Raw genomic sequence first — 113485 nt, 5'->3', positions numbered from 1 at the left:
CTCGCGCCAGCGCATCTCCGCGCGGAGACTCTCGATGGCGCGCCTCGCCCCGGTGCCGTCGAGGTCCGTGAGCACGCCGGTGACGTGCGGAACGCCGGCGAGCGCGTCGAAGGCGGTTCCGCCCTTGAAGTCGGCGAGGAGGAAGGTGACCTCACGCGTGGAGTGGCTGCGGCACAGCGCGAGGATCCAGGTGATCAGCAGCTCGCTCTTGCCCGACCCGGTCACACCCGCGACGACGGCGTGCGGTCCGTCCGCGACGAGGTCGAGCACGGCCGGGTCCGGTCCCGCCAGACCCACGACCGCGGCGAGTGCGCCCGGCCGTCGGTCGACGGTCGCATCGGGCAGCGAACCGAGCCTGAGCGGGCCCGCGGATGCCGGAAGCAGCCCGAGTGCGCGCTCGGCCCGGGTCGACAGCATTCCCGCGATCGCCTCGGCCTGCTCGACGGCCACGGCCTCGACACGCACCACGACCGGATCGCTCCCGAACGCGACACGGGCGTCATCGAGCGAGCGCACCGTGAGCACGGCCCCGCAACGCGGCGGCAAGGGCTCGCCCGGGATGCACCGGGCGATCGCCATGTCGGCGTCCGCGGGGATCTGCTCTCCCGGTGAGACCAGTGCCAGGCGGATCTTCCCGCCCCGGCGACGATGGGGCATGCGCTCGGCCCACGCCAGGTCGCCGCGCAGCGCTCCCACGAGGGCGAGCTCGCCCGGCGGGGCCGCGAGGCAGAGCTGCACCGCGAGTGCACGCTGGACCGCGGCACCAAGCACTTCGGGGCCGACGACCGCGACACCGCGCGAGGCCGGAAGCACCACCGGCGCCTCCGGCAGCCGTGAGGCCCGTGCGCGCAGGGCGGCCGCCGCCGCGTCGCCCTCGCCGCCTGTCACCCGGACATCGCTGACCACGTCGCCCTGACCGATCAGGAGAGCGCCCGTCCGCCAGGGCGCATCCCTCCAGACCTCGTCGTCGCGGGCCAGGAACGCCGCCACGTCGGGGTGACGGGCCCGCGCGCGCCGTCGCTCCTCGCCGTGGCGATCCTCGATGGCCCGGGCGACCTGAGCACGCGCCCGGTCGGCGTCGCGCTCGTGCCGGCGCCTCCCGCGCCGGGCGCTGCGCGCGGCATCCGCGAGCGTCGCGACGGCGATCAGCGGCCCCAGCAGGGCCAGCCACAGCGACAGCACGGACCCCGTGACGAGCCACAGCCCGACCGCGCCCACGATCGGGACGAATGCCGCGACGATGGGGACGGGCGGGCGCGGCGGCGCCGTCCAGGCATCCGGAAGACTCAGCGGCTCGGACGAGATGACGTCGGGCGACTCGAACGGCGACGGGGTGGGCGGTGAAGCGGAGTGACGCACGCCCTCAGTTCAGCGCGCCTGAGCGTGACTCCCCCGGCGAACCGGGGAATCGGGGATGCGTCAGCTCTCGCCGTGGGCTGGGGAGGAGTCGTCGTGGTCGGCCGCGCCATCGGCGGCATCGGCCTGGTCGGAGGGCCACGAGACGTCGAGCACGATGACCGTCACGTTGTCGCGGCCCCCGTTCTCGAGCGCGGCGTCGAGCATCGCCGCCACGGCATCCGCCGGGTCGGGATTCTCGTCGAGGAAGTGACGGATGCCGTAGTCGGTCAGCTCTTTCGTGAGCCCGTCCGAGCAGATCACGAAGCGGTCGCCGTCGGCGACGTCGAGCCGCACGTAGTCGGGCGTGACGCCCTCGCTCGGTCCGACCGCGCGTGTGATCACGTTGCCGTACGGGTGGTTCTCGGCCTCTTCCGGGCTGAGCCGGCCCGAGGCGATGAGCTCCTGAACGACCGAGTGGTCGGTGGTGATCTGCACGATCGAGCCGTCACGGAGCAGGTACACCCGGGAGTCCCCGACGTTGAGCGTGACCCAATGAGGGGCGTCGCCGCTGGTGTCGAGGTACACGCCGGTCAGCGTCGTGCCGGTCCCGTCGTCGGTGGCCTCCGGGTGCGAGGCGATGTCCCGGACGGCACGCTCGATGGCCTTCTCGATCGCCTTGGGGTCGATCGAGCCGGCCTCGGCGACCGGCTTGAGCCGGTCGATCGTCGACGCGCTGGCGATCTCGCCGCCGACGTGCCCGCCCATGCCGTCGGCGACGACGAACAGCGGAAAGACCGCGAGGAGCGCGTCCTGGTTGACTTCGCGGCGGCGTCCGGTGTCGGTCACTGCGGCCCACGACAGCACGAGTGACCCGCCGGGCACACTCACCGTCTGGGAGTGGGTGGATACCTCGGGCACGCCCTGTCCTCCCACATCGGCTGTCGCGAGGCCGGACGGCCTGCTTCGTCCTCACATACTAGTGGGTTCCTCTGTCGCGGCCGGGGCGCCGATCGCGTGCGACGCGCCGGACGACGAGACGCCGACGGCGATCGGGTCCTCGAGCACCTCCTCGTCCATCGGGGCCTCGAACTGCGCGTTGTAGAGGCGCCAGTAGGCGCCCTTGGCCACGAGCAGCTCGTCGTGCGTGCCCTGCTCGACGATCGATCCGTCCTCCATCACCAGGATGAGATCGGCGTCGCGGATCGTCGACAGGCGGTGCGCGATCACGAAAGCTGTGCGATCGGCGCGCAGGCGCGACATCGCGCGCTGGATCAGCAGCTCCGTGCGGGTGTCGACGGAGCTGGTGGCCTCGTCGAGGATCAGGATGCGGGGATCGGCCAGGAACGCGCGCGCGATCGTGATCAGCTGGCGCTCCCCCACGCTGAGGTTCGTGGCCTCGTCGTCGAGCACGGTGTCGTAGCCGTCCGGGAGGGCATGGACGAAGCGGTCCACGTACGCGGCGGTGGCCGCGGCGACGATCTCCACCTCCGACGCATCCGGCCGCCCGTAGGCGATGTTCTCGCGGATCGTGCCGGAGAAGAGCCACGTGTCCTGCAGGACCATGCCGGTGCGGGCACGCAGGTCGTCGCGGGTCATGAGGAGCGTGTCGACTCCGTCGAGGGTGATGCGCCCGGCGTCGACGTCGTAGAACCGCATGATGAGGTTGACCAGGGTCGTCTTGCCGGCCCCGGTCGGACCCACGATCGCGACGGTGCTGCCGGGCTCGGCCGCCAGCGACAGATCCTCGATGAGGGGCTTGTCCGCCGCATACCGGAAGGAGACCCCCTCGAACGCCAGCCGGCTGGCTGCGGCATCCGCGGTCTCGGCGGGATCGGCATCCGGATCCTCCTCCGCCTGGTCCAGCAGTTCGAACACGCGCTCTGCGCTGGCCACCCCGGACTGGAGCAGATTCGCCATCGAGCCGAGCTGGCTGAGCGGCTGCGTGAACTGGCGCGAGTACTGGATGAACGCCTGCACGTCACCGATCGAGAGGAGGCCTGCGGCCACCTGCAGTCCGCCGACCACGGCGATCGCGACGTAGACCAGGTTTCCGACGAACATCATCGAGGGCATGATGATGCCCGAGATGAACTGGGCGCCGAAGCTCGCCCGGTACAGCTCCTCGTTCTCGGCCAGGAAGTCCGCCTCGACCTCCTTCTGGTGCCCGAACACCTTGACGATGGAGTGTCCCGAGAAGGTCTCCTCGACGCGGGCGTTCAGCGTCCCGGTGGACTTCCACTGCGCGGCGAACAATTTCTGCGAGCGCTTCGCGACGACCACGGTGATCGCGATCGTCAGCGGGATCGTCACCAGCGCGATCACGGCCAGCAGCGGCGAGATGACGAACATCATGACGAGCACGCCGACGACCGTCAGCAGCGAGATCACGACCTGCGAGAGCGTCTGTTGCATGGTCTGACCGATGTTGTCGACGTCGTTCGTCACCCGGCTGAGGAGCTCGCCGCGCTGCACCTTGTCGAAGTACGCCAGCGGCAGACGGTGGATCTTGCCCTCGACGTCCAGGCGCAGCCGGTGCATGGCGCGCTGGACGACGCCGTTGAGGATGCGGGCCTGCAGCCAGCCGAAGATGCTCGCGAAGACGTACACCGCGAGGACTCCGCCGAGGATCCAGGCCAGCTGGGTGAAGTCGATCCCCGCGCCCGGCGTGAAGTCCATCGCGGCGATCATGTTCGCCTGATCCTGGTTCCCGTCTGCGACGAGCTGATCGACCACCTGCTGCTTGGTCGCGCCCGCGGGCACCTGGAGCGAGATGAAGCCGGCGAAGACCACGTTCGTCGCGTTGCCGAGCAGCTTCGGGCCGATCACGGTGAGCGCCACCGACACCACGGAGAACATCAGCACGATCACGAGCGCCGCGCGGTCGGTGCGGAGCGTCCCGAGCAGTCGCTTCGCGCTCGGGCCGAAGGTCTTCGCCTTCTCTCCGCCGGTCGCCACGCCCATGGGCCCTCGCTGCATCGGCATCCGCTGGGGCGCACCCCGCTGCACGCTGGTCATGCCGCCGCCTCCGCCGCGAGCTGGGATTCCACGATCTCGGCGTAGGTCTCGCAGGTCTCGACGAGCTCGTCGTGGGTGCCCAGGCCCACCATGCGGCCATGGTCGAGGACGATGATCTGATCGGCGTGCCGGATCGTCGACACGCGCTGCGCCACGACGATCCGCGTGGCATCGGGGAGCCTGGTGTCCAGCGCGCGGCGGAGCGCGGCATCCGTTCCGAGATCCAGGGCCGAGAACGAGTCGTCGAAGATGTACACCTCGGGGCGTTTCACCAGGGCCCGGGCGATCGCGAGGCGCTGCCGCTGCCCGCCCGACAGGTTCGTGCCGCCCTGCGCGACGGGCGCCTCGAGCCCCTCGGCGAGTGCCGCGACGAAGTCCTTCGCCTGGGCGAGCTCGAGGGCGTCCCACAGCTCCTCGTCGGTCGCCTCGGCGTTGCCGTACCGCAGGTTCGAGGCGATCGAGCCCGAGAACAGGAACGCCCGCTGCTGCACCAGGCCGATCCGCTGCCAGAGCTCGTCGGGGTCGTACTCGCGGACGTCGATGCCGTCCACCTTCACGGCGCCCGCCGTCACGTCGAACAGGCGCGCGACCAGCCCCACCAGCGTCGTCTTGCCGGCGCCCGTCGAGCCGATGATCGCCGTCGTCGAGCCCGGCGGCACCGTGAAGCTGAGGTCGTGCAGCACGGCGTCTTCGGCCCCGGGATAGGCGAAGTCGACATCGGCGAACTCGACGCGTCCTGACGCAGCCGGGACGGATGCCGGAGCCGATGGCGCGGCGACCGACGGCGCCGTGTCGAGGACCTCGCCGATGCGGTTCGCGCACACGGCGGCCCGCGGGATCATCACGAACATGAACGTCGCCATCATGACGCCCATCAGTATCTGCATCAGGTACTGCAGGAAGGCGAACAGCGTGCCGATCTCGACGCCGTTGTCCTGCACCTGGAAGGCGCCGAACCAGATCACGGCGACGCTCGAGACGTTCATCACCAGCATGACCGCGGGGAACATCAGGGCCATCAGGTTGCCGGCCCGCAGCGCCGTCTCCTGCACCTGGTCGCTCGCGCCGGCGAAGCGGGCACGCTCCTCGTCCTCGCGGACGAAGGCACGCACCACCCGGATGCCGGTGAGCTGCTCGCGCATGATCTGGTTCACCCGGTCGATGCGCTTCTGCATCGTGGTGAAGGCCGGCACCATCCGCCACACGATCAGCCCGACGATGATCAGGAGCACCGGGATCGCCACCGCCATCAGCCACGCCAGTCCGGCGTCCTGGCGGACCGCCATGATCACTCCGCCGATCGCCAGCATCGGGGCCGAGATCATCAGGGTCGCCGACACCTGCACGAGCATCTGCACCTGCTGGACGTCGTTCGTGTTGCGGGTGATCAGCGACGGGGCGCCGAACTGACCGACCTCCCGCTGCGAGAAGGCGACCACACGATGGAAGATGTCGCGTCGGACGTCGCGACCCATCCCCATCGCCAGCCGTGACCCGAAGTACACCGCGACGATCGCGCAGGCCACCTGCACCAGGCTGACGGCGAGCATGACGCCGCCGGTTTCCCAGATGTAGGGGATGTCACCGGTGACGACGCCGTTGTCGATGATGTCGGCGTTGAGGGTCGGCAGCAGCAGCGACGCGATGGACTGGGCGAGTTGGAACACGACGACCGCGACGATGAGCGACCAGGCGGGGCGCAGATAGCGCACCAGGAGCTTTCCGAGCACGAGGGTCCCTTCGCTGCGCCGGCCGCGATCGCGGCGCGCGCACAGACTGCGACGCTACGCCCCGTCACCGGGGCGTGACAACAGTGCGCGTACGCCCTCGGCGAACCGTGACGTGGAGGGGTCAGACTTTGGCGCCGGGGTCCTCGGGCAGCGGGAACAGGGCGTCGATGGCGGCCAGGTCCTCGGTCGTCGGCACCCAGGCCGTCGCGGCAGCCGCGTTGCCGCGCACCTGCTCCGGGCTCGTAGCGCCCGCGATCACGCTCGCGAGCGCGGGGCGCGAGAGCAGCCAGCCGAAGGTGGCCTCCAGCATGGTGATGCCGCGCTCGTCGCAGAACGCCTGGAAGGCCTCGAGGGCATCCCACGGCGCCTCCTCCCACACGTGCTTCCGCTGGCGCATGATGCGGGAGTCCGCCGGCGCGTGGTCGCGCGAGAACTTGCCCGTCAGCAGCCCGTTGTGCAGCGGGAAGAACGGCAGGAATCCGAGACCGAACCGCTCTGCCGCCGGCAGCACCTCGCGCTCCGCGGCGCGGGCCAGCAGGCTGTAGTGGTTCTGTGCCGACACGAACGGCACCCCGGCGCGCTGCGCCGCGACGTAGTGCGCCTCGGCGATCTGCCAGCCCGACAGGTTCGAGTGCCCGATGTAGCGCACCTTGCCCTCGCGCACGAGGTCGCCGAGAACATCGAGGGTCTCCTCGATGGGCGTCTCGGGGTCCGGGGTGTGCAGCTGATAGAGGTCGATCCAGTCGGTCTGCAGACGGGTGAGGGATGCCTCGGCCGCACGTCGCACGTAGGTGCGGGACGCCTTCGCCCCCGACACCCCGTAGCCCATGTCGCGGCCGGAGTGGCCGAACTTCGTCGCCAGCACCACACGGTCACGGCGGCCGCGCAGGGCCTCCCCCATGAGAGTCTCCGAGAGCCCGGGATCCTTGCCGTACATGTCCGCGGTGTCGAGGAACGTCACACCCGCGTCGATGGCGGCGTCGAGCACCTCGCGGGTGCCCTCCAGCGTCTCGGTGCGGGTGCCGGGGCGGCCGAAGTTGTTGCAACCGAGGCCGACGGCGGAGACGAGCAGTCCGGAGGCGCCGACGCGGCGCGAGGAGGCGGTGGTCATCCGTCCACGTTAGCCCGCGAGGACCCGCCGGGGACGCGAGAACCCCTCGCCACGAGGGCGAGGGGTTCTCGGATGCGCTACGGCCGCGGGGCGTCGGGCGCCGCGGGCGGCTCGTCCGTGGCGGGCGGTTGCCACGCGGGCGGCTCGGTCGCGGGGGGCGGCGTGACAGGCGGCTGTGCCGCTGCCGGGGGCGGTGTCGCCGGGCCGGCGGGCGCGGCAGGAGCCTGGGGCGGCGTGTAGGCGGCCGGCGGCTGGTAGCCCGTCGGCGGCTGGTAGCCGGCCGGCGGAGCGTAGCCGGCCGGTGCCGCGGCTCCCGGTCCAGCCTGGCCGACGGGGGCACCGGGCTGTACGGGGACGCCGTCCCACACGACGGTGTCCTTGAGGAACGAGTCCGCCCAGGCAGCACGCGGAATGTTGGGGTTCCACGGCGTGTGCGAGAAGGCGAGGATGCCGAGCCAGATCAGTCCGCCGACACCGGGGATGAGCCACAGCAGCAGCAGCGGCCAGTCCTTGCCGAGCTTGAGCCCGACGCGCCAGCCTGCCAGGACCATGGCTGCCACGAGGACGAGCGAGAAGATGAAGCCGATCCCGGGGATCTGTCCGAGGACGGCTGATGCGACGACGGCCGCCAGCATCACCCACGGCGAGAGATCGCCCAGCTTGGCGAAGATCATCAGGTTGTAGACGGGCACCCACGCGCGCCACTTGCCCTGCACCCCGGCCTTCTCGAAGATCTTCATCAAGAAGAAGGAGCCCACCACGTAACCGGCGATGGCGAAGAGGAACAGCAGCGGGATGAGCACCAGGTAGAACGCGACGAGCGCTCCGGTTCCGTAGTCGTCGTACATGTAGCGACCTCCAAGAGTCGATGTGCGGCGCACCCGACGCGCCGCAGGGGCTCATGCCCCGCAGGTCACATGCTAGTGATGCCGCAGACCGCATGTCAGCAGACACGACCGTTTCGGGGGCTGACCATCCGGGCGTCCGGTGGGTAGCCTGAGCATCATGACCGACGCCACCCCTCCCGTCCCGCCCCTTCCGGACCGCCCCGCCGCCGAGGCCGCTCGGGCGATCGGCGCCCCCGGATCGTCGTCAGCGGCTCCCGTGTACGACCCTGCGACCGATCCCGACAACACCGGAGTCCCCACGTCGCTGCACGACGACGCCACCGCCGTCGGGCGCGGGTTCTTCTCGGCGCTGTTCGACCTGAGCTTCCGCACGTTCATCACGCGCCGCCTCGCGAGCATCTTCTACCTCGTCGGCCTCATCGCCATCGCGATCGGCTTCGTGGTGTATCTCGTGAACGGGATCGTCGGCGGCGTCTCGCTGCTGTGGCTCAACACCGGCGCAGGCATCGCGGCGATCATCGCCACCGTCATCATCGTCCCGCTGGTCGCCTTCATCTCGATCATCGCGCTGAGGTTCGTGATCGAGGCGGTCGTCGCGCTCATCGCCATCGCCGAGAACACCGAGCGCACCGCGCAGCACACGCGGCGCTGAGTCAGGCGAACAGCCTGATCTCGCCCGGCTCGCCGGACTCGACCCGCAGGCCCGAGGCATCCGCCCAGCGGACCAGTCCGGTGAGCGACGAGACGCGGGGACGCTCCTGCGCCAGCCGGCGCACGAGCGCTCCCTTGGCGTGCTTGTTGAAGTGATTCAGGGCGCGCACCGCGCCGCCGCCGTCGTCCGAGACCACGCGCACGTAGACCGACGCGACCGACCGGGGCACAGGACCCAGAGCGACGTACGCCTCGGACCGGAGGTCGAGGACGAATCGCGGCGTGCTGTCCTCGATGGCGGCGGTCACGGCATCCGCCCACACCCGCTTGAGACCGGGCAGCCCCGGAAGCGACGCGGCCGCGCCGAGCCGATAGGCCGGGATGGCATCGAGCGCGCCCACCGGGCCGAACGGGGCCGAGTGGATCGCCACGTGAGCCCCGAGCCACCGGCGCGACGCCGCCGGCAGCGAGGCGGCGTCGAGGGCGTCGAAAAGCACGCCGGTGTAGCGGTCGACGGCGGCCATCGTGGGCGAGTCCCGCAGCATCCCGTTCGCCTCGATCTCGCCTCGCTGACCGGCGCTGAGCTTGAGGACGCGCATCGCCGCGTCCTCATCGCCGGCGAGAGCGACCAGCGCGTCGACGACGGCCGCCCGCTGCGGCGCGAGGGACGGGAAGGCGAGGGATGCCGCGTCCAGCGCGCGCCCGCGACCGCCGGGACGCTTGGTCTCGGACGGCGGAAGAAGGATCAGCATGATGCTCCCGGAAAGACGTCTCGGCCGGCCCCCGTGCGGGGACCGGCCGAGATCTGAAGTGTTCGCGTCAGGAGATGAGCGCCGCGTTGCCCGCGACGACCGTCAGGTCGTCACCCTCCATCGAGAGGAAGCCGTCCTGGGCGTTGGCCACGATCTTCGTGCCCGAGGTCTGGGTGATGCGCACCTGTCCCTCGGCGAGGATCGCCAGCACCGGCTCGTGACCGGTCATGAAGCCGATCTCGCCCTCGACGGTCTTGGCGACGACGAGCGACGCCTCTCCCGACCAGACCTCCGCGTCGGCGGAGACGAGACTCACGTGGAGCGGCATGATCAGCCGTTCTCCTTCTGGATCTGCGCCCAGCGCTCTTCGACGTCGTTGATGCCGCCGACGTTGAAGAATGCCTGCTCGGCCACGTGGTCGAAGTCGCCCTTGACGATCGCGTCGAACGACTCGATGGTCTCCTTGATCGGGACCGTGGAGCCCTCGACGCCGGTGAACTTCTTCGCCATGTAGGTGTTCTGCGAGAGGAACTGCTGGATGCGACGTGCGCGCGACACGACGATCTTGTCTTCTTCGGAGAGCTCGTCGACACCGAGGATCGCGATGATCTCCTGCAGTTCCTTGTTCTTCTGCAGGATCTGCTTCACGGCGGTGGCCACGCGGTAGTGGTCGTCACCGATGTAGCGCGGGTCGAGGATGCGGCTGGTCGAGGTCAGCGGGTCGACGGCCGGGTACAGGCCCTTGGACGCGATCTCGCGCGAGAGCTCGGTCGTGGCGTCGAGGTGCGCGAACGTGGTCGCCGGCGCCGGGTCGGTGTAGTCGTCGGCGGGGACGTAGATCGCCTGCAGCGAGGTGATCGAGTGACCGCGCGTCGAGGTGATGCGCTCCTGGAGCACACCCATCTCGTCCGCGAGGTTGGGCTGGTAGCCCACCGCGGACGGCATGCGGCCGAGCAGCGTGGAGACCTCGGAGCCGGCCTGCGTGAAGCGGAAGATGTTGTCGATGAAGAGGAGCACGTCCTGCTTCTGGACATCGCGGAAGTACTCCGCCATCGTCAGCGCCGACAGGGCCACGCGCAGACGCGTTCCCGGCGGCTCGTCCATCTGGCCGAACACGAGCGCGGTCTTGTCGAAGACGCCCGCCTCTTCCATCTCGTGGATGAGGTCGTTGCCCTCACGGGTGCGCTCGCCGACACCGGCGAACACCGACACACCACCGTGGTCCTGCGCGACGCGCTGGATCATCTCCTGGATGAGGACGGTCTTGCCGACGCCGGCACCGCCGAAGAGGCCGATCTTTCCACCCAGCACATACGGGGTGAGAAGGTCGATGACCTTGATGCCCGTCTCGAACATCTGGGTCTTGGACTCCAGCTGGTCGAAGTTCGGGGCCTTGCGGTGGATGGGCCAGCGCTCGGTGATCTCGATGGTCTCGCCGGGGGCGCCGTTGAGCACCTCGCCGGTGACGTTGAAGACCTTGCCCTTGGTGACGTCGCCGACGGGAACGGTGATCTGCTCGCCGGTGTCGCGCACCTCCTGGCCGCGCACGACGCCGTCGGTGGGCTTCAGTGCGATGGCGCGAACGAGGTCGTCACCGAGGTGCTGGGCGACCTCGAGGGTGATCTCGTTGGACTCGCCATCGATCACGATGGTGGTCTTGAGCGCGTTGTAGATGTCGGGGATCGAGTCGTGCGGGAACTCGATGTCGACGACCGGACCGGTCACCCGCGCGACGCGGCCGACGACGGCCGTCGCGGTCTTCTCTGAGGTGAGGCTCATGGCTTCTTCTCTTTCGTATGGTCTATTTGCTCGACGAGAGAGCGTCGGCGCCGCCGACGATCTCAGCGATCTGCTGCGTGATCTCCGCCTGGCGCGCGTTGTTGCGCAGGCGGGTGTAGTTGGTGATGAGCTTGTCGGCGTTGTCGCTGGCCGACTTCATCGCCTTCTGCGTCGCGGCGTGCTTGGCCGCCGACGACTGAAGGAGGGCGTTGAACACGCGGCTCTGGATGTACACCGGCAGGAGTGCGTCGAGCACCGTCTCGGCGTCCGGCTCGAACTCGTAGAGCGGGTACACCTGAGCGGATGCCGATTCCTCGGCCTCGACGACCTCGAGAGGCAGCAGGCGCACGGTCTCGGGCGTCTGCGTCATCATGCTGACGAAGCGGTTGTAGACGAGGTTGATCTCGTCGACGCCGCCGTCTTCGCCCCCGCGGTCGTACGCCGCGAGCAGGCTCGCCGCGATCTCTTCCGCCGTGGTGAAGTGCGGGGTGTCGGTGTCACCCGTCCACTCGGCCGCGGCCGCCATGCGACGGAACTGGAAGTACCCGACGGCCTTGCGACCGATCAGGTAGAAGACCGGCTCTTTGCCCTGCTGCTTGAGCAGCTCGGCGAGCTCGAGGCCCTCACGGAGGATCTGCGAGTTGAACGCGCCCGCGAGGCCACGGTCGGAGGCGAAGATCACGACCGCCGAACGGCGGATGACCTCGCGCTCCTTCGTGAGCGGGTGCTCGACGTTCGAGTGCGTCGACACGGCGGAGACGGCTCGCGTCACGGCACGCGCGAAGGGCGACGACGCGCGCACACGCGCCATCGCCTTCTGGATGCGCGAAGCCGCGATGAGCTCCATCGCCTTCGTGATCTTCTTGGTCGTCTGAGCAGTGCTGATCTTCTGCTTGTAGACCCGGAGTTGTGCGCCCATGGTGGTAGTCCGGTTTCGCCTTAGCGGCGACCCTTGACGATCTTCTCCTGGTTGACGTCCTCGGCCTCGGCTGCTGCGACCTCTTCGTGGCCGGGCTTGCCGATGGCCTGGCCCTTGCCGGCCTGGAACTCGAGGATGAAGGCATCGGTCTTCGCCGTGAGCTCGGCCACCGTGTCGTCGTCGAGGACGTTGGTCTCACGCAGCGTGTCGAGCACGGTGGTGTTGCGACGGAGGTAGTCCAGCAGCTCGCGCTCGAACGACAGCACGTCCTCGACCTCGATCGAGTCCAGCTTGCCGTTGGTGCCGGCCCAGATCGAGACGACCTGCTCCTCCACCGGGTACGGCGAGTACTGCGGCTGCTTGAGCAGCTCGGTCAGGCGCGCGCCGCGGGCCAGCTGACGACGGGATGCCGCGTCCAGGTCGCTCGCGAACATCGCGAACGCCTCGAGCGAGCGGTACTGGGCCAGCTCGAGCTTGAGCGTGCCGGAGACCTTCTTGATCGACTTGACCTGTGCGTCACCGCCGACTCGCGAGACCGAGATGCCGACGTCGACCGCGGGACGCTGGTTGGCGTTGAACAGGTCGGACTGAAGGAAGATCTGGCCGTCGGTGATCGAGATCACGTTGGTCGGGATGTACGCCGAGACGTCGTTGGCCTTGGTCTCGATGATCGGGAGACCCGTCATCGAGCCGGCGCCGAGCTCGTCGGACAGCTTCGCGCAGCGCTCGAGCAGACGCGAGTGCAGGTAGAAGACGTCACCGGGGTACGCCTCGCGGCCCGGCGGGCGACGCAGGAGCAGCGAAACGGCACGGTAGGCCTCGGCCTGCTTGGTCAGGTCATCGAAGATGATGAGGACGTGCTTGCCCTGGTACATCCAGTGCTGGCCGATGGCCGAGCCGGTGTAGGGAGCGAGGTACTTGAAGCCGGCGGGGTCCGAGGCGGGAGCTGCGACGATCGTCGTGTACTCCATGGCACCGGCGTCCTCGAGCGCGCCCTTGACGGCCGCGATCGTGGAGCCCTTCTGACCGATGGCGACGTAGATGCAGCGGACCTGCTTGTTCGTGTCGCCCGAGTCCCAGTTGGCCTTCTGGTTGATGATCGTGTCGATCGCGATCGCCGTCTTGCCGGTCTGGCGGTCGCCGATGATCAGCTGACGCTGACCGCGGCCGACGGGGATCATGGCGTCGATCGCCTTGATGCCGGTCTGGAGCGGCTCGTGCACCGACTTGCGCTGCATGACGCCGGGCGCCTGAAGCTCGAGGGCACGGCGGCCTTCGATCGCCGTGATGGCGCCGAGTCCGTCGATCGGGTTGCCGAGCGGGTCGACCACGCGGCCGAGGTAGCCCTCGCCGACGGGGACCGAGAGGACCTCGCCGGTGCGGGTGACGGCCTGGCCGGCCTCGACGCCGGAGAACTCTCCCAGGACGACGACACCGATCTCGTGCTCGTCCAGGTTCTGAGCGAGGCCGAGCGTGCCGTCCTCGAACGTCACGAGCTCGTTCGCCATGACGCCGGGCAGGCCCTCGACGTGGGCGATGCCGTCGGCGGCGTCGATGACGGTGCCGACCTCGGTCGCCGCTGCCCCGGTGGGCTCGTAGGCGGCGACGAAATCCTTCAGCGCGTCACGGATGACGTCGGGGCTGATTGACAGTTCTGCCATGGTCTTCCCTTTGCTTTCAATACATATCGGTGGGGACGAGGCCCCGAAATCACCGCCTGCGGCGGGAAGTCTCTGTTAGCCGGCGAGTCGCTGACGGAGGTCCGCCAGGCGGGCCGAAACGCTGGCGTCGATCACGTCGTCGGCGATCTGCACGCGCAGGCCTCCGACCACGGCCGGATCGACGACGGTGTTCAGCGACACCCGGGTGCCGTAGCGCTGCGAGAGCGCGGCGGCGAGCCGGTAGATCTGCGCGGCGCTGAGCGGGGCGGCGGCGTAGACCGTCGCGACCTTACGGCCACGCTGGTCGGCGACGACCTTGGTCGCGCGCGACAGCAGCTGGCGCACCCGTCGTTCGCGGGGCTGCTGCACGAGCGACGCCGCGATGAGCGCCGATGCGCCGCTGACGCGACCGCCGAGCAGGGTGCGCACGAGGGCGCCCTTGGCCGCGGCATCCCCGAGTCGGCTGCCGAGCGCGAGCTCGAGCTCGGGGTTCTCGGCGACGACGCGCGAGAAGCGGAAGAGCTCCTCTTCGACGTCGGCGTCGGGGGCGGCGACGGCGGCTGCCCGCACGGCGAGCTCCTCGATCGCGTCGACCAGGTCGGCGGCCGAGGACCACCGCTGATCGACGACGGCCGTGAGGAGCGACGCCGTGACGGGCTGCACCGAAGGTCCGAAGACCGCGGTGACGACCTGGCGCCGCGCGGCTGCCGGCGCCGATGAGTCGGCGAGCGCGCCGCTCAGCTGCGACGAGTCGCCCACGGCGTGGGCTGCGGCGAAGAGCTCGCCGGCCACGTCGAGGTCGATGCCCGACGCGGCGTCGAGCGCCTTCGTCGTCGCCGCGAGGGCCTGAGTGGTCGCGCTGCCCATTACTTCGACGCCTTCTCTGCCTCGGATGCCTCGAGCTCGGCGAGGAAGCGGTCGACGACGGCCTGAGCCTTCTTGTCGTCGGACAGCGTCTCGCCGATCACGCCGCCGGCGAGGTCGAGGGCGAGGGTGCCCACCTCGCTGCGCAGCGACACGAGCGCGGTCTGGCGCTCGGCCTCGATCTGGGAGTGCGCGGTCGCGGTCAGGCGAGCGGCCTCCGCGGCAGCGGAGTCCTTCGCCTCGGCGACGATCTTCTTGCCGTCCTCACGGGCGGCGTCGCGGATCTCACCGGCTTCCTTGCGGGCATCGGCGAGCTGCGCCGTGTACTCCTCGAGGGCGGCCTCGGCCTTGCGCTGGGCCTCGTCGGCCTTCGCGATGTTGCCTTCGATAGCGGCTGAGCGCTCGTCGAGCAGCGTCTTCATCTTGGGAAGGGCGACCTTCCAGAAGATGAAGAGGATGACGATGAAGCACACCGACGACCACACGATGTCGTACGTGGCGGGCAGCAGAGGATTGTGGGTCTCCCCCTCCTCCGCGGCGTACGCGACAAGAGCGTTCAGCATCCTGTCTCCTTATGGCTGGTGTCGGTGATCAGACGAAGATGAAGTAGGTGGCGATGCCGATGAAGGCGAGCGCCTCGGTGAAGGCGATACCGATCCACATCAGGACCTGCAGGCGGCCGGCGAGCTCGGGCTGGCGAGCCACGCCCTCGATCGTCTTGCCGACGACGATGCCCACGCCGATGGCCGGACCGATCGCGGCGAGGCCGTAGCCCATCGTCGCGACGTTGCCCTCGAGGGCGGCGATGACCGTAGTTGCGTCCACGGGGTCTTTCCTTTCGGTTGTGGGCGGCCCTGCGTCGATTCGGTGCAGGGCCGTCCCGTTTCAGTGCTCTTCGGCGACCGCGAGCTGGATGTAGACCGCGGTGAGAAGGGCGAAGACGTAGGCCTGGAGGACAGCCACCAGGATCTCGAACAGTGTGAAGACGAAGCCGAACGCGAGGCTGCCGGCACCCAGGAGGGTCCACCAGCCGCCGAGGTCGACGACGAAGAACTGCGTGGCGGCGAAGAACAGAACCAGCAGCAGGTGGCCGACCATCATGTTCATGAGGAGTCGGAGCGTGAGCGTCACGGGACGGATGATGAACGTCGAGATGAGCTCGATCGGCGTGACGATGATGTAGATCGGCCACGGCACGCCCGAGGGGAAGAGCGCGTTCTTGAAGAAGTTCTTCGGGCTCTTCTTGATGCCGGCGTAGATGAACGTGAAGTAGCTGATGAGCGCCAGGACCAGCGGGACGGCGATGATGCTCGTGCCGGCGATGTTCAGGAACGGGATGATGCCCGTGATGTTCATGAACAGCACCATGAAGAAGATCGTCGTGAGCAGCGGCAGGAAGCGCTGGGCGTCCTTCTTGCCCAGGAGGTCTTCGCCGATGTTGACGCGGACGAAGTCCAGGCCCATCTCGACCAGGCTCTGGAACCGGCCGGGAACGATGCGCATGTTGCGCGTGCCGAGCCAGAAGATCAGCACGATCGCGATCGTCGCGAGGAACTGGATCAGGTGGATCCGGTGGATGGACAGCGCCTCGATGCCGAAGGGCACGAAGAGGATCTCCGGGAAGAACTCATCGATCGAGGGGCCGTGGAACTCCGGCGGCGCGTCGGCGGCAAGGGGGGCGATCAGGGTCGCAGCAAGATTGAACAGCGCTGGCTCCAGCTTCGGGGCACCGGTCGAGAACCGTTGCGACGATGGTCGGTGAGCGTCATCCGCAAGTGCTCAGACGGCGAGCGGGCGGGCGCGGACTCAGCCTATCAAACTCACAGGGCTGTGATTCACATCAGGTGCCGGGCGGAAGGTTCGACGGGGTAGTGCGCTCCCCCTCCTCGGGGTCGGTCGGCAGCGTGACGTCGCTCACGTGCGGAACGCGCATGCGCAGGAGCACCACGACGTCCACGACCAGCGAGGCGAGCACGCTGACCACGACGGCCAGGAAGAAGATCGTCTGCTGGACCCACGGCTGGTCGCGCAGCACCAGCAGGATCACGATGAATACGATGAACTTCACGATCCAGCCGCCCAGCACGATGCCGAAGAACACCGGCACGTAGAGCGGATCGCCGTACCAGCGGTTCGCGATGAGGATGCTCGCCACCGTGATGCCCAGGAACGATGCGGCCACGAGCACGCCCACGAGCGCGCTCAGCAGGCCGTCCACGCCGGCGACGAGGAAGCCGATCCCGCCGCCGACCACAAGCAGCACGCCGGTGACGATGCCGCCCCACACCAGGACGGTGCGCAGGATCGGCGTGCTCGAGATGGGGTTGGCGCTCATAGAACGTCCTCCAGGAGGGGGTCGGATTCGGGCGCACGGCGGCGCGAGGGCATGAGCGTCACCACGAGGCAGGCGACGACGCCGACCACTCCGTAGGCGACGCCGAACAGATAGTCGCCGGGCCACTCGAGGGTGGTGCCGATGTACATGAGCAGGAAGGCGAAGCTCACCAGGGCCGTCCAGGCGTAGAAGATGAGGACGGCGTCCCGGTCGGTGTGGCCCATGTCGAGCATCCGGTGATGGAGATGCTTGCGGTCGGGTGAGAACGGCGACTTGCCGCGGCTCATGCGGCGCACGACGGCCAGCCCGAAGTCCAGCAGCGGCAGCAGCACGATCACCACCGGAAGCAGGATCGGGATGAACGCGCCGAGCAGCTGGGAGCGGCCGAAGTCGTCGTTGTCGCCCATGATCGCGGGATCGATCTGACCCGTGATGGCGATCGCCGAGCAGGCCATGAGCAGACCGAGCATGAGGGCACCGGCATCCCCCATGAAGAGTCGTGCCGGGCTCCAGTTCAGCGGCAGGAATCCGACGCACGCGCCGATGAGCACCGCGGCGATGAAGGACGCGGTGTTGAAGTAGGTACTGGCGCCCGTATCGCGCACGAGCATGTAGGTGTAGGCGAAGAAGACGCCGTTCGCGATGAGGCAGACGCCAGCGACCAGGCCATCCAGCCCGTCGATGAAGTTCACGGCGTTCATCACGATGACGATCGAGAACACGGTCAGCGTGAAGCTCACCCAGCTCGACCCGACCGAGAGGCCGCCGATCGGCAGCGAGTAGATCTGCAGCTCGCCGAACCACGCGATGATGCCGGCGGCGAGGAACTGCGCGCCGAGCTTGATCATCCAGTCGACGTCCCAGATGTCGTCCGCCACGCCGACGAGCACGATCAGGAACGTCGCGCCCAGGATCGCCCAGACCTGCACGGGCTCGTTCCAGATGATCGCGAAGAACGGATGCTGCGACGAGACCAGGAACGCCGCCACCACTCCGAGGAACATGGCGATCCCGCCGAGGCGGGGCGTCGGCGTCTTGTGGACGTCGCGTTCGCGGATGCCGGGGTACAGCTTGTACTTGAGGCTGAGCCGCCACACGGTCCACGACAGGGCGAACGTGACGGCCGCCGTGAAGAGGATCGTGAAGATGTACTGCTTCACGGGCTGTCCGGCGCCTCGGCGTCGGGCTCCAGCAGCTCGCCGAGCACCTCGAACAGCTCGGCATGGCTCACCGCGCCCTTGCGGAGCACCCGCACCAGCGGGGTCTCACCGCCGACGAGGCTGGTCGCGTCGATGATGGTCGAGGCCACTCCGGTCTCCGACGGACCGTCGCTCAGGTACACCGAGACGCTGTCGCCGAGCATGCCGGCGGCGTCCTCGGCCGTGATGCCGGCGGCCATGCCGGTGAGGTTGGCGCTCGAGACGGCCAGCGGCCCCGTCTCCTCGAGCAGCTCCAGGGCGATGCGGTGCGCGGGCATGCGCACCGCGACCGTGCCCTGGGTCTCGCCCAGATCCCACGACAGCGACGGCTGCGCGGGAAGCACGATGGTCAGCCCGCCGGGCCAGTGCGCCTCGACGAGCCGTTCGATGGGCTCGGGCACCTCGGCGACGAGGGCGCGCATCGTGGTGAGGCCGGCCACGAGCACCGGCGGCGGCGACTGACGCGTGCGTCCCTTCGCATCGAGGAGCCGCTGCACGGCCTTCGCGCTGAAGGCATCCGCGGCCACGCCGTAGACGGTGTCGGTGGGGAGGACGACCAGCTCGCCGCGACCGATGGCCTGGCGTGCCTGACGCATGCCGGTGAGCAGCTGAGCCTCATCGCGGCAATCGAAGATCGGGGACATATCGAACAGGAGTCTACTTGCGGGCGCCTGCGAAGCCGGGCTACGGCCGGAGCGCCGTCGTGGCGCGATCGCGCATCGTGAGGTCGGGATGGGTGGATGCCGCGTGCCAGCCGTCGGCGGCCAGGATGCCGCGGATCGCCTCGCCCTGCCACTCGCCGTGCTCGATCACGATCGTGCCGCCGGGGTGGGCCAGCCGGAGGCCGACGCGGCTCAGGATCCGCACGACGTCCAGGCCGTCCTCTCCCCCGTAGAGCGCGGCCGGCGGGTCGAAGAACCGGACCTCCGGGTCACGCGGGATCGCGGCATCCGGAACATACGGCGGATTCGATGCGACGACCGACACGGTGCCGTCGAGTTCGGGGAAGGCGTGCTCGAGGTCGATGAAGGCGAGCTCGGCGTTGTCGGCGCCGCTGCGGGCGAAGTTCTCCTTGGTCCACACGAAGGCGTCGACGGAGTTCTCGGCGGCGAACACCCGCGCGTGGGGCACTTCCGTCGCCATCGCGAGGGCGATCGCGCCGCTGCCGGTGCCCAGATCCACGGCGATCGGAGAAGGGGATGCCGCGGCCCGCAGCGCGTCGATCGCCAGCTGAGCGACCATCTCGGTCTCGGGCCGGGGCACGAAGACCCCGGGGCCGACGCGCAGCTCGAGGTGGCGGAAGGGCGCGAGGCCCGTGATGTGCTGCAGCGGCTCGCGCGTGGCGCGGCGGGTGACGAGGACCTCGAGGCGGGCTGCGTCGTCGGGCGTGATGACGTCGCCGCGGACCGCGGCGGCCTGCACGGCCCCCCGGCCTGTGGCGAGCACGAACGCGGCGAGGAGCTCGGCGTCGACGTCCGAATCGGGGACGCCCGCGTCGGCGAGACGGGCGGCCGCCAGGCGCACGACGGTGGAGAGCGGAAGCGAATCGGGAGATGAGGCCATGAGTCCTCCCAGCCTAGGCCCGGCGCAGGGTACTCCCCCCGCCGCGATCCCTGTCATAGAAGGACTCACAGCCGAGGCACACCCCTAGGCTGGTGCCACTTGCAGACCTCCGCTGAAAGGCCCGAAATGACCGGCATCCACCCCGACATCACCTCCGCCTTCGGAAACACCCCGCTGGTGCGCCTGAACCGCATCGCGGAGGGCGTCGGCGGCAACATTCTGGCGAAGCTCGAGTTCTACAACCCGGCGTCCAGCGTGAAGGACCGCCTGGGCATCGCGATCATCGACGCCGCCGAGGCTTCGGGCCAGCTCCAGCCGGGCGGCACCATCGTCGAGGCCACGAGCGGCAACACCGGCATCGCGCTCGCGATGGTCGGCGCGGCGCGCGGCTACCGCGTCGTGCTCGCCATGCCCTCGTCGATGTCGATCGAGCGTCGCCTGCTGCTCAAGGCCTACGGTGCCGAGCTCGTCCTCACCGACCCCGCGGGCGGCATGAAGGGCGCCATCGCCAAGGCCGAGGAGCTCGTCGCCGAGATCCCGGGCGCCGTGCTCGCCAAGCAGTTCGAGAACGAGGCGAACCCCCGCATCCATCGCGAGACCACGGCCGAGGAGATCCTCCGCGACACCGACGGCCAGGTCGACTACTTCGTCGCCGGCATCGGCACCGGCGGCACCATCACGGGCGTCGGCCAGGTGCTCAAGGAGCGTGCCCCGAACGCGAAGGTCGTCGCCGTCGAGCCGGCCGACTCGCCGCTGCTGACCAAGGGCACGCCCGGACCCCACAAGATCCAGGGCATCGGGCCGAACTTCGTCCCCGCCATCCTCGATCAGGGCGTCATCGACGAGGTCATCGACGTCGAGTTCCCCGACGCCATCGCCACCGCGCGCGCCGTCGGGACGCAGGACGGCATCCTCGTCGGCATCTCTTCCGGCGCCGCGATCTGGGCAGCGCTGCAGGTCGCCGCGCGCCCTGAGGCCGCCGGCAAGAACATCGTCGTGATCATCCCCTCGTTCGGCGAGCGGTACCTCTCGACCGCCCTGTACGAGGATCTGCGCGAAGATTGATCTGACATGACGGCGCGGTGACACGTTCCTGGGGCTCCGCCCCTGTCGGACGGCGCCGCGCCGTCGTCGTCCGTACCGACCTGAGGGAGCTTCGTGCCCGGCATCCATGACGACATCACCACCGCCTTCGGTGAGACCCCCCTTGTGAGGCTCAACGCCCTCACGGAAGGGCTCGGCGCCGAGGTGCTGGTCAAGCTCGAGTTCTACAACCCGGGCTCCAGCGTCAAGGACCGGCTGGGCTATGCGTTGGTCGAGGCGGCCGAGAAGTCGGGCGAGCTGAAGCCCGGCGGCACCATCGTGGAGTCCACGAGCGGCAACACCGGGATCGCGCTCGCGCTCATCGGCGCGGCCCGCGGCTACAAGGTGATCCTCACGATGCCCGCCTCGATGTCCAAGGAGCGGCGGACCCTGCTGCGGGCCTACGGCGCCGAGCTCGTCCTCACCGACCCGTACAAGGGCATGACCGAGGCGGTCCAGACCGCCCAGCAGATCGTCGCGGACACCCCCGGCGCGGTGCTGGCGCGGCAGTTCGAGCACGAGGCGAACGCCGAGATCCACCGCCGGACGACCGCCGAGGAGATCTGGCGCGACACCGAGGGGCGGGTCGACTACTTCGTCGCCGGCTCGGGCACGGGCGGCACGATCACGGGCGTCGGGCAGGTGCTCAAGGAGCGCAACCCCGACGTGAAGATCGCGATCGTCGAGCCCAAGGACTCCCCCATGCTGTCCGAGGGCCGCGCCGGCGGACACCGCATCCAGGGCATCGGGCCGAACTTCGTGCCCGATGTGCTCGACCGCTCCGTCATCGACGAGATCTTCGACGTCGACTTCGACGACGCCATCGCCGTGGCGCGCGACCTCGCGACCCGCGAGGGCATCCTCGGCGGCATGTCGGCGGGCGCCGCAGTGTGGGCCGCGCTCGAGATCGCCGCCCGGCCGGAGGCGGCCGGCAAGCGCATCGTCGTCATCATCCCGGACTCGGGCGAGCGGTATCTGTCGACCGCGCTTTACGAGCACGTGCGCGAGCCCGAGAAGGCCGCCTCGTGAACGAGCGAATCGGATTCATCGCGCGCGTGCGCGAGGACGTCATCGCCGCCCGGCTGCGCGACCCGGCCGCGCGCAGCGGCGTCGAGATCGCCCTCTTGTACCCCGGCTTGCACGCCATCTGGGCGCACCGCGTCTGGCACGCGCTCTGGACGCGGCGCGTGCGGTTCGTCGCCCGCGCGGGTTCGCAGATCACGCGCTGGCTGACCGGGATCGAGATCCATCCCGGCGCGACGATCGGCCGGCGCTTCTTCATCGACCACGGCATGGGTGTGGTGATCGGCGAGACCGCCGAGGTCGGCGACGACGTCATGCTCTACCACGGCGTCACCCTCGGCGGCCGTCAGCGCGAGGGCGGCAAGCGGCACCCCACGATCGAAGACGGCGTCGCCGTCGGCGCGGGGGCGAAGATCCTCGGTCCGATCACGATCGGCGCCGGCTCGGTCGTCGGCGCGAACGCGGTCGTGACCAAGGATGCCCCGGCCGACAGCGTGCTCGTCGGCATCCCGGCCAAGGCGCGGACCCGTCGGGCCGGCGAGGACACCCGCGCACTGCTGACCACGCCCGAGTACCACATCTGACCTCGAGTCGCCGCGGCGCTGGGGCGCGGCATCCGCTCGTCCGTGGTGATTCGTCTGTGCGATTCGGTCCTTCGGCTATGCCTCCGAGAGCCGATTCACGCAGATGAACCGCGGCGCGCGGGCGCGGCGTGCTGGGCGATCCGCTGGCGTTCGTCCGTGCGATTCGGTCCTTCGGCTATGCCTCCGAGAGCCGATTTACGCAGATGAACCGCGACGCGCGACGGCGACGCGACGGACCAGCTCGCGCGGGTACCGGAACACATGAGAACCGGTGACGCGGATGGTCCGCCAGCCCGCTGCCGCGTAGGCGGTGTACTTGTCGATGTCCCGCTCGAGCTGGGCCCGCGTGAGATGCCGGTCGCTCTCGTACTCGATGGCCACGCGCTCATGCGGATAGGCGAGCTCGGAGCAGCCCAGGAACTCGCCGTGCAGCCCGAACACGTCGTGGTCGAGCACCGGCTCCGGCAGTCCCGCGTCGGTGAGGATGAGCCGGATCCAGGTCTCGGGGCGAGAAGAGGAGCCCGTGCGCGCCCGGTCGAGGGCGGGCCGCAGGATCGGAGCACCGTGCCACCGTCCGGAGGCCAGTCTCTCGGCGAGCTCGCCCGCCGAGGCGAGAGCCCGACCCGTCGCCGGGCGAAAGCCTCCCGGGTGCCTGGGCACTCGCAGAATGGCGTCGGCCACGGCGACGAGATCGTACAGTTCGAGGGTGCGGCCGAGGCTCGCCCACGTCGTCGCCGCATCGGCCACCGGCATGCCCTCGATCATCGTGGTCTCGACCATCCGCGGCAGGATCTGTATGCCGTCCACTCCTTTCCGCCGCGATGCGGTACGCGGATGCCGCACCCCGACGTGGATCCTCGCGTGAAGGCCGTTCGGGAGCGGAAGTCCGTAGAGGAACGCGGCCGTCGGACCGATGAAGAACGAGCCGTCCGGCATCGCCGTGCGGTACTCGTCGATCCGCCGGCGCAGGTGCGAGGCATCCCGCGCCCATGCTTCAGCGCTGAGATCTTCAGGCGTGTCGACGCTGCGCGTACCGTGGAATCGGCTCACCAGGTCGCGGCCGCGGAGTCTGCCCGCGCCGACGCCCAGCTCACGGGCGGCGCTGACCCTGAACGCAGGCCCGAGTTCCGAGGGAAGTCCTTGCCGCGGCATCCGCCCACTCTTGCGTCCACCCACCGCCGGCTGGAGCCGCTCTCCACAGCCGCACAGCCGCGGGTGGTGCGCCTATCTGTGCGAAACCGCGCGCCAGTCCGGCCCGGAACGTCGTTTTCGCACAGATGAATCCGCCTGACGGCGGAGGCTGGGGAGGAGTCAGGCGTCGCGGCGCTCGTCGACCTTCTTCTTGATGAACAGCGGCGGCAGCAGCCACGTCGCCAGGGCCGTGACGAGCCACACGATGACCGGCGCCAGGATCCAGGCGATCGGCTGCGAGATGCCGATGCCGGCATTCGGGATCAGCACGACCACGAGGATCGCGACGAACGTCGAGATGATGCCGATGCCGCCCAGCAGCGCCGGAGCGTGGCGATGCGTGAGCTTGAAGACCCACGGCGCCAGGACGCTCTGGATCACCGCGAAGATCACGACGGCGAGCACGAAGCCCCACCAGTCGCTCCAGTCGATGTGGAATCCCTCGAGGATGAGGTCCGCGGCGATCAGGCCGAGCGCCGCGGAGACCAGGAAGATGGCGGCGCGGATGAGGAACGTGAGCACGACCGAAGCCTAGCGGCGCGCTCCCCCGCGGCGCGCGGGCCACTCGTTTGTGCGACACCGACTCTCGAGGCGTGCGCAAACGTACGATTCGCACAGACGAATCTGGCGAGACCTTCGCGAGGCCCGGTCAGTCGTCGGAGGCCAGAGCCGCGAGCTGGGCCTCTTCGTCGGCCTTGATCGCGGACTCGACGATCGGCTCGAGCGCGCCGTCCATCACCTGGTCGAGGTTGTACGCCTTGTACCCGGTGCGGTGGTCGGCGATGCGGTTCTCGGGGAAGTTGTAGGTGCGGATGCGCTCGGACCGGTCCATGCCGCGGATCTGCGACTTGCGGGCATCGGAGGCCGCGGCATCCCGCTCCTCCTGCTGACGCGCCAGCAGCCGGGCGCGCAGCACGCGCATGCCCGCTTCGCGGTTCTGCAGCTGCGACTTCTCGTTCTGCATCGAGACCACGATGCCCGTCGGCACGTGGGTGATGCGGACAGCCGAGTCCGTCGTGTTGACCGACTGGCCGCCCGGACCGGACGAGCGGAAGACGTCGATCTTGAGGTCGGCCTGGTTGATCTCGACCTCGTCGGGCTCGTCGACCTCGGGGAAGACGAGCACTCCGGTCGTCGAGGTGTGGATGCGCCCCTGCGACTCGGTCGCCGGCACGCGCTGCACGCGGTGCACGCCGCCCTCGTACTTGAGGTGCGCCCACACCCCCTGGGCGGGGTCGGCGCTCGAGCCCTTGATCGCGACCTGGACGTCCTTGTACCCGCCGAGGTCGGACTCGTTGCGCTCGAGGAGCTCGGTCTTCCAGCCCTTCGACGCGGCGTACTGCAGGTACATGCGCAGGAGGTCGGCCGCGAACAGAGCGCTCTCGGCGCCGCCCTCGCCCTGCTTGATCTCCATGATCACGTCGCGCGCGTCGTCGGGGTCACGCGGGATCAGCAGACGCCGGAGGCGCTCCTGAGCAGCCGTGAGCTCCTCTTCCATCGCCGGCACCTCGGCCGCGATGGACTCGTCCTCGCGCGCCATCTCGCGCGCGGCTTCCAGATCATCGGATGCCGCGACGAAGTCCTCGTAGGCCTTCACGACGCGCGAGAGCTCGGCGTAGCGGCGGTTCACCCGCTTGGCGCGCACCGCATCGGCGTGCACCGCAGGGTCGGAGAGCTCCTCCTGAACCGCCTTGTGCTCTTCGAGCAGCGGCTTGACCGAATCCAACACTCGGAAGGCCTCCGGGGCTCAGCGGATGCTGTTGTCGTTCGCGTGGCTGTGGCCGCCACCGGTCGGCGCCGGGATCGACTTCTGCATCTGCACGAGGAACTCGACGTTGGACTGCGTCTCCTTGAGCTTGCCCAGCACGACCTCGAGGGCCTGCTGGGTGTCGAGGCCCGCGAGGGCGCGACGCAGCTTCCAGGTGATCTTGACCTCGTCGGCCGACAGCAGCATCTCTTCGCGACGGGTGCTCGACGCATTGACGTCGACCGCCGGGAAGATGCGCTTGTCGGCGAGCTGACGGCTGAGGCGCAGCTCGCTGTTGCCCGTGCCCTTGAACTCCTCGAAGATCACGTCGTCCATCTTGGAGCCGGTCTCGACGAGCGCGGTCGCGAGGATCGTGAGCGATCCGCCGTTCTCGATGTTGCGCGCGGCGCCGAAGAAGCGCTTGGGCGGGTACAGCGCCGAGGCGTCGACACCGCCGGTCAGCACGCGACCCGAGGTCGGGGCCGAGATGTTGTACGCACGGCCGAGACGCGTGATCGAGTCGAGCAGCACGACGACGTCGCGGCCGAGCTCCACCAGGCGCTTGGCGCGCTCGATGGCGAGCTCGGCGACGGTGGTGTGGTCTTCGGCGGGCCGGTCGAAGGTCGAGGCGATGACCTCGCCCTTCACCGTGCGCTGCATGTCGGTGACCTCTTCGGGCCGCTCGTCGACGAGCACGACCATGAGGTGGACCTCGGGGTTGTTCGTCGCGATCGCGTTGGCGATCTGCTGCAGCACGATGGTCTTGCCGGCCTTGGGCGGCGCGACGATGAGTCCGCGCTGGCCCTTGCCGATCGGGGCGACCAGGTCGATGATGCGCTGGGTCAGCTTCTCGGGCGCGGTCTCGAGGCGCAGGCGCTCCTGCGGGTAGAGCGGCGTGAGCTTGCCGAACTCGACGCGGGTCGCGGCATCCTCGACCGAAAGGCCGTTGATCGCGTCGACCTTGACGAGCGCGTTGTACTTCTGGCGGCTCGACTGCTCGCCCTCGCGGGGCTGCTTGATCGCGCCGACGACGGCGTCGCCCTTACGGAGGTTGTACTTCTTGACCTGGCCGAGCGAGACGTAGACGTCGCTGGTGCCCGGCAGGTAGCCGGACGTGCGCACGAACGCGTAGTTGTCGAGCACGTCGAGGATGCCGGCGATCGGGATGAGGACGTCGTCCTCGCCGATCTCGGTCTCGAACTCGTCACCGGTCTGCGCCGGAGCGCCACGGCGCTTGTTGCGCTGACGGCCACGGCCGTTGCCCTGCGACTGCTCGTCGTCGGCGTCGGCGGATGCCGCGGCGGGAGCTTCCTTGGCGGCGGGCGCGTTCTGGCCGCGACCGTTCTGGGAGCGGTCGTTCTGGGCGCGGTCGTTCGCGGGTGCGTCGCCCTGGCCGTTCTGGTTGCGGTTGCGGCTTCGGCTGCGGCTGCGGCTGCGGCTGCGCGACGAGCCCTCTTCTGCGCCGGCGTCGGCGTTCTGCTCGGACGAGTCGCCCTCGGCGGCGTCGGCGGGCTTCGCCTCGGCGGGCGCGTCGACGGATGCCGCGGCGGCAGGCGCCGCGTCAGCGGGTGCCTCGTCGGGCACGGCGGCAGCGGATGCCTCAGCGGCAGGCGCCTCGGCCGGAGCCTCGTCGGCGGCGGCCTCGGCCCGGGCCTGCTCGGCGGATGCCGGCTCTGCGGCGGCGTCGGCTGCCGGAGTCTCGGCGGCCGGCTCTGCGACGACGTCGGCCGTCTTGGCACGGCGCGGCGCACGCTTGCGCGGCGCCTTCACCGGGGCGGCGGGCGCCTCCTCCGCGGCCGGAGCCTCGACCGGCGCCTCAGCGGCGGCGGCCTCGTCGGCCGGCGCGTCGGCCGCGGCGGGGGCCTCGGCCTCCTCTGCGGCAGACGGCGCGACCTCGGTCGCGTCGGTGGTGTTGTCGACCGTTGCGGCAGTGTCGAGCGCTTCCGTGCGCTCGGCGTCGGCATCGGCGATGTGGATCTCGGAGATGGACTCCACGAGTTCTCCCTTGTCAAACGAATGGATATGCACGACCGCACGCGACGCGCTGCAGTGCAGACGTCTGCCCGACCCTTCGACGAAAGTCGCGACCTTCGATCGGTATGAGTACCGCGATGGCGCTCAGAGACCGTCAGCAGGAAGTGGGGGTCGTGCGGGGTTTCGCAGAATTGCGACGGAGGCCAGATTCACGATTTACGTGGAACCCTCCGCGTACTCCCTCACTGTACCACCCTTGAAGTCGACGGCCAGCATGAGCGGCTCCCACGGGGTGTCGGCCGCAGAGGCCGCCAGAGCGGCCGCCTCGAGCCGGCGGCCGGGACCGTCGGCGAGCACCAGGACACTGGGTCCGGCGCCCGAGACGACCGCCGCGAAGCCCTGCGCGCGCAGGGCCCGGACGAGCATGTCGGTCTCGGGCATGGCGCTCGCGCGGTAGTTCTGGTGGAGCTTGTCCTCGGTCGCGGCCTGCAGCAGCTCCGGGCTCTGGGTCAGTGCGGCGATCAGCAGCGCGGAGCGCGAGACGTTGAACACCGCGTCCTCACGCGGAACCTGCAGCGGCTGCAGGCTGCGCGCCACCTCGGTCGACATCGTGAACCCGGGAACCAGGACCAGGGGCGACACACCGCGGTGGACGAGCAGCTTCTTGTGCTGCGGGCCCTGCTCGTCGACCCACGCGATCGTCAGGCCGCCGAACAGCGCCGGCGCGACGTTGTCGGGGTGGCCCTCGAGCTCGGTCGCGAGACGGAGCAGTGCGTCGGGGCCGAGCTCGACCTCGCCGTCGAGGAGGCCCTTGGCGGCGAGCAGCCCGGAGACCACGGCGGCGCCGGACGAGCCGAGGCCCCGACCGTGCGGGATGACGTTGTGCGCGTGCAGCCGGAGTCCCGGCATCCGCCTGCCGACCGCCTCATAGGCGTAGGCGATCGCCCGCACCACGAGGTGCGAGGCGTCGCGCGGGACGTCCTCGGAGCCCTCTCCGGTGACCGCGATCTCGAGCTCGCCCTCGGGCAGCGCCGTGACATCGAGCTCGTCGTACACGCTCAGCGCCAGGCCGAGGGTGTCGAATCCGGGGCCGAGGTTGGCACTGGTCGCAGGAACCCGCACGACGACCCGACGCCCCGGTGCCGGGGCGACGGCTGCGTTCACGCGGGGGTCCCGACGGGCTTCAAGCCGAGAACGGATGCCACGTCCGAGGTGGCCGCGTCGACCACGGTGGGCTCGACCTGGCTGCCGTCGGCGTTGCGCAGGGCCCACTGCGGGTCCTTGAGGCCATGGCCGGTGACGGTGAGCACGACGCGGGCGCCCTTCGGCACGATGCCGGCCTCGACGCGGTCCAGCAGACCCGCGACGCTGATCGCGGACGCGGGCTCGACGAAGATGCCCACCTCGCCGGCGAGGAGCTTCTGCGCCGCGAGGATGCGCTCGTCGTCGATCGCGCCGAACCAGCCGTTCGTCGCCTCTCGCGCCTCGAGCGCCAGATCCCACGATGCCGGGTTGCCGATGCGGATGGCGCTGGCCACCGTCTCGGGGTTCTTCACGACCTCGCCGCGCACCAGAGGGGCGGAGCCCTCGGCCTGGAAGCCGAACATGCGGGGAACGCGCGTGGAGATGCCGCGGTCGGCCTCTTCGCGGTAGCCGCGCGTGTACGCCGTGTAGTTGCCGGCGTTGCCCACCGGGATGAAGTGGAAGTCCGGCGCGTCTCCGAGCTGCTCCACGACCTCGTACGCGGCGGTCTTCTGCCCGTCGATGCGGTCAGGGTTGACGGAGTTCACCAGGTGCACCGGGTAGTGGTCGGCGAGCTCGCGCGCGATCTCGAGGCAGTCGTCGAAGTTTCCGCGAATCTGGATGAGCTGGCCGTTGTGGGCGACCGCCTGGCTCAGCTTGCCCATGGCGATCTTGCCCTCGGGCACCAGCACTGCCGCGGTGATGCCGGCGTGCGCCGCGTACGCGGCGGCGGAGGCGGACGTGTTGCCCGTCGACGCGCAGATCACGGCCTTGGCGCCGTGCTCGATGGCCCGTGAGACGGCCACGGTCATGCCGCGGTCCTTGAAGGAGCCCGTGGGGTTCATGCCCTCGTACTTGATCCACACGTCGGTGCCGGTGCGGCGCGACAGTGAGGGGGCGGGCAGGAGCGGCGTGCCGCCCTCGCCGAGGGTGACGACGGTCGAGGCATCCGTGACGCCCAGACGATCGCCGTATTCACGCAGGACTCCGCGCCAGACGTGTGCCATGTCAGTCTCCTTCCACACGCAGGACCGAGACGACGCGCTCGACGACGCCGCTCGCGGCGAGACGGTCGACCGTCTCGCTGAGGTCCTGCTCCAAAGCCTTGTGAGTGCCGATCACCAGTCGCGCCACGCCGGGGCCGCCATTGGCCTCGTGGACGACGGTCTGCTCGACGGTCGCGATCGAGACGCGTCCCTCGCTGAGGGTGCCGGCGACGGTCGCCAGCACGCCCGGCTCGTCGTCGACCTCGAGGGTGATCTGGTAGCGCGTGGTGACGTGCCCGATCGGGACGATCGGGAGGTTCGCCAGCGTCGACTCGCCCACCCCGACGCCTCCGGCGATGTGCCGGCGAGCGGCCGAGACGACGTCGCCGAGGACGGCCGACGCCGTCTGCACGCCGCCGGCTCCAGCACCGTAGAACATGAGGTTGCCCGCGGCCTCGGCCTGGACGAACACGGCGTTGTTGGCGCCGTGCACGGTGGCCAGCGGGTGGGCACGGTCGATGAGGGCGGGATAGACACGGACGGAGATCGACTCGCCCTCGCCCTCTCCGCCGGTCAGGCGCTCGCACACCGCGAGCAGCTTGACGACGTAGCCGGCGTGACGGGCGGCGTCCATCATGGACTTGTCGATGGAGGTGATGCCCTCACGGTGCACCGAGTCCAGCGGCACGGTGGTGTGGAACGCCAGGCTCGCCAGGATCGCCGCCTTCTGCGCGGCGTCGTAGCCCTCGACGTCGGCCGTCGGGTCGGACTCGGCGTACCCGAGGCGCTGGGCGTCGGCGAGCACGTCGCCGAACTCCGCGCCCTCGGTGTCCATGCGGTCGAGGATGTAGTTCGTGGTGCCGTTGACGATGCCCATGATCCGCTGCACGCGGTCGCCGGCGAGGGAGTCGCGCAGCGGACGGATGATCGGGATCGCCCCGGCCGCGGCGGCCTCGTAGTACACCTCGGCGCCGACCTGGTCGGCCGCGTCGAAGATCTCGGGCCCGTGCGTGGCCAGCAGCGCCTTGTTGGCGGTGACGACGTCGGCGCCGGAGTTGATCGCCTGAAGCAGGTGGGTGCGCGCCGGCTCGATCCCGCCCATGAGTTCGATTACGATATCGGCGCCCATGATGAGCGACTCCGCGTCGGTGGTCAGCAGCTCGCGGGGCAGCTCGACATCGCGCGGCGCGTCGACGTCGCGCACGGCGATCCCGACCAGCTCAAGCCGGGCTCCGGCACGATCGGCGAGCTCGTCGGCATGCTGGCGCAGCAGCGAGGCCACCTGCGAGCCGACGGAGCCGGCTCCGAGGAGCGCGACGCGAAGACGTCGGTAATCGGTCATGCGATCCCTTCCCTGGGGGTCGTTGCGAGGCCCGCGTCGCGGGCGAGGAGGTCGTCGATCGACTCTCCGCGCACGATCACGCGTGCCTCTCCCCCGCGCAGCGCCACGACGGGCGGACGGGGGACGTAGTTGTAGTTGCTCGCGAGCGAGAAGCAGTACGCGCCGGTGGCCGGTACGGCGAGCAGGTCTCCGGGTGCGACGTCTCCGGGCAGGTACTCCGCGTCCACGACGACGTCGCCGGACTCGCAGTGCTTGCCGACCACGCGGACGAGCACCGGCTCGGCCCCGCTCGTGCGTGAGGCGAGGCGAGCCGAGAAGTCCGCCGCGTAGAGGGCGGGCCGGGGGTTGTCGCTCATGCCGCCGTCGACGCTCACGTACAGGCGCTGCGCGCCCTCGCCGACCTCGACGGGCTTGGTCGTGCCCACTTCGTACAGGGTGACCCCGGCACGGCCCACAATGGCGCGGCCCGGCTCGAACGCCAGGTTGGGCATCGGGATGCCGCGCACCTCGCACTGGACGGCGACGGCGTCGGCGATGCCGACGGCGAGCCGGTCGATCGGGGTTGGGTCGTCGACGGAGGTGTAGGCGATGCCGAACCCGCCGCCGAGGTTGAGCACGGGCAGATCGCCGCCGGCGAGCAGCGAGGCGTGGAGCTCGACGATGCGGGCCGCCGACTCTTCGAACCCGGCCGTGCCGAAGATCTGCGAGCCGATGTGGCAGTGCAGGCCCACCAGCTCGAGCCCCGACGCCTCGCGGATCCGCGCGACGGCGGCCGGGGCATCCGAGAGCGTGAAGCCGAATTTCTGGTCCTCGTGAGCGGTCGCGAGGAAGTCGTGCGTCTCGGCGTGCACGCCGCTGTTGACGCGGAGCAGCACCTGCTGGGTGATCCCGTGGCGTGCGGCGATCGCGGCGAGGCGCTCGATCTCGATGAGGCTGTCGATGACGATCGATCCGACACCCGCCGAGACGGCGGCCTCGAGCTCGGCGACGCTCTTGTTGTTGCCGTGGAAGCCCAGTCGCGCGGGGTCGGCGCCCGCCGCGAGCGCGACGGCCAGCTCGCCGCCGGTGCACACGTCCACGGCGAGACCCTCGTCGGTGACCCACCGGACGACCTCGGCGCTCAAGAACGCCTTGCCGGCGTAGTACACGCGAGCCTGCACGCCATGACGGGCCGCCGCCGAACGGAACGCCTCGAGCACCTCGCGGGCGCGGGCGCGCACCTCGTCCTCGTCGATGACCCACAGCGGGGTGCCGAACTGCTCCTGGAGCCGCGTGACGGGGATGCCGCCGACGACGAGCACGCCGGTCTCGTCGCGCGTCGCACTGCTCGGCCAGACGAGCGGAGCGAGGCCGTTGGCCTCGTGCGGCGCCACCAGCCATGCCGGTGCCAGGGTGCGGGACTGCGGAGGGGCGGACACGGGTGGGACCAATCGGTTCGAGCTTCGACGCTGAGCCGTCCGGACGACCGGATCGGCGCGTGTTCTGCGGCCGGAGGGATCACGGGCCGGACAGCCCTTGCAGTCTAGAGCAACGGCCATGCCCGCCCCGTGATGTGTGACGCCGGGCGACGCCTCAGTCGCAGGAGCCGTTCGCCTGCAGCTCGGGGTCGGTGACGATCGCCCCGTCGACGTCGGCATCGGCGATCAGGACCTCGCCTTCGACGCGGACGCCGGTGAGGGTGACGCCGGCTGGGATGTACTGGGCCAGGCACACCGTCCAGTCCCGCACCACCACGTCGGCGATCGGGCCGAACTGCTCACTGAGCTCCGTGGCGTCGATCTGCGCCCCGGCCAATTCGAACGACGACGGCGTGAGGACGATGTCGCCGTCCGCGACGGACGGCGTCAGCGCGACGCCGACCGGGAACGAGACGCCGAAGAGCGCCAGCTCGGCTTGAATCGTCACGTCGGGCTCGGCGAGACCGACGTTGTCGGCCGGGAAGCCGTCGATCGTGCCGAGAAGCGCCTGCAGCTGCGCGGCGTCGAGCGTGACCGTCGCGGTGGCGCCGCTCATATCGACGCCCTCCTGGAGCGGCACGCCGTACGCGGTCACCGTGACGTCTCCCTCGAACTGCCCGACGGGCACGTCATCGGACGAGACGGTGATCTCATCGAGGCTTCCGCCGATCAGCTGCGGGATCACCGCGCCGGTCACCGTGACATCGACCTCGTGGTCCGCCGGCAGCGACAGGCGCTCGCGGATCTCGGTGCGAACGGTCTGCGCCACCAGGTCGCGCGCGATCGCCTCCGCCGCGAACCACGCAACGACGGCGAGCACGACGACGATGCCGAGCGCGATGAGCCACGGCCACCCCCGGCCGCGTCGGCGCGGGGCGGGCTCGTCGGCGGGCGCGTCGTACAGGGGCACCGTGGGCTGCGTGTCTCCGGCGCTCATCGTCTACATCCGTTCCGGCGCGTTCACGCCCAGGAGGTCCAGTCCGTTGCGCAGCACCTGTCCGGTGGCGTCGTTGAGCCACAGGCGCGTGCGGTGCACGGACTCCACCGGCTCGTCGCCCAGCGGGATCACCCGGCAGTTGTCGTACCACCGGTGATACAGACCCGCGAGCTCCTCGAGGTAGCGCGCGACGCGGTGCGGCTCACGCACCTCGGCGGCGAACGCCACCGTGCGGGGGAACTCCTGCAGCGCACCGAGCAGCGCCGACTCGGTCTCGTGCTCGAGCAGCTCGGGGGCGAACTCCGAGCGGTCCACGCCCGACGCCGCCGCGTTCCGGCCGACGTTGTGGGTGCGCGCGTGGGCGTACTGCACGTAGAAGACCGGGTTGTCGTTGGTGCGCTTGCGCAGGATCTCGGGGTCCAGGGTCAGCGGCGAGTCCGCGGGATAGCGGGCGAGCGAGTAGCGCAGCGCATCGGTGCCGATCCACTCGCGCAGGTCGTCGAGCTCGATGATGTTGCCGGCCCGCTTGCTCAGCCGCGCGCCGTTGATCGACACGAGCTGGCCGATGAGCACCTCGACGTCCTTCTCGGGATCGTCGCCGGCCGCGCCCGCGAGCGCCTTGAGCCGGTGCACGTAGCCGTGGTGATCGGCGCCGAGCAGGTAGATCTTGTGAGCAAAGCCGCGGTCGCCCTTGTTGAGGTAGTACGCGGCGTCGGCGGCGAAGTACGTGTACTCGCCGTTGGAGCGACGGATCACCCTGTCTTTGTCGTCGCCGAAGTCGGTCGTGCGCACCCAGACGGCGTCGTCCTGGTCGAACACGTGCCCCTGCTCGCGCAGCCTGTCGACGGCCTCGTCGACGAGGCTCGGCCCGCCGTCGGCGGGCTTGGCGTGGAGAGTGCGCTCGGAGAACCACACGTCGAAATGCACGTTGAACTTCTGCAGCGATGCCTGCAGCTCACCGAGCTGCATGTCGTACGCGAGGTCACGCGCGATGCCGGCCTGCTCGTCTGCCGGAAGCTCGAGCAGATCGGGCCGTGCGATGAGCACGCGCTGGGCGAGCGAATCGATGTAGCCGCCCGCATAGCCGCCCTCCGGGGTCGGCTCGCCCTTGGCCGCAGCCAGCACCGAGAGGCCGAAGCGCTCCATCTGGGCACCGGCGTCGTTGATGTAGAACTCGCGCACGAGCGTCGCGCCGCTGGCCAGCAGCAGCCGCGCCATCGAGTCGCCCAGCGCCGCCCAGCGGGTGTGGCCGATGTGCATCGGGCCGGTGGGGTTGGCGCTCACGAACTCGAGGTTGATCGTGTTCCCGCGCTGGCTGTCGTTGGCGCCGAAGGCGGCGCCGGCATCGACGATCGTCTTCGCGAGCGCGCCGGCGGCTGCGGCATCCAGTCGGATGTTGATGAAGCCGGGACCGGCCACCTCGACGCTCGCGACGCCCTCGACCGCGGTCAGGCCGTCGGCGATCTCGGCCGCCAGCTCGCGCGGGTTCGCGCCCGAGACCTTGGCGAGCTTGAGCGCCGCATTGGATGCCCAGTCGCCGTGATCGCGGTTCTTGGGGCGCTCCAGCGGGAGGTCTGCGGCGGTGAGACCCTCGGCCGCGCCGGGTCGGCGCGCCTCGACGAGCGGGGCGACGACGGCGAGCAGGGCGGCGGAGAGGGCTTCGGGATTCATAGCCGCACCAGTCTAGTTCGCGGCACCCGGCGCCCCTTCTCAGGCCAGCTGCACCAGCGAGGTGAAGTCGTCGAGCGCCGGATCGGTCCCCACGCCCTCGATCCGGGCGGCAGGGTCGAGCGAGCGGGTCGCATCGGTATCGAGGTCGTCGGGCAGCACCCAGGCGTCGACGCGCATGCGCTCCAGTCCGACGTAGCCGCCGTGGTAGCTGAGGAACGCGCAGTCCGCGGCATCCCTCCCCGTCGCGATGCGCACGAGGGAGTTGCGGTTCGCCAGGCGCGTGCCGTCGATGACGTACCAGGCGCCGTCGAGGTACGCCTCGGCCACGGCGTGGAAGTCCATCGGCTGCAGACCCGGTGCGAAGCAGGCGGCGTACCGGGCCGGCATGTCCATGGCCCGCAGGAGCGCGATGACCACGTGGGCGTAGTCGCGGCAGACGCCCTGGCCGGTCATCAGAGTGGTCACGGCGCTGTCGGTGCCCTGGCTGAGGCCGGGCGTGTACGTCGTGCTCGTGGCGACGAAGTTGGAGACCGCGGCTATGAGGTCGTGACCGGACAGTCCGCGGAACTGACGCCGGGCCTGCTGGAAGACCTCGTCGGACTGGCAGTACCGGCTCGGGCGCAGGTAGGTGATGGCTTCGAGGTCGCTCGTGCGGCTCGACGTGGCGGCCCCGTCCACCGTCGCCTCGTAGCGGATCTCGAGGCGCCCCGCCTCGCCGAGGAGCCGGTGCAGGCGGCTGCCCGACTGGTCGACGATCTCGGTCGGCGTGTAGACGCGATCGCCCTGCGTGAAGGTGAGCTGCTCGCTGCTGAGGGGTGCTCCCTGGGCCGCCGTGATCTGGAAGATGAGGTCGACGGACGACCCCAGATCGAGGTCCAGTTCGGCGGTCACGACGCGTTGCACCGAGATATCCTCGCACGCCGGATCGAGTGCTTCTGCCGTGAGCGCCGGATCCGGCGATCGCTCAGGATCTGCGCGGGTTCTGCACACCTTTCGTTCCTCCGGGCGTCGCTTCAGGTTCACGTGACGTACCCTCTCTGCATGCACGCGCCCGGAGGCTCCCGCGGACGGCGTCCGTGGCTGCCGCTCCTCGGCGCCGCGCTCGCCGTCGCGATCGTCTGCGCGCTCGGCATGTGGCGTCCGTGGATCGTCCCCTCGGCGCCTGTCGCGGCCGAGTCGGTCGCGCTCCCCCAGGCTGTTCCGGCGGCGCTCGAACTGCCCGGGAACGCCCGCGTGCTCGTCTTCGGCGACTCGTGGGTCTACGGCTCCGCCGCCACCGTCCCGACGCTCGGCTTCGCCTACCGACTGAGCGAGCAGCTCGGCTGGCAGGGCATCGTCGACGGCGTGCGCGGCAGCGGCTATCTCAAGCCCGGCCTCGACGGCGGCTCGTACGGCGAGCGCGTCGCCGCACTCGACCCTTCGCTCGACCCCGATCTCATCATCCTCGAGGGCTCCATCAACGATCGGCGGCTGCCGGCGACGGGATATCGGGATGCCGTGACCGCCGTCTGGGATGCGCTGAAGGCCCGCTACCCCGACGCCACGATCGTGATCCTCGGCCCGGCGCCGCAGGTGCTCCCTGTCGAGAAGGCGACGGCGCGTATCGACGCCGATCTCGCGGAGCTCGCCGCCGCCCGCGGCTGGTGGTACATCTCACCCATCGCCGAGGGCTGGATCACCGAGGCCAACTATCTCGACGTGATCGACACCGGCCCGATCGGACGCGACCACCCGTCGGACGCGGGTCACGCCTACCTCGCGGAGCGCGTCGCCGAGGCGCTCGACGACATGCGCGCGGCCACCGAGGTCGTGGCGGACGCTCCCCTCGACGAGGAGATCACCGCCCCCTGACCCGGCGGGAACCACCCCGCCGGAGTGGTAATCTCGATCGGCACGCCTCCGTAGCTCAGGGGATAGAGCGTTGGTTTCCGGTACCAAAGGTCGCTGGTTCGATTCCAGTCGGGGGCACAACACGAAACGGCCGTCCCGAAGGGGCGGCCGTTTCGCGTTCTGCCGCGGCGTCCGCAGGAGAACCGAGCTTCCGCAGGAGGAATCCGGCGGGATTCTCCTGTAGAAGCGCAGTTCTCCTGTCGAAACGCCGCCGGGTACCGCTACGGCAGGACGATGTTGAAGCCGGGGTCTCCCGGGTCGAGCACGCTCAGGATCGTCTGCAGCACCGACGCGTCACCGTCGAGGCTGAGCCCGGCCGCCGTCGCTGCGGCGACGTCTCCCGACGCGATTCCGGCGATCGAGGCCTGCGGCGCCGTGATCGTCAGGTCGACGTCGCCCTTGCCGTTCTCGACCACGACGAGCACGCCGTTGCGGAGCGTCACCCGGAACGCCTGGTCGCTGTCGGGGAAGACCCAGCGCGTGGCCAGATCGAGGTGCCATGCCCTGGGCCCGTCGATCTGGATCGCGATCGCGTCGAGCAGCAGCTCCGGCGGCAGCGCGCCGAGGATGTCGGACGACGCGGTCTGGGTCGGCGAGCCGAAGTTGCCGGAGCGCAGCTCCTGCGCGCCGGCGAGGTACGCGGCGCGCCACGTGCCGTTCTCGACGCTGAAGCCGAGCTGCTCGAGCGTGTCGGCGAGCAGCGCCTTGGCCGCGGCGTGGTCGGGCTCGGCGAAGACCACATGGTCGAGCACCTGAGCGGTCCAGCGGAAGTCTCCCGCCTCGAACGAGGCGCGGGCCTTCTCGACGACCGCGTCGGCGCCGCCCATGAACTCGACGTAGCGCGTCGCGGCGGCCTCCGGCGGGTGCTGCCACAGGCGCGCCGGGTTGCCGTCGTACCAGCCCATGTACCGCTGGTAGATCGCCTTCACGTTGTGGCTGACCGACCCGTAGTAGCCGTGCGTGTGCCACGCCGCCTCGAGCGCCGGCGGCATCTCGAACTGCTCGGCGATTTCGATGCCGGTGAGTCCCTTGTTGATCAGACGCAGCGTCTGATCGTGCAGGTAGGCGTAGAGGTCGCGCTGGAGGCTGAGGAATTCGACGATGTCCTCGCGCCCCCACGTGGGCCAGTGGTGCGAGGCGAAGACGACCTCGGCCTCGTCGCCCCACGTCTCGATCGCCTCGCTGAGGTACTGCGCCCAGACGTGCGGGTCGCGCACGAGGGCTCCGCGGAGGGTCAGCAGATTGTGGAGCGTGTGCGTGGCGTTCTCGGCCATGCACAGCGCCTTGCGATCCGGGAAGTAGAAGTGCATCTCGGACGGCGCCTCGGTGCCGGGCGCCATCTGGAAGACGATGCGCACGCCGTCGATCGTGCGCTCTTCGCCGGTGGTGGAGATGAAGTCGGTCGGTGAGATGAGCGACACGGTGCCGGTCGAGGGACTCTGACCGAGGCCGGCGCCGACGCTGCCCCGCGGACCGCGCGGGAGCACCGCGCCGTACATGTAGCCGGCGCGACGAGCCATTGCGGTCCCCGCATACACGTTCTCGGCGATGGCATGCTCGACGAAGCCCTCCGGCGCGATGACCGGGATGCCGGCATCCACCTCGTCCTGGGTGACGATGCCCTTGACGCCGCCGAAGTGGTCCACGTGGCTGTGCGTGTAGATGACACCGACGACGGGGCGCTCCCCGCGGTGCTCGCGGTACAGCGCCAAGGCTGCGGCGGCGGTCTCGGTCGAGATGAGCGGGTCGATCACGATCACGCCGGTGTCACCCTCGACGAACGTGATGTTCGACAGATCCATGCCGCGCACCTGGTAGATGCCGTCGACGACCTCGAACAGGCCGTCCGCAGCCACCAGCTTCGACTGACGCCACAGGCTCGGGTGCACGGTGTCGGGGGCGTCACCGGTGAGGAACGAGAACGAGTCGTTGTCCCACACGACGCGGCCGTCCGCTGCGTGCACCACGTTGGGTTCCAGGCGGGCGATGAGCCCGCGGGCCGCATCGTCGAAGTCGCGCGTGTCGGAGAACGGCAGGGAGTCGTGCGAGCTGGTCATCCTCCGACCCTATCCACGGGCGGGTGCCGCTGCCCAGCCTCGTTCGCCGACAATCCGGTGAACGACGGGTCACCTGCCGACGAGCTCCACGAGAAGGGCGATCGACGCCTCGACGGTCTGCGCGAGCACGTCCTCGGGCGAGCCGGACAGCGCCAGCCGGCGATGCCCGACCTCGCTCGCGGTCGCCCAGCCGAGGAAGACGGTACCGGGCGGATGGCCGTCCTGCGGATCGGGTCCGCCGACGCCCGTCGTCGACACCGCGACATCGACGCCGAGCAGCCGCTTCACGCCGCGTGCCAGCTGCTCCGCGCAGGCGGCCGAGCAGGGATCGATTCCGGGCTCGACACCCAGAACCTCCTCCTTGACCTGCATCTGGTACGCCACGACACCCCCGGCGAACCAGTTCTCGGCATCCGTTCCCGCACCGATGGTGCTGGCGAGCTTGCCGCACGTCAGCGACTCGGCGACCGCGATCCGCACCTCGTGCGCACGGGCCGCGTCCGCCAGCTGCTCGGTCTGCTGCGTCATCCGCGCTCCTCTCGTCGCTCCGAGAGTAGACGCGAGCTGCGATCGGCGGGCGGGGCTTGCGTCCCGGCCGGTCAGCTCACTCGTGGCCGACGACCTTGAGGCCGACGACGCAGCCGACGAGGCCGAGGATGAGGAGCATCTTGACCCACGAGAACGACTCGTCGCCGGTGATCATGGCGTAGGCGACCGTCAGCGATGCGCCGATGCCCACCCAGACCGCGTAGGCCGTGCCGGTGGAGATGTCGCGCATCGCCCAGGCGAGGCCGCCCATGCTCAGCAGCAGCGAGACCCCGAAGACGACCGTGGGCCAGAGCTTGGTGAAGCCCTCGGACTTGCCGAGCGCTGTCGCCCAGACGGCTTCGAGGATGCCGGAAACGATGAGGATGACCCACGACATGACTGTGCTCCCGGCCAGTCTTGTCGCTCACCGGGTACTGATCCGTCGTCCGGGGATCCGGGTGGGATCCGGTGTCCAGCGTACCGCGCAGCCCTGTGCAGCGCCTGGGCAGCGGAGTGCCGGGGCGAGCCCGGGTCAGACCAGGAAGAAGCCGTCGAACATCCCGGGGTTGTGGGCGTGAACGAGCACCAGGAACACCACGGCGTCGAACAGCAGGTGCACCGAGACGACGTAGGCGAGCGAGCGCGTCCGCATGAAGATCCAGCCCATGAGCAGCGCGAACGGGATGGTGAGCAGGGGGCCCCACGACTGGTAGCCGAGCTCCCACAGGAACGAGACGAACACGATCATCTGCAGCAGGTTCGCCTGCCAGAACGGGAAATGCCGGCGCAGGAGCGCGAAGCACGTGCAGATGAAGAACAGCTCGTCCCAGATGCCGACCGCACCCACGCCCACGAACAGCCGAGCGATGAGGTCCGGCGTGTCCACGACGGGCCAGTTGAGGTACACGCCCGAGGTGATGAAGTAGAACGGCAGGATCAGCCAGCCCAGCACCAGCACCACCGCGAGCCAGGTCCATTGGAACCAGGTCCATCTGCCGCCGCCGCGCCACGGGAAGCGGATCGCGTGGTCCCGGTACACCCACCGTGAGATCGCGTACGGCACCGCCACTGCGCCGCCCAGTGCGATCGCGAACCGGAGGATCGCGAGGTTGTCGAGCTCGGCCTTCAGCGGGATCGCGCTGACGATCAGCAGCCCGATCGCGATGAGCGACAGGTCGCGCAGCAGGCTCGGCCGCCTCGGCTCCCCGGGCCCGCCAGGCTCGCCGAGAACGCGAGAACGCACCGTCTCGGCGCCGGATCCGGTGCGTTCGTGCGGTTTCGGCGTCTGGGTCGGCGCGGCCTGCGCCCCTCGCTCGAGAAGCAGCGCCGCCGCGAGGCCGGCGGCGAGGAGCACCCAGCCGACCCAGGGGACGCGCAGCACGAAGAAGGCGGGCGCGGCGAGGCACACGAGCAAAGCGGGCGCGAGACCCCACGACCAGGCCGGAAGCGTGCCGACGGGGGCGACTGCGGGAGAGGCGGGCATCAGCGATCCAGGGGGTGGGCGATTTCGTCCTGCGGCATCCGGGCCGCGAAGATCGCGACGATGCCGAAGACGAACGGAAGGAGGCCGGCGACGATGAAGATCGTCTGAAGGGGCACGACCTCGGCCAGCGGCCCGGCGAGCGCCATCGACAGCGGCATGAGGGCCAGCGACACGAAGAAGTCCAGACTCGAGATGCGCCCGAGCATGTGCCGCGGCACTCGTCGCTGCAGCAGTGTGCCCCAGATGACGTTGCCATAACTGAAGCCGAATCCGATGATGAACATCGACACCAGCATGAGCCAGTACTGGTCGGTGATGCCCACGATGATGAACGGCAGCGTGCTGATGCCCCACACCAGGTTCATGACGGTCAGGTAGCGCCGCGGCAGCTTCCTCGACGAGACGACGATCGAGCCCACGACGCCGCCGAGCCCGTACACGGCGAGGAGGAAGCCGAACCATCGCGGATCCTCGCCGATGCGCTCCCGCGTGAGGAACGGCAGCAGCACCTCCTCGGGACCGACGAACACGAGGACCCATCCGGTCGCGAACAGCAGCGTCGCGAAGAGCCAGGGGGTGCGGACGGTGAAGACGACCGCTTCCTTGAGATCGTGGAAGACGGATGCCGCCCGCTCGGGCTCGTCGTGAGGTGCGGGCGGCTCCGCCCGGAGGAAGAGCAGCCCCACGAACGCCAGGCCGTGAGCGATCGCGATGATGACCGCGGCGTGGCTCGGGATCAGCGCGGCGAGCAGGACGCCCGCGGTGGCGGGGCCGGCTGCCTGCTGCAGCGCCGGGCGGATCGCGCCTTCGAGGCCGTTGGCAGCCAGCAGCTGACCCGGCGGCAGGATGCGGGGAAGGATCGCGGTGTACGCGGGGAAGAAGAACCCGGCGCCCGCGCCGAGCACGAAGGACACGACCGCGAGGTGCGCGACGCTGACGGGGCCCGAGAGCCCGGCGATCACGACCGAGGTGATCGCGAGGAAGTTCACGAGCTCCACGACGCGCACGATGGCGCGCCGCGAGACGCGGTCGGCGACGATGCCGCCTGGGATGGCGCACAGCAGCAGCCCCGTCGCGTTCGCCCCCGCGACCAGCGACAGCTCCAGGGGCCCGCCGCCGGCGTCGATGACGGCGTAGACCATGACGACGGCCCACATGCCGGCGGCGAAGATCGACAGCACGACGGCGCCGAACAGCACGCGGAAGTCACGGTGGCCGAGGGGGCGGATCACCCGCCAGCGGTCGCGGGCAGCGGCATCCGCTTCGGGGTTGTCGTCGTCGACAGCACCCGCGAGATCTGCGGGCTCGCTCATGTGCGCGGCCGCCGTCGATAGGCCAGGTCGCGGATGTCGCGCCCGACCCGCGCACCCTTGCGCTCGAAGGCCGTGAGGACACGGCCGTCGAAGCGCGGCGCCCACTCCCCCTCGAACGCCGGCTCGAAGTCATCGGCGGCGTGCAGCACCGACCTCATCTGCAGGGCGTAGTCCTCCCAGTCCGTCGCCAGGCGCAGCATCCCGCCGTCCTTCAGGGCGAGCGCAGCGACCGCGGCGAACTCCGGCGTGACGAGCCGGCGCTTCGTGTGCTTCTTCTTGTGCCAGGGGTCGGGGAAGAAGACCCACAATTCCGAGACGGATGCCGCGGGCAGCAGGTGGTCGAGGACCTCGGGGGCGTTCGCCTCGACGAGCCGGAGGTTGTCCGCCCCGGCGCGCTCGGCATCGAGCATGGTGCGCGCGATGCCCGCCCGGAACACCTCGATCGCGAGGAAGTCGGCGTCGGGCCGCGACGAGGCCGCATGCACGATGGCGTGTCCCTGCCCCGAGCCGATCTCGACGATGAGCGGGGCGCTGCGGCCCCACACGCTCGCCGGGTCGATTGTCGAGCCGGGGAGGATGCTGAGCTCGGCCACGTCACGGGGGGTGTCGATCACGTACCGGGGCCCGAGATCTTCCCACGCGCGCTCCTGGCCGTCCGACATGCGGCCGCTGCGGCGCACGAACGAGACCGGCTGCTCGCGGAACGGAAACGGGATCTCTGCGGGGGGAAGCGAGTCGGGCACCCCTCCAGGCTAGCGAGCGGGCGGGACGCTCTCGGCGGTGACGAAGTCGATGAGCTCTTCGACGCGGCCGAGGAAGGCCGGCTCGAGGTCCCGATAGCTCTTCACCGACGCGAGGATGCGCTGCCAGGCGCGCGCGATGTCGGCCTGATCGCGGGCGGGCCAGCCGAGCGCCCGGCACACGCCGACCTTGAACTCGGTCCCGCGCGGGATCACCGGCCACTTCTCGATGCCCATCGCCGCCGGCGTGACGCACTGCCACACGTCGATCCACGGGTGTCCGACGATGCGCAGGTGCGCGCCGTGCGGTCCGCGCTCGATCGCCTGCGCGATGCGGGACTCCTTCGAGCCGGACACCAGGTGGTCCACGAGCACGCCGTACCGCCGCGAGGCCGAGGGGGGCTCGTCGGCGAGGACCGCCTCGAGCAGGTCGATGCCCTGCAGGTACTCCACGACGACGCCCTCGGCGCGCAGGTCGTCGCCCCACACCTTCTCGACGAGCTCGGCGTCGTGACGGCCCTCGACGAAGATGCGGCTGGCGCGGGCGACCCGGGCGCGCGCGTCGGCTGCGGCGAAGGAGCCGGATGCCGTGCGCCGTGGTCCGGTGCTCGCCGGCGCCGCGACCGGTGGCACGAGCACGACGTCGGCGCCGTCGACGAGGAAGCCGGGTCCGAGCGGGAAGAGGCGCCGGCGGGCGTGCCGGTCCTCGAGCTCGACCATGCCCGACGCGACGCCGACGACGGCTCCGCAGAAGCCGTCGTCCGCCACCTCGATGACCAGGTCGCGGGATGCCTCGACCCGGGGCAGCGGCTTCGCCGCGCGTGCCTTCCAGCCGTCGGCGAGCACATCGGTGCCGTAGCGATCGTCCATGTGTCCTCCGAGTCGGACACGCTACCCCGCGACGCCTCGGACCGTGCGCAGCGACCCGCTGACCGGCGCCATGCTGGGAGGTCCCCGGGCCGGACTACCGCGGCATGCCCGGGCCTGCATAGACTCGCGTAGGGCCAGGATTCCGCGTCCCGAAGGGGGAATCGATGCGTGCGCGATGGACTGCGGCGCTGACGGCGACCCTGACGGTCGCGTTCGCGACGATCGGCGGTGCCGCGTGGGCGACCGATCCTGTCGAGCTCGGTGCCGGCTACGTCGTCGACCAGGCGGGAGTGCTGAGCAGCGGCGAATCCGCCGACGCCGAGGCGCGCCTGGAGCAGCTCAAGTCCGAGACGGGCCTGGACCTCTACGTGGCCTATGTGGACGACTTCACGAACCCCGCGGACAACGCCGACTGGGCGAACACGACCGCAGAGATGAATGATCTCGGGGTCTCGCAGTACCTCCTCGCTGTCGCGGTCGACGGGCGTTCGTACTACCTGTCGGCGGACACCGAGGGTCCCATCACCGCCGAGCAGCTCGCCACGATCGAGCAGCAGCGCATCCAGCCTGCGCTGAGCGCGGACGACTGGCTCGGCGCCGTCGACGCCGCCGCGGACGGACTGACCGACGCCTCGAACGGCGGCTCGGGAGCCCCGGGCGACTCGGGCGGCGGGGGCGGCCTGCTGACCTGGGTCCTCGTCCTCGTCGCGGTCGGCGCCGCGATCGCCGTGATCGTCGTCGTCGTGCGGCGGCGCAAGAAGGGACCCGCCGGCCCGCCCGCCGTCGAGCAGGTGCCGCTGGAGGAGCTCGAGCGGCGCGCCGCCTCAGCGCTCGTCGAGACCGACGACGCCATCAAGACCAGCGCGCAGGAGCTCGGATTCGCCACGGCTCAGTTCGGCGAGGCCGCCACGGCCGAGTTCGAGGCGGCGCTCGCCACGGCCAAGCAGAACCTCGACGAGGCCTTCACTCTCCAGCAGCAGCTGGCCGACGCCACGCCCGACTCCGAACTCGACGTGCGGGCCTGGAACACGCGCATCATCGAGCTGTGCGAGCAGGCCAACACCCTCCTCGACGACAAGGCCGAGGCGTTCGACGAGCTGCGCAAGCTCGAACAGAACGCGCCGGAAGAGCTCGCGCGCGTCCAGGAGGAGCGGACGGCGGCCGCCACGGCGCTCGAGGGCTCGGCCGAGGTGCTTCGCACCCTCACCGCGTCCTACGCGCCCGAAGCTCTCGCGACCATCGACGACAACCCCGAGCAGGCGCGCCAGCGGCTGGCGTTCGCCGACGAGCAGCTCGCCGCCGCGCAGCGAGCGATCGGGGCCGGCAACGGCGGAGAGGCCGCGGTCGGCATCCGTGCGGCGGAGGAGGCCGTCGCACAGGCGACCCTCCTCGAGAACGCCATCGAGAAGCTCGCGGGCGACCTCGCACAGGGCGAGCAGGGTGCCGCCGCCCTGATCGCCGACCTCGAGCACGACATCGCCGTCGCAAGCGCTCTGCCCGATCCCGACGGCCGGATCGCCTCGGTGATCGCCGGCACCCGACAGCAGGTCGACGCGGCCCGGGCCAACCTCTCCAGCCAGGCCAAGCGCCCGCTGCAGGCGCTGCAGGGCCTCGAAGCGGCGAACCAGCAGATCGACACACTGGTCGAAGCGGTGCGGGATGCCGCGGAGCAGGAACAGCGGGACCGCCAGGCGGTCGCGCAGCTGATCCAGCAGGCCCAGAGTCAGGTCTCGACGGCCGAGGACTACATCACCTCTCGCCGCGGGGCGGTCGGAGCGCCCGCGCGGACGGCTCTGGCCGAAGCCGGCGCCGCGCTCGTCCGCGCTGAGCAGCTGCGCGCGGGCGACCCGCGAACCGCCGTGCAGCACGCCCGCGAGGCAGAGCGTCTCGCCGCCCGCGCGATCGAGCTCGCGCGCGCCGACGTCGGCGGCTTCGACGGCGGCGGCATGGGCGGCATGTTCGGCGGCGGCCAGCAGCAGTCCGGCGGAGACGGCGGAATGCTCGGCGCCGTGCTGGGCGGCATCCTCATCAACTCCATGCTCGGCGGCGGAGGCTCCAGCGGACGCTCGTCCGGCGGCGGCAGCCTCGGCGGCATGTTCGGCGGAGGCTCCTCCCGCGGCCGGAGTCCCGGAAGCTTCGGCGGGGGCGGCACGCGCGCCCGTCGGGGAGGTGGTCGCTTCTGATCCGCGCACGCGCGCTCCGCGCGACCACTCCTGCACGTCCCACCACCCGTTTTGTCCGATAGGAAGGAAATCCGATGGCGAAGCAGTCCATCTTCGGTCGCATCTCGACCCTCATGAAGGCGAACATCAACGCACTCCTCGACTCTGCCGAGGACCCGCAGAAGATGCTCGATCAGCTGGTGCGCGATTTCACCAACAGCATCGTGGATGCCGAGGCCGCCGTCGCCGAGACGATCGGCAACCTGCGTCTGCTCGAGCGCGACCACCAGGAAGACATCCAGGCGGCGACCGAGTGGGGCAACAAGGCGCTCGCGGCCAGCCGCAAGGCCGACGAGCTGCGCCGCGCGGGCAGCACCGCCGACGCCGACAAGTTCGACAACCTCGCCAAGATCGCGCTGCAGCGCCAGATCAGCGAGGAGAACGAGGCGAAGGCCGTCGAGCCGACCATCGCGTCGCAGACCGAGGTCGTCGCCAAGCTCAAGGACGGCCTCAACGGCATGAAGCAGAAGCTGGAGCAGCTGAAGTCGAAGCGCTCCGAGCTGCTGGCCCGCGCCAAGACCGCCGAAGCCCAGAACAAGGTGCACGACGCGGTCAAGTCGATCGACGTGCTCGACCCGACCAGCGAGCTCGGCCGGTTCGAAGACAAGGTCCGCCGCCAGGAGGCCCTCGCCGCCGGCAAGCAGGAGCTCGCGGCATCCTCGCTGGACGCCCAGTTCGAGAGCCTCGAGGACGTCGGCGAGCTCACCGAGGTCGAGGCCCGTCTCGCGGCCCTCAAGTCGGGGGCCGCGCCCGCGCAGGCCGCGATCGACGCGCCGAGCGCGCCGCACATGCCGTAGCGATCGGCTGCGGGCGGGGCGTCGGGCGCGAGCCCGGCGCCCCTCTGCTGTTCGCCCACGGCGTGCGCCACGCGGTGCGGCGCGGGTCGCCCTGCGAGAGGATGAGGGGATGACGCGCTATCTCGTGGTCCCGCAGTGGCAGGGCAGCCCCTCGTCGCGGGCGATGCAGCTCATCGACGGCGCTCAGGCGATCGCGGGCGACCTGCCCCGCGGGTCCACGACCGTGCTCGATGTCGTGATGGAAGCAGGCGAAGGCCTGGGCACCGGCATCCAGCGTCTGAGCGCCCTGCAGCACGTCCGCGATCAGATCGCCACGGCGCTGGACTCGCACGAGGACGCGGTCCTCACGATCGGCGGCGACTGCGGCGTCGCGCTCGCGCCGATCGCCCACGCCGCGCGGGGTCACTCCTCGCTCACCGTGGTGTGGCTGGACGCCCACCCCGACCTGAACACCCCGGACTCCTCGCCCTCGGGCGCCTTCGCCGGCATGGTGCTGCGCGCGGTCCTCGGGGAGGGCGAGGCCGGTCTCGCCCTCGCGACCGGCATGATCGCACCGGAGCGGGTCATCGTCGCCGGCGCACGGTCGTTCGACGACGCCGAGCTCGAGGCGATCAGGGCGCTCGGCATCACGACGCTGACGGTGACCGACATGGGCGACCCCGACGCGCTCTCTGCCGCGGTCCGCGCGATCGGCTCGGACGGCGTCTACATCCACGTCGACGTCGACGTGCTCGATCCCTCCGAGCTCGCCGGCAACGCCCATCCCGAGCCCTTCGGCCTCACGGTCGGCGAGCTGACCTCGGCCATCGCGCGCGTGCGGGCCGAGTCGCCGCTCGTCGGCTCGTCCATCGCCGGATACTCCCCGGCGTCGCCGGACCGTGCCACCGACGACCTCGGTGCGCTTCTCCGCGTCGTCGGGGCGCTGGCGTGACGCCCATAGCGACGCCGCCGGCGGACTGGCAGGTTCAGGCCGAGCGCGCCGTCGCGCGCGGACAGCACCTCGACCGCTGGATTCCGGCCCTCCTCCTCGACTCACCGATCAGCCGCCTCGGCTATGCGTACGGCATGGTCGTCGGCTGCATCTGGGGAGGACTGTGGAGCACCGGGCGCGTCGAGAAGCGCGGCGACCTCTGGGTGTTCCGCGGCATGCCCTCGTGGACGTTCGCGCGCGGCGGCGTCTGCGTCGCCGGGTGCTTCCTCACCGGCGACGGCCGCGTCACCGAGAACCTGCTGCGCCACGAGGCGGTCCACCGTCGCCAGTGGCAGCGGTACGGATTCCTCATGCCGCTGCTGTACCTGTTCGCCGGCCGCGACCCCCTGCGCAACCGGTTCGAGATCGAAGCCGGCCTCGAGGACGGCAACTACGTGCCGCGGAGCCGCCCGAGCAGGGCATGACCGGAGCGTGCTCCGGCCACGCCCGGGTGCCTCACTTGTTCGGATAGAGCGACGCGTTGCAGCCTTCCTCGCCGAACGGCGTGGACACGACGGCGGCGCCGCGGTCACTGAACATGTCGCGCAGCTCCTTGGGAACGTGACCCCAGTTCTGCACGACCCCCGGCTGAACCGGCTCGAGCAGGTCGAAGTCCTCCAGCCCAGAGAACGCACACAGCGACTTCGCCTTGTCCCCGGCGGGGGTCTCCTGACCGTTGCCGCCGATCTCCCCCGCGAACGCGCCTCCAGCCGATCCGAACACGAGCACGGCCCCCACCGCGACCCCCAGCAGTATTCTCCTTCGCATTTTCCTCCCCTTCCCATGGTCGACGAGCGTCATCGCTCGTCGGCGCTCATCGAACTCCTGCTGGGGGCGCGCGTCAAGAGGGGAGCGCGACGGACGTCGCGGAAGACCGGGCCTCAGCGGGTCGTGGTGAGCCCGTACTGCTCGGGAGCGTGGATCGCCTGCGCGCCGATGCCCATCCCGGTGAGGTGGTCCACGATGTCGGCGGTGCCGAGGTAGCCGCCCAGCAGGTGGATGCGCGTCTGGTCGTCTTCCGCGCACAGCATCTCGTCCGCCCAGGCGTTGACGGCGCGCGAGAGAGCGGCGCCGGGAGCGCAGCCGCGGCCGGTGCCGGGCGCGCCGGAGCGCTGTGAGCGGTCGAGCCAGGTCAGGACCATGCGGCTCGGAACGACGATGTCGGCCTGCCACTCGGCATCCGGAATCTCCACGAAGACGCGGCCCGTCGAGCAGATCGGCAGCGTCGCGAGCAGCGCCTCGAGCTCGGCGAACGAGGACTCGTCCGCCGTGATCAGGTGCTGGACGCGAGTGTGCCGTGAAGAACGGCAGGTCGCGGCGCTGTGCTCGATGGAATGGCTCATGACGACTCCACTATACCGCGAATGTAGGGTTGCCTAACCTCACTGCAACGCAGCGTCACGCATCCCGCAGCAGCACCCGTCGGAGCTCGTCGATCTCGTCGTCGCCGAGGCCGTGCGCGCGCAGATAGCCGGCGGTCGAGCCGTAGCGCTCCGTGAGGCGCTGGAGCAGCGCCCTCATGACGGGTGCGGGCGATCGGGTGGCGAGATCCTCGAGGTGAACCGCTTCGGGATGCTGCGACCGCAGGTAGCCGACGATCCGCCGGTTGTGCTCCGGCGGCAGCAGACCCTCGGTGCGGGCGTAGTCGGCGACCACGGCCTCGATCTCCACCCCGGCGCCGGCGAGCGCGAGCGCGACGGTGACTCCGGTGCGGTCCTTGCCGACGGTGCAGTGCACGAGCACCGGCTGATCGGCCAGGATCCCCCGCACGACGTCGATCACGCCGTCCGCGGAGTCCTCGGCGAGCCGCCGGTACATCTCGTCGAGGCTGATGTCATCGGCGAAGAGGGCCGCCACCGAGCCCAGGAACAGCGGGACCCGCTGGGTGACGACATCCAGCCCGTCCACGCGACTGGGCGCGTACGCCACCTCGTCGTCGGCGCGCAGGTCGATGATCCGGCGCAGGCCCAGCGCGCCGAGCGCCCGCACGCCCGCGTCGTCGAGGCTGGCGAGGTTCCCAGAGCGATAGAGGACGCCGTGACGAGAGATCTTCTGTCCCGCCGGCAGGCCGCCCGTGTCGCGGAGGTTCACCGCGCCCGGGACGATCAGCTCGGCGGGGTCGGTCACCAGGCCGCCCCGGAGGCCGCGTCGCTGTCCTCCCCCGCGAGGTCGTCACGCGGCGGCACGCTGTAGCGGCCCGCGATCGCCACCCGGTTGAAGGCGTTGATCGACACCAGGATCCAGCTGAGCGCGACGTACTCCTTCTCGCTCAGGACGGCTCCCACGCTGTCGTACACGTCGTCGGCCACACCCTCCTCGTGGATGTAGACGAACGCCTCGGCCAGCTCGAGGCCGGCGCGCTCGCGGTCGGAGAACACCCCGGATTCGCGCCACACCGGCAGCTGCGCCAGGACGTCGGCGCTGATCCCCGCGGCGACAGCGCGCTCGACGTGCACCCGCACGCAGTAGGCGCACCCGTTCAGCTGCGACGTGTGGATCTGGACGAGCTCCTTGAGCCGGGCGTCGATGCCGCCCTCAGCGGCGATACCGCCGACGCTCTTCGAGAAGGCGGCGAGCGCCTGGTAGGCCGGCGGAGCCGAGCGAGACAGGTGGACACGCCGTTCATGCGTCATGCCGAAAGCCTACCCACGCCGCCCCGCGCCGGGCCGGACGGCCGGGTGCGAGACAATGGCCGGGTGAGCGAACCCATCGACGAGTTCTCCTTCCTGCCCGAACAGGCCGCCGACGCCGGCATCGACCGCCCGCTTCCTCGCGGCGAGCGCCTGACCTTGACGCTTCCCGACGGCCGTGTGCTGAGCGCGCTGCGCTACGCGCCGCCGTCTGATCCGGATGCCGCTCCCGTCGTCACGTTCCTCCATGGCGCCGGCCTCAACGCCCACACCTGGGACACCACGATCCTCGCTCTCGGGCTGCCGGCGCTGGCGATCGACCTCCCCGGCCACGGCGATTCCTCGTGGCGCCCCGACCTCGCGTACGTCGGCCGGAGCCTCGCCCCCGACGTGGCCGCGGGCATCGAAGCGTGGACCGAACGACCGCAGGTGCTGGTGGGCCAGTCCCTCGGCGGACTGACCGCGGCGGCGGTCGCGGCATCCCGTCCCGATCTCGTCCGAGAGCTCGTCGTCATCGACATCACCCCCGGCATCGACCCCAGCGCGGGCCCGTCGCAGATCCGCGAGTTCTTCGCCGGCCCCACGGACTGGGCGTCCCGGGACGAGCTCGTCGACCGGGCCCTCGCGTTCGACCTCGGCGGCGGGACGCGGAGGAAGGCCGAGCGCGGCGTCTACTTCAACTCCCGCATCCGCCCAGACGGACGGGTGGAGTGGAAGCACCACTTCGCCCACCTCGCCGCGGCGGCCGCAGCCATGCCCGCTCCGCCCGCCGACGCCGCAGCCGGTGAGCCCGATGCCGTCGCGGCGGTCCTCGGCGAAGCGGGGTGGCACGACCTGGATGCCGCGCAGGCGCCCCTCACCCTCATCCGCGGCGAGCGCGGCTACGTCACCGCCGCTGACACGGAGCAGTTCACCGCGCGTCTTCCCGAGGCCTCTGTCGTCAGCGTGCCGGCCGGCCACAACGTGCAGGAGGAGGTCCCCGTCGAACTCGGGGAGCGTCTTCGCACTCTCGCGGGGAACGATTAACGCTTCTATTGCGTTCCGGGTTGCGGGTTCTCCGTCGGAGCCCGCTGTTACCTAGGCTTTGTCTACCCGCCCGGATCGCCGTCCCCCAGGACCGACCCGGTTCCGCACCGCCGCGGACTCCCTCCGAAAGGACCTCCATGCTTCGTCGCCCCGCCCTCGCCGCGACCGCTCTCCTCGCCGCCGGCGCCCTGCTCCTGAGCGCGTGCAGCCCCGGCGAGACCCCGACGCCGACCGTGACGGCAGAGCCCGACCCCGACGCGTCGGCGGTGATCCGGCTGGTGCTCGAGCCGCGCAACCTCGACATCCGCCAGACGGCGGGTGCGGCGCTGGACCAGATCCTGGTCGACAACATCTACGAGGGCCTCGTGGCGCGCACTCCCGAGCAGGAGATCGTCGGCTCGCTCGCGACCGACTGGAACGTGTCGGCCGACGGCCTGACCTACACCTTCGACCTGCAGGAGGGCGTGACCTTCCACGACGGCCAGCCGCTCACGCCGCAGGACGTGGTGTGGTCGCTGACGACCCGCAAGACCGACCCGGAGTGGAGCGAGTCCTCGCGACTGGCCAACGTGGCCTCGATCACCGCGGAGGGCCAGCAGATCACGCTGACGCTCACAGAGCCCGACTCCAGCCTGCTGTGGAACCTCACCGGTCGCGCCGGGCTCATCTTCAAGGAGGGCGACACCGTCGACTACAGCACGGCGGCCAACGGCACCGGGCCGTTCGTGCTCGAGGACTGGGCGCAGGGCGCCAGCATCACGTTCTCGCGCAACGAGGAGTACTGGGGCGAGACCGCCGGAGTGGCGGAGGTCGTCTTCGACTACATCCCCGACAACCAGGCGGCCCTCAACGCCGCCCTGGCCGGGGAAGTCGATGTCGTGACCGGCTTCGACGCGAACCTCCGCGAGCAGATCGAGGCCGACGGCGGCTTCGTGCTCGAACTCGGCCCGTCGACCGACAAGGGCACGCTCGCGTTCAACCAGGAGAGCGGGCCGCTGGCCGACAAGCGCGTGCGCCAGGCCATCCGCCAGGCGATCGATCACGACGCGATCATCGACGCCCTCGGCTCGGGCGAGACGATGTACGGCCCCATCCCGTCGCTGGACCCCGGCTACGAGGACCTCGCCGATGTCGCGCCCTACGATCCCGAGGCGGCGCGCGCACTGCTCGAGGAGGCCGGTGTCGATGACCTCGAGCTGACCCTCACCATCCCGAACTTCTACTCGACCACGATCCCGCAGGTGCTGGTGTCTGATCTCAACGAGGTCGGCATCACGCTCGAGGTCGAGTCGGTCGAGTTCTCCACGTGGCTCAACGACGTCTACATCAACCGCGACTTCGACCTCAGCTTCGTGCTGCACACCGAGGCGCGGGACTTCGAGAACTGGGCCAACCCGGACTACTACTTCACCTACGACAACGCCGAGGTGCAGGACCTCTACGCGCAGTCGCTGGCCGCGACCGACGAGGGCGAGTCCGAGCAGCTGCTGGCCGACGCCGCCCGGATCGTGTCGGAGGACGCCGCAGCCGACTGGCTGTACAACGGGGCCTCGGTCGTGGCGGTCGGCACTAACATCACCGGTATGCCGTCGATCAACGTCAACGAGCGCCTCAACCTGTCCGAGCTGGGCAAGAGCGACGGGTGATCCGGTACGCGCTGACGCGACTCGCCCTGCTCCTGCTGGGCCTGATCGTCGCCAGCGTGCTGATCTTCCTGACGCTGAGAGTGCTGCCGGGCGACGTCGCACAGCTGATCGCGGGGGTCAACGGCACGCCGGAGCAGGTCTCGGCGATCCGTGAGCGACTCGGCCTGAACCAGTCGCTTCCCGCGCAGTACCTCGACTGGATCGGCGGCATCTTCCGAGGCGACCTCGGCACGTCGCTGCTCACCGGCTCCACTGTGGTGAGCGAACTGGCGGAGAAGGCGCGGGTGACCGTGCCGCTCGGGGTGATGTCGCTGTTCATCGCGGTGCTGTTCGCCGTGCCGCTCGGCGTGCTCTCGGCCATGCGCCGGGGCCGGGGCGACGGCACGGCGCTGAGCGTCGGCGCGCAGACCGTCGCCGCCGTGCCCGTGGTCTGGGCCGGGATGATGCTCGTCGTCGTGTTCGCCGTCTGGCTCGGCTGGCTCCCCGCGCAGGGCTTCCCCCGCGCGGGATGGCAGGATCCGTGGGCTGCGCTGCGCGCGCTCATCCTCCCGGCCCTCACGATCGGGATCGTCGAAGGCGCCATGCTGATGCGCTTCGTCCGCTCGGCCACGCTCGAGGCGGTCGGACAGGACCACGTCCGCACCGGCGCCGCGAAAGGCCTGACCCGCAACGCGGCGCTGGTGCGCCACGGCCTTCCCGACGTGGGTCTCTCGGTCATCACGGTCCTGGGGCTGCAGGTGGCCGGCATCATCGTGGGCGCGGTCGTGATCGAGCAGCTGTTCACCCTCCCCGGCATCGGGCGGATGCTCGTCGCCGACGTCAGCACGCGCGATCTGCCCATGGTCCAGGGCGAGCTGCTGGTGCTGACCGGCTTCGTCCTCATCATCGGCTTCGTCGTCGACCTGGTGCACCGCCTGATCGACCCCCGGCAGCGGGAGGCGACATGACCCTCGGCAGCGCGCATCGCCCCAGACCCCACTGGGGCTCCGCCCCAGACCCCCGGCTTGCTGGCGCGCGCCAGGGGTGGTTCCGCCGGCTCTGGCGTCTCTCCACGAGCAGGTTCGGCATCATCGTGGTCGCCGTCGTGCTCGCCACCGCCCTCGTCTCGCTGGTGTGGACGCCGTTCGATCCGCAGCAGGTCGAGATATCGAACCGCTGGGCGACGCCGGGCTGGCCCCACCTGCTGGGGACGGACGGCACGGGCCGCGACATCCTGAGCCTGCTCATGGCCGGGTCCCGCACCACCGTGCTCGTCGCCGTGGGCGCCGGGCTCGTCGCGACCGTCGTCGGCATCGCGCTCGCCGCCCTCGGAGCCCTCACGGCACGCTGGCTGCGCGAATCCGTGGCGGTGTTCGTCGACATCCTGATCGCGTTCCCGGTGCTGATCATCGCCATGATGATCTCGGCGGTCTGGGGCGGGTCGCTCTGGGTCGTGATCTGGTCGGTGGGCATCGGTTTCGGCGTCAACATCGCCCGCGTCACCCGTCCCGAGCTGCGCCGCGTCCTGCGGAGCGACTTCGTGCTCGCCGGCCGGGCCTCGGGGCTCACCCCGGGTCAGAACCTCGTGCACCATCTCCTGCCCAACGTGGCCCCGGTCTTCATCGTGCAGCTCTCGTGGGGCATGGCGGTCGCCGTGCTCGCCGAGGCCGGGCTGTCCTATCTCGGCTTCGGCGCACCCGTGACCGAGCCGTCGTGGGGTCTGCTGCTGGCCGAGCTGCAGCAGTTCATCACGGTGCATCCGCTCTCGGTGGTGTGGCCTGGGCTCGCGATCACCCTGACGGTCCTGGGCCTGAACCTGCTCGGCGACGGGCTGCGCGAGGCGACCGATCCCACCCTCAGCCACGCGCGCGGCGCCGCGCGCGTCGCCCGCACCCACGTGCCGGAGGTGGTGGCATGAGCCTCGAGGTGCAGGACCTCACGATCGACGTCGGCGGGCGCCGCGTGGTCGACGGCGTCTCGTTCTCGGTGCCCGACGGAGCGCGGGTGGGGCTGATCGGCGAGTCCGGGTCCGGCAAGTCGCTGACCGCGCTCGCGGTGCTCGGCCTCCTGCCCGACGGAGCGAGCGCGGGCGGCAGCATCCGCTGGAACGGGCGCGAGCTGCTGGGCCTGCCCGATCGCGAGCTCGCGCAGCTCCGCGGCGACGAGATCGGCATGGTCTTCCAGGAGCCGCGCACCGCCCTGAACCCGATCCGGACGGTGGGCCGTCAGATCGCCGAGTCGATCCGCATCCACGAAAAGGCTTCGAAACGGGATGCCGCCACCCGCGCCGTCGCCGAGGCCTCCCGGGTCGCCCTCCCCGATCCCGAGCGCATCGTGGGGCGGTTCCCCCACCAGCTCTCCGGTGGTCAGCGCCAGCGCGTGGCGATCGCGATGGCCCTCGCCTGCCGACCGCGGCTGCTGATCGCCGACGAGCCGACGACGGCGCTCGACGTCACGATCCAGGCGGAAATCCTCGAGCTGCTCCTCTCGCTCGTCGAGGACGACGGGATGTCGCTCGTGTTCATCACGCACGACCTCGCCGTGCTGTCGCAGATCGCGACCCATGGGGTGGTGCTCGACGAGGGCCGCGTCGTCGAAGATGCTCCGGTGCAGCAGCTGCTGACATCACCGGCGTCGCCCATCACCCAGGCCCTGCTGCGCGATGCGACGGCGACGCTGTGGCGTCCCGGCGAAGGGGGCTCCCGATGACCGAGTTCCTAGTCCGCGGGCGCGGGCTGACGCGGCGCTACCCGGCGCCGCGGCGGCGAATGTTCGAGAGCCGCTCGTACACGACCGCGCTCGACGACGCCGACATCGACGTGCGGGCGGGATCGGCCGTCGGCATCATCGGCGAGTCCGGGTCGGGCAAGTCCACGCTCGTCCGGCTGCTGCTCGGGCTGGACACCCCCACCGCGGGCACCGTGGAGATCGACGGACGGCGGGTGGATGCCGCGGCCGGCGCCCGGTCGCTGCACTGGCTCCGCCGGCAGACCGGGATCGTGTTCCAGGATCCGTACTCGTCGCTGGACCCCCGCATGAGCGTCGGGCGCATCGTCGGCGAGCCGCTGTGGGCACTGGGGATCGACGGGGACCACCGCGCCCGCGTGCGGGAGGTCCTCGCGGACGTCGGCCTGGAAGCCGACATGGCCGAGCGGTTCCCGCACGAGTTCTCGGGCGGCCAGCGTCAGCGGATCGCGCTCGCGCGGGCGCTGGTGCACCGGCCGCGGCTGCTGGTCGGCGACGAGCCGCTCTCGGCGCTCGACGTCACGGTGCGCGCGCAGATCCTCGCGCTGCTCGGCGAGCTGCGCCGCCGCGACGGCCTCACGCTGCTGCTCGTGTCGCACGACATCGGCGTGGTGCAGAACCTGTGCGACGAGGTCTTCGTGATGAAGGACGGCCGCGTGGTCGAGGAGGGACCGACCGAGAAGGTGCTGCTGCAGCCGCAGGTCGCGTACACGCGTCGCCTGCTCGCATCGATCCCGGTGATCGATCCCGGACCGGCGCTGCCTTGACCTCGATGGGGCTCCGCCCCAAACCCCCGGCTTGCTGACGCGCGCCCCGAGGCGGCGTCGGCGGCTCCCGCTAGCCTCGGAGCATGGCCCCCGCGATCGTCCCCCCGTACCTGCTCGCACGCATCGCCGCCGTGCAGGAGCCCACGTGGGCGCACGCCGCCCAGGCCGCCCGGTCGACTCTCGCGGCCCCGCGGCCCTACCGGCCCGAACGCTCGCGCCTGCGCCTGTCGATCGAGGACGGCACGACGCTCGTCGCCGAGGCGACGCCCGCCCCCGACCGCGAGATCTCCGACGCCGAGCGGCGCGAGGTGCTTCCCGGGGTCCGCGTCCGCGGCGAGGACGACTCCGCCTCCGGCGACGCGGCCGTCGATGAGGCGTTCGACGGCCTCGGTGCGACCTTCGACTTCCTGTACGACGCATTCGGCCGCAACAGCCTCGACGGCGCCGGCGGCGGGCTGCGTGCGACGGTCCACTACGGACGGGACTACGACAACGCGTTCTGGAACGGCGAGCGCATGGTCTTCGGTGACGGCGACGGCGAGGTCTTCTCGGGCTTCACCGGCTCTGTCACCGTGATCGCGCACGAGCTCGCCCACGGCGTGATCGAAGACGAGGGCGGCCTGGTCTATCAGGGCCAGTCCGGGGCGCTCAACGAGTCCATCGCCGACGTGTTCGGGGCTCTGACCGAGCAGCACCTGCGGGGCCAGGACGCCGATGAGGCATCGTGGCTCATCGGCGAGGGCATCTTCACGGACGCGGTCGAGGGCCGCGCGCTGCGCTCGCTGGCCGCTCCGGGAACGGCGTACGACGATGATGTGCTCGGGCGCGACCCGCAGCCCGCGCACATGCGCGACTTCGTCGTCACCGCCGACGACAACGGCGGCGTGCACATCAATTCCGGCATCCCGAACCACGCCTTCTACCTCGTCGCGACGGCACTGGGCGGCCGCGCGTGGGAGCGTGCCGGGCTGATCTGGTACCGCGCGATCACGACGGAAACGCTGCCGTCGACCGCGGACTTCGCCACGTTCGCACAGGCCACCCTGGCGGCGGCCGCGGCGGAGTACGGTGAGGAGTCGGAGGAGGTCGCCGCCATCCGCGCCGCGTGGACAGGCGTCGGCGTGATCGAGGATGGATCAGACACCCAGGCCCGAGACCGACCCGAGGTCTCCGCGGGAGCCGGGCTCCACACGGAGCCCTGAGCGCGACAGCGCGCCCGTCGAGGTCGCCGTGACGCGCAGCGGCGGTTTCGCCGGGATGACCCGCCGGTGGAGCGCCGTCCCTCCGCCCGCTCAGGCGCCCGAGTGGATGGCGCTCATCGCGCAGTGCCCGTGGGATGCCGCGCCCGCCGCGCCCGGACGCGATGACGCGCCCCGCGAACCCTCGGCCGGTGCCGACCGCTTCACCTGGTGGATCCACGTCCGGCTCGGCGAGGCCTCCGAGCGCGAGGCGGAGCTCCCCGATCAGGATCTCGTCGGGGCGTGGCGCGAACTGGTCGACGCCGTGCGGGCGTGGAACCGGGCTGCGCGGCGCTGAGCCGGCTCAGCGGCCGAACAGCTTCTTCCGCTTCTTCACCGGCTTGAGCTCCTTCTGCAGGTAGATCGTTCCCAGCCAGCGGCCGAACTTGAAGCCGACGCGACCCATCCGCCCGACCTCGACGAAGCCGAGCTTCTCGTGCAGGGCGACCGAGCCCTCCGCGCCCTTGTCGCTGATGACGGCGACCATCTGGCGGATGCCCTTCTCCTCGCACGCCGCGATCAGCGCCACGAGCAGAGCCTTGCCGAGACCCTTGCCGGTGGCCGCATGCCCGAGGTAGATCGAGTTCTCGACCGAGTACCGGTACGCGGACTTGCTCGACATCGGCTGCACGAGCGCATAGCCGAGGATCTGGCCGGACGGCGACTCGGCGACGAGGAACGGCAGCTCGAGCTTGCGCAGCATCGCGAGCTTCTCGCGCCACTGCGCGAGGGACCACCGCTTCTCGTCGAAGGTCACGACCGAGTTGGTGACGTAGTGGTTGTAGATCTCGCGGATGTCGGGGAGGTCACCGTCGACGACCGGCCGGATCTCATAGCTGAAGGGACGCTCCGGCTCCGGTCGGCGGCGCAGGTGCATGGGAAGCTTCCGGCGATCCCGGTCGTACTCCTCCTCCAGCATTCCGACAGCCTACGCGTCGGCGCCGAGCGCCCAGTCGACCGGCGCGGCGCCCTGCTGGACGAGCAGGGCGTTCGCGCGGGAGAACGGTCGCGACCCGAAGAAGCCGCGGTGCGCCGAGAGGGGCGAAGGGTGCGCGGACTCGATGATCGGCGTCGATCCGAGCAGCGGGCGCAGGGCCGCGGCATCCCGTCCCCACAGGATGGCGACGAGCGGGCCGTCCTGCTCGACGAGCGTGCGGATCGCGTGCTCGGTGACCTTCTCCCATCCCCAGCCGCGATGGGATGCCGGCTGCCCCGGCGCGACGGTGAGCACGCGGTTCAGCAGCATGACGCCCTGGTCGCTCCAGGCCGAGAGATCGCCGTGCGGCGCGGGCGGGATGCCGAGATCGGCCTCGAGCTCGCGGTAGATGTTCACCAGGCTCCGCGGCAGCGGGCGCACGTCGCGATCGACGGCGAAGGACAGGCCGATCGGATGCCCCGGCGTCGGGTATGGATCCTGCCCCACGATCAGCACCCGCACGGCCGACGGCGGCCGCTGGAACGCCCGGAGGACGTTCGCGGCGTCGGGCAGGAAACCGCGCCCGGCCGCTACCTCTGCGCCGAGACGCTCGTCGAGCGCGGCGATGTCGGACGAGACGGGCGCCAGCGCGGTCGCCCACTCCGGATCGATGCCCGCACGGTCGGCGAGCGGGGTCTGCGTCATCGCGCGCGGCCGACGGCGGTCGTCATGACGAGCTCGGAACCGCCGTCCACCGCGACGCTCTCGAACGCGACGGCGACCGAGGTGAGATCGGCCAGCGACTCCACGTGCGTGCCCCCGCACGGGATGCGCACTTCAGCCCCGGGAAGTTCGCACACCCACGTGCGGCGGTCGGCCAATGCCGGACCCGCGGCCTCGATGCGGACGGCGCCGCCGGCGGCGATCCACTCCCACAGCCGCGCGTTCACGCGCGCCGCGAGAGCGTCGAGGTCGGCGAGGTGCTCGGGATCGAAGCCCTTGCGTCGCAGCGACTTGCCGATCCGGTACACGTCGCGCGACCCGTCCGGAAGGATGCGCGACTCCTGGATCGCGAGCGCGTCGAACGCGGGAGCGCCCAGCGCATCGACCGGCGTCTCCTTGCGCCAGGCATCGGCCAGAGCGGCATCCAGCGCGAGCGAGGCGAGGTGGCAGCCGGTGTGCCCGGCCGAGAGGGCGTGGCGGTACGCGGCATCCGCTTCGGTTCGCACGCTCTCGCCGACGGCCAGGCCGTCGGCGGCGACGAGGTGCGCGACGACGAACGTCCACCCCTCGGTGCCGGTGCGGACGGGCACGTCGCGTCCGAGCAGCAGCGACTCTCCGTTCCACGCACCGACGACGACATCCAGCACCGGCCACTCCCGGTCGCCGGTGCGGAGCACGCCGCGATCGGCGGGCTGGTCGGGCCAGGCGGTGTCGACGGGGTGCAGAGCGGTCACGTCGAGGATGACCGCAGCACGGCCGTCCCCGGCATCCGCGACGTGCACGACCGTGCCGGAGGACGCGGTCGCCCCCTGCGGGTAGGTGATCGCGGTCGGCCGCAGGTGCGTCACGACAGGTCGCCGTCGGTGCGGGAGCGCAGCGGGCCGCGCGCGAGCAGGTGCTGCGCGGACTGCGCGACCGGGCGCATGGTGATGAGGTCGAGGTTCACGTGGCCGGGCGTCCCGAGGGCGTAGGTGATGACGTCCGCGACGTCGTCCGCGGTCAGCGGCGCCTCGACGCCCTCGTACACGCGCTCCGCGGCGACGGTGTCGCCCCCGAGCCTGTTGGCGGTGAACTCCTCGGTGTGCACCATGCCCGGCGCGACCTCGATCACCCGGATCGGCTCGCCGTTCAGCTCGAGACGGAGGGCGTGGGCGAGCATCGCCTCGCCCGCCTTTGCCGCGTTGTAGCCCGATCCCCCGGCGTACGCGGTCTGCGCGGCCGTCGAGGTCACGAACACCGTGTCTGCATGGCCGTCGGCCGTGGCGGCGCGGCGCAGCTGAGGCAGCAGCGCCGAGACCAGGCGCTGCGCGGAGAGCACGTTGACGTCGAACATCCACCGCCAGTCCTCGACCCGGCCGTCCTCGACCCGGTCGGCACCGCGGGCACCGCCGGCGACGTGGACGAGCGAGTGCGCTCCGCCGGTCTCCGCGACGAAGGCGGCGAGCGCCTCGACGTCGGCGTCGACGGTCAGGTCGGCGGCGAACGCGACGGCGCCCGTCTCGGACTCGAGCCGGGCGAGCCGGTCGGCACGCCGCGCGACCGCCACGACATCCCAGCCACGAGACCGCAGCTGCCGGGCCGTCGCCTCGCCGATCCCCGAGCTCGCCCCGGTCACCACTGCACGTCTGATCGTCATGCCTCCACGCTACCCATCGCCTCGTGCGATCCGGCGCGCGGGCAGCCGGCGAGGTTACGTCACATTTCCCTTCCGTTGTTGACAAGGCGGCGTCATCCGTACTGTCGATCCGGTGAGGGATCCTCCCCCGCCTCATACGAACCCGCAGGAGCATGCCGTGTCCGCACCCGAGAACTGGCGTTTCGAGACCAAGCAGATCCACTCCGGCGCGCAGCCGGATCCGGTGACGAAGGCTCGCGCCACGCCGATCTACCAGACCACCTCCTACGTGTTCGACAACGCCGATCACGCAGCGAACCTGTTCGCGCTCGCCGAGTTCGGCAACATCTACACGCGCATCCAGAACCCCACGCAGGCCGTGGTCGAAGAGCGCCTCGCGGCCCTCGAGGGCGGCACGGGAGCACTCCTGGTGGCCAGCGGCCAGGCGGCCGAGACCTTCGCGGTGCTCAACATCGCCGAGGCGGGCGACCACATCGTCTCGTCGTCCTCGATCTACGGCGGCACCTACAACCTCTTCAAGTACACCCTCGCCAAGCTCGGCATCGAGACGACCTTCGTCGAGAACCAGGACGACCCCGAGGAGTGGCGCGCCGCGGTCCGCCCCAACACCAAGCTGTTCTTCGCCGAGACGATCGGCAACCCGAAGATCAACGTCCTCGACATCCGCACCGTCGCTGACGTCGCGCACGAGAGCGGCGTGCCCCTGATCGTCGACAACACGATCGCCACCCCGTACCTCATCAAGCCGTTCGAGCACGGCGCCGACATCGTCGTGCACTCCGCGACGAAGTTCCTCGGCGGTCACGGCACCGTCATCGGCGGCATCATCGTCGACGGCGGCACCTTCGAGTGGTCCAAGAACGTCGAGAAGTTCCCGGGGCTCACCCTGCCCGACCCAAGCTACCACGGCGCCTCGTACACGACCGCGGTCGGCGACGGCCTGGCCTACATCATCAAGGCCCGTGTGCAGCTGCTGCGCGACCTCGGTGCGGCCATCGCCCCGCAGAGCGCGTGGCTGCTCATCCAGGGCATCGAGACCCTGTCGCTGCGCATCGAGCGCCACGTGCAGAACGCGCAGGAGATCGCCGAGTGGCTCGAGAACCACAGCGACGTCGCCTCGGTGAACTACTCCGGTCTGCCGACGTCGCCCTGGTACGCCGCGGCGAACCACTACGCCCCCAAGGGCGTCGGCGCGGTGCTCTCGTTCGAGCTCAAGGGCGGCGTCGAGACCGGGCGCGCGTTCGTCAACTCGCTGTCGCTGTTCAGCCACCTCGCCAACATCGGCGACGTCCGCTCGCTCGTCATCCACCCCGCATCGACGACCCACTCGCAGCTCACCCCCGAGCAGCAGCTGACCGCCGGTGTCACGCCGGGCCTGGTGCGCCTCTCGGTGGGCCTCGAGAACATCGATGACCTCAAGGCCGACCTCGAGCAGGCGCTCGCGGCCGCCCGTCGCGTGTCGGAGGCGGCGCGCGCGTAGCCCCGGCTTAGAAGACGATGGATGCCTCGACCCCGCCGGGTCGGGGCATCCGTCGTCTGTACGGGTGGATGCGGACAGGGGGGATAACCCGAAGCGATGACTCCGGCTGCCTCGGAGGCGCTCGCGAACGCGCGCCCCTACCGTGGAGACATGACCTCACCGCTTCCGCAGCGCGTCCCCATCGCGCGGCCGGCCACGCTCGCCGGAGCCGTCGCCCATCTGTTCGCCCTCGGGTGGGCAGGACCCCTGGTGCTCGGGGCGATGTTCGGCCTGCTCGCGGGATCCATCCCGCTCGTGGTCGTGTTCGGCATCGGCCTGCTCGGCGTCGTCGCCTTCGCCTACCTGCTGTTCGGGCTCAGCTGGCTCGAGACCGCCCGCATCGGCGGACTGTACGGCGTCGATCTGCCGGCCCGCCGCCTGCGGCGCAGCGACAAGACCGGCTTCGGGGGCTTCGTCCACACGATCTGGCTGCAGCTCATCGACGCCACCTCGTGGCGGGCGATGGCCAACGTGATCATCTCGACGGTGCTCGGCCTCATCGCGATCGGCGCCCTCGGGCTGGTCGCATCCGGGCTGGTGGGGGCCTTCGCTCCCCTCTACGCCGACTCCGCCGCGGTCTCGCTCGGCCGCACCGACCTGATGCTCCCCGTCGCGTGGGCGCCCGTCGGCGGTGTCACGATCGCCTTCCTCGGGCTCGCCGCCATCGTCGGGCTCGCCCTTCTGCACGGGCTCATCTCGCGCTCCGTGATGATCCCGTCGCGCGAGCAGCACTTCGCCGAGGTGGCGCAGGCGTCGAGCACGCAGCGGGCCGGCGCCGTGCGGGCGGCGGAGGTCGAGCGCACTCGCATCGAACGCGACCTGCACGACGGCATCCAGCCCCGCCTCGTCTCGGTGGGCATGACCCTGGGCCTCGCCCAGCAGAAGGTCGACGACGATCCTGCGGCCGCGAAGGCGCTGATCGCGGAGGCCCACACCTCGACGAAGGCGGCCATCACGGAACTGCGGCAGCTGGCGCGCGGCATCCACGCCTCCGTGCTCGATGACCGGGGACTCGATGCCGCCCTCTCGGCCCTCGCGGCTCGCTCCCACATCCCTGTGCTGCTCGACGTGCGTCTCACCCGGAGGTGCAGTGCGGTGACCGAGGCCGCGGTGTACTTCGTGATCGCCGAGTCGCTGACGAACGCGGCCAAGCACTCGCGGGCCTCGGAATGCCGCGTGCTCGTGCGCGAGCGCGACGGCGGCGCGCTGTGGGCGCGCATCGAGGACGACGGCATCGGCGGCGCCCACGTCACGCCCGGCGGAGGCCTCGACGGCATCTCGAACCGCGTCGTCGCCGCGGGCGGCACCTTCCGTCTCGACAGCCCCGTCGGGGGCCCCACCCTGGTGGAGGTGAGCGTCCCGTGCGCATCCTGATCTGCGAAGACTCGGTCCTGCTCCGCGAGGGCATGGCACGCCTGCTGGAGGATGCCGGGCACCAGGTGGTCGCCGCCATCCCGGACGCCGCGACCCTCGACGAGGCCGTCACCGACCACGCCCCCGACCTGTGCATCCTCGACGTGCGACTGCCGCCGACGTTCACCGACGAGGGAATCCGAGCCGCGCTGCGCCTTCGCGAGGCCAACCCTCACCTGCCCGTGCTCGTGCTCTCGCAGTACGTCGAGGAGCGCTACGCCGCAGACCTGATCGGCGGACGCGGCGGGGCCCTGGGCTATCTGCTGAAGGACCGCGTGGCCGACGTCTCGGAGTTCCTCGAGTCGGTCGATCAGATCGCCGCCGGCGGCACCGTGCTCGACCCCGAGGTCGTCGCGCAGCTGCTCGGACGCCGGCAGGTCGACACGCGGATGCAGCGGCTCACGGCGCGGGAGTCGACCGTGCTGGCGCTCATCGCCGAGGGGAAGTCCAACCAGGCCATCGCACGCACGCTCCACCTCTCCGAGGGCAGCGTCGAGAAGCACATCACGGCGGTCTTCCAGAAGCTCGGTCTCGAGCAGGACGACTCGGGCAACCGGCGGGTGCTGGCAGCCCTCGCCCACCTCGAACACGGCGGTTCGCCGCAGACAGGAGCATGACGTGTCCACCAGCGACCTCACCCCGCCGGTTCACCCCGAGGCGGGCTCACCGCCCACGCCACCTCCCCCGCCCGCCGTCGGACCGACCCCTCCCACGGGCGCCGTCGGTCAGGTTCCGCCCGCCGCCCCGGGCCAGGGATCATCGGCGGGCCGCACCATCGCCATCCTTGCCGCCGCCCTCGGCGGCCTGGTCGCGGTCGTGACGATCGGCGGGGCCGCGATCGCGACCGTCGACTCGGCGAACAGCGACAGCGTCACGCGCACGCTCGACGTCGACGGGATCACCGAGCTCGACATCGAGGCCGCGGCAGGGACGCTCGACGTCGCGTTCGGCGACGTCGACGAGGCCGTGCTCGACATCTCGAGCGGACCCGGCCGCGGCGACTGGACGTTCGACAGCGACGGCGACACGCTGACGCTGGCGACCCCCGACCGGGGATGGTTCGACAATTGGCTGCTCGGGGGCTGGGGAAGCGGTTCGACGCGCGCGACCCTGACGCTGCCGCAATCGCTCGAGGGTCGTCTCGACGCCGGATTCAGCCTGGCCGCCGGCCGCCTCACGGTGGACGGCGAGTTCGGCGAGGTCGAGCTGGTCGTGGCCGCAGGGGATCTTGCGATCGAGGGCTCTGCCGACGAGCTGAGCGCGGATGTGTCCGCAGGTCGCGCCGAGGTGGAGCTGGACGGTGTCTCGACCGCCGACCTCACCGTCCAAGCCGGCGCGATGGTCGCCCGCTTCACCGGTACCGCGCCGACCGCGACGGTGATCGACGTGAGCGCGGGCAGCCTCGACCTGAGGGTCCCCGAGGGCGCGTACGACGTGAACATCGACTCGTCTGCGGGCAACGTCCGCAACGATCTGGAGTCGTCCAGCTCGTCGGACAACGTCATCGAGGTGTCGATCTCGGCGGGTAGCGTGTCGCTCCGCGCCGAGTGACCGGTGTCGGGCGGGGGCTCAGCCGGCGTCCCACCAGCGCAGCACCCGCAGCGCCCGCAGGGTGACCCAGCGGCTCGGAAACCCCTCGCCCTCATCCTCGAGGCCGAAAAGCGTCGGTCCCTGGTGGGTGTTCTCGAGCGGGAAGAGGCCGTTCGGCAGTCGCTTGGCGCGCACCAGCTCGACCGCCTCGGCGCATCGGGGGTCGCGCTCGGGCCTCGCCTGCCGGAAGTACTCCAGCGCCCGCAGCACGTCGCAGTACCAGCGCACCGGCGCGGAGAGCATCGTCAGCCGGAGGTCGGCGACCTCGCCCGTGCTCTTGCGCCGGAACAGCTGCCGTTCGAGCAGGTACTCCTCTCCCCGCCGCCGGGCGGCGCGGAGCTCGTCCGAGCCGCCCGTCCTCTGCTCCCATGCCCACAGGCCCTCGAGGGCGTTGATCGTCGAGTGGAAGGAGCCAGGCGTCGCCGGGTTCTCCTCCCAGCAGTTCCAGCCGCCGTCGTGGTGCTGCGTGCCGAGCACGGTGGCGGCGATCGGGGCGGCGTCCTCGCCGAAGTACGCACCCACCACGAGGGCGATGCCGTTGATGCACGGCTCGATCTCGCCCTGGAAGTAGAGCTCGCCGTTGTACTCCCATCGTGCGTTCTCGCGCACGAGGGAGAGCGCGCGGCGGGCCTCGGGAGAGTCAGGGTCGAGCCCGTACTCGACCAGCGACTGCAGCGAGAAGTGGGTCGACGACCACGCGTCGAAGAACGGCCGCTCCTCATCCGCCCAGCCGGGCCGATAGGTGCCGCCGTCCCACAGTCCGTCGGCGCCCTGCTCGGCGAGGAGCCTCGCACCCCAGCCCTCGGTCGCGACGCGCGCACGCTCCGCCGCCGCGGCGTCGGCCGGGGCATCCGTCAGATCGCGCATCACCTGCCAGCGGATCGCGGGGTCGCCCTGCATCAGGTACTCGATGACGTCCATGCCACGCATGCTAGACCGGCCTGGAGACACCGGCCCCCGCCCGCTCATAGGGTGGCCGCGTGGGCTCGGACTCGGATGCGGCCAGGATCGCCGCGGTGTACGACGACTTCGGGCGCCGCTGGGCGCGCAGGACGTCGCCGCTGTACGAGGATTGGGCGCTCGGGATCGCATCGGACCCGGAACTGCTGGACCGGCTCGCCGCACTGGCCCCGGCGAAGCGCCAGCCGAACCTCGTGTTCGCCGGCGCGCGCTGGGCCGGCTGCCCGCTGCGACCGTACGCCGAGATCCGTTCGTGGCTGCTCGATCACTGGGACGCCGTCGTCACGGTCGGTGCGGAGCGGTCCGTCCAGACCAACGAGGCCAACCGCTGCGCGACATGGCTGCCGCCCCTGGCGAGGATCGACGGACCCATCGCTCTGCTCGAGGTCGGGGCGGCGGCGGGGCTCTGCCTGTTCCCCGATCGCTACAGCGTCGAGTACACCACCCCCGACGCGCCGCGGCGGATCGACCCGCCCGCCGGGCCGAGCGAGGTCGTGCTGTCGTGCGCGCTCGACACCGCGGCATCCGTCCCGAACCGCTATCCGGAGGTGGTGTGGCGCCGCGGGATCGACCTCGACCCGATCGACGTCGGCGATCCGGACGCCGTCGCGTGGCTCGCGAACCTCATCTGGCCCGGCCCCGACCACGACGCGCGGGCGGCGCGGCTGCGGGCTGCGGCGGCGATCGCTGTGACGGATCCGCCCGAGATCGTCCGCGGCGATCTGCTGGAGCGCGTGACGGATGTCGCGGCCGCCGCGCCCGCGGAGGCCACGCTGGTCGTGTTCCACAGCGCCGTGCTGCTGTACCTCGACGCCGCCCAGCGCGTGAGGTTCGCAGAGATCATGGCCGGCCTCGGCGCGGCGATCGGCCGCGACGTGGTGTGGCTGTCGAACGAGACGATCGGCACGCTGCCCGCGATCGACGCGCAGGTCCCGGCGGGAACGCCGACCGACCACCGCTTCGTCCAGACGTGGAACGGGCGCGCGATCGCGCTGGCGGGCCAGCACGGCGCGCACTACGAGACCGGCCCGTTCGCGCGCTGACCCGCCGCTTCGCGTAACAGTCCGGCCCACCCCGCACCGGCACGGGAGAATGGTCGGATGGACTGGCAGACCTCCGAAGACACCGTGCCCTCGGCACCGGTGACGGAGGCCGACGCCCGGCTTCTGCTCGGACGCCCGCCGGCGACCGGCGCCTGGCGCGACGGAGATCCGGTGGGCGAGCGGCGCTTCGCCTCGTTCGGATCGTTCCGCACCGAGGGCGGCCGTGAGCTCCCCGCCTACCGCCTGGCCTACGAGACGTGGGGCACCCTCAACGCCGAGCGCGACAACGCAGTGCTCGTCCTGCACGCCCTCACCGGCGACAGCCACGTCCGGGGCCCGGCCGGGCCGGGGCATCCGACGTCCGGGTGGTGGGACGACATCGTCGGACCCGGCGCCCCGATCGACACGGACCGCTGGTTCGTCATCGCGCCGAACATGCTCGGCGGCTGTCAGGGCTCGACGGGGCCCGCGAGCATCGCGCCCGACGGCTACGAGTGGGCGTCGCGGTTCCCGTACCTGACGATCCGCGACCAGGTCGCCGCCCAGGTGCGCCTGGCCGATGCGCTGGGCATCGACGTGTGGGCCGCGGTCGTCGGCGGCTCGATGGGCGGAATGCACGCGCTCGAGTGGGCCGCGGGCCTCCCCGACCGGGTGGCGCGGCTGGGCGTGCTGTCGGCGCCGCCGATCAACACCGCCGACCAGATCGCGCTGAACTCCGTGCAGATCGAGGCGATCCGCATCGACCCGCGCTTCCAGTCGGGCGAGTACTACGACTCCCCCGACGGAGACGGGCCGACGCGCGGTCTCGCACTCGCCCGCCGCATGGCGCTGCTGAACTACCGCTCGCCGACCGAGCTGAACCAGAGGTTCCAGCGCTCCTGGCAGTCGGGCGTGAGCCCTCTGGGGCACGGCGGCCGGTTCGCCGTCGAGTCCTACCTGGACTTCCACGGCAACAAGTTCACGCGCCGCTTCGACGCGAACTCGTACATCACCCTCGTCGAGGCGATGAACTCCCACGACGTCGGCCGCGACCGGGGCGGCATCGACGAGGCCCTCGCCCGGATCACGGCGACCACGCTCGTGCTGGGCATCGACAGCGACCGGCTGTTTCCCATCGACGGCCAGCACCGCATCGCGCGCGGGATCCCCCGCACCCTCGACGGCAGCAGCGCCGTCGTCCTCTCGAGCGACTTCGGCCACGACGGCTTCCTCATCGAGACCGCGGCGGTCGGCCGCCACGTGCGTCGCCTGCTCGAATCCTAGGCGTCAGTCCGAGCGCGAATACCGCCAGGGCAGGGCGCCGATCTCCAGGCGATGACGCGATGCGGATGCCGAGGCCTCGGCATCCGGTCCGTATTCGGCGTCGCCCTCCCACAGCAGCATCGGCCCCTCGGCGCCGCGTCGCGCGACGGACTGGAACCGCTCGAGCCCGGCCAGCCGCGCGGCATCGAGGACGGATCCGACGTCGGCGTGCTCGATGAGGCGGTGCAGGGTCACCCAGGTCGGGGGGTACAGCGTCAGTTCGCCGCGGCCGTGCCGGGCGAGGATGTCGGCGGGGCGCACCCACTGGGAGTCGACCGCCTCGTCCGCTGAGAGCGTCAGGTCGCCCTCAGGAGCCGCCGCGGCGAAGAACCACGTGCGGATGCGGGGAGCGACGCCCGTGGGCGGATTCCAGCACGAGAGCGCGACGAGAGCCTGGGGTGCCAGAACGAGGCCGCACTCCTCCTCGACCTCGCGCACGCCTGCGCGGCGGGCCACCGCCTCCTCCGTCTCGCCGGCATCGTGACGATCGGCGTCGTCGAGCTTTCCTCCCGGGAAGACCCAGGCGCCGGCGAACGAACCCCGGTCGGGGCGCTCGAGCAGCAGCACCTCGGGACCGTCACCGCCCTCGCGCAGGAGCACCACGGTCGCCGCGACGGGGATGCGCGCGTCTGAGTCGTCGTCGCCCGCGACGCCGTCGACGGCGTCCGCGAGGGCCTTCAGCGCACGATCTGGCGTCGGTCCGGGCATGCCCTCACCCTAAGCCCGGCCCGGTCGCGGGCGCCGTGAGGTCATCAGTTCGAAAGGACGACCCCGCGTGCCCGTTCGGAAGCCAGGCTGGCGAGGGCGAGGGCGAGACCGGCCAGTGCGAGGCCGACGCCCACCCATGCCGGCGCGATGAATCCCCAGCCCACCGCGATCACGACGCCGCCGAGCAGCGCTCCGAGACTGTTGCCGATGTTGAGGGCGGAGTGGTTGAGGGCGGCGGCGATGGACTGGTTGTCCTGCGCGACATCCATGAGCCTGGTCTGGATGGTCGGGCTGAGCACGGACGCGGTGAACCCGGTCAGGAAGACGAAGAGGCCGAGCGCCCAGATCCACTCCGACGTCAGCGCGAGCAGCGTGAGCACGACCGCGAGCCCGACGAGTCCGCCGACGAGCGTGCGCTTGAGATCGACGTCGGCGAGGTGGCCGCCGACGAGGTTGCCGATCGTCATGCCGAGCCCCATGAGCACCAGCACGATGGGCACCGTCCACTCGGGCGACCCGGCGATCTCGGTGACCATCGGGGCGACGTAGGTGTAGACGGCGAAGAAGCCGCCGAAGCCGATGGCGCCGACGCCGAGCGCCAGCCAGACCTGCCCGATCCGGAAGACCTTGAGTTCGGCGCGGAGCGTCCGCTGCGGGTCGCCCGGATGCTCGGGCACGAAGAATGCGATGAGCACCGTCGCCAGGGCGAAGATCGCCGTGACCACCATGAACGCGGCCCGCCATCCGACCTGCTGCCCGAGGTAGGTGCCCAGCGGCACCCCGACGACGTTGGCCACCGTGAGACCGGTGAGGACGAACGCCACGCCCTTGGCGCGCTGACCCGGACCGAGCACGTCGGCGGCGACGAGCGCGCCGATTCCGAAGTAGGCGCCGTGCGGGAGGCCTGCCAGCAGGCGCGAGACCGCGACCAGCTCGAACGTCGGCGCAAGGAACGTCAGCGCGTTGAACACGGTCAGGGCGAGGGCGAGCCCGATCATCACGCGATGTCGCGGGTACTTGGCCACCGCGCCGGCGATGGTCGGCGCTCCGATGACCACCCCCAGCGCGTAGAGGGTGATGAGCCAGCCGGCCTGGGCGATCGCGTCCTCGGAGCTGGAAGCCCACTGCGGGGCAAGCAGATCCGACGCGATGTTTGGCAGCAGGCCCATCACGACGAACTCGGTCATGCCGATGCCGAAGCTGCCGACGGCGAGGGAGAGGAGCGCCCACTTCGCCGCACCCCTCGTCAAAGTCGAGGAGGTCATCCGGTCATGCTAACGGCGGTCGGGGCATCCTGTCGAATCGATTCGAAACGCGTCGCGCAGAGCGCTGCGTCAGGCGTCGGACGACGGGCCCGACTGCTCGTCGATGGCCGCCTCGAGCCGCTCGACCTTGGCGTCGAGCTCGCCCGAGTAGCCGGGCCGGATGTCGGCCTTGAGCACCAGCGAGACGCGCGACCCGTATGCCTGCACCGCCTCGGTGCAGCGCCGCACGACATCGAAGACCTCGTCCCACTCCCCCTCGATCTCGGTGAACATCGAGGTCGTGCGGTGGGGCAGGCCGCTGTCGCGGACCACGCGCACGGCGGCGGCGACCGCGTCGTGGACGGAGCCGTCGGCGTTGCCGGTGCCGCCGGGGGCGACGGAGAAGGCGACGAGCATGGGAACCTCCGGGTTCTCGGGTGGTGCGGGTCAGGCGGATGCCTGGGGGCGATGGTTCGGCGGTGCGGGCAGGGCTCCGCCACGCGAGGCGAGCAGGCGCTGCGGTGCGCGGACCACGCGGACCACGGCCCACGCCATGAGCGCGATGAGCAGGGCGTTGCGTGCGGTCAGCACACCGGCGGCCAGGGCGTCGGCGACGATGAGCCGGTTGTACAGCAGCGGGTAGACGAGGTGTGTCAGCAGGGCGATCACGAGGGCGGCGACGGCCGGCATCCGCCAGCGTCGGCGGTCGATCACGAGCCCGAGCACGATCGGCGCGATGATCCAGGTCTGGAACTGCGGCGAGCCGACCTTGTTGGTCACGATGAAGGCCAGCACGAGCGCGAGGGCGAGCGCCGGGAAGAGCGCCGCGAACGACGCGCCGCGCCAGGCGCGCCACGCGCCGAGCGCCGCGACGGCGAGCACCGTGACCGCCAGCAGCGGCGTCATCGCCGCGATCACGGCGTCGACGTAGGGCCCGGTCACCTGGAAGGTCAGGATGCCGGAGTCGTAGTAGACGAACGCGTCGTCGACGCCGGCGACGGCCTGCCAGAGATACCACGCGGTCACGGGCGCCTCGAGCTGCAGGCCGCGACCGGTCTGTCCGGCGACGAAGCCGAATGCGTGGCGTGCGCCGCCGGCGGCCATCACGGCGATCAGGACTCCGGCGCTGACCGCGGCCGCCATCCCGACGAGCACCAGGCGGCGCCGGACCGCGATCACGGCGGCGGCCAGGAGCGCGGCCGGCCACACCTTGATCCACGTGGCGATCGCGAGCAGCGTGGCCGCGAGCGCGGGCCGCCCGATCAGCCAGAGGCAGCCGGCGATGGCGAGAGGCACCGTCACGGCGTCGAGGCGGTACATGCCGACGGGGCCGAGCAGAAGCGCGAACGCGAGCCAGAAGGCTGCGGCGAGGGTGCGCCCCGCCGACCGGCCGCGCCCCACCAGCAGTGCGAAGGCGAGGGCATCGAGCGCCGTGACCAGGACCGCCCACGCGATCTCGTACCCGGCGATCCACTCGAGGCCGAGGGCGAGCACGATCGGAGCGAGCGCGAGCTGCGGGTAGACCCACTGCTCCGTGACGCCGGGGATCGCTCCCCCGTCGGCCGCACCCCGCGCCCACGGCTCGTAGACGAGGTAGACGTCACCCATCGGAAGGTTGGGCTCGACGAAGCCGAGGAAGGCGGTGACCAGATGCACCAGCACGAACGCGACCCAGAGCCCCGCACGCCTCGACACGCGTTTCATCCTATTGAGGTCCCGGATCGCGCGCGGGCCGCGCGTCGGGCGTCACACCGCGTCGAGGGCCTCCGCGACCGAGCGCGGCAGCGCCTCGGCGACGTCCAGCGCCGTGATCGGCCCGCCGCCCCGCGCCGACGACGCCAGCCGCGCGGCGTGCCCGTGCAGCCACGCGGCCGCAGCGGCCAGCGGCGCGAGGGATGCGGCATCCGTCACCCGGCCGTCCGCGACCGCTGCGGCCACGAGCGCACCGATGACCCCGGCCAGCACGTCGCCGGTGCCCGCCGTGGCCAGCCACGGCGTGCCGGCGGCGATCTCGAAGACCGCGCCGTCGGGCGACGCGACCACCGTCACCGCCCCTTTGAGGACCACCACGGCCCCGGTGGCCTCGGCGGTCGTGCGTGCGGCCGAGACGCGGTCGGAGCCCACGGCGGCGAGGCCGAGTCCCGCGCGAAGCCGCGCGTGCTCCCGGTCGTGCGGGGTGAGCAGGCGGGGCGCGGTGCCGTCGGCGGCCAGGTCGAGCGCCCCCGCGTCGACCACCACCGGGTCGGTGTCGTGCAGGATGCGCCGCAACGCCTCGGACTCGCCGGCGCCGCGAGCCGACGCATCAGTGCCCGACCCGATGACCCACGCCTGGACGCGCCCGTCGGCAGCCACGGTCTCAGGACGCCGCGCCAGCACGAAGGCGGTCGGTCGCTCCGGTCCGAGATAGCGGACCATCCCGATGCCGGTGCGCCACGCGGCCTCGACTCCGAGCACCGCCGCGCCCGGATACGTCTCGGATCCGGTCCGCACGCCGAGCACGCCTCGGGAATACTTGTCGTCGGCGGCCGTTGGCCTCCGAAGGAACCGGCCCGTCTCGGCTCCCGTCCATGACCCCGTCATGGCGCCACCCTACTCGCGGAGTGTCCCCCGGATGAGCACCCTCTTCACGCCCCTGTCGCTGCGCGACATCACCCTGCGCAATCGCCTCTGGGTATCGCCGATGTGCCAGTACAGCGCCGTGGACGGCGTGCCCCAGGAGTGGCACCACACCCACCTGGCGCAGTTCGCCTCGGGCGGCGCCGGACTCGTGATCGCCGAGGCCACCGCCGTCTCGCCCGAAGGCCGCATCTCGCCCGAGGACACCGGCCTCTGGACCGACGAGCAGCGCGACGCGTGGACGCCCATCGTCGCGGCCATCCGCGCCCGGGGCGCCGTCGCGGGGGTGCAGCTGGCCCACGCCGGCCGCAAGGCCTCGACGTGGTCGCCGTTCTCGGGTCACCGCGGGTCGGTGCCTGTCGGCGAGGGCGGCTGGCCGACCGTCGCGCCGTCCGCGATCGCGTTCGACGGGTACGCGGTGCCGGCCGCATTCGACCTCGCCGGGATCGACCGGGTCGTCGCCGACTTCGCGGCCGCCGCGCGCCGGGCGGTGTCCGCCGGATTCGAGGTGCTCGAGATCCACGCCGCGCACGGGTACCTGCTGCACCAGTTCCTCTCGCCGCTGTCGAATCAGCGCGACGACGAGTACGGCGGATCGCTCGAGAACCGCGCGCGGCTGCTGCTGCGTGTGATCGATGCGGTGGCGGATGCCGCGCCCGCCGTGCCTCTGCTGGTGAGGTTCTCGGCCACCGACTGGGCCGACGGCGGCTGGAATGCCGATGAGACCGCCGCCGTCGCGGTGTGGGCGGCCGAGCGCGGGGCCGACTTCTTCGACATCTCCAGCGGCGGACTCGTCGCGCACCAGCGGATCACGACCGGACCGGGCTATCAGGTGGAGCTCGCCGCCCACATCCGGCGGGTCGCCGGCGTCGCGGTGAGCGCGGTCGGCATGATCGACGACCCGCAGCTGGCCGAGCGGGTCGTCGCCGATGGCCAGGCCGACGCCGTCATGGCCGGACGCGAATGGCTCCGCGACCCGCACTACGGCCTGCGGGCCGCCGCCGAGCTCGGCGCCGACATCGACTACTGGCCGAAGCAGTACGTCCGCGCCCGGCTCTGAGCCCGGCTACCGCAGACCGCGACGGGTCGCGTCCTGCACCTCGCCGATCAGCTCCTCGATGATGTCCTCGAGGAACAGCACGGCCGTGACCGCGCCCTCCTCGTTCCGCACCTCCGCCAGGTGACGCCCTGCCCGGCGCATGAGCGCGAGCGCATCCTCCAGGTCGGTCGACTCGAGGACGGGCACCATGTGGTGGATGCGCTTGGACGGGATCCGGCGGGCGACGGCGGCTTCGGCATCCGCCCCCTCCGCCCCCTGCAGGACGTCCTTGAGGTGGACGTAGCCGACGGGCTCGCCCACGCCGTCCACGATCACGTAGCGCGAGAACCCGTGCTTGCTCACGGCTCGTTCGATCTCGTCGGGAGTCGTGGTCTCCGGCAGGGTGACCAGCGCGCCCAGCGGCACGGCGATGTCCTTGGCCTTCTTGTCGGTGAACTCGACGGCCGCGGCGACCGTACCGCTCACGTCGTTGAGCACGCCCTCGATGCGGGACTGGTTCACGATCGTGACGACCTCTTCGAGCGTGAAGGTCGAGGCCGCCTCGTCCTTCGGCTCGACGCCGAACAGCCGCACGATGTGGTTCGCGATCCAGTTGAGCGTCACGATCACCGGGTGGAACAGCTTCGACACCCACACCAGCGGCGTCGCGAGCATCAGCACGGCGCGATCGGGCACCGAGAACGCGAGGTTCTTCGGCACCATCTCGCCGAACACGACGTGCAGGTACGACACGACCAGCAGCGCGATCACGAACGCGACGGTGTCCACGACGCCCTCGGACCAGCCCGTGAGATGCAGGGGCTCCGCGAGCAGGTGATGGATCGCCGGTTCGGACACGTTCAGGATCAGCAGCGAGCAGATCGTGATGCCGAGCTGGCTCGTCGCCAGCATCAGGGTCGCGTGCTCCATCGCGTACAGCGCGGTCTTGGCCGAGCGCGATCCTTTCTCGGCGAGCGGCTCGATCTGCGAACGGCGTGCTGAGATGACGGCGAACTCGGCGCCGACGAAGAAGGCGTTGAAGGCCAGCAGCACGACCAGCCAGGCGATTCCGGCCCAATCGCTCATCGGCCCTCACCGCCTTCGGTCGCCGCGTCCTCGTGCGGCATCGGGGTGGGCGTGAAGCGCACCCGGTCGACGCGGCGGCCGTCCATGCGCTGCACCTCGATGGTGCCGTCCTCCAGCTCGAGCGTGTCGCCGACGACCGGAATGCGTTCGAGCACGCTCATGATGAAGCCGCCCACGGTGTCGTACACGTCTCCTTCGGGAATGCGGATGCCGGTGCGATCGAGCACCTCGTCGGGTCGGAGCTCCCCGGGGAAGATGACGGAGCCCTCCGCGCGGACGATCCCGGCGCGGCGACGGTCGTGCTCGTCGAGCACCTCGCCCACGATCTCCTCGACCAGGTCCTCGAGCGTCACGACGCCGGCGGTGCCGCCGTACTCGTCGACGACGACGGCCATCTGGTAGCCGCGGGTGCGCAGCTCCGACACGAGGGCGTCGAGGTGGACCGTCTCGGGGATGCGCAGCGGCTCCGTCGCCAGCGCGGCGGCCGGGACGTCGGTGCGCCGGTCGCGCGGCACGCTGACCGCGGCCTTGAGGTGGACGACGCCGATGATGTCGTCCATCGAGTCGTCGTACACCGGGAAGCGGCTGTGGCCGGTGCGCCGGGCGAGCTGGATCACGTCCTCCGCCGAGTCGTCGGCGGCGATCGCGTGGATGCTGGGGCGCGGGGTCATCACGTCGGCCGCGCTCAGGCGCGCGAAGGTGAGGCTGCGGTCCAGAAGCGAGGCGGTGTCCTCTTCGAGCACGCCGGCGCTCGCCGAGCGGCGCACGAGGCTGGAGAGCTCCTCGGCGGTGCGGGCGCCGGAGAGCTCCTCCTTGGGCTCGATGCCGATGCCGCGCAGCACGCCGTTCGCGCTGCCGTTGAGTACGACGATCGCGGGACGGAACACAGTCGTGAACGCGACCTGGAACGGCATGACGAGCTTGGCGGTCTGACGCGGGATGGCCAGCGCGAAGTTCTTCGGCACCAGCTCGCCGATGATCATCGAGAAGATCGTCGCGGTGGCGACGGCGATGATGACGGCCAGCGGGCTCACCAGCCCGGCAGGCAGGCCCCACGCCGTGAACACCGGCCGAAGCAGGCTCGAGATCGCCGGCTCCATCGTGTAGCCGGTGAGGAGCGTGGTCAGCGTGATGCCGAGCTGCGCGCTGGAGAGATGGGTCGAGGTGATCCGCAGCGCGCTGATCGTGAGCGAGAGCCGGGTCTCACCTGCTTCCCGGCGGGCTTCGAGGTCGGCGCGGTCGAGGTTGACGAGGGCGAACTCGCTGGCGACGAAGAGTCCGGTCCCGACCGTGAGCAGGAGCCCCACGCCCAGCATGACGAATTCCATCAGGCATCACCCCCGGCGGAGCGGGAGGCGGGTCGGTGGGGCGAAGGTCTGCAACTAGGAGGGTCGTCCATCGTGCCGGCAAGTCTACGGCAGGTGCTGCGGCTCGTGCCCCGCGCGGGGCGGCTCGCCGCGGCATCCCCCTCCGCCTTTCCCCTCCTCCCGGCCGGCCAGGCCGATGGGATCTGCCGCAGGTCAGCGCGTTCGCCGCAGTTCGTATTGCGGTGGATGCCGCGAACTGCGTCTCTGGATCGTGCGGCTCCTCCCCAGCGCGATGCGGAGACGGTCAATCAACCGATCTCGTCGGTCCCCGGCTCGGTCCGATGTCGAGAGCCACACTGAGTCGCATGTCTTGGCTTCGCGAACCGCCACTCGCTGAGGTGGAACGCCGACGCGACGATCTCGCCCCCAGTGCCCAGCATCGTGCCAGGCATCGGGATCTCACCGCCGGCAAGATCGTCCGTGTCTCGCGCGGCACCTACACCTCCGCCGCGCACTGGGGGTGGCTCTCCGAGATGGCGAAACACGCACAACGGGTCTGGGAAGCCGCTGCCCGTATGTTGCCCGGGGCGGTCTTCTCGCATGATTCCGCGGCGGCCGTGCTGGGCATCGACCGCATCGGGCCCTGGCCGACGACCATCGATGTGAGCGGAGAAGGAATCGGCGGTTCCTCGGGGCGGATCCGTCGACACCGTCGCACCATCTCGAGCGAAGACGTGCTGCCCTGGGGGCGGCACTTCATCACCAGTCCGGCGCGAACCGTGGTGGACCTCGCTGCGGCTGGATTCCTGACCGGCGTCATCGCCGCTGACCAGGCACTCTGGTCACGGCGCCCCGGCGGGGCATTGACGACCCAGTCCATCCTCGCGACCTTCGCCGGCGCGTACAACGGACGTGCATCCGCGACCGTCAGGCGGGTGGCCGCCTTCGGACGCCCGGGCGCGGACAGCGTTCGCGAGTCGCAGAGCCGCGTGCTCATCGCTCACCTCGGATTCCCGGAGCCCGTGCTGCAACAGCGATTCCAGCTCCAGAGCAGCTACGCGTACACCGACTTCTGGTGGCCGGAGCACCGCCATGCCGGAGAGTTCGACGGTGCCGGCAAATACCTCGATCCGGCACTGCTTCGCGGGCGAACTCCGCAGCAGGCACTGCTGGCTGAGAAGGACCGAGGCGATGAACTGCGTCGACAGGTGCGCGCGCTGTCCCGATGGCGAACGCCTTCGCTCGATCAGCCGCGTCTCCTCTACGACATTCTGGTCAACGACAGCCTGCCCACAAGACGCGGTCGCCCTGGCAGATGAACCTCGATCAACCGCAATCCTTTGGGTGAGCCGCAGTTCACACTGCGGCGGACGGCCGAAAGTGCGGTCGACGCAGGGGCCTCACCAGCTGACGGGAAGCGCCTTGCCCTCGTCGTAGCCGGCGGCGGACTGCAGGCCGACGCGGGCGCGGTCGCGGAACTCCGCCACGCTCGAGGCGCCAGCGTAGGTGAACGACGACCGCACGCCCGAGGTGATCATGTCGAGCAGGTCCTCCAGGCCCGGCCGCAGCGGGTCGAGGTAGATCTTCGACGACGAGATGCCCTCGGCGAAGAGCTCCTTGCGGGCCAGCTCGTACGGATCGAGCCGTCCGAAGCGCTCGTGCACGGCCTTGGTCGAGGCCATGCCCCACGACTCCTTGTAGATGCGCCCGGCGGCGTCGCTCTGCAGCTCGCCCGGCGCCTCGATGGTCCCTGCGAACCACGAGCCGATCATGACGGATGCCGCGCCCGCCGCCAGCGCGAGGGCCACGTCGCGCGGGTAGCGCACGCCGCCGTCCGCCCACACGTGCGCGCCCATGACCCTGGCCGCCTCGGCCGTCTCGAGCACCGCGGAGAACTGCGGCCTGCCGACCGCGGTCATCATGCGCGTCGTGCACATCGCACCGGGGCCGACGCCGACCTTGAGGATCGTCGCGCCGGCGGTGACCAGGTCGTGCACGCCCTCGGCGGTGACGATGTTGCCTGCGGCGATCGGGATGCCGAGCCCGAGGTCGGCGACCGAGCGCAGGGCGCGCAGCATCCCCTCTTGGTGGCCATGGGCGGTGTCCACGACGAGGACGTCCACGCCCGCGGCCGCCAGCGCCCGAGCCTTGGCGGCGACGTCGCCGTTGATGCCGAGCGCGGCCGCGACGATGAGGCGCCCGGACGCGTCGACGGCCGGACGGTAAAGCGTCGAGCGCAGCGCGCTGCGGCGCGAGAGCGTGCCGACGAGGTGCCCGTGATCGATGACGCACACCGTCTCGACTCCGGCAGCGACGATCACGTCGAACGCGTGGCGCGCGCTCTCGATGTCGACGGCATCGACGGATGCCGCGCGCCCGCGTGCCAGGTCACCCAGGCGCGCATCGGGAAGCGCCGTGCCCAGCCGAGTCGCCGGGACGATGCCGAGGATGTCGTCGATGTCGACGCGGCCGGAGGCGGTGGGGACCGCTACCACGATGCCGTGACCCTCGGTCGCCGGCAGCAGCCGGGCGGCGTCGGCGACGGTGGCGTCGGGCGGGAGCACGAGCGGGGTGTCCCACGGCACGGGCTGGCTCTTCACCCATCGGATGGCGGCGTCGAGCTCCTGCAGCGGCATGTCCTGCGGCAGCACGCCGAGGCCGCCGCGGCGGGCCAGAGTCGCGGCGAGCCGGGGCCCGGTCACCGAGTTCATGTTGGCGGACACGAGCGGGATCGTCGCGGTCGTGCCGTCCGCCGGGGACAGGTCGACATCGAGGCGGCTGGTGATCGAGGACCGCCGTGGGACGAGGAACACGTCCGAATACGTCAGGTCGACATCGGGCTGGTCGCCGTAGAACTCCATATCCGCCAAGGGTAGTGACAGTTCCTGTACGGGCAATGATCCGGAATCTTTCAGGTCCTCCGCCGCTGGGAGCCGGAATCGCGCCGTCAGACTGGGATACGCTTAACAGTTGTGCGGCACAGGCGTCAGCAGCCTCGCACTTCCCAGAATTTCACGGACGAAAGCAGGCGATCCAGCGTGTCGAGCCAGGTGACGGGCCTCGGGGTTTCGAACGAAGGAGAGTTCGGAGCCAACGAATGGCTCGTCGATGAACTGTACGAGCAGTTCAAGATCGACAGGAACTCCGTCGACAAGGAGTGGTGGCCCGTTCTCGAGGCCTACCACCCGGTCGACGAGGCGAGCACGGCGGCGACACCCTCGGTGCCGACGTCTCCGACCTCCGAGGGCGCTGCTCCCGGAACCGAGCCTCGACCGGTGACGGCGCCGATCCCGGTGATCGGCGCTCAGCCCGTGGCACGCACGACCGCCCGGCCCGCCGCGCCGCCGCCCATCCCGGCCCAGGCGCCGAAGGCCGAGCCCGCGGCCGCTGCCGAGAGCGCCGAAGACCGGGTCACACCGCTCCGCGGCATGCCGAAAACCCTCGCCGCGAACATGGACGAGTCGCTCACGGTCCCGACCGCCACGAGCGTGCGCACGGTCCCGGCGAAGCTCATGATCGACAACCGCATCGTGATCAACAACCACATGTCGCGCACCCGCGGCGGCAAGGTCAGCTTCACGCACCTCATCGGCTGGGCGATCATCCGGACGCTGGCGGAGTTCCCGAGCCAGAACGTCTTCTACGCCGAGATCGACGGCAAGCCCTCGGTCGTGGCCCCCGCGCACGTCAACCTCGGCATCGCGATCGACCTCCCCAAGCCCGACGGCACCCGCGCGCTCATGGTGCCGAGCATCAAGCGCGCGGAGCAGCTGAGCTTCAGCGAGTTCCTCACGACGTACGAAGACCTCGTCTCGCGCGCCCGCGGCAACAAGCTGACCGCGGCCGACTTCCAGGGCACGACGGTCTCGCTCACCAACCCGGGCGGCATCGGCACGGTCCACTCCGTCCCGCGTCTCATGAAGGGCCAGGGCTGCATCGTCGGCGCGGGCGCTCTCGAATACCCCGCCGAGTTCCAGGGAGCGAGCGACAAGACGCTCAACGAGCTCGCGATTGGCAAGACGATCACGCTCACGAGCACCTACGACCACCGCGTCATCCAGGGCGCAGGCTCGGGCGAGTTCCTCAAGAAGGTGCACGAGCTGCTGATCGGCCAGCGCAACTTCTACGAAGACATCTTCGCCGCGCTGCGCATCCCGTACGCGCCGATCCACTGGGCCGCCGACATCAATGTCGACCTGGCCGAGCGCGTCGACAAGCAGGCGCGCGTGCAGGAGCTCATCAACTCCTTCCGCGTCCGCGGGCACCTGATGGCCGACATCGACCCGCTCGAGTACGTGCAGCGCACGCACCCCGACCTCGAGATCGAGCAGCACGGCCTGACGTTCTGGGACCTCGACCGCGAGTTCGTCACGGGCGGCTTCGGCGGCAAGCGCACCATGAAACTGCGCGACATCCTGGGTGTCCTGCGCGACTCGTACTGCCGCACGATCGGCATCGAGTACATGCACATCCAGGACCCCGAGCAGCGCCGGTGGTTCCAGGAGAACGTGGAGCTCAAGTACCAGAAGCCCGGTCACGCCGAGCAGCTGCGCATCCTCGACAAGCTGAACCAGGCCGAGGCGTTCGAGACGTTCCTGCAGACGAAGTACGTCGGCCAGAAGCGCTTCAGCCTCGAGGGCGGCGAGTCCCTCATCCCGCTGCTGGACGAGATCCTGCAGGGCGCCGCCGAGGCGGGCCTGGACGGCGCCGCCATCGGCATGGCGCACCGCGGCCGCCTCAACGTACTCACCAACATCGCCGGCAAGACGTACGGTCAGGTGTTCCGCGAGTTCGAGGGCTCCGTCGCCATCGGCTCGAAGAGCGGCTCGGGCGATGTGAAGTACCACCTCGGCACCGAGGGCACCTTCGTCGCCGACCACGGCGAGCAGCTGCCGGTCTATCTCGCCGCGAACCCGTCGCACCTCGAGACCGTCGACGGCGTGCTCGAGGGCATCGTCCGCGCCAAGCAGGACCGCAAGCCGATCGGCACGTTCTCGTGGCTGCCGATCCTCGTGCACGGCGACGCGGCCTTCGCGGGCCAGGGCGTCGTGGTCGAGACGCTGCAGATGTCGCAGCTGCGCGGGTACCGCACCGGCGGCACCGTGCACGTGGTCGTGAACAACCAGGTCGGCTTCACCACGACGCCGTTCGATGCACGCACGTCGGTGTACGCCACCGACGTCGCCAAGGCCATCCAGTCGCCGGTCTTCCACGTGAACGGCGACGACCCCGAGGCCGTCACCCGGGTCGCCCAGCTGGCCTTCGCCTACCGCGAGCGGTTCCACCGCGATGTCGTCATCGACCTCGTCTGCTACCGCCGCCGCGGTCACAACGAGGGCGACGACCCCTCGATGACCCAGCCGCTGATGACCAACCTCATCGAGGCGAAGCGGTCCGTGAGGCGGCTGTACACCGAGGCGCTCGTCGGTCGCGGCGACATCACCGAGGAAGAGTACGACAAGGCGAAGCAGGACTTCCAGAACCGCCTCGAGATCGCCTTCGCCGAGACCCACGCCGCCGAGACCGGGTCCTCCCCCGTCGCGACGACCACCGTCGAGCCGGAGCCCGAGCCCGCCGTCGGCGAGCCCGAGACGACCGGCGTCGCACGCGAGGTCGTGCAGCTCATCGGCGACGCATTCGTGAACAAGCCCGAGGGCTTCACGGTGCACACCAAGCTGCAGCAGCTGCTGGACAAGCGCCTCGACATGAGCCGCAACGGCTCGGTGGACTGGGCGTTCGGCGAGCTCCTCGCATTCGGCTCGCTGCTGCTCGAGAAGACCAATGTGCGCCTTGCCGGACAGGACGCCCGCCGCGGCACCTTCGTGCAGCGCCACTCGGTCCTGCACGATCGCAGCAACGGCCAGGAATGGATCCCTCTGGCGAACCTCTCGGCCGATCAGGGCCGGTTCTGGGTCTACGACTCGCTGCTCAGCGAGTACGCGGCGATGGCGTTCGAGTACGGATACTCCGTCGAGCGCGCCGACTCGCTCGTGCTGTGGGAGGCGCAGTTCGGCGACTTCGCCAACGGCGCCCAGTCGGTCATCGACGAGTTCATCTCGTCCGCCGAGCAGAAGTGGGCCCAGCAGTCCAGCGTCGCGCTCCTGCTGCCCCACGGATACGAGGGTCAGGGACCGGACCACTCGTCCGCGCGCATCGAGCGCTACCTGCAGATGTGCGCGCAGGACAACATGACCGTCGCCCGGCCGTCGACGCCTGCCTCGTACTTCCACCTGCTGCGCCGTCAGGCGTACGCGCGTCCGCGCCGGCCGCTCGTGGTGTTCACGCCGAAGGCCATGCTGCGCCTGCGCGGTGCGACGAGCCCCGTCGAGGACTTCACCACCGGCCGCTTCGAGCCGGTGCTCGACGACGACCGAGGCCTCGAGAAGGCCGCCGTCAAGCGCGTGCTGCTGCACGCCGGCAAGATCCACTGGGATCTGAGGGCCGAGCTCGACAAGAACCCGAACCCGGAGATCGCCCTGGTCCGCCTGGAGCAGTACTACCCGGCACCGGTCGAGCAGCTCAACGCGGTCATCGCGGGCTACCCCGACGCCGAGCTGGTGTGGGTGCAGGACGAGCCCGAGAACCAGGGCGCCTGGCCGTTCATCGCCCTCGAGGTCAGCAAGCACCTCGACCACCGGACGATCCGCCGGATCTCCCGCGCGTCGGCGGCCTCGACGGCGACCGGTTCGCCCAAGGTCCACGCGGCCGAGCAGGCCGAGATCATGAAGAAGGCCCTGACGCTGTAGCGCTCAGTCCACCACGACGTCGACCTCGGATGCAGCCGCGTCCGAGGTCGACGCATGTGCGGGCGCGGCATCCGGAACCGCCCCCCGTGGCGAAACCTGCCGGGCGCCGGTCTGCTGCAGGGCGCGAGCGGTCGCCGTGCGACGGATGCCGCGGACCACGGTGACGCCGATGGCCGCCGTCGCGAGCAGCGCGGCCGGGAGCAGCGAGCCGATCGCGAGCACCAGCATGCCGGCGCACAGCACCGCCGCGATCACGGCCATCCACCACCCGGCGGTCCCCCGTCGGAGCAGGCGGACGGCGGCGACCATGCCCACCGCGTAGATGGCCACCATGCTGCTGGTGTGCACGAGGATGAACGGCGTCAGCTCGAGCCCCGACCACAGCATGAGCGAGAAGTAGAGGGCCACCACGAGCCCGGTGAGGCCGAGCGCACGTCGCGGGACGCCGCCGGACTCCACGCCCGCCGAGAGCCAGCGCGGCAGGTCGCCGTTGAGGGCCAGCGACGCCCCGAGCTTGGAGAACGCGGCGAGGTAGGCGTTCATGACGCCCAGCGCGACGATGGCGGCGATCGCCCCGACGGCGGCCGCGCCGAAACCGGGCGAACCCAGCCGCGCGAGCTCGAGCAGCGGGACGGCGCCGTCTCCGGCGGAGTCGCCGAGAGCGCCCACGGTGATGATCTGCAGGACGAGATAGCAGACGCCGGTGACGACCAGCGCGATCGCGGTGCCGATGGGGATCGCGCGCCGCGGATCACGGAACTCGCCGGAGATGTGGGTGCCGACCTCCCAGCCGGCGAAGGCCCACACGAAGAGGCTGATGGCGGTGCCGACTCCCGCCCACCCGTGCGGGAGGAAGGGTGCGAAGTTCTGCGGCTCGACCGCCGGCGCCGCCAGCGAGACCACGCCGACCACGACCGCCAGCAGCAGCGCCGTCAGGACGAACTGGACCCACCCGGCGACCCGCACCCCGAAGGCGTTCGCGGCGAACGGCGGCACCAGGATCGCGAGCGCGATCACGGGCACCATCGAACGGTCGATGGAGGCGGCTGCGACGACGTACTCGGCGCCCAGCACTGCGACCACCGGCGCGCCCGCGCACACCCCGAACAGGAACCAGTACCCGGTCATGCGCGCCGCGGTGCCGCCGAGCGCGCGGCGGACGTAGCTCGCCACACCACCCGGATCGGGGTAGCGCGCGGCGAGGACCGCGAAGGTGCCGGCCAGCGGGATCGACAGCGCGATCACTGCCAGGACGGCGACGATGCTGGCAGGGCCGGCCTCGTGCGCGGCCAGGCCGGGAAGGACGAGGAGTCCGGTGCCGAGCACGGACGCGATGTACAGCGCCGTCCCCTGCACCACGCCGAGACGGCCACGGGGTGCGGCCGGGACGGCATCGAGCGAGGTCATGTCCTCAGTCTTCCGGGCGAGGGCGACATCGCGCGCGCGGGCATCGGACGCGGCTGTGCGCAATCCTGCCAATCGGGGCCGAGGCCCTCATACGTCGCATCTCCCACAGGAGATCGAGCCCTTCACAGGAGAAATCCGGCCGCATCGTCCTGTGGAAGGACCGATCTCCTGTGCAGTGCCCGAACCGCGGCTCGAGCCCGAGTCACTCGAGGTCGAGCGGCGTCACCCCGGCCCGCTCGAATGCGGCGGCCGCGGCATCCCACGATCTCTCCCGGTCGGAGGCGACCATGCCCAGCCGGGTGCGGCGGTCGAGCAGGTCTGCGATGGTCAGTGCGCCCTCGACGCCGATGCCCCACTGCAGCTCCTGCGCCGTGACACCGCACGCCGCGCCCGCGCCGTCGGGCAGCGCGGCCGCGAAGGGCGCTTCAGCCCCGAAGCGGCGCACGAAGCGCGCCGGCGCCGCGATCTCGCGCATCCGGTGGCGTGGCCAGGCTCCGACGAGAGGAAGGACGGCCGTCCGGGATGCCGAAGCCCGCAGCACGCGCCGCCTCACTGCCGCGTCGACGGCGTCCTCGGCCATGCGCCGGTAGGTGGTGAGCTTGCCGCCCACGATGCTGAGCAGGCCGGAGTCCGCCTCGGTGATCGTGTGGCGGCGCGAGAGGTCGCTCGTCCCCTCGATGTCATCGGCACCCGCCAGCAGGGGCCGGAGCCCGGCGAACGTCCCGATCACGTCGTCGCGCTCGAGCGGACGGGCGAGCACCGTGTTCACGGTGGCGAGCAGCATGTCGATCTCGTCGCCGGTCGCCTGCGGCTCATCCGGGATCGGCCCGTCGGCCGGCACGTCGGTGAGCCCGATGTAGACACGGCCGTGCATCGCGGGAACGGTGAACACGAACCTGCCCGATGCGCCGGGCACCGGCACCGTGAGGGATGCGTCGCGTGAGCCGAGCCGGTCGGCCGCGACGACCAAGTGCGTGCCGCGGCTCGGGCGCAGCCTCACGTCGGGGTCGAGGTCGCCGGCCCACACGCCCGTTGCGCTGATCACGGCCCGCGCATGAACCGTGACCTCCGTGCCGGTCAGAGCGTCGCGCAGAACGGCGCCGCCCCCGGTGGCGGTGACCGCCTCCACACGGGTGAGGACGGATGCCCCGTACCCGGCCGCTGTGCGGGCGATGGCGACGACGAGCCGGACGTCGTCGATGAGCTGCCCGTCCCAGCCCCGCACCCCGCCGCGCAGCCCGTCGCGCTCGAGCTCGGGGAACAGCCGGATGGTCTCGTTGCGCCCGATCGGCCCCGGCGACTGCAGCACGGCGCCGGGTGTGCCGACCATGCGCCGCAGCCCGTCGCCGAGCCCGTAGCCGAGTCCGAGGAAGGCGCCCTGCGACACGTGGCCGGGAGCGTACAGCGGCACGACCTGCGCGAGCGCGCGGGTGAGGTGCGGCGCGATCCGGGTCATGAGCAGGTGCCGCTCCGCCGCGCTCTCGTGCGCGATCCCGAACTGACCTGACGCGAGGTAGCGCAGCCCGCCGTGGACGAGCTTGGAGCTCCAGCGGCTCGTGCCGTGAGCGAGGTCCCGGCGCTCGACCAGCACGGTCCTCAGACCCCGGCTCGCGGCATCCAGCGCGATTCCGGCACCGGTCACGCCACCACCGATCACGAGCACGTCGATCTCGGGACCGTCGGCGAGGGCGTCGAGCTCCTGCGCGCGCCGCTCCGCATTCAGCGCCGAGGAGTGCGGCGTGCGTCCCAGGATCGTCGGCGCGGTCATGGGCGCTCCGGCATCAGGTAGCCGCGGAGCGCGTGGGTGAGCTCCTCGCGCCAGGCGGCGGCAGGCAGCCAGTGCGCGACGAGCGGCGCGGACTGGACGGCGGACTGCGTGATGAGCAGCACCATAGCGGCGAGCCGATCGGGGTCGCCGGGGCGCACGGCTCCGGTGCGTTGCGCGGTCGCGAGCCGCCGCGCCGTCTCGGCGTGGATGGCGCGCTGGCTCGTGCCCAGGCGGTCCAGGATGTACCGGGCGAACAGCTCGGGGTCGGTGTCGCGCAGCCGGTCCACGAGCGGCATCGTGCGCACGCGATCGGCCGTTTCGACCAGGAGCGCGACCGTCGCGTCGAGGTCGGCGTCGTCGGGGGCGGCAGCCGGAAGGGCTGCGATGAGCTCGCGCGTGACGAGTGCCGCGAAGATGGCCTGGGCATCCGGCCAGTACCGGTAGAGCGTCTGCCGGGCGATCCCGCAGCGGCGTGCGATGTCGGATGCCGTCGTCCGCCGGATCCCGTGGGCCAGCACCTCGGCGAGCGCCGCGTCGAGGATCGCGGTCTCGGTGTCGGACACCACATCGGCCATGTGACAACCATACAGAATGTGTCATACTGTCGCCATGGTTGCGACGGCGCATTCCGGCGCGGACGGCCCGCTCGCGGTGCCGCCCCCTGCCCCTCGGTCCGATTGGGACGCCTGGGGCGTCGAGCCCGCACGACTGCCTCCGGGCGCGAAGGCCCTGGTCGCGGCCCTCCTCCCCGGCAAGGCACATCCCGTCCCCCGGCGCCCGCGCCCGACCCTCACGCCTTCCCGGCTCGACGAGGTCGCCCTCGCGGCGCTCGCAGAGGTCGTCGGATCCGCCCACGTCACCCGCGACGATGAGATGCGCGCGCTTCACCTCGGCGGCAAGAGCACGCTCGACCTGCTCCGGCGGAGGCAGGACGATCCGCAGGCGGCGCCGGATGCCGTCGTGTCGCCCGGCGATCACGCCGAGGTCGCGGCCATCCTCGCCGTGTGCGGCGAGCATGGCGTCGCGGTGGTGCCCTTCGGCGGCGGCACGTCGGTCGTCGGCGGCGTAGACCCCGCCCGCGGCGCGCACCGGACCGTGATCGCCCTGGACCTGTCCCGGACCGCCGCGCTGCTCAGCCTCGACGAGACGTCGCTGCTCGCGACGCTGGGCGCCGGGACGACAGGCCCGCAGGCCGAGGCCATGCTCGGCGACCGGGGCTACACGATCGGCCACTTCCCACAGAGCTTCGCCTACGCCTCGATCGGCGGCTACGCGGCGACGCGCTCGAGCGGTCAGGCGTCGCGCGGCTACGGCCGCTTCGACGACCTGGTCCATGCGATGCGGATCGCCACGCCCGCGGGCGAGCTGACCGTCGGCCGGGCTCCGGCCAGCGCCGCGGGACCCGACCTCCGTCAGCTGTTCCTCGGCTCGGAGGGCGCGTTCGGCGTACTCACCGAGGTCACGGTGCGCATCCGGCCGGTTCCCGCCGCGACCGTCTACGGAGCCTGGACCTTCCCCGACTTCGACTCGGGCGCGGCGGCCCTGCGCGAGGTGACGCAGCGCGGCATCCGTCCCACCGTGCTGAGACTCAGCGACGAGACCGAGACCCGGGTGAACGCGGCGATGGGCGGGCACCTCACCCGCCTGGGCGGCGCGCTCGCCGTCGCGACCTTCGAGGGCGCGACCCCGGCCGAGGCCGAAGCCACCCGGACCGCCGTGGCCGAGATCTTCAGCGCGCACGGCGCGCGATCCCGCGGCGAGGATCCTGCGCGGTCGTGGGAGCGCGGGCGCTTTGCGTCCCCCGCCCTGCGCGACACGCTCATGGACTCCGGCGTCCTGGCCGAGACGCTCGAGACGGCGGCGGTCTGGGCGGACCTGCCCGCGCTCAAGACGGCGGTGACCTCAGCGCTCACGGAGAGCCTGGCCGCCGCGGGTACCAAGCCCCTCGTGCTGTGCCACGTCTCGCACGTCTACCCCGCGGGCGCCTCGCTGTACTTCACCGTCGTGGCCGCGCTCACCAGCGACCCTGCGGCGCAATGGCAGACGGCGAAGGATGCCGCGTCCCGCGCGATCTCGCAGGCCCGGGGCACCATCACCCACCACCACGCCGTGGGACGCGACCATCTCCCCTACCTCGAGGCCGAGATCGGCCCCCTCGGGACCGAGGTGCTCCGCGCCGTCAAGGCGGTCCTCGATCCGCGCGGGATCATGAACCCGGGCGTCCTGGTGGCCCCCGCCCCTGCCCCCGACGGCTCGGGCGCATGAGGGTCGCCCTTCTGATGAACCCCGCGGCACGAGCGGGGTCGCACGCCGACGCCGCCCGCGACGCCGCCGAACGGCTGCGCGCGCACGGCATGCAGACCGCGATCGTCAGCGGAGGCAGCGCCTCGGAGTCGACGAGCCTGCTGCGGGCGGCGATCGCCCTCGCCCCGGACGCCGTGGTCGTCGCCGGGGGCGACGGCACCGTGCACCTGGCGATCCAGGAGCTCGCCGGCACCGGCATCCCTCTCGGCATCATCCCTGCGGGCACCGGCAACGACGTCGCCGCGATGGTCGGGCTGCGCGAGCTGGATGTCGCCGCTGCCGCCGACACGATCATCGCCGGCCGGACACGGCGCATCGACCTCGCGCGAGTGACCCGCCAAGACGGCTCGACGACCTTCTTCGGATCGGTGCTCGCGAGCGGCTTCGACTCCAAGGTGAACGACCGCGCGAACGCCATGAGGTGGCCGCGCGGCCACTCGCGCTACAACCTGGCCATCCTGGCGGAGTTCCTGACGCTGGCCGGGATCGCCTACGAGGTCAATCTCGAATTCGCGGACGGGTCGCGCGAGCGCGTCGCGGGCGAACTGGTGATGGCGACGGTCGGAAACGGGCGCACGTACGGCGGCGGCATCCCGATCTGTCCCGATGCCGACCCCGCAGACGGCCTGCTCGACGTCGTGCTCGTGCGCCCCGCCGGCAGGCTGCGGCTGCTGCGCCTGCTGCCGAGGGTGTACGCGGGCACCCACGCTGCGGTGCCCGAAGTGAGCATGCACCGCGTGCGGTCGGTGCGTCTGGCCGCCGCGGGCGTCACCGCCTATGCGGACGGCGATCCGATCGGCGCATTGCCGCTCACCGTCGACGTCGCCCCGGGCGCCCTGACCGTCTTCACCGCAGGCGGCTGACCGCCGGCGGGGTCAGTGCGTGGCCTGGACCGCGCGGAGCCTCTCGAGCACCTGATCGCGCAGCTCTTCGGGTGCCGTCTCCTTGCACGCCCGTGCCACGACCTCGGTGAGGGTGCGCGCGACGAGCGCCTCGTCCCGACAGCCCGCGCAGTGCTCGAGATGCTCGGCGATGTCGGTGTGCCGGGTGTTGCACACCTCGTTGCGCAGGTACTCCTCGAGATCGCGCCGCGCCTTCTCGCAGCCGCAGTCCGTCATTTCATGCTCCTTGTGGCGGCCGTGGAGATGCCGCGCTCTTTCGCGTAGTCGGCCAGCAGTTCACGGAGCATTCGCCTGCCACGATGCAGGCGGCTCATGACCGTGCCGATGGGGGTCTTCATGATGTCGGCGATCTCCTGGTAGGCGAAGCCCTCGACGTCGGCGAGGTACACCGCCAGCCGGAAGTCCTCCGGGATGGCCTGCAGCGCGTCCTTGACCACCGAGGCCGGCATGTGGTCGATGGCCTCGGCCTCGGCCGAGCGGCTGCTCGTGGCGGTGGTCGACTCGGCTCCGCCGAGCTGCCAGTCCTCGAGCTCGTCGATGGTGCCCTGGTAGGGCTCGCGCTGCTTCTTGCGGTAGGTGTTGATGTACGTGTTCGTGAGAATCCGGTACAGCCACGCCTTGAGGTTCGTGCCCTGGGTGAACGTCTTCCACGACGCGAACGCCTTGACGAAGGTCTCCTGCACGAGGTCTGCCGCGTCCGCCGGGTTGCGCGTCATGCGCATCGCGGCGGCGTACAGCTGGTCCATGAAGGGCAGAGCCTGCTCTTCGAACTGGGTTCGCGCGTCCTGCACTGCGCCGATCGGGTCGCTCATCACGCGCCAGTCTACGGCGGTGTCGTCCCAGGCATCCTGAGCATCGGACGCGGATGCCGCAGCGCCAGGTCGGTCGAGGGTGGCGATCATCCGGCTCGGTTCTCCCTATCGTCGTTTCCGCTCGCTGGGGAGCGGTTCAGTAGGGTAGAACCCGATGACAGTGCACGGGTATTCCCCTTCCACCGCGCCGGATGCGCGCGGCCCCTGGCGTGCCCCCGTGGCCGATGGGCCGCTGCACGCGAGCGTGACCGTTCCGGGATCGAAATCGCTCACGAATCGTGAGCTCGTCCTCTCCGCTCTGGCCGAGTCGCCCAGCCGGCTCACGTCTCCGCTGCACTCGGACGATTCGGCGCGGATGATCGACGCGCTGCGGGCGCTGGGCGTCGGAATCGAGCTCGAACCGGGCGCCGGCAGCTTCGGCGACGACATCGTCGTGACGCCGACGTGGCCGCTGCGCGGCGACACCGTGGTCGACGGCGGCCAGGCCGGCACCGTCATGCGCTTCGTCGCCGGGCTCGGCGGCTTCGCGCGCGGTGACGTCACGGTCACCGCCCATGAGAGCGCACTGCACCGCCCCATGGGCGCCATGATCACGGCGCTGCGCGACGTGGGCGTCGACATCGACGACGGCGGGCGCTGGGCGCTCCCCTTCATCGTGCGCGGCCACGGGCACACCCGCGGCGGCGAGGTCACGATCGACGCCAGCGCCTCGAGCCAGTTCGTGTCGGGCCTCCTGCTCGCCGCGCCGCGCTTCGACGTCGGCCTGCACCTCCACCACTCCGGCGAGCGCCTGCCGAGCATCCCTCACATCGACATGACCGTCGAGTCCCTCGCCCACCGCGGCGTCCACGTCGAGCGTCCCGCTCCGGGCGAATGGATCGTTCCCGCAGGGCCCGTGCGCGGCAAAGAGGTCGCGATCGAGCCGGACCTCTCCAACGCCGCTCCGTTCCTCGCCGCCGCGATGATCGCGGGCGGCTCGGTGTCGGTGTCCGGCTGGCCCGCTCACTCGACGCAGCCGGGCGCGATGCTCACCGACATCCTCGCCTTCATGGGAGCCAAGGTCGTCCGACGCGGCGGTGCCCTCACGGTGACCGCAGGCGCGGGCATCCAGGGCATCGATCTCGACCTCTCGGCCGCGGGCGAGCTCACCCCCACCGTCTTCGCGCTGGCGGCGTTCGCCGACGGCCCCTCGACGCTGCACGGCATCGGCCACATCCGCGGGCACGAGACCGATCGCATCGCCGCCCTGGTCGGCGAGCTGCGCGGCCTCGGCGGCGAGGCGCACGAGCTGCCCGACGGCATCCGCATCGTGCCGCGCCCGCTCACCGGCGGCACCTGGCACGCCCACCACGACCACCGCATGGCGACGACCGGGGCCATCATCGGGCTCGCCGTGCCCGGCGTCGAGGTGGACGACATCGGCACCACCGCCAAGACGATGCCCGAATTCCCGCAGCTATGGCAGGCCATGCTCGACGACGGCACGGCCGGCGCTCTCTCCGCGGAGACGATGCAGGCATCGTGAGCTGGCTCGACGATCCCGACGAGGACGACGACGAACTCGAGTTCGATGAGGCGAACGTGCGCGTGCGCCCCAACCCGAAGGCGAACCGCCCGCGCACCAAGCGCCGGCCGGCACACGCCGACGCCCGCATCGCGCGCGTGCTCGGCGTCGACCGGGGTCGCTACACGGTGCTGGTGGACGAGGACGGCCCCCACGAGCACCTGATCTCCGCCGTCCGGGCGCGAGAGCTGCGCAAGATGCCGATCGTCACCGGCGACCGGGCGCGGGTGGTCGGCGACACGTCCGGCGACGAGGGGACGCTCTCGCGCATCGTCGGCATCGAGGAGCGCACGTCGCTGCTGCGCCGCAGCGCCGACGACACCGACCAGGTCGAGCGCATCATCGTCGCCAACGCGGATCAGATGCTCGTCGTTGTCGCCGCGGCCGATCCCGAGCCGCGGGCCCGGCTCGTCGACCGCTACCTCGTGGCCGCGCTGGATGCCGGCATCCGTCCTCTGCTCGTCGTCACGAAGACGGATCTCGCCGATCCCACGGAGTTCCTCGGCCACTTCGAGGGCCTGGACCTCGAGGTGTTCACCAGCGGCATCGAGGAGATGCCGCTCGAGCGCATCGGCAGTGCGCTGGTCGGGCACTCCACGGTCTTCGTCGGCCACTCCGGCGTCGGCAAGTCGACGCTGGTCAACGCCCTCGTGCCGGCGGCTCGCCGCGCCACCGGGCACGTGAACGCCGTCACCGGGCGGGGGCGGCACACGTCCAGCTCGACGGTCTCGCTGCGGTACGAAGGTCCTGCCGGTGCCGGCTGGGTCATCGACACACCGGGCGTGCGCTCGTTCGGACTCGGCCACGTCGACACCGCGAACATCCTGCGGGCATTCACCGATCTCGACGAGCTGGCGCGGGAGTGCCCCCGTGGCTGCACCCACCTGCCGGACGCCCCCGACTGCGCGATGGCCGAAGCCGTCGCCGCGGGACGACTCGGCCCGCGTGGCGCGGCGCGCCTGGAGTCGCTGCAGCGGCTGCTGGAGACCTTCGCCAAACGCGATGCGGCCCGCGACGGCGGAGCCTAGGCTGAGAGGCGTGACTGAGCGCCTCGAACCCGGATCCCCCGCCCCCGACTTCACCCTGCTCGACCAGGACGAGCGCGAGGTCTCGCTCGCGAGCCTGCGCGGCACCGGGGTGATCGTGTTCTTCTACCCGGAGGCGATGACGCCGGGCTGCACGACCGAGGCGTGCGACTTCCGAGACAGCCTGGCTCCCCTGCAGGCGGCGGGCTGGACGGTGCTGGGCATCTCGCGCGACGAGCCGGAGAAGCTGCGGCGCTTCCGCGAGCGCGACGGCCTGACCTACGACCTGCTGAGCGACCCCGACCACTCGGTCCACGAGGCGTACGGCGTCTGGGGCGAGAAGGTCAATTACGGCAAGACGTTCATGGGCGTGCTGCGGTCGACCTTCGTCATCGACGCCGAGGGTCGCATCGAGCACGCGCTCTACAACGTCAAGGCGACCGGCCACGTCGCTCGCGTGCGCAAGCTCGTCGGCCTCGACGCGGCGTAGCCGCTGGGGCGCACGCGGCCGGTGCCGTGCGCAGTCGGCTCAGGCCGAGGCATCCTCGCGCTCGGCGGTTCCGGCTTCGCGAACCGCCAGCACGAGGAGCACGAGCACGCCCAGCGCGGGCGCACCGAGCACCAGGGCGGTGGCGGGCTCCGCGTAGGATCCCGTCGCCGCGCCGAGCGCGATGGCCAGGATGAGCACCTGGGTGACGATCGCGCCCGACCGGCCCCACGAGCGGCCACGCCAGATCGCGACGGAGAACGCTGCGACGGCCGCCGCCCCCGCGGCGGTGAGCACGAGCAGCGCGATGGCCGTGTCGATCGAGGCCGTATCCGCCGAGAGCAGGGCGACCACCTGCCACACCACCAGGGCGACGAGACCGGCAGCCTCGAGGGCGACCAGGACGGCGGCGATCCGGCCGAAGAGGGGTGTTCGCATTCGTGACAGTCCTTGAGGGTGAAGGGGCTCTGGATTGTGCGAACCCTCCATGCCGTGGAGGGAATACTCAGCAAGTTGCACAGAAACGGCCACGTCATCCCTTGATCCAGGTGAACGGCTGTGGGACGATTGGTAAAGCCGTGTGCTCCCACAGCGACGTGGGGCGAGCCAACGCTCGCACCTCCCCAGGGTACCGGACCCGAATCCGGCGCCCTCGTCTCTACAGAACCCCGTATCAAGGAGCACCACCATGGACTGGCGCGATAAGTCAGCCTGCCTGACCGTCGACCCCGAGCTGTTCTTCCCCGTGGGGAACACCGGACCTGCTGTCGATCAGATCGAGAAGGCCAAGTCCGTGTGCGCTCGCTGCACCGTGACCGAGGTCTGCCTGCAGTACGCCCTCGAGACCGGTCAGGACTCGGGCGTGTGGGGCGGCCTCTCCGAAGACGAGCGTCGCGCGCTCAAGCGCCGCGCCGCTCGCGCCCGCCGCGCCTCCTGAGCCCGGCCGCACCCGTCACGTCTCACTGAGACGCACGCCATCGCCTGAGACCTCCGGCATCGCCCGGAGTCTCAGGCGAAACGCTGTGTCCCGGCTTCGGCGTACGCCGACGGATGCCGCGGCGTCAGTTCGCGGCGCGCTCGATGTAGCGCAGCGGGATCTCGATCGTCACCTCGGTGCCGCTGCCCATGATGGTGTGCCAGTCGATCGTGCCGCCGAGCTCGCCCTGGATGAGGGTGCGCACGATCTGTGTCCCGAGGCCACGGCCGACCTGCCCCTCGGGCAGCCCGGTGCCGGTGTCGCGGACGCGCACCTCGAGGTGCTCGCCGTCGCGTTCGGCGATGATCTCGACGTCGCCCTCCTTGCCGGCGAGTCCGTGCTCGACGGCGTTGGTGACGAGTTCCGTGAGGGCGAGGGCGAGCGGCGTGGCGTACTCGCTCGGGAGCGTGCCGAACTTGCCGGTCGAGTGGGTCTTCGCGCGGGTGTTGGGTGCCGCCGCCACTTCCGCGACGAGCTTCAGCACGCGTGCGAAGACCTCGTCGAAGTCGACGTTCTGCGCGAGCCCTTCCGACAGGGTGTCGTGCACGACGGCGATCGCCGACACGCGCCGCATCGCCTGGGTGAGCGCGTCGCGGCCCTCCTCGGTGTGCGAGCGCCGCGCCTGAATTCGCAGCAGTGAGGCCACCGTCTGCAGGTTGTTCTTGACGCGGTGGTGGATCTCGCGGATCGTCGCGTCCTTGGTGATGAGCTCCTGCTCCTGATGGCGGATCTCGGTCACGTCGCGGCACAGCACGATCGCGCCGATGCGCTTGCCGTGATCGCGTAACGGGATCGTCCGCAGCGACACCGTCACGCCGCGGGACTCGACGTCGGCGCGCCACGGCGCCCGGCCGGTCAGCACGACCGGGAGCGACTCGTCGAACTGGCGCTTGGCGGGAAGGATGCGCGTGACGACCTCGACCAGCGACTCGCCCTCGAGCTCGTCGTCGAAGCCGAGCCGGTTGAACGCGGAGAGCGCGTTGGGGCTCGCGAACGTGGTGACGCCGTCGACGTCGAGGCGCACGAGGCCGTCCGACGCCCGCGGCGCCCCTCGACGCGGGGCGGTCGGCGCGGACATGTCGGGGAAGTCCCCGGTCGCGACCATGCCGAACAGCTCGTCCGCGCAGTCGTTGAAGGTGATCTGCTGGCGCGAGGGCGTGCGAGCCTCACCGAGGTTCGTGTGGCGCGTGATCACGCCGATGGTCTGGGCGCCCTCGACGCCCTGCGCCCGCACGACCGGCACCGCGCGGACGCGGGTGGGGGTCTCTTCGAACCAGTCCGGCGAGGCCGAGTCGACGATGCGGGCCTCGTGGAACGCGTCGCGGATCTGCGTGCGCCACTGCGGCCGCACCCGGTCGCCGACGATGTCGCGATAGAAGAGGGTGGCCGCACCGCTCGGCCGCGTGTGCGCGACCGCGACGAACGAGTCGTCGGGCGTCGGCACCCACAGCACGATGTCCGCGAACGCGAGGTCGGCGAGAAGCTGGCCGTCGCCGGCGAGGCGGTGGAGCCACTCCACGTCCTCCGCGCTGGAACGGCCCTGGGCGTACACGAGATCGCTGAGGGTCGACACGCTTCTCAGCCTAGAGGGAACCGGCCGGCACGCCGGGCCGCGCTACGCCGCCGGCTGCGCTGCGCGACGGATGCCGCGGCCCGCCCGCTGAGGAGCACCCGTGGTGACGATGGCCTCGCCGACGAAGCGCCGCAGTGCCAGGGTGAACGGCGACTTCGGCGCGACCTCGGCCACCGGCCGCGCCGACAGCAGTGCGGCATCCACTGAGCGGGGGTCCTGCGGGAGGAACCACACGCGCTCGATGCCGGCGAACCGCTCGAGCGTGCGGCGCACCTGGCCGCGGGCATCGATGCCCAGCGCGCCGGGTCTGAGCTGATTGGCGAGGACGAGCACGGGGGTCGCCCCGATGGTCGCCCGCAGGTCCGGGTAGGCGCGCAGGAACCGCGCGACACCGACCGGATCGGCGCCGGCCACCGCGACCACGAGATCGGCGGCTCGCAGCGCCGCAAGCGTCGCCGCGTTGCGCCGTGGCCCGTCGAGGTCGCTGACGATCTCCTCGTCGCGCTCGACAGAAGACGCGACATCGACCACGGTGCACTCCGCCCACCCGCGACAGGCGGCGAGAGCGCCCGTCACCCGGGTCTCACTGAGCTCGGGCCACCGCGAGGGGCGGTTGATGCCGGTCAGCACGTCGACGCCGGTGCGCCCCAGAGGCACGCTCACCCGGGTGAGCTCCGCCGCGTCGACGCCGCCGAACTCGCTCTGCCGGCAGGCGGCCGCGAACCCCGGCCCCTCGTCGGCCAGGCCGAGTGCGAGCGCGATCGACGGCGCATGCGTGTCGGCGTCGACCAGGCCGACGTGCCGCCCTCCGCGGGCCAGCTCGACGGCCAGTTCGACGGACACCGTCGATCGTCCGGGAGCGCCTGCCGGACCCCACACGGCGATGAGGCGCGGCGCGCGGGCCGTGGGTCCAGCACCGCCGCCCGCGCGCTCCGGGGATGCGCGGAGCAGGTCGGCGAGTCGTCCGGGGTCGACGTCGCGCGGCGCGGGACGCTCGAGGCCGAAGGCCGCCGCCAGGCGCTCGGCCGCGACGTCGGCGCACAGCGGGACGATGCGGGTGGAAGCGCCGTCGCACAGCGCCACGACGGCCGCCGACACGGTCGCCCGCGAGATCTCGAGCACCACCGCATCGGCCTCGGCGATCGCGCTCCGCATCGATTCCACCTGGGGTCCGCGCAAGCCCTCGCCCACCACGCTCTCGAGGGCGTCCGCCGGCACGACGGCGAGGATCTCCTCCCCCTCGCGTCGGAGTCCTTCGGCGATTCCAGCACCGTCGTCGACGGCGACGAGGAGCTTCACGACCCCGACCCGGCTGCGGGCACGACCGAGAGCGCGGACGCGTCCGCCATCGCCGCGAGCGTCGCCGCCACGTCCGAGCGCGGGATGACGAGCTCCAGGGCCGCTGCGCCGCCGCCGATCATCGAGTCGTCGCGGGTGACCGACACGACGGTCGCGTCGGGCACGAGGATGCGCGGTGCGTCGTAGTCGCCGCCGTCCAGCAGGGGCGCCGCCCAGATCTCGACGACCGTGCCCGCACCGACCGCCGCCGGCACCTCGACGCTGCTCTGCACGACGACGTTCGTCGTCCTCGACCGCGCAGCCTCGCCCACTGCCGCAGCCGGGAGCAGCTCGCCCTCGGCGATCGTCCGAGTGGCCACGAGGCCGTCGGCGAGCGCGTCGGGGGTCAGATAGGCCTCGCCGAGCTGCCCGAGACCGACCTCGACGGCGCGCACGTCGTCGGCCGTGATGGCCTGTCCGGGCACGATGGTGTGGACCGCGGCGTAGACCGGAGCGGTCTGCCGGGCGGCCGAGACGACGAACCACACACCCGCGACGGATGCCGCGATCAGGAGGATCCCGAGGAGGAAGCGGGCATCGCCCCAGGGTGCTCGGCGAGGGCTGCGGACGGCGTCGGCGACGGTCATGGCATCCATCGTCGCGCAGCCCCGCCGAACGGCCCGATCTTTATCCACAGCCCCTCCGCCGCCGAGCCCCCGAGCTGTGGGCGGGCGCATAATGGGGGCATGCCCGAAAACCCGACTTCGGACGTACGTCTGCTCGCCCCCGCCCAGGTGGGCGAGGTGCTCGGCGTGTCGGTCGAGGAGGTCATGGCGCTGGTCGCCGAGGCGCGTCTGCGGGGCATGCGCGTAGGGTCTCCGGCCCGGTGGCGGATCGACGAGGCGAGCGTGGCCGCCTACCTCGATGACCAAGCCGAAGAGGCGCGCCGCACGGCGCTGTGGCAGCAGGCGCAGAACGCCAGCTTTCCCGAGCTCTGGGGCTCAGGACCGGTGCGCCACTCCGACTGAGACGGCGTTCCCGGTCACGCCTCAGGAAAGCACGGAGGACGAGTCGACCGCGATCCAGGCCACTGCGGCGAACGGGATGATCCGATGCCCGGTCACTGCGTCGGCACGACGCGGCGCCCCCGGCTCGTGCAGCGCGAGGTCGAGATGGTCGGCTCCGGCTCGGTCGATGGTGCCGCTGAGCGCGCGCCCGGACACCAGATGCACCGCCACTCCGGCCCGCCTGCGCACCAGATCGCGCAGCACGTAGCCGAAGGTCAGCCGGTCGGACAGTCCCGGTCGCGACGGAGCGGGCCGAGCGCTGCGCAGCAGGTCTGGGTGCGGCATCCCGATGCTCGAGACCGACGCGAACGGCGCGAGGACCGCCCCGGAACGACCCTCGACGGGCACGACGGCCACCCAGTCCGCACCGACCGCCGTCACGGCGGCGCGCACCGACGAGCCGTCCGCGAAGTCGACCGAGACCGGCGGCGCGGCGGTGTCGTCGGCGCACAGCTGCGCCAGCCTCTCCCGCAGCGTCACGCGGGAGAGCCGCAGGCGTTCTGCCTCGGTGTCGAGCGCGGCACGCTCGGCCTCCCATTCGGAGGCGAGCTGATCCTCCAGATCGTCGAAGAATCTGTCCCAGCGCACTCAGCGAGAGTAGGGCAATCCCGTCGCAGGCGATCGTGAGTTATCCACAACTGCGACCGGACGATTATCGATCCGATCGGCACGTGTGCTGTACTGTCCGCAAGACATCACCTGTCGAGATGGGACCCATGGCAACGACGCCCGCGGGAACAGCCCGCGTACACCGAACGCCCGGCGCCGCCGAGCTCTCCGAGTTCTTCGCGCCCCAGCGAACCCCCACGACCGCGCTCCCCGAGCCCGAGCCGTTCCTGCGCAACATCACGCGCGGGGTGCTAGAGGTGCTGGCAGGAGTGAGGGAGGTGGACCAGCTCGCCCGCTGGCTCACCGAGGATGCCTATCGCAAGCTGGTGACCCGCTCGAACCTCGCGGCCCGCGCGCGCAGCGCGCGCGGGGTCCCCGCCCGCCGGCCGGTGCGCACCATCCTGTCCGTGCACCACTCCTCCCCCGTCGACGGTGTCGTCGAGTCCGTCGTGATCGTCCAGGGGCCTGCCCGCACGCGCGCGGTCGCTCTGCGACTCGAGGGCATGGACGGGCGCTGGCGCACGACCTCCCTCGCACTCCTCTGACGCGCACGCGTCAGTCGTCGTCCTGATCGATCAGGGCGAGGAGCGACTTCAGCGCATCCCGGATCTCGAAGTGGTCGTGCTGCCCGGCCCGACTCTCGCCCGAGATCACCCCGGATCGATGCACCTTCCGGAAGTCGCCGAACGGAAACGAGTACGCACCCTTGGTCTCGCGGTCCTCACGCCGGTCCACTCCCAGGTGCCAGTGGGAGTACTCCGTCCACCCGTTCTGCTCGATGAAGGCGTTCTCCTCGTCCGCCGTGGGCGCTGCCTCGGACCAGTCGTCGCGCTGGTCGTTCACGACCTTGCCGTCACGGATGAGCGCCCGCGCGTGGCGCAGGGCAGGCTGATTCAATTCGATGGCCATGCCGAGACGCTACGACGCGGCCGGCGGCGAGGGTAGGGGTTGACGAACGCCGGAGGGTGCGGCATCCGCCTGCTCACTGCCGGTACGAGGCCAGGAAGTTGCCGAGCCGCTCGATCGCCTCGGAGAGGACGCGCGCCTCCGGCAGGGTGACGATCCGGAGGTGGTCGGGGGTGGGCCAGTTGAAGCCCGTCCCCTGCACGAGCAGCACGTGCTCGGCGAGGAGGAAGTCCAGGACGAGCTTGCCGTCGTCGCGGATCTCGTGCACCTCGGGGTCCAGCCGCGGGAACGCGTACAGAGCGCCGGAGGGGCGGACGCACGATACGCCCGGGATCGCCTCGAGGCCTTCCCACGCCGCGTCGCGCTGCTCGTGCAGGCGGCCCGTGGGAGCGATGAGAGCGTCGATGGACTGCACGCCGGACAGCGCCGCCTGGACGGCGTGCTGCGCCGGGACGTTCGGGCACAGCCGCGTCGAGGCGAGCAGCATGATGCCCTCGAGGAACCCGGAGGCGTGCTTCTTGGGGCCTGTGATGACCAGCCAGCCCGAGCGGAAGCCGGCGACGCGGTAGGTCTTCGACAGGCCGTTGAACGTCAGGACCAGGAGGTCGGGCGCCACCGAGGCCATCGGGATGTGCTGGGCCTCGTCGAAGAGGATCCGGTCGTAGATCTCGTCGGCGAGCACGAGGAGCGAGTTCTCACGCGCGATCTCCGCGATGCCCTCGAGCACCTCGCGCGAGTAGACAGCGCCGGTGGGATTGTTCGGGTTGATCACGACGATCGCCTTGGTGCGCGGAGTCACCTTGGCGCGGATGTCGTCGAGGTCGGGCTGCCAGCCGTTCTGCTCGTCGGCGAGGTAATGCACCGGGGTGCCGCCGCCGAGGCTCGTCATGGCCGTCCAGAGCGGATAGTCCGGGGCCGGGATCAGGACCTCGTCACCCTCGTCGAGCAGCGCCTGCATCACCATCGTGATGAGCTCGGAGACCCCGTTGCCGAGGAAGACGTCATCCGGGCCGAACGCGGGGAAGGTCGGATCCTGCTCATACCGGTAGACCACAGCGCGCCGGGCCGAGATGATGCCCTTGCTGTCGCTGTACCCGTGCGCGTTGGGCACGGCTTCGATCATGTCGCGCACGATCTGGAACGGGGCCTCGAAGCCGAAGACAGCCGGGTTGCCGGTGTTCAGCTTGAGGATCGTGTGACCCTCGTTCTCGAGCCGGTCGGCCTCGACCAGGGCCTGCCCGCGGATCTCGTAGAGCACATCCCGGAGCTTGCTGGACTGATCGAGGGGGCGAAGCGGACTCATCGGATCAGGATAGCGGCGCCGCGAAGGGGCCAATCGCCGCGCCGTGGCCCGGCTGGAACGCGAGAGCGGGACGGGCCCGGAGGTCCGTCCCGCTCTCGAGCGCCTGCGGTTACTTCTTGCGCTGGTCGGCGGCGCGACGCTGGGCGCGGTTCTGCGGGGCCGGATCAGGAGCGGATGCCGCGGCATCCGTCCGCTGTCCGAAGGCGCCGCGCTGCGGCTCGGCTGCCGGCGCCGCCGGAGCCGGGGTCGCCGCCGCGGTGGTGGCCGCCTGGCGCAGACGGTTGGTCGCCGCCTGCTGCACCTGGCCGCGATCGTTGCGCACCTCGACCTCGCCGGCGTCGTTGGCCGCCGAGTACTCGAGGCTCTGCGGAGCGGCCGGGATCGCGCCGAGTCCCTTGGCGTCGACCTCGGCCTCGCCGTCACCGGCCCGACGCACCTCGACCTCGAGGTTGTAGAGGTAGCCGACGGACTCCTCCTTGATCTGGCCCATCATCGCCTGGAACATCTGGTAGCCCTCGCGCTGGTACTCGATCAGCGGGTCGCGCTGGGCCATGGCGCGCAGGCCGATGCCGTCCTTGAGGTAGTCCATCTCGTACAGGTGGTCGCGCCAGCGGCGGTCCAGCACCTGGAGGACGACGCGGCGCTCGAGCTCGCGCGTGGCCGGGGTGCCCAGCGTCTCCTCGCGCTTGTCGTAAGCGATCCGGGCATCGGAGAGGATCTCGCGCTTGAGACCCTCCGACGAGATCCCGCCCTTGCGGCCGGCGGCCTCGGCGACGACCTCGTCGATCGTGACGCTCACCGGGTAGAGGGTCTTCAGCTCGGTCCAGAGCGCGTCGAAGTCCCAGCTCTCGTTGTGCCCGGCGCCGGTGTGGTCGTCGATGAGGGCGTTGATGGCGTCTTCGATGAAGTGCTGCACGCGATCGGCGATGTCGTCGCCCTGCAGGATGTGCCGGCGGTCGGAGTAGATCGCCTCGCGCTGCCGGTTGAGGACGTCGTCGTACTTGAGGACGTTCTTGCGGATCTCGGCGTTGCGCGCCTCGACCTGACTCTGGGCCGACTTGATGGCCCGCGAGACCATGCCGGACTCGATCGCGACGTCGTCGGGGAAGTTCGTGCGGGCGAGGATCGCCTCGGCCGCTCCCGACTGGAACAGCCGCATCAGGTCATCGGTGAGCGACAGGTAGAAGCGGCTCTCGCCGGGGTCGCCCTGACGGCCGGAGCGACCGCGCAGCTGGTTGTCGATGCGGCGGGACTCGTGGCGCTCGGTACCCAGGACGTACAGGCCGCCGACCTCGACGACCTTCGTGCTCTCCTCGGCGATGCGATCGCGCACCGCCTCGTACACGGCGTCCCACTCGGCCTCGTACTCATCGGGCGTCTCGACGGGATCGAGGCCCTTCGCCTTCATCTCCTGCACGGCGAGGAACTCGGCGTTGCCGCCGAGCATGATGTCGGTGCCTCGTCCGGCCATGTTGGTGGCGACGGTGACGGCGCCGAGGCGACCGGCGCGGGCGACGATCTCGGCCTCACGTGCGTGGTTCTTCGCGTTGAGCACCTCGTGCTTGATGCCCTTCTTCGCGAGCAGCCGCGAGAGGTACTCGCTCTTCTCGACGCTCACCGTGCCCACCAACACGGGCTGCCCGGACTCGTGGCGCTTGGCGATGTCCTCGACGACCTGGACGAACTTCGCCTCCTCGTTCTTGTAGACGAGGTCGGACTGGTCCTTGCGGATCATGGGCTTGTTCGTCGGGATCGGCACGACACCGAGCTGGTAGGTCGACATGAACTCGGCGGCCTCGGTCTCGGCCGTACCGGTCATGCCGGCGAGCTTCTCGTAGAGGCGGAAGTAGTTCTGCAGCGTGACGGTGGCCAGGGTCTGGTTCTCAGCCTTGACCGGCACCGCCTCCTTGGCCTCGATCGCCTGGTGGATGCCCTCGTTGTAGCGGCGCCCCACGAGGATGCGGCCGGTGTGCTCGTCGACGATCATGACCTCGTCGTTCATCACGACGTAGTCGGTGTCGCGCTTGAACAGCGCGAGCGCCTTGATCGAGTTGTTCAGGAACGAGATGAGCGGGGTGTTGGCCGACTCGTACAGGTTGTCGATGCCGAGGTAGTCCTCGACCTTCTCGATGCCGGGCTCGAGCACGCCGATCGTGCGCTTCTTCTCGTCGACCTCGTAGTCGACGCCGACCTCGAGCGTCTTGGCGATCTTCGCGAACTCCACGAACCAGCGATTGGCCTCGCCCGACGAGGGGCCCGAGATGATGAGCGGCGTGCGAGCCTCGTCGATGAGGATCGAGTCCACCTCGTCGACGATCGCGAAGAAGTGACCGCGCTGGACGAGGTCCTCCTTGCGCCATGCCATGTTGTCGCGCAGGTAGTCGAAGCCGAACTCGTTGTTCGTGCCGTACGTGATGTCGGCGTTGTACTGCTCGCGGCGGATCTCCGGCGTCTGGCCGGCGACGATGATGCCCGTCGTCATGCCCAGGGCACGGTAGATGCGGCCCATGAGCTCGGCCTGGTACGAGGCGAGGTAGTCGTTGACCGTGATGACGTGGACGCCCTTGCCGGCGATGGCGTTGAGGTACACCGGGAAGGCGCCGGTGAGCGTCTTGCCCTCACCGGTCTTCATCTCGGCGATGTTGCCGAGGTGCAGCGCCGCGCCGCCCATGATCTGGACGTCGTAGGCGCGCTGGCCGAGTGTCCGCTTCGCGGCCTCGCGCACGGCGGCGAAGGCCTCGGGCATCAGCTGGTCGAGCGTCTCACCGGCCTCGAACCGGGCGCGAAGCTCGACGGTCTCGCCGCGCAGCTCGTCGTCGGTGAGGTGGGCGTAGTCCTCTTCGAGGGCGTTGACGGCCTTCACGACCTGCTGGAGCCGCCGGAGGATGCGACCCTCGCCGGCACGAAGCAGTTTCTCGAGGGGGTTGGCCACGGAGTGTCTCCATCTGTCGGGTGTGGCGCGATCGGCGCCGGTGCCGCCGGGGACTTCTCCCCAGGCATACCTGCCTATGTTATCCGCCCGTGACCTTGGCGTGGGCTGGGTGTGGGTGGGGGTGGACGGGAATGTTTCCGAGTATGCATATACTCGGCAATTACATACCGGGTAGTCCCCGAACGAGAGGTGCGGCATGGTGGTCTGGCGGCGGTGGATCTTCCCGATTCTGATGGTGGTCATTCTGGGTGCGGCAACGGCCGCGCTGGTCAAGATCGCGTTCTTCCCCGACAGCGCTCCGACGGCGGCCGTCGAGCCGTCGGCGCAGATCGCAGACCCCGTCGTGGCCGTGGGCCGGGCGGACGTGAGCAACGCGCTGAGCCTGCCGGGCACGGTCGCGCGGGATGCCTCATACCCCGTCCGCTCGGCAGTCGACGGCACCGTGACCGCCGTACACGTCAGCGCAGGCCAGTCCGTCGCCGCGGGCGCCAAGCTCTACACGATCAAGCAGACCGATCCGGTGAAGAACGTCGACGTCGTCGCCCCCGAGGCGGGCGACGTGAGCGAGCTCACGGTGATCAAGGGCCAGCCGGCGTCGATCGGGACGGAGCTCGCGACGCTCACCCCGGCGCGCTACCACGTGCAGGCCACCGTGGAGCCGGTGCAGCTCTACCGCCTGCAGGGTGCTCCTGCCGAGGGATCGGTGACGATCCAGGGCGGTCCCGCCCCGTTCGTCTGCACGGGCTTGAAGGTCGAGGTCGCCGAGGACGGCACGACGACCGTCGCGTGCGCGGTGCCCGCGGATCAGACGGTGTTCGCGGGGCTGCAGGCGCAGCTCGACGTCGACCTCGGCACCGTGTCGGGCGTGCTCGCCGTGCCGACCACTTCCGTCAAAGGCGGTGCGGGAACGGGGGTCGTCTGGGTGGACTCCGGAGACGGCGCCCTGGAGGAGCGCGATGTCACGCTCGGCGTGAGCGACGGCACGATGGTCGAGGTCACGGCCGGGCTCGAGGAGAACGAGCAGGTGCGTCAGTACGTCCCCGGCGTGGCCGCTGCCGACGAGCCCGTCTGCTACGACGACGGCATGGGCGGCGAGTACTGCGAACCGGCGGGGTGGAACTGGTGAGCCTCGTCCGGCTCGAAGGCGTCACGAAGCACGTGATGCTTCCCGACGACACGCGGCTCGACATCCTGCGCGGCATCGACCTCGAGATCGCGGCGGGCGATCATGTCGCCGTGGTCGGACGCAGCGGCTCCGGCAAGTCGACCCTCCTCAACCTCATGGGCATGCTCGATGCGCCCTCGGACGGGACTGTCGCGTTCCGAGGCGAGCCGGTGCGGCGCATGCGGAAGGCCCGACTCGACCGGCTGCGCGGCCGCAACGTCGGATTCGTGTTCCAGCAGTTCAACCTGCTCGCGGGACGAACCGCCTTGGAGAACGTGATGATGCCGCTCGGGTATGCGCGCGGCCGGGAGTTCTGGACGCGGCGCACCGCTGCCACGCGCATGCTCGAACGCGTCGGACTCGGCCATCGCATCGAGTCCACGCCCGAGCAGCTGTCCGGCGGCGAGCAGCAGCGGGTGGCGATCGCGCGGGCGCTGGTGCGTCGTCCGACGCTCATCCTGGCCGACGAGCCCACAGGCGCACTCGACGTCGAGACCGGGGCATCCGTCATGGCCCTGCTCGACGAGATCGCCTCGGAGGCCGACGCCGCCCTGGTCACGATCACCCACGACCTCAACGTCGCCGCCCGCGCCCGGCGCCACTACCGGCTGGACGCCGGCGTGCTCTCCGCCTTCGCGCTCGATGTCTCCGCGAACGCAGACGCGGCAGACGCGTCCGGGCTCGCCGCGAACGTCGAGGCGAGCGCCGATCCTGCGGCTGCGACGGATGCCGACCCGAACCCGGCGCTCGACCGAGTCGAGGTGTCGTCATGAGCGGTCTCATCGGCGCTCTCAGCGAGGCGTGGTCGGAGATCCGTCATCACAAGCTCCGTGTCCTGCTGAGTCTCATCGGCATCGCGGTGTCGGTCGGCGCGATCACCGCCGTCGTCGCCCTCAGCGAGTATCAGCAGCAGCAGATGGCGGAGCAGTCGGATCGCATCGGCGGTCGCCCCGCGACGATCCAGTTCACCGCCCACGGCGCGACGATGGACTGGAAGGCCTTCGGCGCACACGTCGACCGCGTCGCCGAACGATACGACTTCTCGCATCTCAGCCGGATCGTGGACCCGGTGATGCTGCCGCTGCAGACCCCGGAGCAGGTGCGGCAGGTCTCGACGCGTCTCGTCGACCCCGCGTACCCCGTGATCCATCGCACACCGCTCCTGGAGGGTCGCTGGTTCGGGGAAGCCGGTGCCGATCTCGCCTCGCCGCCGGTCGTCATCTCCGAGTCGCTGTGGGACGTCTACGGCCGTCCCGACCTCGCGTCGGGGTTCGCCCTGAAGCTCCAGGGGGACGTGGGCGGGTCGTACACCGTCGTGGGTGTGACGCCACGGGAGTACACCGGCGACGAGGACAAGCACGTCACGATGCTGTATACGGATTACACCGCGCGCGGGGGCACCCTTCCCGCCGACATGGGGATCGTGTGGGAGACATGGGTCCCCGAGGACATGGCGGCGGAGATCGGCCCCGTGCTCGCCGCGGACCTCCGTGCCGGGGTCGACGACTCCGTCGAGGTCACCGTGAACCGCACCGATTGGGCGTCGCGGCCGGACCAGGCGCAGTTCGCGCAGACGTTCGAGCTGATCACCGGTGGGATCGCCGGACTGGTCCTGCTGCTGGGCGGCCTGGGCCTGGTGAACATCCAGCTCGTGGCGATGCGGCAGCGCATCCGCGAGATCGGCGTGCGGCGCAGCTTCGGCGCGACCGGAAGCCGCATCTTCACGTCCGTGATGCTCGAGTCCGTCGTCGCCACCGCGGTCGCAGGGGTCGTCGGCATCGCGATCGCGGTCGCGATCCTGCAGGCCCCGTTCGTGCTCGACATGTTCCAGGGGATGCAGGACGTCCCGCCGTTCCCGATGCGCGCGGCCGTCGTGGGACTCGTCGCCGCGGTTGCGATCGGCGCCCTCGCAGGATTCATCCCCGCCCTCGTCGCCGTACGGTCCAACGTCATCGACGCGCTGCGTTTCTGACGCCGCGCATCCGCCTCCACCCGAAGGAGCATCATGTCCGTCAAGCAGAGCCTGCTCGCGATCCTCGATCAAGGGCCGTGCTACGGCTATCAGCTGCGGTCCGAGTTCGACCGACGCACCGGTTCGACCTGGCCGCTCAACGTGGGCCAGATCTACAACACCCTCGACCGCCTCGAGCGGGACGGGCTGGTGACGAAGGGCGATACCGACGAGCACGGTCACGTGTACTGGGAGATCACGGATGCCGGATCCGCCGAGGTGCGGGACTGGCTGAGCACGCCGGTCCAGCGCGGGCAGGGCACGCGCGACGAGCTCGCGGTCAAGCTCGCGGTCGCCGCGACGCTGCCGGGCGTCGACGTCGCGGAGATCATCCAGACGCAGCGCCGGGCATCGCTGCGTCAGCTGCAGGAGCTCAACCGCGCCAAGTACGCCGGCGCGAGCCCCGACGGGCCCGAGGAGCTGGCGTGGTCCCTGGTGGTCGACTCGATGATCTTCGCCGCCGAGGCCGAGGTGCGCTGGCTCGACCACACCGAGCAGCGACTCGCCCTTCACCCCGAGCACGCGATGGCGCTCGAGCTGTCCACCGACAAGCCCAAGCGCGGCCGCCCGGTGAGGGCCGAGGCATCCGTCTCCCCCGTCGGTGACGCCGGAGCCGCCCGGTGAGCGAGACGGTCCTGCGCCTCATCGGCGTGACGCAGCAGTACGGCTCGGGCCCCACGGCCGTGTCGGCGCTCTCCGGCGTCGACCTCGACGTCGCCAAGGGCGAGCTCGTCGCTGTCATGGGCGCATCGGGATCGGGCAAGTCCACACTCTTGTCGATCGCGGGCGGACTCGCGACGCCGACCTCGGGCGAGGTGGTGATCGAAGGCCAGCACTTGAGCGTGCAGAACGCGAAGCAGCTGGCGGCGCTTCGCCGGCGGTCGCTCGGGTTCGTCTTCCAGGACTTCAACCTCATTCCGACCCTGACTGCGATCGAGAACGTCACGCTGCCGCTGGAGCTCGACGGATTCCGAAGCCGCGTCGCTCGCCGCGCAGGACGCGACGCGCTGGAATCGGTCGGACTGGACGACAAGCTCGATTCCTACCCGGACGACCTCTCGGGCGGCCAGCAGCAGCGGGTCGCCATCGCCCGGGCGGTGGTCGGCGGCAGGCGCCTGATCCTGGCCGACGAGCCCACGGGGGCCCTGGACTCGGTGACGGGAGAGCTCATCCTGCGCATGCTGCGCAGCAGAGTGGATGCCGGAGCCGCCGCGATCCTCGTCACCCACGAGGCGCGCCACGCGGCGTGGGCGGACCGCATCGTGTTCCTGCGCGACGGACGCATCATCGACGAGTCGCGCCGCGCAGGCGCCGACGCGCTCCTGACGGACGCTCGGTGACCGGGCTCCTCGACGCGGAAGCCGCGGCATCCGCTTCTTCTGCGACGCCATCGTATGCCCCGCCCCGCCGCGGCGCCGGGTGGCGGCGGCTGCGCACCGACGCCCGTCTGGCCTGGCGTCAGACGTGGCGCACGAAGGGCTCGAGTGCGCTGGTCATGACTCTCGTGCTGCTGCCGGTGGCCGGACTCACCGGCGGCGCGATCGTCTGGCAGAGCCATGTCCCCACGCCCGACCAGGCGGCGTCGCTCGAGCTCGGCCGGAACGCATCGTGGATCGAGACTGTGGGCGGCCCCGATCCGACCCGTTGGCAGGCGGTCGACAATCCATGGGACAACGGCATCGAGACGGACGACGCCGGACGCCCGCTGAACCCCGAGCAGCCGCGGCCGGACGCCCCTCCCCCGCAGATCCCCGAGGGCAGCACCGTCCGCGAGATCGTCGAATGGGGCACCGTTTACGTCGAAACCGCGAACGGGGTGGGAAACGTCAGCGTGTCCGCCGGCGATGTCTGGGACGAGGTGTTCACCGAACGGTACGTCATGGTCAGCGGCACCGCTCCTGCGAACGCGTATGACGCGATGGTCTCGCCCGGCCTCCTGGAACGGTTGGGCGTCGAGGTCGGAGACGACGTCGCGCTGATCGACGAGGGCATCGCATTCACTATCACCGGCGCTCTGCGGCGCGCCGACGCCTTACCGGAGAGCGAAGAGCTCTTCCTGCCTTCGCACGCCGAGGACCTGGTGACCGGGCAAGTCCGCTGGTTCGTCGAGGACTGGCAGCCCGATCAGGCCGAGCTCGCCGAGCTCAACGCGGCCGGATACGTGGCGTATGCGCGCGATCTCGCAGTCACGCCGCCACCGGGCGCCCGTGTGAGCTCCTGGATGACCAACACCTCGCAGGACACCTCGATGATCACGACCGGGCTCATGATCGCGGTGTTCAGCGGATACCTCGTCGTGCTGCTGGCGGGTGCCGCCTTCGCCGTGTCGGCGCGCCGGCAGCAGCGCTCGCTCGCTGTCGCCGCGAGCGTCGGCGCCGCACGGCCGGATGTCTTCCGCATCGTCGTCATGCAGGGGACGGTCCTCGGCGCGACCGCGGGCGCGATCGGCATCGCGCTCGGCGCCGGCCTGGCGTGGGCGGTTCTGGCAGCGACCGACACCGGCGCCGTGAACACGTTCTGGGGCAACTGGGGATATCACGTGCCGTGGATGCTGCTCGCGGCGATCGCCGTGTTCGCCGTGATCATCGGCACGCTGGCCGCCGTGGCACCGGCGCGCGCAGCGACCCGCGGCGACGTGCTCGGCGCCCTCCGCGGATCCCGTCGCCCAGCCGTGCTGCGGCGCAAGCGACCGTGGTGGGGGCTCGGCCTCATGATCACCGGCCTGACCGCGACCGCGGTCGGGGCGGTCGCACTGGTCGTCCTCGACGGGGCGGGAATGGTTCATCCGAGCGTGCAGATCAGCGCGTTCGGCGCCGTCACGCTGGGTCCGATCGTCTTCCAGATCGGGTTCCTGCTCGCCGGCCACTGGGTGCTCGTCTTCGTCGGCAGGCCACTGGCGCGGCTGGGGCTCGCGCCGCGCCTGGCCAGCCGCGACTCGTCGGCCAATCCCTCTCGGGTCGTGCCCGCGTTCGCCGCGATCGCGGCCTGCGTCTTCCTCGCCTCCTACGTGATCTCGACCACGGCCCTGACATCGGCCCAGAACCAGCGCATGTACTGGTACAACGGACCGCTCGGCAGCGTGACGGCGAGCGTGTACGAGAACGGCGCGCCGACGGGAGAGACCCTGGCGGCAGCGGAGGACCTCCTCGCGACTACCGCACCACAGGCGACGGCCGTGGTCCGGGCACCGACGTCGCCCGCCTACGACGTCAGGACCGGCCGGCTCGAGAACCCTGCGCATCCCGTCTGGGCCGTCGCCGGTCAGTCCTCGGGGCAGTGCGAGCCCTGCGGCGACCCGTCGATGGCCATGAACGGTCAGCTCTCGATCGTCGACACCGAGGACGTCAGCCTGCTGCTGGACCACCCGATCGAGGAGTCCGTGCTCGCGGCCTATCGCCAGGGCGCCGCGATCACGACGACCGATGACTACGTCACACCCGACGGCGACATCGTCATCACGCGCTGGACCGAGCAGAGTCGCAGCGACTTCTCGAACGCCATGATGGCGGTGGACTGGCAGGCGCATGAGAGCGAGCGGTTCGCGCACCTTCCGTCTGCCGAGGCAGAACTGCCCCTTCGCGCCGAGCGGGTCGACACCGGTTCCGGCTCGTTGTTCCAGGTGATGATCTCGCCCGAGACGGCGGCGTCACTCGGGATCGAGGCGACGGCCTCCTCGCTCGTCGCGACCTACGACGAGCCGCTGCCGCAGGCGACCGTCGACCGGCTGAACCTGGAGGCGCAGTCCGTCCGGCTTCCCGACGGAGCCCACCTCTGGCTGACGACGGAGCGCGGCCCCGAGCCCGTGGCACCGTGGCTCTGGCTGATCGTCGGCGTCGCGGCCGTGCTGGTGATCGGTGCCAGCGCCGTCGTCCTCGGGCTCGCGCGCTTCGAGCGACGCCCCGACGACGCGACGCTCACGGCCGTCGGCGGATCGCGAGGACTGCGACGCCGCATCAACGCCTGGCAGGCCGCGATCATCGTCGGGATCGGCGCGGTGGTCGGCACGTTCTCGGGGCTCATTCCTGTGTGGGGCTCGGCTCAGTCGTCGGCCGGTTTCGTGACGATGAGTGACATGCCGTGGCCGTGGCTCGGCGTGCTCGCCATCGGCCTCCCCCTCGCCATCACCGCTGTCGCGTGGCTCGTGCCCCCGCGGCATCCGGACCTCACCCGCCGTACCGCGATCGCGTGAGGCGCAAGACCCACCCTGACCGAGACGACAGGATGCCGCACCGGGGGGCCACGGCATCCTGTCGTCTCTCAGGCGGGACGCACTACCCTTAACTGTGTCCACTGACCAAGACCAGATCGAGGCCGAGGCTCCCGCCGAGCCCGCAGCGATGACATTCTCCGACCTCGGACTGGGCGACGCGGTGCTCAAGGCCCTGCGCGACGTCGGCTACGAGACCCCCTCGGCCATCCAGGCCGCCACCATTCCCACGCTCCTCGCGGGTCGCGACGTCGTCGGCCTGGCCCAGACCGGAACCGGCAAGACGGCCGCCTTCGCGCTGCCGATCATCGACCGGCTCGACCTCTCCCAGAAGAACCCGCAGGCACTCGTCCTGGCCCCGACCCGTGAGCTCGCGCTCCAGGTGTGCGAGGCGTTCGAGAAGTACGCGGGACACCTCAAGGGCGTGCACGTCCTCCCGATCTACGGCGGTCAGGGCTACGGCATCCAGTTGTCCGCACTGCGGCGCGGCGTCCACATCGTCGTCGGCACCCCGGGTCGCATCATGGACCACCTCGAGAAGGGCACGCTCGACCTCTCGGAGCTCACCTACCTCGTGCTCGACGAGGCCGACGAGATGCTCAAGATGGGCTTCGCCGAGGACGTCGAGACGATTCTCGCGAAGACCCCCGACACCAAGCAGGTCGCACTCTTCTCCGCGACCATGCCCGCGCAGATCCGCCGCATGTCGCAGCAGTACCTGCACGATCCCGAAGAGATCACCGTCAAGTCCAAGACCACGACCTCCTCGAACACGACGCAGCGCTACCTCGTCGTGTCGTTCCAGCAGAAGATGGACGCGCTCACGCGCATCCTCGAGGTCGAGAACTTCGACGGCATGATCGTCTTCGGCCGCACCAAGAGCGTCACCGAGGAGATCGCCGAGAAGCTCCGCGCCCGCGGATACTCCGCCGCCGCGATCAACGGCGACGTCGCCCAGGTGCAGCGCGAGCGCACGGTCAATCAGCTCAAGTCGGGCAAGCTCGACATCCTCGTGGCCACGGACGTTGCGGCCCGCGGCCTCGACGTCGAGCGCATCTCGCACGTGGTGAACTTCGACATCCCGACCGACACGGAGTCGTATGTCCACCGCATCGGGCGCACCGGCCGCGCCGGGCGATCGGGCGTCGCGATCAGCTTCGTCACCCCGCGCGAGCGCGGCCTGGTCCGCGCCATCGAGCGCGCGACCCGCCAGGAGCTCACCGAGATGAAGCTGCCGAGCGTCGACGAAGTCAACGAAACGCGTCTATCGCGCTTCGACGACCGGATCACCGCGGCCCTCGCCGAGAACGAGCGCATCGACCGCTTCCGCGACATCGTCGCGCACTACGTCCGCAACCATGACGTGCCCGAGGCTGACGTGGCCGCCGCCCTCGCCGTCGTGGCGCAGGGAGACTCGCCGCTGCTCCTCGAGCCCGAG

Annotated in this window: 108 protein-coding genes, 1 tRNA gene and 1 riboswitch (2 of these 110 only partly in view); of the genes, 42 read left to right on the top strand and 67 right to left on the bottom strand. The window is 70.7% G+C overall.

Annotation, left to right across the window (positions count from 1 at the left end; genetic code table 11):
* From ASD56_RS15105 to ASD56_RS15080, 6 genes are all read right to left on the bottom strand, one after another.
* Positions 1 to 1359, bottom strand: the 5' portion of a protein-coding gene (locus tag ASD56_RS15105; protein ID WP_055967718.1) for an FtsK/SpoIIIE domain-containing protein. 1479 nt of this gene lie to the left of the window's left edge; the window shows 1359 of its 2838 coding nt (coding positions 1-1359); it begins with the start codon at positions 1357 to 1359; its stop codon lies beyond the left edge, outside the window.
* A 60-nt stretch (positions 1360 to 1419) separates the two neighbouring features.
* Positions 1420 to 2256 (bottom strand): PP2C family protein-serine/threonine phosphatase, encoded by an 837-nt coding sequence (locus tag ASD56_RS15100; RefSeq protein WP_055968167.1) that lies wholly within the window; start codon positions 2254 to 2256, stop codon positions 1420 to 1422.
* A 51-nt stretch (positions 2257 to 2307) separates the two neighbouring features.
* The gene (locus tag ASD56_RS15095) at positions 2308 to 4353 is read right to left on the bottom strand and encodes an ABC transporter ATP-binding protein (RefSeq protein ID WP_082541524.1); all 2046 of its coding nucleotides are present in this window, start codon (positions 4351 to 4353) and stop codon (positions 2308 to 2310) included.
* Positions 4350 to 6083: an ABC transporter ATP-binding protein gene (locus tag ASD56_RS15090; protein WP_055967715.1), complete on the bottom strand. Its 1734-nt coding sequence runs from the start codon at positions 6081 to 6083 to the stop codon at positions 4350 to 4352. Before ASD56_RS15090 ends, ASD56_RS15095 begins: the two co-directional genes overlap by 4 nt.
* Before the next feature lie 121 nt (positions 6084 to 6204).
* Complete coding sequence (locus ASD56_RS15085; RefSeq protein ID WP_055967711.1) at positions 6205 to 7194, bottom strand: aldo/keto reductase; 990 nt, start codon at positions 7192 to 7194, stop codon at positions 6205 to 6207.
* A gap of 77 nt (positions 7195 to 7271) precedes the next feature.
* Complete coding sequence (locus ASD56_RS15080; protein WP_055967708.1) at positions 7272 to 8042, bottom strand: hypothetical protein; 771 nt, start codon at positions 8040 to 8042, stop codon at positions 7272 to 7274.
* Between the two features lie 157 nt (positions 8043 to 8199).
* On the opposite strand from ASD56_RS15080, the gene ASD56_RS15075 reads away from it, so the two are divergent.
* Positions 8200 to 8694: a DUF4282 domain-containing protein gene (locus ASD56_RS15075; RefSeq protein WP_055967705.1), complete on the top strand. Its 495-nt coding sequence runs from the start codon at positions 8200 to 8202 to the stop codon at positions 8692 to 8694.
* 1 nt (position 8695) lies between these two features.
* Here the strand turns inward: ASD56_RS15075 and ASD56_RS15070 are convergent, their stop codons facing one another.
* The 13 genes from ASD56_RS15070 to prmC all read right to left on the bottom strand — a co-directional run bounded on the left by ASD56_RS15070 (position 8696) and on the right by prmC (position 19765).
* Positions 8696 to 9445, bottom strand: coding sequence for a YaaA family protein (locus ASD56_RS15070; RefSeq protein WP_055967702.1), 750 nt, complete (start codon positions 9443 to 9445; stop codon positions 8696 to 8698).
* A gap of 67 nt (positions 9446 to 9512) precedes the next feature.
* A complete protein-coding gene (locus tag ASD56_RS15065; RefSeq protein ID WP_055967699.1) occupies positions 9513 to 9773 on the bottom strand; it encodes a F0F1 ATP synthase subunit epsilon in 261 nt (86 codons plus the stop codon).
* Between the two features lie 2 nt (positions 9774 to 9775).
* Complete coding sequence (gene atpD / locus ASD56_RS15060; protein ID WP_055967697.1) at positions 9776 to 11224, bottom strand: F0F1 ATP synthase subunit beta; 1449 nt, start codon at positions 11222 to 11224, stop codon at positions 9776 to 9778.
* Between the two features lie 22 nt (positions 11225 to 11246).
* Entirely contained in the window at positions 11247 to 12143 is an 897-nt protein-coding gene (locus ASD56_RS15055) for a F0F1 ATP synthase subunit gamma (protein WP_055967694.1), read from the bottom strand.
* Positions 12144 to 12163: 20 nt separating this feature from the next.
* Positions 12164 to 13804 (bottom strand): F0F1 ATP synthase subunit alpha, encoded by a 1641-nt coding sequence (atpA, locus tag ASD56_RS15050; RefSeq protein WP_055967692.1) that lies wholly within the window; start codon positions 13802 to 13804, stop codon positions 12164 to 12166.
* A 75-nt stretch (positions 13805 to 13879) separates the two neighbouring features.
* Positions 13880 to 14671: a F0F1 ATP synthase subunit delta gene (locus ASD56_RS15045; protein ID WP_055967689.1), complete on the bottom strand. Its 792-nt coding sequence runs from the start codon at positions 14669 to 14671 to the stop codon at positions 13880 to 13882.
* A complete protein-coding gene (locus ASD56_RS15040) occupies positions 14671 to 15231 on the bottom strand; it encodes a F0F1 ATP synthase subunit B (protein WP_055967686.1) in 561 nt (186 codons plus the stop codon). The genes ASD56_RS15045 and ASD56_RS15040 overlap by 1 nt, the downstream gene beginning before the upstream one ends.
* 28 nt (positions 15232 to 15259) lie before the next feature.
* Positions 15260 to 15493, bottom strand: coding sequence for an ATP synthase F0 subunit C (gene atpE / locus ASD56_RS15035; protein ID WP_055967684.1), 234 nt, complete (start codon positions 15491 to 15493; stop codon positions 15260 to 15262).
* 60 nt (positions 15494 to 15553) lie between these two features.
* On the bottom strand, positions 15554 to 16354 hold the full coding sequence (atpB, locus tag ASD56_RS15030; protein WP_235565749.1) for a F0F1 ATP synthase subunit A: 801 nt from the start codon (positions 16352 to 16354) through the stop codon (positions 15554 to 15556).
* A 154-nt stretch (positions 16355 to 16508) separates the two neighbouring features.
* Entirely contained in the window at positions 16509 to 17003 is a 495-nt protein-coding gene (locus ASD56_RS15025) for a hypothetical protein (RefSeq protein ID WP_055967680.1), read from the bottom strand.
* A complete protein-coding gene (locus ASD56_RS15020) occupies positions 17000 to 18163 on the bottom strand; it encodes an MraY family glycosyltransferase (RefSeq protein ID WP_055967677.1) in 1164 nt (387 codons plus the stop codon). The genes ASD56_RS15025 and ASD56_RS15020 overlap by 4 nt, the downstream gene beginning before the upstream one ends.
* Complete coding sequence (locus ASD56_RS15015) at positions 18160 to 18846, bottom strand: L-threonylcarbamoyladenylate synthase (RefSeq protein ID WP_055967675.1); 687 nt, start codon at positions 18844 to 18846, stop codon at positions 18160 to 18162. Before ASD56_RS15015 ends, ASD56_RS15020 begins: the two co-directional genes overlap by 4 nt.
* Before the next feature lie 40 nt (positions 18847 to 18886).
* Positions 18887 to 19765: a peptide chain release factor N(5)-glutamine methyltransferase gene (prmC, locus tag ASD56_RS15010; protein ID WP_055967672.1), complete on the bottom strand. Its 879-nt coding sequence runs from the start codon at positions 19763 to 19765 to the stop codon at positions 18887 to 18889.
* Between the two features lie 126 nt (positions 19766 to 19891).
* On the opposite strand from prmC, the gene cysK (ASD56_RS15005) reads away from it, so the two are divergent.
* From cysK (ASD56_RS15005) to epsC, 3 genes are all read left to right on the top strand, one after another.
* On the top strand, positions 19892 to 20830 hold the full coding sequence (gene cysK, locus ASD56_RS15005; RefSeq protein ID WP_055967669.1) for a cysteine synthase A: 939 nt from the start codon (positions 19892 to 19894) through the stop codon (positions 20828 to 20830).
* A gap of 93 nt (positions 20831 to 20923) precedes the next feature.
* Positions 20924 to 21877: a cysteine synthase A gene (gene cysK, locus ASD56_RS15000; protein WP_055967666.1), complete on the top strand. Its 954-nt coding sequence runs from the start codon at positions 20924 to 20926 to the stop codon at positions 21875 to 21877.
* 8 nt (positions 21878 to 21885) lie between these two features.
* The gene (gene epsC / locus ASD56_RS14995) at positions 21886 to 22455 is read left to right on the top strand and encodes a serine O-acetyltransferase EpsC (protein ID WP_157536153.1); all 570 of its coding nucleotides are present in this window, start codon (positions 21886 to 21888) and stop codon (positions 22453 to 22455) included.
* A gap of 195 nt (positions 22456 to 22650) precedes the next feature.
* On the opposite strand, the gene ASD56_RS14990 is transcribed toward epsC, so the two are convergent.
* The 11 genes from ASD56_RS14990 to ASD56_RS14940 form a co-directional block, all read right to left on the bottom strand.
* A complete protein-coding gene (locus tag ASD56_RS14990; RefSeq protein WP_055967658.1) occupies positions 22651 to 23607 on the bottom strand; it encodes a hypothetical protein in 957 nt (318 codons plus the stop codon).
* 159 nt (positions 23608 to 23766) lie between these two features.
* Positions 23767 to 24168, bottom strand: a complete 402-nt coding sequence (locus tag ASD56_RS14985) for a hypothetical protein (RefSeq protein WP_055967656.1) — start codon at positions 24166 to 24168, stop codon at positions 23767 to 23769.
* 127 nt (positions 24169 to 24295) lie between these two features.
* Complete coding sequence (gene prfA / locus ASD56_RS14980; RefSeq protein ID WP_055967653.1) at positions 24296 to 25375, bottom strand: peptide chain release factor 1; 1080 nt, start codon at positions 25373 to 25375, stop codon at positions 24296 to 24298.
* A gap of 18 nt (positions 25376 to 25393) precedes the next feature.
* Positions 25394 to 27388, bottom strand: coding sequence for a transcription termination factor Rho (gene rho / locus ASD56_RS14975; protein WP_055967650.1), 1995 nt, complete (start codon positions 27386 to 27388; stop codon positions 25394 to 25396).
* A 195-nt stretch (positions 27389 to 27583) separates the two neighbouring features.
* Positions 27584 to 28531, bottom strand: coding sequence for a homoserine kinase (gene thrB / locus ASD56_RS14970; RefSeq protein ID WP_055967646.1), 948 nt, complete (start codon positions 28529 to 28531; stop codon positions 27584 to 27586).
* Positions 28528 to 29616, bottom strand: a complete 1089-nt coding sequence (gene thrC / locus ASD56_RS14965) for a threonine synthase (protein WP_055967643.1) — start codon at positions 29614 to 29616, stop codon at positions 28528 to 28530. Before thrC ends, thrB begins: the two co-directional genes overlap by 4 nt.
* Before the next feature lies 1 nt (position 29617).
* Positions 29618 to 30937, bottom strand: a complete 1320-nt coding sequence (locus ASD56_RS14960) for a homoserine dehydrogenase (RefSeq protein WP_055967640.1) — start codon at positions 30935 to 30937, stop codon at positions 29618 to 29620.
* Positions 30934 to 32355 (bottom strand): diaminopimelate decarboxylase, encoded by a 1422-nt coding sequence (gene lysA / locus ASD56_RS14955; protein ID WP_235565741.1) that lies wholly within the window; start codon positions 32353 to 32355, stop codon positions 30934 to 30936. The genes ASD56_RS14960 and lysA overlap by 4 nt, the downstream gene beginning before the upstream one ends.
* A gap of 154 nt (positions 32356 to 32509) precedes the next feature.
* Positions 32510 to 33331, bottom strand: coding sequence for an LmeA family phospholipid-binding protein (locus ASD56_RS14950; RefSeq protein WP_055967634.1), 822 nt, complete (start codon positions 33329 to 33331; stop codon positions 32510 to 32512).
* Between the two features lie 3 nt (positions 33332 to 33334).
* Positions 33335 to 35002, bottom strand: a complete 1668-nt coding sequence (locus ASD56_RS14945) for an arginine--tRNA ligase (RefSeq protein WP_055967632.1) — start codon at positions 35000 to 35002, stop codon at positions 33335 to 33337.
* Positions 35003 to 35041: 39 nt separating this feature from the next.
* The gene (locus ASD56_RS14940) at positions 35042 to 35905 is read right to left on the bottom strand and encodes a transglutaminase-like domain-containing protein (RefSeq protein WP_055967629.1); all 864 of its coding nucleotides are present in this window, start codon (positions 35903 to 35905) and stop codon (positions 35042 to 35044) included.
* A 138-nt stretch (positions 35906 to 36043) separates the two neighbouring features.
* Here ASD56_RS14940 and ASD56_RS14935 point away from each other — a divergent pair, with 138 nt between their 5' ends.
* Complete coding sequence (locus tag ASD56_RS14935) at positions 36044 to 36853, top strand: SGNH/GDSL hydrolase family protein (RefSeq protein WP_082541520.1); 810 nt, start codon at positions 36044 to 36046, stop codon at positions 36851 to 36853.
* A gap of 44 nt (positions 36854 to 36897) precedes the next feature.
* Positions 36898 to 36970, top strand: a tRNA-Arg gene (locus ASD56_RS14930).
* Between the two features lie 143 nt (positions 36971 to 37113).
* Here ASD56_RS14930 and ASD56_RS14925 read toward each other — a convergent pair.
* From ASD56_RS14925 to ASD56_RS14895, 7 genes are all read right to left on the bottom strand, one after another.
* A complete protein-coding gene (locus ASD56_RS14925; RefSeq protein WP_055967626.1) occupies positions 37114 to 38949 on the bottom strand; it encodes an alkyl/aryl-sulfatase in 1836 nt (611 codons plus the stop codon).
* Between the two features lie 69 nt (positions 38950 to 39018).
* Positions 39019 to 39477: a CinA family protein gene (locus ASD56_RS14920; RefSeq protein ID WP_055967623.1), complete on the bottom strand. Its 459-nt coding sequence runs from the start codon at positions 39475 to 39477 to the stop codon at positions 39019 to 39021.
* A gap of 76 nt (positions 39478 to 39553) precedes the next feature.
* Positions 39554 to 39874 carry a DMT family transporter gene (locus ASD56_RS14915; RefSeq protein ID WP_055967620.1) on the bottom strand — a complete coding sequence of 107 codons (321 nt, stop codon included), beginning with the start codon at positions 39872 to 39874 and terminating at the stop codon, positions 39554 to 39556.
* A gap of 9 nt (positions 39875 to 39883) precedes the next feature.
* Positions 39884 to 39947, bottom strand: a riboswitch (guanidine-III (ykkC-III) riboswitch).
* 62 nt (positions 39948 to 40009) lie between these two features.
* Positions 40010 to 40960, bottom strand: coding sequence for a CPBP family intramembrane glutamic endopeptidase (locus ASD56_RS14910; RefSeq protein WP_055967618.1), 951 nt, complete (start codon positions 40958 to 40960; stop codon positions 40010 to 40012).
* Positions 40960 to 42273, bottom strand: a complete 1314-nt coding sequence (locus ASD56_RS14905) for an MFS transporter (RefSeq protein ID WP_082541519.1) — start codon at positions 42271 to 42273, stop codon at positions 40960 to 40962. Before ASD56_RS14905 ends, ASD56_RS14910 begins: the two co-directional genes overlap by 1 nt.
* Positions 42270 to 42935 carry a tRNA (guanosine(46)-N7)-methyltransferase TrmB gene (gene trmB / locus ASD56_RS14900; RefSeq protein WP_235565748.1) on the bottom strand — a complete coding sequence of 222 codons (666 nt, stop codon included), beginning with the start codon at positions 42933 to 42935 and terminating at the stop codon, positions 42270 to 42272. Before trmB ends, ASD56_RS14905 begins: the two co-directional genes overlap by 4 nt.
* A gap of 90 nt (positions 42936 to 43025) precedes the next feature.
* Positions 43026 to 43883, bottom strand: coding sequence for a DUF3097 family protein (locus ASD56_RS14895; RefSeq protein WP_055967615.1), 858 nt, complete (start codon positions 43881 to 43883; stop codon positions 43026 to 43028).
* A 164-nt stretch (positions 43884 to 44047) separates the two neighbouring features.
* On the opposite strand from ASD56_RS14895, the gene ASD56_RS14890 reads away from it, so the two are divergent.
* The 4 genes from ASD56_RS14890 to ASD56_RS14875 all read left to right on the top strand — a co-directional run bounded on the left by ASD56_RS14890 (position 44048) and on the right by ASD56_RS14875 (position 48297).
* On the top strand, positions 44048 to 46066 hold the full coding sequence (locus ASD56_RS14890) for a TPM domain-containing protein (protein WP_055967612.1): 2019 nt from the start codon (positions 44048 to 44050) through the stop codon (positions 46064 to 46066).
* 74 nt (positions 46067 to 46140) lie between these two features.
* Positions 46141 to 46902: a PspA/IM30 family protein gene (locus ASD56_RS14885; protein ID WP_055967607.1), complete on the top strand. Its 762-nt coding sequence runs from the start codon at positions 46141 to 46143 to the stop codon at positions 46900 to 46902.
* A gap of 109 nt (positions 46903 to 47011) precedes the next feature.
* Positions 47012 to 47833, top strand: a complete 822-nt coding sequence (locus ASD56_RS14880; protein WP_055967604.1) for an arginase family protein — start codon at positions 47012 to 47014, stop codon at positions 47831 to 47833.
* The gene (locus ASD56_RS14875) at positions 47830 to 48297 is read left to right on the top strand and encodes a hypothetical protein (protein ID WP_055967601.1); all 468 of its coding nucleotides are present in this window, start codon (positions 47830 to 47832) and stop codon (positions 48295 to 48297) included. The genes ASD56_RS14880 and ASD56_RS14875 overlap by 4 nt, the downstream gene beginning before the upstream one ends.
* A gap of 31 nt (positions 48298 to 48328) precedes the next feature.
* Here ASD56_RS14875 and ASD56_RS14870 read toward each other — a convergent pair whose 3' ends face one another.
* The 4 genes from ASD56_RS14870 to ASD56_RS14855 form a co-directional block, all read right to left on the bottom strand.
* Positions 48329 to 48640, bottom strand: a complete 312-nt coding sequence (locus ASD56_RS14870; protein WP_157536140.1) for a hypothetical protein — start codon at positions 48638 to 48640, stop codon at positions 48329 to 48331.
* A gap of 113 nt (positions 48641 to 48753) precedes the next feature.
* Entirely contained in the window at positions 48754 to 49215 is a 462-nt protein-coding gene (locus tag ASD56_RS14865; protein WP_055967596.1) for an SIP domain-containing protein, read from the bottom strand.
* A gap of 55 nt (positions 49216 to 49270) precedes the next feature.
* Positions 49271 to 49999 carry a tyrosine-protein phosphatase gene (locus tag ASD56_RS14860; RefSeq protein ID WP_200947532.1) on the bottom strand — a complete coding sequence of 243 codons (729 nt, stop codon included), beginning with the start codon at positions 49997 to 49999 and terminating at the stop codon, positions 49271 to 49273.
* Positions 49996 to 50505 carry a carboxymuconolactone decarboxylase family protein gene (locus ASD56_RS14855; RefSeq protein WP_055967593.1) on the bottom strand — a complete coding sequence of 170 codons (510 nt, stop codon included), beginning with the start codon at positions 50503 to 50505 and terminating at the stop codon, positions 49996 to 49998. Before ASD56_RS14855 ends, ASD56_RS14860 begins: the two co-directional genes overlap by 4 nt.
* 63 nt (positions 50506 to 50568) lie before the next feature.
* Here ASD56_RS14855 and ASD56_RS14850 point away from each other — a divergent pair, with 63 nt between their 5' ends.
* The 8 genes from ASD56_RS14850 to ASD56_RS14815 all read left to right on the top strand — a co-directional run bounded on the left by ASD56_RS14850 (position 50569) and on the right by ASD56_RS14815 (position 58201).
* Positions 50569 to 51528 (top strand): alpha/beta fold hydrolase, encoded by a 960-nt coding sequence (locus tag ASD56_RS14850; RefSeq protein WP_235565740.1) that lies wholly within the window; start codon positions 50569 to 50571, stop codon positions 51526 to 51528.
* Positions 51529 to 51665: 137 nt separating this feature from the next.
* Complete coding sequence (locus tag ASD56_RS14845; RefSeq protein ID WP_055967591.1) at positions 51666 to 53174, top strand: ABC transporter substrate-binding protein; 1509 nt, start codon at positions 51666 to 51668, stop codon at positions 53172 to 53174.
* Positions 53171 to 54121, top strand: coding sequence for an ABC transporter permease (locus ASD56_RS14840; protein WP_055967589.1), 951 nt, complete (start codon positions 53171 to 53173; stop codon positions 54119 to 54121). The genes ASD56_RS14845 and ASD56_RS14840 overlap by 4 nt, the downstream gene beginning before the upstream one ends.
* A complete protein-coding gene (locus tag ASD56_RS14835) occupies positions 54118 to 55071 on the top strand; it encodes an ABC transporter permease (RefSeq protein WP_082541516.1) in 954 nt (317 codons plus the stop codon). The genes ASD56_RS14840 and ASD56_RS14835 overlap by 4 nt, the downstream gene beginning before the upstream one ends.
* On the top strand, positions 55068 to 55862 hold the full coding sequence (locus tag ASD56_RS14830) for an ATP-binding cassette domain-containing protein (RefSeq protein ID WP_055967587.1): 795 nt from the start codon (positions 55068 to 55070) through the stop codon (positions 55860 to 55862). The genes ASD56_RS14835 and ASD56_RS14830 overlap by 4 nt, the downstream gene beginning before the upstream one ends.
* Positions 55859 to 56665: an ABC transporter ATP-binding protein gene (locus tag ASD56_RS14825; RefSeq protein ID WP_055967584.1), complete on the top strand. Its 807-nt coding sequence runs from the start codon at positions 55859 to 55861 to the stop codon at positions 56663 to 56665. The genes ASD56_RS14830 and ASD56_RS14825 overlap by 4 nt, the downstream gene beginning before the upstream one ends.
* An 83-nt stretch (positions 56666 to 56748) precedes the next feature.
* Positions 56749 to 57867 carry a M4 family metallopeptidase gene (locus ASD56_RS14820; protein WP_055967581.1) on the top strand — a complete coding sequence of 373 codons (1119 nt, stop codon included), beginning with the start codon at positions 56749 to 56751 and terminating at the stop codon, positions 57865 to 57867.
* A gap of 28 nt (positions 57868 to 57895) precedes the next feature.
* Entirely contained in the window at positions 57896 to 58201 is a 306-nt protein-coding gene (locus ASD56_RS14815) for a protealysin inhibitor emfourin (RefSeq protein WP_055967579.1), read from the top strand.
* Positions 58202 to 58207: 6 nt separating this feature from the next.
* Here the strand turns inward: ASD56_RS14815 and ASD56_RS14810 are convergent, their stop codons facing one another.
* Genes ASD56_RS14810 through ASD56_RS14795 form a run of 4 tightly spaced genes read right to left on the bottom strand, consistent with a single transcriptional unit; the run spans position 58208 to position 61178 of the window.
* On the bottom strand, positions 58208 to 58822 hold the full coding sequence (locus tag ASD56_RS14810; protein ID WP_055967576.1) for a GNAT family N-acetyltransferase: 615 nt from the start codon (positions 58820 to 58822) through the stop codon (positions 58208 to 58210).
* A 9-nt stretch (positions 58823 to 58831) separates the two neighbouring features.
* Positions 58832 to 59524: a uracil-DNA glycosylase gene (locus ASD56_RS14805; protein ID WP_055967573.1), complete on the bottom strand. Its 693-nt coding sequence runs from the start codon at positions 59522 to 59524 to the stop codon at positions 58832 to 58834.
* A complete protein-coding gene (locus tag ASD56_RS14800) occupies positions 59521 to 60390 on the bottom strand; it encodes a hypothetical protein (RefSeq protein ID WP_055967570.1) in 870 nt (289 codons plus the stop codon). The genes ASD56_RS14805 and ASD56_RS14800 overlap by 4 nt, the downstream gene beginning before the upstream one ends.
* Positions 60387 to 61178: an SDR family oxidoreductase gene (locus ASD56_RS14795; RefSeq protein WP_055967566.1), complete on the bottom strand. Its 792-nt coding sequence runs from the start codon at positions 61176 to 61178 to the stop codon at positions 60387 to 60389. The genes ASD56_RS14800 and ASD56_RS14795 overlap by 4 nt, the downstream gene beginning before the upstream one ends.
* A 157-nt stretch (positions 61179 to 61335) precedes the next feature.
* Here ASD56_RS14795 and ASD56_RS14790 point away from each other — a divergent pair, with 157 nt between their 5' ends.
* From ASD56_RS14790 to ASD56_RS14775, 4 genes are all read left to right on the top strand, one after another.
* On the top strand, positions 61336 to 62658 hold the full coding sequence (locus ASD56_RS14790) for a bifunctional o-acetylhomoserine/o-acetylserine sulfhydrylase (protein ID WP_055967563.1): 1323 nt from the start codon (positions 61336 to 61338) through the stop codon (positions 62656 to 62658).
* Positions 62659 to 62808: 150 nt separating this feature from the next.
* On the top strand, positions 62809 to 64071 hold the full coding sequence (locus tag ASD56_RS14785; protein ID WP_082541534.1) for a sensor histidine kinase: 1263 nt from the start codon (positions 62809 to 62811) through the stop codon (positions 64069 to 64071).
* On the top strand, positions 64059 to 64727 hold the full coding sequence (locus tag ASD56_RS14780) for a response regulator (protein ID WP_055967554.1): 669 nt from the start codon (positions 64059 to 64061) through the stop codon (positions 64725 to 64727). The genes ASD56_RS14785 and ASD56_RS14780 overlap by 13 nt, the downstream gene beginning before the upstream one ends.
* 1 nt (position 64728) lies before the next feature.
* Positions 64729 to 65661, top strand: a complete 933-nt coding sequence (locus ASD56_RS14775) for a hypothetical protein (protein WP_055967552.1) — start codon at positions 64729 to 64731, stop codon at positions 65659 to 65661.
* 18 nt (positions 65662 to 65679) lie between these two features.
* Here ASD56_RS14775 and ASD56_RS14770 read toward each other — a convergent pair whose 3' ends face one another.
* Positions 65680 to 66621 (bottom strand): hypothetical protein, encoded by a 942-nt coding sequence (locus ASD56_RS14770; RefSeq protein WP_055967549.1) that lies wholly within the window; start codon positions 66619 to 66621, stop codon positions 65680 to 65682.
* Positions 66622 to 66680: 59 nt separating this feature from the next.
* Between ASD56_RS14770 and ASD56_RS14765 the strand changes: the two genes are divergently transcribed.
* Together ASD56_RS14765 and metX are read left to right on the top strand one after the other, a co-directional pair.
* A complete protein-coding gene (locus tag ASD56_RS14765; RefSeq protein ID WP_235565739.1) occupies positions 66681 to 67703 on the top strand; it encodes a DUF2332 domain-containing protein in 1023 nt (340 codons plus the stop codon).
* Between the two features lie 57 nt (positions 67704 to 67760).
* Complete coding sequence (gene metX, locus ASD56_RS14760; protein WP_055967546.1) at positions 67761 to 68966, top strand: homoserine O-acetyltransferase MetX; 1206 nt, start codon at positions 67761 to 67763, stop codon at positions 68964 to 68966.
* A 3-nt stretch (positions 68967 to 68969) separates the two neighbouring features.
* Here the strand turns inward: metX and ASD56_RS14755 are convergent, their stop codons facing one another.
* The 5 genes from ASD56_RS14755 to ASD56_RS14735 form a co-directional block, all read right to left on the bottom strand.
* Positions 68970 to 69713: an NUDIX hydrolase gene (locus ASD56_RS14755; RefSeq protein WP_055967543.1), complete on the bottom strand. Its 744-nt coding sequence runs from the start codon at positions 69711 to 69713 to the stop codon at positions 68970 to 68972.
* Positions 69714 to 69757: 44 nt separating this feature from the next.
* Positions 69758 to 70978: an MFS transporter gene (locus ASD56_RS14750; protein WP_055967539.1), complete on the bottom strand. Its 1221-nt coding sequence runs from the start codon at positions 70976 to 70978 to the stop codon at positions 69758 to 69760.
* A gap of 69 nt (positions 70979 to 71047) precedes the next feature.
* On the bottom strand, positions 71048 to 71374 hold the full coding sequence (locus ASD56_RS14745; RefSeq protein ID WP_055967537.1) for a thiamine-binding protein: 327 nt from the start codon (positions 71372 to 71374) through the stop codon (positions 71048 to 71050).
* Positions 71375 to 71404: 30 nt separating this feature from the next.
* Positions 71405 to 72652, bottom strand: coding sequence for a glycosyltransferase 87 family protein (locus tag ASD56_RS14740; RefSeq protein ID WP_055967535.1), 1248 nt, complete (start codon positions 72650 to 72652; stop codon positions 71405 to 71407).
* A 51-nt stretch (positions 72653 to 72703) separates the two neighbouring features.
* Complete coding sequence (locus tag ASD56_RS14735; RefSeq protein WP_055967532.1) at positions 72704 to 73537, bottom strand: NAD(P)H-hydrate dehydratase; 834 nt, start codon at positions 73535 to 73537, stop codon at positions 72704 to 72706.
* 31 nt (positions 73538 to 73568) lie between these two features.
* Here ASD56_RS14735 and ASD56_RS14730 point away from each other — a divergent pair, with 31 nt between their 5' ends.
* Positions 73569 to 74633 (top strand): NADH:flavin oxidoreductase/NADH oxidase, encoded by a 1065-nt coding sequence (locus tag ASD56_RS14730; RefSeq protein WP_055967529.1) that lies wholly within the window; start codon positions 73569 to 73571, stop codon positions 74631 to 74633.
* Positions 74634 to 74639: 6 nt separating this feature from the next.
* Here the strand turns inward: ASD56_RS14730 and ASD56_RS14725 are convergent, their stop codons facing one another.
* Positions 74640 to 75698: a hemolysin family protein gene (locus tag ASD56_RS14725; RefSeq protein WP_055967526.1), complete on the bottom strand. Its 1059-nt coding sequence runs from the start codon at positions 75696 to 75698 to the stop codon at positions 74640 to 74642.
* On the bottom strand, positions 75695 to 77026 hold the full coding sequence (locus ASD56_RS14720) for a hemolysin family protein (RefSeq protein ID WP_055967523.1): 1332 nt from the start codon (positions 77024 to 77026) through the stop codon (positions 75695 to 75697). The genes ASD56_RS14725 and ASD56_RS14720 overlap by 4 nt, the downstream gene beginning before the upstream one ends.
* 344 nt (positions 77027 to 77370) lie before the next feature.
* Between ASD56_RS14720 and ASD56_RS14715 the strand changes: the two genes are divergently transcribed.
* Positions 77371 to 78324 carry a hypothetical protein gene (locus ASD56_RS14715; RefSeq protein WP_157536137.1) on the top strand — a complete coding sequence of 318 codons (954 nt, stop codon included), beginning with the start codon at positions 77371 to 77373 and terminating at the stop codon, positions 78322 to 78324.
* An 81-nt stretch (positions 78325 to 78405) separates the two neighbouring features.
* On the opposite strand, the gene ASD56_RS14710 is transcribed toward ASD56_RS14715, so the two are convergent.
* Positions 78406 to 79866 (bottom strand): GuaB1 family IMP dehydrogenase-related protein, encoded by a 1461-nt coding sequence (locus ASD56_RS14710; RefSeq protein WP_055967519.1) that lies wholly within the window; start codon positions 79864 to 79866, stop codon positions 78406 to 78408.
* Between the two features lie 177 nt (positions 79867 to 80043).
* On the opposite strand from ASD56_RS14710, the gene ASD56_RS14705 reads away from it, so the two are divergent.
* Positions 80044 to 83751, top strand: a complete 3708-nt coding sequence (locus ASD56_RS14705) for a multifunctional oxoglutarate decarboxylase/oxoglutarate dehydrogenase thiamine pyrophosphate-binding subunit/dihydrolipoyllysine-residue succinyltransferase subunit (RefSeq protein WP_082541514.1) — start codon at positions 80044 to 80046, stop codon at positions 83749 to 83751.
* Positions 83752 to 83754: 3 nt separating this feature from the next.
* On the opposite strand, the gene ASD56_RS14700 is transcribed toward ASD56_RS14705, so the two are convergent.
* The 3 genes from ASD56_RS14700 to ASD56_RS14690 form a co-directional block, all read right to left on the bottom strand.
* Positions 83755 to 85158, bottom strand: a complete 1404-nt coding sequence (locus tag ASD56_RS14700; protein ID WP_055967515.1) for an APC family permease — start codon at positions 85156 to 85158, stop codon at positions 83755 to 83757.
* Between the two features lie 202 nt (positions 85159 to 85360).
* Complete coding sequence (locus ASD56_RS14695; protein WP_055967512.1) at positions 85361 to 86926, bottom strand: glycerol-3-phosphate dehydrogenase/oxidase; 1566 nt, start codon at positions 86924 to 86926, stop codon at positions 85361 to 85363.
* On the bottom strand, positions 86923 to 87501 hold the full coding sequence (locus ASD56_RS14690; RefSeq protein ID WP_055967509.1) for a TetR/AcrR family transcriptional regulator: 579 nt from the start codon (positions 87499 to 87501) through the stop codon (positions 86923 to 86925). The genes ASD56_RS14695 and ASD56_RS14690 overlap by 4 nt, the downstream gene beginning before the upstream one ends.
* A gap of 34 nt (positions 87502 to 87535) precedes the next feature.
* Between ASD56_RS14690 and ASD56_RS14685 the strand changes: the two genes are divergently transcribed.
* Together ASD56_RS14685 and ASD56_RS14680 are read left to right on the top strand one after the other, a co-directional pair.
* Positions 87536 to 89191: an FAD-binding oxidoreductase gene (locus ASD56_RS14685; RefSeq protein ID WP_082541513.1), complete on the top strand. Its 1656-nt coding sequence runs from the start codon at positions 87536 to 87538 to the stop codon at positions 89189 to 89191.
* A complete protein-coding gene (locus tag ASD56_RS14680; protein WP_055967506.1) occupies positions 89188 to 90093 on the top strand; it encodes a diacylglycerol kinase in 906 nt (301 codons plus the stop codon). The genes ASD56_RS14685 and ASD56_RS14680 overlap by 4 nt, the downstream gene beginning before the upstream one ends.
* 12 nt (positions 90094 to 90105) lie before the next feature.
* On the opposite strand, the gene ASD56_RS14675 is transcribed toward ASD56_RS14680, so the two are convergent.
* Complete coding sequence (locus ASD56_RS14675) at positions 90106 to 90348, bottom strand: hypothetical protein (protein ID WP_055967503.1); 243 nt, start codon at positions 90346 to 90348, stop codon at positions 90106 to 90108.
* Positions 90345 to 91034 carry a sigma-70 family RNA polymerase sigma factor gene (locus tag ASD56_RS14670; protein WP_055967500.1) on the bottom strand — a complete coding sequence of 230 codons (690 nt, stop codon included), beginning with the start codon at positions 91032 to 91034 and terminating at the stop codon, positions 90345 to 90347. The genes ASD56_RS14675 and ASD56_RS14670 overlap by 4 nt, the downstream gene beginning before the upstream one ends.
* Before the next feature lie 64 nt (positions 91035 to 91098).
* On the opposite strand from ASD56_RS14670, the gene aroA reads away from it, so the two are divergent.
* Genes aroA through bcp form a run of 3 tightly spaced genes read left to right on the top strand, consistent with a single transcriptional unit; the run spans position 91099 to position 94023 of the window.
* Positions 91099 to 92469: a 3-phosphoshikimate 1-carboxyvinyltransferase gene (aroA, locus tag ASD56_RS14665; RefSeq protein WP_055967496.1), complete on the top strand. Its 1371-nt coding sequence runs from the start codon at positions 91099 to 91101 to the stop codon at positions 92467 to 92469.
* Positions 92466 to 93536, top strand: coding sequence for a ribosome small subunit-dependent GTPase A (gene rsgA, locus ASD56_RS14660; protein WP_055967493.1), 1071 nt, complete (start codon positions 92466 to 92468; stop codon positions 93534 to 93536). Before aroA ends, rsgA begins: the two co-directional genes overlap by 4 nt.
* A 10-nt stretch (positions 93537 to 93546) precedes the next feature.
* On the top strand, positions 93547 to 94023 hold the full coding sequence (gene bcp / locus ASD56_RS14655) for a thioredoxin-dependent thiol peroxidase (protein WP_055967489.1): 477 nt from the start codon (positions 93547 to 93549) through the stop codon (positions 94021 to 94023).
* 39 nt (positions 94024 to 94062) lie between these two features.
* On the opposite strand, the gene ASD56_RS14650 is transcribed toward bcp, so the two are convergent.
* Positions 94063 to 94458: a hypothetical protein gene (locus tag ASD56_RS14650; protein WP_055967484.1), complete on the bottom strand. Its 396-nt coding sequence runs from the start codon at positions 94456 to 94458 to the stop codon at positions 94063 to 94065.
* Positions 94459 to 94708: 250 nt separating this feature from the next.
* Here ASD56_RS14650 and ASD56_RS14645 point away from each other — a divergent pair, with 250 nt between their 5' ends.
* The gene (locus ASD56_RS14645; protein WP_055967481.1) at positions 94709 to 94957 is read left to right on the top strand and encodes a WhiB family transcriptional regulator; all 249 of its coding nucleotides are present in this window, start codon (positions 94709 to 94711) and stop codon (positions 94955 to 94957) included.
* Positions 94958 to 95081: 124 nt separating this feature from the next.
* On the opposite strand, the gene ASD56_RS14640 is transcribed toward ASD56_RS14645, so the two are convergent.
* The 3 genes from ASD56_RS14640 to ASD56_RS14630 are packed head-to-tail and all read right to left on the bottom strand — an operon-like array spanning position 95082 to position 98494.
* A complete protein-coding gene (locus tag ASD56_RS14640; protein ID WP_055967476.1) occupies positions 95082 to 96569 on the bottom strand; it encodes a sensor histidine kinase in 1488 nt (495 codons plus the stop codon).
* Positions 96570 to 96611: 42 nt separating this feature from the next.
* Positions 96612 to 97868, bottom strand: coding sequence for an AAA family ATPase (locus ASD56_RS14635; RefSeq protein ID WP_055967473.1), 1257 nt, complete (start codon positions 97866 to 97868; stop codon positions 96612 to 96614).
* Complete coding sequence (locus ASD56_RS14630; protein WP_055967470.1) at positions 97865 to 98494, bottom strand: SAF domain-containing protein; 630 nt, start codon at positions 98492 to 98494, stop codon at positions 97865 to 97867. The genes ASD56_RS14635 and ASD56_RS14630 overlap by 4 nt, the downstream gene beginning before the upstream one ends.
* Before the next feature lie 99 nt (positions 98495 to 98593).
* Here ASD56_RS14630 and ASD56_RS14625 point away from each other — a divergent pair, with 99 nt between their 5' ends.
* Positions 98594 to 98875 (top strand): helix-turn-helix domain-containing protein, encoded by a 282-nt coding sequence (locus ASD56_RS14625; RefSeq protein WP_055967465.1) that lies wholly within the window; start codon positions 98594 to 98596, stop codon positions 98873 to 98875.
* Positions 98876 to 98896: 21 nt separating this feature from the next.
* Here ASD56_RS14625 and ASD56_RS14620 read toward each other — a convergent pair whose 3' ends face one another.
* Positions 98897 to 99502 carry a hypothetical protein gene (locus ASD56_RS14620; RefSeq protein ID WP_055967462.1) on the bottom strand — a complete coding sequence of 202 codons (606 nt, stop codon included), beginning with the start codon at positions 99500 to 99502 and terminating at the stop codon, positions 98897 to 98899.
* A gap of 128 nt (positions 99503 to 99630) precedes the next feature.
* Here ASD56_RS14620 and ASD56_RS14615 point away from each other — a divergent pair, with 128 nt between their 5' ends.
* Positions 99631 to 100068: an Rv3235 family protein gene (locus ASD56_RS14615; RefSeq protein ID WP_055967459.1), complete on the top strand. Its 438-nt coding sequence runs from the start codon at positions 99631 to 99633 to the stop codon at positions 100066 to 100068.
* Between the two features lie 10 nt (positions 100069 to 100078).
* Here the strand turns inward: ASD56_RS14615 and ASD56_RS14610 are convergent, their stop codons facing one another.
* The 3 genes from ASD56_RS14610 to secA form a co-directional block, all read right to left on the bottom strand.
* Positions 100079 to 100432: a hypothetical protein gene (locus ASD56_RS14610; RefSeq protein WP_055967456.1), complete on the bottom strand. Its 354-nt coding sequence runs from the start codon at positions 100430 to 100432 to the stop codon at positions 100079 to 100081.
* A gap of 73 nt (positions 100433 to 100505) precedes the next feature.
* A complete protein-coding gene (locus ASD56_RS14605) occupies positions 100506 to 101732 on the bottom strand; it encodes a pyridoxal phosphate-dependent aminotransferase (protein WP_055967453.1) in 1227 nt (408 codons plus the stop codon).
* A gap of 109 nt (positions 101733 to 101841) precedes the next feature.
* Complete coding sequence (gene secA / locus ASD56_RS14600; protein ID WP_055967451.1) at positions 101842 to 104664, bottom strand: preprotein translocase subunit SecA; 2823 nt, start codon at positions 104662 to 104664, stop codon at positions 101842 to 101844.
* 196 nt (positions 104665 to 104860) lie between these two features.
* Between secA and ASD56_RS14595 the strand changes: the two genes are divergently transcribed.
* From ASD56_RS14595 to ASD56_RS14565, 7 genes are all read left to right on the top strand, one after another.
* Positions 104861 to 105790 (top strand): efflux RND transporter periplasmic adaptor subunit, encoded by a 930-nt coding sequence (locus tag ASD56_RS14595; RefSeq protein ID WP_055967448.1) that lies wholly within the window; start codon positions 104861 to 104863, stop codon positions 105788 to 105790.
* Entirely contained in the window at positions 105787 to 106602 is an 816-nt protein-coding gene (locus ASD56_RS14590) for an ABC transporter ATP-binding protein (RefSeq protein WP_082541511.1), read from the top strand. Before ASD56_RS14595 ends, ASD56_RS14590 begins: the two co-directional genes overlap by 4 nt.
* Positions 106599 to 107801 carry an ABC transporter permease gene (locus ASD56_RS14585; RefSeq protein WP_055967445.1) on the top strand — a complete coding sequence of 401 codons (1203 nt, stop codon included), beginning with the start codon at positions 106599 to 106601 and terminating at the stop codon, positions 107799 to 107801. The genes ASD56_RS14590 and ASD56_RS14585 overlap by 4 nt, the downstream gene beginning before the upstream one ends.
* A gap of 33 nt (positions 107802 to 107834) precedes the next feature.
* Complete coding sequence (locus ASD56_RS14580) at positions 107835 to 108464, top strand: PadR family transcriptional regulator (protein WP_055967442.1); 630 nt, start codon at positions 107835 to 107837, stop codon at positions 108462 to 108464.
* Complete coding sequence (locus ASD56_RS14575; protein ID WP_055967439.1) at positions 108461 to 109180, top strand: ABC transporter ATP-binding protein; 720 nt, start codon at positions 108461 to 108463, stop codon at positions 109178 to 109180. The genes ASD56_RS14580 and ASD56_RS14575 overlap by 4 nt, the downstream gene beginning before the upstream one ends.
* Positions 109177 to 112029 carry an ABC transporter permease gene (locus tag ASD56_RS14570; protein ID WP_055967436.1) on the top strand — a complete coding sequence of 951 codons (2853 nt, stop codon included), beginning with the start codon at positions 109177 to 109179 and terminating at the stop codon, positions 112027 to 112029. The genes ASD56_RS14575 and ASD56_RS14570 overlap by 4 nt, the downstream gene beginning before the upstream one ends.
* Before the next feature lie 148 nt (positions 112030 to 112177).
* Positions 112178 to 113485 carry the 5' portion of a DEAD/DEAH box helicase gene (locus ASD56_RS14565; protein WP_055968132.1) on the top strand. Its footprint extends 414 nt past the window's final position, so 1308 of the gene's 1722 nt are visible here — the first part of the coding sequence; it begins with the start codon at positions 112178 to 112180; the stop codon falls past the right edge of the window.

It is taken from the genome of Microbacterium sp. Root166 (genome assembly GCF_001427145.1).
In the GTDB taxonomy this organism is placed as follows: domain Bacteria; phylum Actinomycetota; class Actinomycetes; order Actinomycetales; family Microbacteriaceae; genus Microbacterium.
This window is presented reverse-complemented; position numbering and strand designations above follow the sequence as displayed.

What these genes read in the sequence shown, in the direction of transcription:
- ASD56_RS14820 (WP_055967581.1), top strand. Translation starts at nt 56,749, where the DNA reads ATGGCCCCCGCGATCGTCCCCCCGTACCTGCTCGCACGCATCGCCGCC.
- ASD56_RS14925 (WP_055967626.1), bottom strand. Translation starts at nt 38,949, where the DNA reads ATGACCAGCTCGCACGACTCCCTGCCGTTCTCCGACACGCGCGACTTC.
- ASD56_RS14895 (WP_055967615.1), bottom strand. Translation starts at nt 43,883, where the DNA reads ATGGACGATCGCTACGGCACCGATGTGCTCGCCGACGGCTGGAAGGCA.
- ASD56_RS14905 (WP_082541519.1), bottom strand. Translation starts at nt 42,273, where the DNA reads ATGAGCGAGCCCGCAGATCTCGCGGGTGCTGTCGACGACGACAACCCC.
- ASD56_RS15040 (WP_055967686.1), bottom strand. Translation starts at nt 15,231, where the DNA reads ATGCTGAACGCTCTTGTCGCGTACGCCGCGGAGGAGGGGGAGACCCAC.
- ASD56_RS14685 (WP_082541513.1), top strand. Translation starts at nt 87,536, where the DNA reads ATGGTTGCGACGGCGCATTCCGGCGCGGACGGCCCGCTCGCGGTGCCG.
- ASD56_RS14730 (WP_055967529.1), top strand. Translation starts at nt 73,569, where the DNA reads ATGAGCACCCTCTTCACGCCCCTGTCGCTGCGCGACATCACCCTGCGC.
- ASD56_RS15080 (WP_055967708.1), bottom strand. Translation starts at nt 8,042, where the DNA reads ATGTACGACGACTACGGAACCGGAGCGCTCGTCGCGTTCTACCTGGTG.
- thrC (WP_055967643.1), bottom strand. Translation starts at nt 29,616, where the DNA reads ATGGCACACGTCTGGCGCGGAGTCCTGCGTGAATACGGCGATCGTCTG.
- ASD56_RS14630 (WP_055967470.1), bottom strand. Translation starts at nt 98,494, where the DNA reads ATGACCGTCGCCGACGCCGTCCGCAGCCCTCGCCGAGCACCCTGGGGC.
- metX (WP_055967546.1), top strand. Translation starts at nt 67,761, where the DNA reads ATGGACTGGCAGACCTCCGAAGACACCGTGCCCTCGGCACCGGTGACG.
- ASD56_RS14710 (WP_055967519.1), bottom strand. Translation starts at nt 79,866, where the DNA reads ATGGAGTTCTACGGCGACCAGCCCGATGTCGACCTGACGTATTCGGAC.
- ASD56_RS14680 (WP_055967506.1), top strand. Translation starts at nt 89,188, where the DNA reads ATGAGGGTCGCCCTTCTGATGAACCCCGCGGCACGAGCGGGGTCGCAC.
- ASD56_RS14580 (WP_055967442.1), top strand. Translation starts at nt 107,835, where the DNA reads ATGTCCGTCAAGCAGAGCCTGCTCGCGATCCTCGATCAAGGGCCGTGC.
- ASD56_RS14735 (WP_055967532.1), bottom strand. Translation starts at nt 73,537, where the DNA reads ATGACGGGGTCATGGACGGGAGCCGAGACGGGCCGGTTCCTTCGGAGG.
- ASD56_RS14865 (WP_055967596.1), bottom strand. Translation starts at nt 49,215, where the DNA reads ATGAGCCATTCCATCGAGCACAGCGCCGCGACCTGCCGTTCTTCACGG.
- ASD56_RS14785 (WP_082541534.1), top strand. Translation starts at nt 62,809, where the DNA reads ATGACCTCACCGCTTCCGCAGCGCGTCCCCATCGCGCGGCCGGCCACG.
- ASD56_RS14950 (WP_055967634.1), bottom strand. Translation starts at nt 33,331, where the DNA reads ATGAGCGCCGGAGACACGCAGCCCACGGTGCCCCTGTACGACGCGCCC.
- ASD56_RS14745 (WP_055967537.1), bottom strand. Translation starts at nt 71,374, where the DNA reads ATGCTCGTCGCCTTCTCCGTCGCCCCCGGCGGCACCGGCAACGCCGAC.
- ASD56_RS14810 (WP_055967576.1), bottom strand. Translation starts at nt 58,822, where the DNA reads ATGCTGGAGGAGGAGTACGACCGGGATCGCCGGAAGCTTCCCATGCAC.
- atpD (WP_055967697.1), bottom strand. Translation starts at nt 11,224, where the DNA reads ATGAGCCTCACCTCAGAGAAGACCGCGACGGCCGTCGTCGGCCGCGTC.
- ASD56_RS14945 (WP_055967632.1), bottom strand. Translation starts at nt 35,002, where the DNA reads ATGAATCCCGAAGCCCTCTCCGCCGCCCTGCTCGCCGTCGTCGCCCCG.
- ASD56_RS14585 (WP_055967445.1), top strand. Translation starts at nt 106,599, where the DNA reads ATGAGCGGTCTCATCGGCGCTCTCAGCGAGGCGTGGTCGGAGATCCGT.
- ASD56_RS15015 (WP_055967675.1), bottom strand. Translation starts at nt 18,846, where the DNA reads ATGTCCCCGATCTTCGATTGCCGCGATGAGGCTCAGCTGCTCACCGGC.
- ASD56_RS14920 (WP_055967623.1), bottom strand. Translation starts at nt 39,477, where the DNA reads ATGACGCAGCAGACCGAGCAGCTGGCGGACGCGGCCCGTGCGCACGAG.
- ASD56_RS15055 (WP_055967694.1), bottom strand. Translation starts at nt 12,143, where the DNA reads ATGGGCGCACAACTCCGGGTCTACAAGCAGAAGATCAGCACTGCTCAG.
- ASD56_RS14625 (WP_055967465.1), top strand. Translation starts at nt 98,594, where the DNA reads ATGCCCGAAAACCCGACTTCGGACGTACGTCTGCTCGCCCCCGCCCAG.
- ASD56_RS14675 (WP_055967503.1), bottom strand. Translation starts at nt 90,348, where the DNA reads ATGACGGACTGCGGCTGCGAGAAGGCGCGGCGCGATCTCGAGGAGTAC.
- prmC (WP_055967672.1), bottom strand. Translation starts at nt 19,765, where the DNA reads ATGGCCTCATCTCCCGATTCGCTTCCGCTCTCCACCGTCGTGCGCCTG.
- ASD56_RS15070 (WP_055967702.1), bottom strand. Translation starts at nt 9,445, where the DNA reads ATGCTGATCCTTCTTCCGCCGTCCGAGACCAAGCGTCCCGGCGGTCGC.
- ASD56_RS14615 (WP_055967459.1), top strand. Translation starts at nt 99,631, where the DNA reads ATGGCAACGACGCCCGCGGGAACAGCCCGCGTACACCGAACGCCCGGC.
- ASD56_RS14725 (WP_055967526.1), bottom strand. Translation starts at nt 75,698, where the DNA reads ATGAGCGATTGGGCCGGAATCGCCTGGCTGGTCGTGCTGCTGGCCTTC.
- ASD56_RS14695 (WP_055967512.1), bottom strand. Translation starts at nt 86,926, where the DNA reads ATGACCGCGCCGACGATCCTGGGACGCACGCCGCACTCCTCGGCGCTG.
- ASD56_RS14990 (WP_055967658.1), bottom strand. Translation starts at nt 23,607, where the DNA reads ATGCCGCGGCAAGGACTTCCCTCGGAACTCGGGCCTGCGTTCAGGGTC.
- ASD56_RS14910 (WP_055967618.1), bottom strand. Translation starts at nt 40,960, where the DNA reads ATGCCCGCCTCTCCCGCAGTCGCCCCCGTCGGCACGCTTCCGGCCTGG.
- ASD56_RS14855 (WP_055967593.1), bottom strand. Translation starts at nt 50,505, where the DNA reads ATGACGCATGAACGGCGTGTCCACCTGTCTCGCTCGGCTCCGCCGGCC.
- ASD56_RS14845 (WP_055967591.1), top strand. Translation starts at nt 51,666, where the DNA reads ATGCTTCGTCGCCCCGCCCTCGCCGCGACCGCTCTCCTCGCCGCCGGC.
- aroA (WP_055967496.1), top strand. Translation starts at nt 91,099, where the DNA reads ATGACAGTGCACGGGTATTCCCCTTCCACCGCGCCGGATGCGCGCGGC.
- ASD56_RS14805 (WP_055967573.1), bottom strand. Translation starts at nt 59,524, where the DNA reads ATGACGCAGACCCCGCTCGCCGACCGTGCGGGCATCGATCCGGAGTGG.
- ASD56_RS14670 (WP_055967500.1), bottom strand. Translation starts at nt 91,034, where the DNA reads ATGATCGCCACCCTCGACCGACCTGGCGCTGCGGCATCCGCGTCCGAT.
- ASD56_RS15025 (WP_055967680.1), bottom strand. Translation starts at nt 17,003, where the DNA reads ATGAGCGCCAACCCCATCTCGAGCACGCCGATCCTGCGCACCGTCCTG.
- ASD56_RS14770 (WP_055967549.1), bottom strand. Translation starts at nt 66,621, where the DNA reads ATGGACGTCATCGAGTACCTGATGCAGGGCGACCCCGCGATCCGCTGG.
- ASD56_RS14795 (WP_055967566.1), bottom strand. Translation starts at nt 61,178, where the DNA reads ATGACGATCAGACGTGCAGTGGTGACCGGGGCGAGCTCGGGGATCGGC.
- ASD56_RS14960 (WP_055967640.1), bottom strand. Translation starts at nt 30,937, where the DNA reads ATGACCGATTACCGACGTCTTCGCGTCGCGCTCCTCGGAGCCGGCTCC.
- ASD56_RS14720 (WP_055967523.1), bottom strand. Translation starts at nt 77,026, where the DNA reads ATGGAATTCGTCATGCTGGGCGTGGGGCTCCTGCTCACGGTCGGGACC.
- ASD56_RS14915 (WP_055967620.1), bottom strand. Translation starts at nt 39,874, where the DNA reads ATGTCGTGGGTCATCCTCATCGTTTCCGGCATCCTCGAAGCCGTCTGG.
- ASD56_RS14690 (WP_055967509.1), bottom strand. Translation starts at nt 87,501, where the DNA reads ATGGCCGATGTGGTGTCCGACACCGAGACCGCGATCCTCGACGCGGCG.
- ASD56_RS15085 (WP_055967711.1), bottom strand. Translation starts at nt 7,194, where the DNA reads ATGACCACCGCCTCCTCGCGCCGCGTCGGCGCCTCCGGACTGCTCGTC.
- ASD56_RS14885 (WP_055967607.1), top strand. Translation starts at nt 46,141, where the DNA reads ATGGCGAAGCAGTCCATCTTCGGTCGCATCTCGACCCTCATGAAGGCG.
- ASD56_RS15075 (WP_055967705.1), top strand. Translation starts at nt 8,200, where the DNA reads ATGACCGACGCCACCCCTCCCGTCCCGCCCCTTCCGGACCGCCCCGCC.
- ASD56_RS14750 (WP_055967539.1), bottom strand. Translation starts at nt 70,978, where the DNA reads ATGACCTCCTCGACTTTGACGAGGGGTGCGGCGAAGTGGGCGCTCCTC.
- ASD56_RS14610 (WP_055967456.1), bottom strand. Translation starts at nt 100,432, where the DNA reads ATGGCCATCGAATTGAATCAGCCTGCCCTGCGCCACGCGCGGGCGCTC.
- trmB (WP_235565748.1), bottom strand. Translation starts at nt 42,935, where the DNA reads ATGTCGGACGGCCAGGAGCGCGCGTGGGAAGATCTCGGGCCCCGGTAC.
- ASD56_RS14835 (WP_082541516.1), top strand. Translation starts at nt 54,118, where the DNA reads ATGACCCTCGGCAGCGCGCATCGCCCCAGACCCCACTGGGGCTCCGCC.
- ASD56_RS14595 (WP_055967448.1), top strand. Translation starts at nt 104,861, where the DNA reads ATGGTGGTCTGGCGGCGGTGGATCTTCCCGATTCTGATGGTGGTCATT.
- ASD56_RS14645 (WP_055967481.1), top strand. Translation starts at nt 94,709, where the DNA reads ATGGACTGGCGCGATAAGTCAGCCTGCCTGACCGTCGACCCCGAGCTG.
- ASD56_RS15045 (WP_055967689.1), bottom strand. Translation starts at nt 14,671, where the DNA reads ATGGGCAGCGCGACCACTCAGGCCCTCGCGGCGACGACGAAGGCGCTC.
- ASD56_RS14715 (WP_157536137.1), top strand. Translation starts at nt 77,371, where the DNA reads ATGTCTTGGCTTCGCGAACCGCCACTCGCTGAGGTGGAACGCCGACGC.
- ASD56_RS15065 (WP_055967699.1), bottom strand. Translation starts at nt 9,773, where the DNA reads ATGCCGCTCCACGTGAGTCTCGTCTCCGCCGACGCGGAGGTCTGGTCG.
- ASD56_RS14650 (WP_055967484.1), bottom strand. Translation starts at nt 94,458, where the DNA reads ATGCGAACACCCCTCTTCGGCCGGATCGCCGCCGTCCTGGTCGCCCTC.
- atpA (WP_055967692.1), bottom strand. Translation starts at nt 13,804, where the DNA reads ATGGCAGAACTGTCAATCAGCCCCGACGTCATCCGTGACGCGCTGAAG.
- ASD56_RS14755 (WP_055967543.1), bottom strand. Translation starts at nt 69,713, where the DNA reads ATGCCCGGACCGACGCCAGATCGTGCGCTGAAGGCCCTCGCGGACGCC.
- ASD56_RS14890 (WP_055967612.1), top strand. Translation starts at nt 44,048, where the DNA reads ATGCGTGCGCGATGGACTGCGGCGCTGACGGCGACCCTGACGGTCGCG.
- ASD56_RS14830 (WP_055967587.1), top strand. Translation starts at nt 55,068, where the DNA reads ATGAGCCTCGAGGTGCAGGACCTCACGATCGACGTCGGCGGGCGCCGC.
- ASD56_RS14935 (WP_082541520.1), top strand. Translation starts at nt 36,044, where the DNA reads ATGCACGCGCCCGGAGGCTCCCGCGGACGGCGTCCGTGGCTGCCGCTC.
- ASD56_RS14880 (WP_055967604.1), top strand. Translation starts at nt 47,012, where the DNA reads ATGACGCGCTATCTCGTGGTCCCGCAGTGGCAGGGCAGCCCCTCGTCG.
- ASD56_RS14605 (WP_055967453.1), bottom strand. Translation starts at nt 101,732, where the DNA reads ATGAGTCCGCTTCGCCCCCTCGATCAGTCCAGCAAGCTCCGGGATGTG.
- ASD56_RS14700 (WP_055967515.1), bottom strand. Translation starts at nt 85,158, where the DNA reads ATGACCTCGCTCGATGCCGTCCCGGCCGCACCCCGTGGCCGTCTCGGC.
- ASD56_RS14825 (WP_055967584.1), top strand. Translation starts at nt 55,859, where the DNA reads ATGACCGAGTTCCTAGTCCGCGGGCGCGGGCTGACGCGGCGCTACCCG.
- cysK (WP_055967669.1), top strand. Translation starts at nt 19,892, where the DNA reads ATGACCGGCATCCACCCCGACATCACCTCCGCCTTCGGAAACACCCCG.
- ASD56_RS14870 (WP_157536140.1), bottom strand. Translation starts at nt 48,640, where the DNA reads ATGCGAAGGAGAATACTGCTGGGGGTCGCGGTGGGGGCCGTGCTCGTG.
- ASD56_RS15095 (WP_082541524.1), bottom strand. Translation starts at nt 4,353, where the DNA reads ATGACCAGCGTGCAGCGGGGTGCGCCCCAGCGGATGCCGATGCAGCGA.